Origin of the sequence: Oribacterium sp. KHPX15, from assembly GCF_900107835.1 — a bacterium.
Taxonomy (GTDB): Bacteria; Bacillota; Clostridia; order Lachnospirales; family Lachnospiraceae; genus Oribacterium.
In genome coordinates this window covers 1-115,343 of record NZ_FNRG01000004.1, presented here as the reverse complement: position 1 = coordinate 115,343, position 115,343 = coordinate 1, and the positions used below count along the sequence as shown (strand labels likewise).

Sequence of the window (115,343 nt, the reverse complement as noted above, 5' to 3'; positions counted from 1 at the left end):
TCTTCTGCAGCTTGCCAGAGTCGATAACGGTGCCATCCAAAAGCAGCCCCAGGAGATAATCGATCTTTCAAAGATGATCTCCGACGAAATCCTTACCTTCGAAGTCCTCTTCTTTGAGAAGGGGCTAATGCTTACAGAAAATGTTCAGGAAGGAATCAGCATCAAAGGCTCAAGACAGCATATCAAGCAGGCTATAGAAATCCTTTTGGATAACGCCCAAAAGTACTCGGATCCAAAGGGTACGGTTACCGTCTCCCTTGAGAAGTCCGGATCACACAAGTGCCTCATAAGTGTTGCGGATCCCGGAGAACAGATATCCGAGGAAGATCTCAAAAACATCTTCAAACGTTTCTACCGCATCGACGAAGCCCGCGCCATGAACCATTCATACGGCCTCGGCCTCTCCATAGCCCAGAATATAGTGACAGAGCATAAAGGTAAGATCTGGGCAGAGTCGAAAGACGGAATCAACACATTTAAAATCGAACTTCCGATGGTATAAAATCATACTGTTATCAGTTTAGTCCCCGGTAGATAAATAAGCTAACAATCAGAGCCGGCTGGCATCCATTTTAAATGGATGCCAGCCGGTTTTTTACAGAAACTTATGATTGAGCCACTTGTTACCCATGAATCGATGCAGGTAGAAAAGTCCTCTTACAAGCCAGTCCAGGCTCATGCCGTACCAGACAGCTATGGGACCGAAGCCGAAAAAGCGGATAAGTATGGTTGACAAGGCGACTCGTGAAAGCCACATGGAAAGAGATGAAACTATCATTGAGTATTTTACATCGCCGGCAGCTCTCAGTCCGTAGGGAGTGATGAAGCTTGGCACCCAAACGAGACACTTCACTAAAGTGATATAGATCATCATGTTAAAACAGATCTTTGCGCTCTCAGGTTCCATTCCGGCCAGAAACATCACCGGCTTACAAAACAGGAATGTCAGAAGGCAGGAAAGGATAATGATATAATCTCCTATCCTCATATGCTTTACAATGTAGTATTTGGCTTCTTCTCTTCTGCCGGCTCCCAGTGTCTGACCGACGACAGTCATGAGTCCCATGCCGACAGCGATGGCGGCAATTCCATTGATGCTCTCAAAGATAATGGTCATGGCCTGGGCTGCTATGGCTGTGGTTCCCAGGGTTGAAACCGAGGACTGGATAGCCAGCTTTCCAAACTGAAACATACCGTTTTCTATGCCGGAAGGGATTCCGATGTAAAGGATCCGCTTTATCATCCCGGGATCCGGCTTTACGAGATAATGCCGTATCACGATGGGTTGTCTCGGAAATCTAAGGGAAACAGTCAGCACTACGGCGGAAAAGATTCTCGATAAAAGTGTTGATAATGCTGCCCCCATTACGCCCCATTTAAAGATGAATATAAACGTGAAATTTCCTATTATGTTAAGGATATTGGAAAGTACGGATATATTCATGGGATACTTGCTGTTTCCGCCGGCTCTGTAAAATGCTGCACAGACCTGATAAAGGCCGATGAAGGGGAAGGATGCAGCAGTAAACCGGAAGTAAACTTTTGAAGCTTCCATGACTGAATCATCTACCGAGCCGAAGATGAGTTTCAGGATTCCGGCATTGAAAATCTCTGCAATAAGCATTACCAAAATAGCGATGACCATGACTGAAAGTACAATCTGCCGGGCGGCTTGATTGGCTTTTTTTGTATCCTTTGCCCCGATATACTGGGAACAAATGATGGTGCCGCCGGTGGCTATGGCCGAGAACATCTGAAGCACCAGGGTATTGATGGCGTCGGTAAGGGATACTGCGGAGATGGCAGCGCTGCCGATACGTGTCACCATCATGGAATCTGCCATACCCATAAAGGAGGTCAGCAGATTCTCTATCATAAGGGGAATGAGAAGTTTACGTAGATCAAGGTCGGTAAACTCAAGATCATCCCAGGAGATTTTGCTTTTGTCATAAAGACGGTCTAAACGAAAAAGATAGTGGTACAAGTAGAGCTCCTTTATAAATGTATATGTATGCGTGGCAATTCAGAGAAGTACAAAGCTGAGGGTATCCATTTAAGTATGGAGCGCTTAGTCGAAATAACCTAAAATGGGATTCCCAGGTGTCTTCAGGACGATTAATCTTTTTCGTTCAAATACTTTTTTATCCTCTGATAAACTTCTGCAACCGGGAGGCCCACTACATTGTTGTAGTCTCCATCTATGCCTTTAATGTACTTGGCGAAAGCACCTTGAATGCCGTAAGCCCCTGCTTTGTCCATGGGTTCAGCGGACTCGGCATAAGTTCTGATCTCTGATTCGGTCATGGGGTAGACATTAACATCCGTTTTAACTGCAAAAGAATCAATGGTAGCCTGACCTGCACTGTCTCTTGCTATGATGGTGACACCGGTGTAGACCTGATGGATGCGGCCCTGTATGGACCGAATCATCTCCTTTGCTTCTTCGTGTGAATGAGGCTTTCCGAGGATATGGCCATCCACGGAGACCACTGTGTCAGCGCCGAGAATAAGGGTCATTTTATTTTGAAGAGATGATCCATGGGAAATGTTTCCGGAATTCAACGGTTGATGATCAGCTGCAGCGGAAATCTCATAATCACTCTCCGATTCCTGCAGCTTTGAAGCGATATCCATGGCCTTGCTTTTTGAGAGGCTGATCACAAGCTCCCCGGGAACAGAGGTGGTGACCTTTTCATCTATATCACTTGGAATGATCTCCGGATTTATACCTATCTGCCCCAACAGCTCCTTTCGACGGGGGGAACCGGAGGCTAAAATAAAACGATCGATACTCATAATTTTATCCTTTCATAAAAAATGTAAGCCTTTACATTTTTGAAATGACTTCATTATACATTAATCCTTTCGGTAATGCCATATCAAAAAAACACATGGTAATAAGGATTATTCTTTTATGGAATTCTGTCATGTTGACAATAATTGTCCGGATAATTAGAATAAAAATATCAAGTAAATTCAATGAGTTTACCGGTTTTATGCCAGATCGGAGTAATGGAATGGGACGAGATGGAAAGATAACCATAAAAGATATAGCGTTAATGGCCGGAGTATCCAAGACTACGGTTTCTTTTTTTCTGAACGGAAAAACAGATAAGATGTCACCGGAAACTGAGGCCAGGATCCGTGAGATGATCGAAAAGACAAATTATCGTCCGAATATCGCTGCCCGAACTCTGAATCAGAAAAAGACAAAGTTGATAGGAGTGATCATCGGAGACATTACAAATTCTTTTTCAAGCAAGATTGTCAAGGGAATCGAGGATACCGCAAGAAAGCATGGTTTTCAGACTCTGATCGGAAATTCTTCTTATGATGCTGAGATGGAAGCAAGTTATGTGAACAGAATGCTGACTCTTGGGGCAGATGGATTTATAATTCAGCCTACACCGGGATTTTATGAGACCTCAAAGATACTAAAGAGGGAAGGAAAGCCCTTCGTATATTTTGACAGTAAGGTTTATGAGGACGATGCCTACTGGGTTAAGACGGACAATTATACTGCTACTTACCGAACCATGGAAAAGCTTATGGAAAAGGGCTATAAAATTTTTCTTATGATTGGGGCGGATCCTTCCAGATTAAGTACCCGTATAGAGAGATCCTCCGGATTTACAGACTGTATACTTGAGAATGGGTACACTTACGAGAGCCTTGAGATTAAGGATGGGGAAATAGATGGTGAAAAGGTTTTGGATTTTGTGAAATCCCATATGAAAGCAAATCATCCTACCCTTGTGTATGTACCTAACTGCTGGGCACTTCCTGAGGTTTATCATGCATTGCAGCCATTAAAGGAAAAGATACCTAAGGAGCTCGGGATCATAGGTTTTGACAATGTTGAATGGGCCATATATTCTGACCCTAAGCTTACAACCATAGTACAACCGGCTTATGAAGAAGGTCAGAAAGCCGCCGAAATTCTCATAGATCAGATTGAAGAAAAGAACTCCGAAAAGCCTCATCAGACCTTGAAGTGCTCTGTGAACTGGCTGGAATCCACCATGTAAATCAAAAAATCCCGACGGTTTGATCCGTCGGGATTTTCTTTATAATGTTGGGTTTTATCGTTTATCTCTGTCGATCATCTCAAGCGAAATGATACCAATTGTTATACATACGATTCCTATGAGTGCGATGACGCCCCAGCAGTGAAGTATGTTATCGATGTTTCCGGCATAAAGAGGATTCTGCATGGACTGGGCTGAGAGCAGATCCATCTTATAACGTATATTGGTTTTCTGAATGTAGTCCACCAGTGACTGAACCTCAGGCACGGATCTGAACTGGTATATGGCTGAGAACAACGCATGCGATGTCAATGAATTGTAATCGGCAACAGAACATATGGCAACTGTTCCCCAGTGGCTGATGGTCATTTTCTCCACGATGACCGCAGGACCTGAGCTGAATGAAAAAATGACTCCCGCAAAAACAAGCTGTATTATGAGGAGGAAAGGCATCACAGTCATGGCAGCTGTGGTTGTCTTTACAATGCAGGATATCATCAGCGCTATCATATCCGCAGAGAAGGTGATGATCCAGAGTGTGATGGCAAAATCCAAAGTAAAGGATCCTGTGACTATACTTTCTTCCGGAAATTTGATGCCATAAAGCTTATATACAACTATGGATATGATAACCTGCAGGAGACACATTATGGCCTGATAGATCATGTGGGCGCCTATATATGCAGTGATATGAAGTCCGGCCCTGTGCTCTCTTTTTACAATTGCTCTTTCACGGCACACCACCTGAATGGAATTAAAGAAACCATTCCATATACATACGCAGACGATGGCAAATGATCCCGCCTTAAGTCTTTCCATGTTGGTGAAGAGGCTCTTTCCCATTACAAATGCCACCATCAGTGCTATGGCAGCAGAAAGGGGAAGACCCTTCCAGTCGCGTTCATTTACAAAGATGCGGAAGAGCTTTCCGAGATAAATATTAACCTGCCCTAACCTTCCGGTGTGAATAGCGTTATCCATTTGCTGCATCCTCATTTCTTTTACAAAATATTTTCTCGGATGGTATATCCGAGGTGCCCTTCATGTGAGAGACACTTCCACCTCAGGGTTCGGAGTAATGGTGTCTCCCGAAGGAGTTTTACCGGATTTTTTCTTGTCGTCAGCGGTGATATTTTCTGAAGCAATCTTCTCTCCTGTTTCAGTTTTTACCTCCGCATCATCCACCTCCGGTTCTGTGTTTTCAACAGATGATGTCGCTTTTTCTGCCTGCAGCTTTGCAAATTTTTCTATGAAAACATCGGCCTGGCCTTCACCGCCCTCTCCCTCGCTGTTGATGGCAAGGACTATGTCTTCCATGGTCTCTTTATTGAAGAATTCCTTAGCTTCGCTGATGCTTCCGTAGAATGCCAGCTGGCCGGTATGGCTGCTGTTCTTTGCCAGAACGATAACTTTGTCAAAGAGGTCGATAACACGGTCCGGTGTGTGGGTGATTACCATAACAATCTTGTACTGATCGGCAATGTTTCTGAGCTGTCTCATAAGATCCCGGGCCATAACTCCGTCAAGACCGGAATCCGGTTCGTCAAGGATGAAAAGACTTGGATCAGCTACGAATTCAACAGCTATGGAAAGACGCTTTCTCTGACCGCCTGAAAGCTTGTCAACCAGTTCATTTTTAACCGCATCAAGACCAAAGAGATCCAGGGTATCCTGGACACGGGCCCTGCGTGCCTCAAAACTTGTATCACTGGGCATACGCATTTCTGCAGCATTGGTAAGGGTCATGATAACAGTATCGTCTCCGCGAAGAAGATCCTGCTGTGGAACCATACCGATCTTGTATTTCATTTTTCCATAGTCATTATAAACGTTAAGGTCACCCTGGGTGATGTCTGCCTTTGCTTTCTCGTAGCCGGTGACGGCATTGATAAAGGTGGTCTTACCTGCACCGGAACCTCCAAGGATCAGAACCATATTGCCCGGTTCTATCTTCAGGTTGATGTCTTTCAGAAGAATCTGCTTTTTGAACATGTTCCGTACGGAACGCTCCTGGATATGGATTTCCAGGTCATGGTTTTTGAAGGTTTCGTGATTATAAGCAAGATAGTCCCCCACAAAAACAAAATGGGTATCGCCAATGTTTATAACATCATAAAGCTCCAGCTTCCTTGAACCTTCAATCTTATTCTGGTTTACAAGGACGCCTCTTGTGGTGTCAATGTCTTCAACGTACCAGCTTCCGTCAGTGTAGCGTACTACGGCATGATGCTCGGATTCTGACCTTGTTTCATCTATGGAAGCTGCCGGTTCGCCCTTTCTGTTTTTCAGATAATCACTGACATGACTATAGATATGATATACCTTTTGCTCCGGATTAAGAGGCACACGCTTCCACTCCAGATTTCCTGCAAACTTCTTCAGGAAAACAAATATGAGCATATCATCGTCTTTTTTAATTCGTATAACATCACCGTTTTTTAAAATGGTATAGGAACCGAATTCCACTTCTGTGTCATTAATAGTTGTGACATTGTTTTCTGTGAGATTGGAATAATGCCAGTTTCCAAAGGTATGGCTGAATTTCCCCTGGTTTTTATCAAGAAGGGGATATTCCAAAGAGATTTTGTCATCATTTTTAAAGTGGAACAGACTCTGCTTTCCGATTGCGAGCTCCTTTTCCACTTTGAACTGCTTGGGAACACTTCCTATTTTTATCACGACGATTTTCGCGGGGTCGACAAGATCTTCCAAAAGTCCGGACATATATACCTCCATTTTATGAACATCGGTCCGGTGAAACATCACTTTCCTTTGAACCGATGTTACATATCAGGCTTTCAGTGAAAACCTGACACAACACAATCCAGGTAAATTATAGCACAGGATTTAATGCTATACCTATTTAATATCGGCTAAGACAGATTATATATAAAAGAAACCGCCGCCATCGGCGACGGTAAATATCAATCGTTGTAACAGGTCAGCAAGGGATAGTCAGTCTGGAGCAATATGATATCCCGGGTTTAACTGCTGCAAATCACTTTCCATACTGCTTATACAGATCAGCATGGGCATAGACCACATTCCATGCACCGGAAGTTTTTCCTGTGACGCAGATATAATGCGAGCCGCTTGGACCTGTAAAGGAAGATACCGCACAGTTACCGGCTTTTGAAACATAACCGGTCTTTGCCATGAGGGCCTTTCCGCCTGTGGACTGGGAATCTATACGTGTCAGGAATTTGTTTGAGAAGCTTATTCCTGAGCTATGCTTGTTGTTTGCCTTTGTGGTGTAGTTTCTGGTTGAGAGAACCGCACTTGCATAAGGATTAGACGCAGCATATTTCATGACCAATGCCATGTCCTTTGCTGTAGTGTAATGATTATCATCGTAAAGACCGGTACAGTTTGTATAGTGAGTAGTTGCGGATATACCAATCTCCTGTGCCTTCTCGTTCATAAGATTTACGAACTGTTTTTCGGAACCGGCAATAAGCCTTACAAGGGCAAGGGCTGCATCGGCTCCGGAAGGAAGTATAAGACCATATAAAAGATCCTTTACGGTCACTATCTCACCTGCCTTGAAGCCACAGTTTGAAGCGTCATTATCATTAACATAATCAATGATATCACTCGTTATCTCCACTTCCTGATCAAGATCGGTAATATGCTCACAAGCTACGAGAAGAGTCATAACCTTGGTCATGGAGGCAGGATACATCTTTGAATCCCCGTTTTTCTCAGCCACGATCATATCAGAGTCCGCATCTACCAGAATCATGAAATTGGCATTTACATCAGGATTGGCTGTAAGGGCAGTTTTGACAAAACCGGTACCGGCAGTTGTAGTTTGAAAGAAGCTGCCGATCTCTGCTTTTGCGGAATTTGATTCAGTGAATGTTTCGAATGTCCCGGTGGTCAATGATGTTGTAGTATCTGTAACAGCTGTCCCGGTTGTCTGTTCAGAAGCTGCTTCAGTCTCTGAAACCTGAGCTGCTTCTGCAGTCGGTGCTGAATACAGAGAGTTTTCCGTTCCGGAAGAAGTTTCTACGACCTGAGTGTTAGTAGTCTCTGAAGTCTGAACAACCTGATCTGCAGCAGCTGTTTCCGAAATCTGAGCAGACTGGCTGGTACCGGAAGCAGTATCCACAGCTTGAGTGCCATCCGAGGATTGGGCAACAGATGTTGAGGTGTCTGAAACTTGAACAGTAACAGAATTACCGGCCTCAACAACCTGAGCAGTACCGTTAGTACTTGTTTCGGAAACTACTGTATCTGAAACCGAAACCTCCAAACCCTCACTCGTTACGGCAGCCTGAGACTCCCCCATCGCTGCACTTAAAGGGCCGTATTCTGAAATGACAACAGCAACCTCATTATCCGCAAGAACCGTAGACGAAATGGACAAAGTTGACATAACCGCCACCATAAGCCCGGCAGTTACTTTCTTTAAATACTTATTGTAATTCTTCATAATATTCACCATACTACTGTCCGCTGGGCGTATTCTCATTGCTGCCGGACAGAAAGTAATCCTCTCCTCATTGGTACGTATATAGTACCACGAGGAGAGGATTTAAATATTACTAAAAGTTTTCGGTTTTCCTTTGATTTTAGAAACAGATATATAGATGAGTAGGTCAGAGCCGGTGGGCATCAGTTTATAAACGTTGAGCTGAGTCGAGAAAAATCAAACTCTGTTCCCTTAGAGCCACTTGGTTCCATTTTCCTTAGCCCCCTCACCAAGTCAGATTTTTCATAAAGAAAATATCTGACATTGGCGAGGGTCTTAGTGGCTCTTAGGGAACAGAGTTTAGATTTTTCCGACGAAGCGACTCGTTTATAAACTGATGCCCACCGGCTCTGACCTACGGCCTAACGGCTTTTAAACTTATTCCGTGGCTTGCTGCCTGTCTTTTCTGGCTTCTGCGCCCTCGGCCGGATGAGACATTCGGGCCCGAAACCAATGAGGTCCTCCCGGTGCTCACGGAGCAAAGCCTCCTTCACAAGCTCATAGTTCTCCGGCTTCTTATACTGTATGAGAGCACGCTGCATAGCCTTCTCATGCGGATTCTTCGGAACATAAACCTCCTCCATGGTGAGAGGATTGAGCCCGGTATAGTACATGGTTGTCGAAACGGTACCCGGCGTAGGATAAAAATCCTGCACCTGCTCCGGAATATAACCCATATCACGGATGTACTCCGCAAGAGTAATGGCATCCTTCAGCCTTGACCCCGGATGACTCGACATAAGATAGGGAACGATATACTGATTAAGCCCCAGCTCCCGGTTGATCTTCTCAAACTCCTTTACAAAGGAATTGTAGACATTAACACCGGGCTTGCCCATCTCTTTCAGAACATTATCTGAAACATGCTCCGGAGCGACCCTCATCTGTCCGGAAACATGGTATTTACAGATCTCCTTCAGGAACTCCTTGTTGGAGTCCGCCATGAGATAATCAAATCTGAAACCTGAACGGACAAATACCTTTTTCACTCCCGGAAGCGACCTTACCTCCCTGAGCATCTTCACATAGTCAGAGTGGTCGACTTTGAGGTTTTTGCAGGGTTCCGGCCATAAGCATTTTTTATTGACACAGGCACCATGTTTGAGCTGCTTATCGCAGGCGGGACCTCGGAACTCAGCAGTGGGGCCGCCAACATCAAAGATATAGCCCTTAAACTCCGGATCTTTCGTGATCTGCTTCGCTTCCTCCAGTACACTCTCATGGGAACGTACCTGGACGATTCGCCCCTGGTGCATAGTGAGGGCGCAGAAATTGCATTCCCCGAAGCAGCCCCTGGCCTGGGTGATGCTTTCCTTTATTTCGCCAAAAGCAGGGATGCCGCCATCCTTATCATAAATGGGATGCCATGCCCTCATAAAAGGCAGGGCGTAAACATCGTCCATTTCCATTTCCGTAAGAGGTGCGGCAGGCGGGTTCTGAACCACAAACATGGCGCCGTCATAGCATTCATAAATACGTTTGGCACTGATGGGGTCGGTATTCCTGTACTGGGTGGCAAAGCTTTCTGCATATTTCCGCTTACTGCTTTTGATATCCTCAAAATCCGGAAGCCTCACGGCATCATAGATTTCATCCTCGTGACGCGTCTTGTAAACAGTGCCCGGAATCCAGGTAATGTCTTTGACCTGGAGCCCTGAGTTAAGAGCATCCGCTATCTCAACTATACTGTGCTCCCCCATTCCATAAGAAATGAGATCTGCTCCGCTGTCCAGAAGTATGGAACGGCGAATGCTGTCGGACCAGTAGTCGTAGTGGGCAAGCCTTCTGAGACTGGCCTCTATACCTCCGATAATGATTGGAGTATGTTTATAGGTTTTTCTGATGAGATTACAGTAAACCGTAGCAGCTCTGTCAGGACGCTTTCCCATAACTCCGCCGGGGGTGTAAGCATCGGTTTTACGATGACGTTTCGCAACGGTATAGTGATTCACCATGGAATCCATGTTCCCGGCAGAAACCAGAAAGCCGAGTCTGGGCTCACCAAATTCCGTAACAGAAGAAGGATTGTTCCAGTCAGGCTGAGGCAGCATGGCAACCTTGTAGCCGTGAGCCTCCAAAACTCTTGAAATGATGGCTGCTCCAAAGCTTGAGTGGTCTACGTAAGCATCCCCGCACACATAGACAAAATCGGGCTGCTCCCAGCCTCTGTCCAGCATATCTTTTTTATTGATCGGTAAAAATCCTTCAAACATATCCTAAATCCTTTAGTTCAAATAAGGGCCAAGTACAGTTGTTATACAATGCAAAAACATTGCACTTACTCATTTTCTGATTTAAACAATGAAATTTGTAATTAATAAAGGTTGTTAGTTTTCCGATGGAACTGAGGGAATTAAAACAATTTGATCCTCTATTATCATATGGCTATGGGTTTAGCGCCGTCTTCTATAGGACAAACGTAACCGGTGGCGGTTCTCTTCTCAAACTCCACCCGGGCTTCCTCAAGTATCTTCGGTTTTTCATAGAGATCAACCGCTGCACAGGCAAGGACCTTTCCTGCATGGATAAGTGCCTTGTGGCCGATGGAGGAGCCGCCGCAGGAAACATTCTGCCAGCTATGACCGGGAGCACCGTTTACAAAACCCGCAACGTGTATCTGCGCTGTAGGTGTCTGCCAGGAAACGTCTCCGACATCTGTGGAGCCTGCCTGAAATGCGGTGCTGTGGAGAAGCGGTACGAGAAAATTATTGAGTCCGCTCTTTCCGTGGCTGCTCTGCTCCTCTGTAAATTCACGAATCTTGTCATCTAACTTTGATGCAAAACCGGGAGCCGGGTTTTCCGGACAGGTGGCGCTGAGAGCCTTTGCGAAGCTAACTTCCTCTTCAGTGTATGAAGGAAGTCCGACCTCCCTGAAATTCTCGTAAAGCACAGTCTCCAGTGTGAAGTTCGGCACCAGATCCGCAGTTCCGTCAATGAAGGTGCGTTCAAAGCTTGTTTCAGTCATAAGCGCTGCACCCTCAGCTATTTTATCGACGCGTTTTAAAAGTTCAACACAGTTTTTTACGATTCCGGCTCTGACCATGTATAAAACCGATGCATGCTCCTGAACAACATTGGGGGAAACTCCGCCGGCATCAGTAATGGCATAATGCACACGACAGTCAGAAGTCATATGTTCCCTCAGGTACTGGACACCGGTATTCATCAGTTCCACTGCATCAAGCGCAGATCTTCCGTGCTCGGGATCTCCTGCGGCATGCGCGGAAACTCCGTGGAAGTCGTAAAGCACCTGAATAGTTGAGTTGTTGGTGCCGGTTTTTATTTCGTTAACATCCTCAGGATGCCAGGTAAGAGCTGCGTCCAGATCCTTCCAGATTCCGTCTCTCGCCATAAAAGCCTTTGCGGCACCGCCTTCTTCTCCCGGGCAGCCGAAAAAGATAACCGTTCCCTCATGCCCTGTGGTTTCCAGATAATGCTTAATTCCAAAGGCAGCGGCAAGAGCTCCTGTTCCCAGCATATTGTGACCGCAGCCATGTCCGGGAGCTCCGTTTTCCAATGGCTTGTGACTCAAAGCTCCCCTCTCCTGGCTTAAACCTGAAAGTGCATCATACTCCCCGAGAATCCCGATGACAGGTCGTCCGGAACCAAAAGTGCCGGTAAAAGCAGTCTCGATATTGTCGAAATGCTTCTCGACCTTGAACCCATTCTCTTCCAAAACCTTCTCATAAAGGGCAGCCGACTTAAACTCCTTCAGACTCAGCTCCGGATTCTCCCAGATACTGTCCGATAAGTCAGTGAAGATTTTTTTGTTCTTTTCGATGAAGTCAATTATTTGCTGTTTTACTTCTGTCATGCAGTCCTTCCCTCCAGGTGATATTTTTTGTGTTCTTTTTTCTATTTTTGATTGTATCGTAAAGTTTCTGTTGCTACCATCAAAAAAGATGCACCTCTCAAGAGATGCATCTTTAATCTATCGAATACTTTCAGGCTTCCAGAACTTTTCCGAGGAAATCCTTGAGACGTGCACTCTTCGGGTGATCAAAAATGTCTTCCGGCGTACCCTCCTCAATGATATTTCCATCCGCCATAAACACAACACGGTTACCCACTTCTCTTGCGAATCCCATTTCGTGAGTTACGCAGACCATGGTCATGCCGGCCTTTGCCAGCTCCTTCATAACCTCAAGAACTTCTCCAACCATTTCCGGGTCCAGTGCTGATGTAGGCTCATCGAAAAGCATAACCTCAGGGTTCATGCAAAGAGCACGAACTATGGCAACACGCTGCTTCTGACCGCCGGAAAGCTGTACGGGATAAGCACTGGCTCTGTCCTTAAGTCCTACTCTTTCAAGAAGCTCAAGGGCTCTCTTTTCTGCTTCTTCCTTGCCGGTTTTCTTGACGATCTGAGGCGCAAGAGTGAGGTTCTCCAGGATGGTCTTGTGAGGAAAAAGATTGAAGTGCTGGAACACCATACCCATGCGCTGGCGGAAGGCATCCAGATTGATCTTTGAATTAACTATCTCCTGCCCGTCAAAGATGATGCTTCCGTCTGTAGGTTCTTCAAGAAGATTTAAGCTGCGGAGGAATGTTGACTTTCCGGAACCGGAGGGTCCGATGACAACCATTACATCGCCTTTATTGATATCGATATTTACACCGTCAAGGGCTTTCAGTTTTCCGTAATTGTAATGTTTTTTCAGGTTCCTTACCTGAATGAGGGCTTTATTATCTGTTGTCACTTTGACGCATCCTCCTCTCTACATGTTCAATGATCTTTGATGTCGGGAAGCACAGGCAGAAGTACAGGAAGGTTGCCATGAGGAGCGGCTCAGCGATGATGAAGGTGGCTGACTGCACGCTCTTGACATTGAACATGATGTCCTGAACTCCGATGGTGTAACAAACGGAAGACTCCTTTATGATGGTGACGAACTCGTTTGCCACAGCAGGAAGGATGTTTTTAACTGCCTGGGGAAGGATGATGTGGTACATTGTCTGCCCCTTGGACATACCGAGAGACCTTGCGGCTTCTGTCTGTCCGCCGTCAACACCTTCGATGCCTCCGCGGATGACTGCACTCATGTATCCGCCGGAGTTCAATGCCAGCGCCACTGCAGCAGGGAAGAATCTCTCAAACTGTATAAAGCCGAGGAAGGTGAATTTCGGCAGTGTGATACAGCCAAATACAATGTAATAAACCAGAAATATCTGAACCAGCATAGGAGTACATCTTACGAACTGTACATATGCGCTTGCGATAAACTTAACCGGATTGAAACGGGCGATAAAATCAAGCCGCTTCTTTCTTTCCATGTCATCTGTCTTTATCTTTTCGAGATGTCTCAAGGGTCTTACATCCGACAAAAGCATAAGTGCCAGTCCAAATGCCAAGAAGAAACCAAAGAATACAGTACATAAAGCAAGCAGAACCGTTACGATCAGGCCCTGCTGGAACATGTTGCTGTAGTTGAGGAGTTTGGTTATGTTGCTCCAACTGATGGTCATACAAAAATTCCTGCCTTTCAAAAGCATAATGATTAAAGTCAATGTAATCATTATAACTTATAGTAATATAAACTGAAAACTGAAAAAATCTCCGGGACAGATGCCCGGAGAAAAATATTAAACTTAAATGCCATATACCGGTTCGATGACCGACTATAATGCGAGCCTCAGAAAACCGGTACCGGATTGCTCTTTTCCTGTATTAGTTAGCTGCAGCCTTGCCGTTCTCGTCAAGCTGACCTTCGAAAACATTAGCCTCATCAGATGCAAGATCCTGAGCAGTAGCAATGTACTCAGCCATTGATCCGTCTGAAAGTGCATTGTTGATAACAGCATTTACTGCAGGTGCGAGATCGCTGCCCTTCTTAAGAGCGATAGCAGAACCTTCTGCTTCATATGGAACATCCCATGCAATCTGAAGCTGAGGATAGTTCTTGATGTACTGCTCTGCAACGGCTGTCTCGATGAATGCGCCCTCGAGTTTTTCGGAAACAAGCTCTGAAATGATGTCTGTAACCTTTGTAAGACCGATGATGTTGGCATCAGGAGTATTCTTCTCTGCAAGACCCATCTGGATAGAACCGTTCTGTGCGCCTACCGGAAGACCCTTGAAAGATTCGAAATCTTTATACTTATCAACATCTGCCTTACGGATAACAAATGCCTGTCCGCCTGTGTAGTAAATGTCTGAGAAATCAAAGGTCTCTTTACGCTCAGGGCTTGGTGAGAAACCTGAGATACCGAGATCGATGTTGCCGTTCTGAAGCTCCATAAGGATACCATCAAAATCGATAGTAACTACCTGAAGTTCGAGGCCTAAATCATCTGCGATTCTCTGGGCAAGTGCCATGTCAAAACCTGCAAGTTCCGGAGTACCGTTGTTAACGTGATAGAACTCGTATGGTGCAAAGTCAGGTGAGGTACCAACTGTAAGTTTTCCCGGTGTGATTGTTGTGAAATCTGTCGGGATCTCTGCGGTTCCTTCTGATGCGGTATCTGCCTTGGATTCTTCGGCAGCAGCTGTAGTCTCTTCGGCAGCGGTTGTGGCAGCCTCTGTAGCAGCTTCTGTTGCTGCGGCAGTTGTAGCGGCAGCAGTTGTTTCTGCGGGCTTGCTGGATCCGCAACCTGCAAGTGATGCAGCGGCAAGTACAGCAGCCATAAGTACTGTAAGATTCTTTTTCATATTGTCCTCCTCAAACCCTTTGCCTAAGTTATAAATAAAAATAGTTTTATAACTTGGGAGTTTATACTGTTGCAAGAAATTATAGACCTTTTATAAAGGAAATCAAGTATTTTTATTCATGAAAAATGTACTTTATAAACGCAATATGCAAAAAAATATGCATAAATCAGAGAGCCGGTCAGGATTTATGCATAAATTTGGCTATTGTCGGAGTAGAACCGGCATGTATCAATTTAATAACAGAGTGTAATCGGCCTAATGTTATAAAATGGATGTCCGACGGTTTAATCAAAAAGGGCATTAAAGTATATCTTTTATCATGCTATGCCTGCCGTCTTTTGATTCAAAGACTCGTATCTCACAGTTTTTTGGCTTTGGCCGCCAGCAGATGCCGTTTGACCTGTCCAGAAGATAGCCTGAAAGGGGGCGCATGATGCCGCCGTGGCAGGCAACCAGGACATTTTCGTATTCTTTTTGCTCCAGTTCCTTCAGGAAGGAATGACTGCGCCCGATGAGCTCTGAAAGCTTTTCAACTGTTGCCGGTGCCGGGAAGAGCTCCGGCATGGACCAGTAAAGCACCATGGCAGGGTTCAGAAGATAATATTTCTTTTGCTCATATTTTCCGAAATCGGCTTCGATCAGTCTGTCATCTATGATGATCTCCGAGCGGTCAACATTGCCAATGATGGAGCCCGTAACTATGGCGCGGTCCAAAGGGCTTGAGTAAACCGCATCAAATTTTATATCGCCAATCTTCTCTCTGGCGGCTTTCGCCTGGGCTATTCCGGTTTCGTTCAGGGGTTCATCGGTCCTCCCCTGCATGAGCCTCATTTTGTTTAAACGGGTCTGGCCGTGTCTCGCTATCCAGATTTTCATATAAAATTGATTCCTTTCGAAATACATTTATTGAACAGAAAACAAATGTTTGCTATAATAATAGCCAGTCGGCGGGGTGGTGCTTCCACTGATCTGAGCTTGAAAGAGAGGTGGTGCTGATGAATGTACGTCAAATGGCCGGATTTAATCCAGTTTGTCATTATGATATGTGCTATAGTCACGTTAGTTTTGTTTTTTGTAAAATAAAAACGACCACCCTGATCCTGGCAGACTAGGTGATCGTTTCTTAAATCATTTTATCGCCAGATCGGATGGAGGCACCCATCTCTGCCGGCTGCTTGATAATTAAAGTATATCAGCTTAAAAAGATTTGTCAATTCGGCCATAAAAAGTTCACTTATTAGAAGAAATCTTACATCTTGCTACTGTGCAAAATATTTCTTGTGAGATGTAACGATCAAAAGTAGCATTGATGGTAGCTTTACCTTGCCTTTCAACGCAAAGGAAGGAGCTGCCAAATCTGTTTCCTATCGTCGGATTTCAGAGGTGCCAGAAAGATTTCCCCATTGTCCCCTGCAGTTAAGGCCTGCTCATCTTCGCTTTTCAATAATATGTAATAACCGTCATCTGAACCCTTTTTTATAAACCAGCTGCCGGCAGTCTCGCTTTTTTCTGCCGGGAATGCCAGCTGTGTCAAATCTTCATCATGTTCTTCTGCAGTGTTTTCTGATTGTTCCGCCACATCAAGATACATGTTCTCCGGAACCAGGTGTATAAATGCTCTGTCGCCGTTAGTTTCAATCTTTACTCCGGTTATTTCACACCCCGCGCCTTCAAGGGGCGTAATAGTTCTGATTCCGCTGAATCTCTCGGATGTATTATCTCTGAGATATACCTGGTATGAAAAGTCAGAGTATCGTTTCATGGCAAGGAGACTCCCTGCGATGCCTGAGCTGCTGCAGATGGAAAAATATATCATACAGGCAAGCATAAGCATTGAGATACGTAATGGTTTGAGATATTTATTTCTGAATTTCCACTTCTTCAAAATCACTTCATCCATCAGGATATCCGACTGTCTTACGGTATTCATCCATCCTGAGCATGATAGAGGGATAAGGCAAACGAAATAGGGTAATGTGTACTGCCCTTTTGCTTCCCAGACAGTATGGAACAGAAATCCTCCGATAAATATCACGGCAAAGCACAGAGAGACATTATCCTTCCTTGAGAACATGGCAAATATCAATGCTCCGGCTATAATCCAGAACTGGAGCAGATTAAGCAGTTTTGAGATCCTTTCGCTGCGATAAACTGACAGGAACTCCACTATCCAGCCCGGACTTTTGAAATCTGAGGCAGTACTCAGGCCCTGATTTATCCAGAAAGCCTGAAAATCAGGATTACACCATTGGGATATATTCTTTCCGGAGAAAAAGCTGACAGCCATAAGAGGTTTTTCGGCAAATTCATTTAGCCTTTCTTTCAGATCCACAAGGCATCTTTCTGTCTGAAGATTTTTGTCGAAACCTGCCTTCTTGTAGGATACGTAATTATACTCGTTGTACCAGCCATTAAAGCGTTTAGGGTTATCCTGAAGGCCCATGACAATAAAGGAAACACTTGATAAACCTCCTTTTTTGTCTATGCCGGTTAGTTGTTTCATCAGAAAACCGGGAACAATGGAGCCGAAGCTTAACGTAAAGAGAATACAGAAAAATGCCGCAAGAGTTCTCAGATTCCTTCTTTTCAGAAGCTCCATCAGGCAGTAGATACCTAGCCCCAGAGTGAAGATCATATAGTTTTGTTTGATGAGAACAGAAAATGCGCTTAATGCCACTGCCGCTGCAAGCTTCCACCGGCCCTTTTCTTCCATAAAACCATAAAGATAATACAGGCTGCCTATGCCTGCGGTTAAACCAAGAATGTTACCGTATACGAAAGTAACATACAGAGCCAGGGGAAGAAACATAAGAAGAACCACACAGTTCAAAATGCTTGTGGGAACATCAAATATTTTCTCTGTCAGGGAACGCATGAATCCAAACAGCAGCCCAAGGGCCAGGACATTGATCAGTCGGAAGATAAGATAATTGTTGCTTCCGAAAATGACAGTCAGGCAGTACATAATAAGCACAATGCCATATTGATTCGGATAGTAATCAAGATACCCTTCCGGTTCAAAGCATGAATAATCATGGTTCAGGATCTCTTCTGCGCAATCGACAACATACTTCTGATCTGATCTCGGGATATGCTGTGTTGTGACCACAAAAATGAAACACATAATTGTAAAGGCCAAAAGCATTACCCCGGTCACCTTTCGGTGATCAATCCGATGCAAGACACTATCCTTCAGTTGTTTTTCCTTAAAACGTTTAAAGCTTCTGAAAATCAGCGTCATAAGGAATAGTATCACCACAGAAAACAGCAGATTCTGAACCATACTGTCATGAATGATATAGGACCGCTCATTCATGTCACCCAGTCTTACTGTCGAGTATCCGGTTACTATAAAGAGCCAGAAAATGAAGCAGAAAAAAATACCCCATGCGATTTTAGCCGCGAAATCTGCTATTAGCTCATATACCTTACCCATTGAGCCGGGGGAATCGTTATTTTGTTTTTCATAATCTATGGAGATTTTAGTATTCATAAACAATATTTCAATACTCATCTGTTATGGTTCTGCATAAGCTTTTATATCTGACAATCAGATTAAGATATTAAAGCTCATATGTAAACCGGAGTTCTTTTACGTTTCTATCGGATAGACAGACTACTAACTATCCGGTTCTGAAACAGTTTCCGTATACGTCCGTTCACTTATTATATATCTTGGACGTGCTTTTACCTCTATATATGACTTCCCTACATACTCACCTATGATGCCAAGAGCCAGCATGTTTGCCCCGCCAAAAAAACATATGAGACATATCAGACTCGCCCAGCCGGCTACAGTGCTGCCATTAAAGAATCCAATAACTGCCCAGACAATTCCAAGGAATGAAATAAAGGTAACCAGCGATCCAAATCCGATGATGATTCTGATAGGTTTTATGGTAAGGCTGGTAATTCCGTCAAAGGCAAGAGCCAGCATCTTTGACAATGGATAATGACTCTTTCCGGCCATTCTTCCGTGCCTTTCATAGTAAACAACGGTACTGGGAAAACCTACCAATGGAATCAGGCCGCGAAGAAACAAGTTCACCTCATGAAAATTCGCAAACTCCCTCAGAACCTTTTTGGAAATGAGCCTGTAATCTGCATGGTTGTAAATGACCTCAACCCCGCCTACTGTATCGAGCATTTTATAGTAGCTTTCTGCTGAGAATTTTTTTAAAAAAGAATCATCGGCTCTCTTAGACCTGACTCCATAAACTACTTCATAGCCCTGTGAATATTTTTCGATCATTTCGTCCATGGCATTGATATCATCCTGCCCGTCACAGTCAATGGAAATGGTTATATCGCAAAATTCCATTGCTTCCAGGAGCCCTGCCAGAAGAGCATTCTGATGCCCTCTGTTCCGGCTTAGGGAAATGCCTATGAAATGAACATTTGCTTCTGAGTACCCTTTAATAAGTTTCCAGGTACCGTCACTTGACCCATCATTAACAAATAAAATCCGGGACTCATCACTGATCTTTCCCTGAGATATGAGCTCATTTAACTTCTTCAGAAATAAATCCGAAGTAATGGGAAGCACCTGTTCTTCGTTGTAACAGGGAATCACAATATATAATTTCGGTTTTGAACATGCACCATTTGAATTATTGATGACCAAGTTCATTCCTCCTCATCTCAAACTCTTCGCTGTCTGGCAATTGTTACCACATCCGATACATATTTTTCTTTTTTTACATAATCCGCAAGATATGGGATACAGAACATGACTTTCCCACGTTCCGGAGAGGCGATTATTCCATGATTTATGAGATATGTATTAAGTCTAGATGCATACTAATTATGTATTAGATTTAGAAATATGTATAGTTAAAAGTACCTCCGGCCGGAAATGATCCAACCGGAGGTTTACATTGTCAATGTTTTTTTGTCAGCTCAATGAAATTCCTTAGAATCTTTTCTCCCTCCGGGGTCATGATGGACTCGGGATGGAACTGAACGCCGTAGACATGGTTGGTACGGTCCTCCACAGCCATGACTTCTCCGTCGGTGGTGATGCCGCAGACCTTCAGATCGGTGTCTTTCAATGTTTCCTCCACCACTGCAAGGGAGTGATATCTTGCGACCTTGATGACCTCGGGAAGATCTTTGAAAAGTGGGCAGTCGGAGTCGATTTTTGTATCAGACTGCTTGCCGTGCATGAGCTTCTTCGCGTAGCTCACAGTGGCGCCATAGACCATGCATATGGCCTGCTCTCCGAGGCAGACTCCGAGAATTGGAAATTCGCCCTTTAAATCACGTATGACTTCGGGGCAGACTCCCGAATCTTCAGGCCGTCCCGGTCCCGGTGAAATAATGATTCCGGCAGGCTTCAGATTCCTGATTTCATCTACCGTCAGTGCATCGTTACGAACCACCTTAAGGTCAGGCTCGATGCCGCCCACCATCTGATAAAGGTTATATGTAAAGCTGTCGTAGTTGTCGAGTAATAAAATCATAACTCCTGGCCCTCCTTCAGCGCCGTTACCACTGCCGCTGCTTTATTGATGCACTCCTGGTATTCCTTCTCCGGCACGGAATCCGCAACTATACCCGCACCGCTGCGAACAAACACCTTTCCATTCTTTTTGTATGCAATTCTGATGGCGATGCAGAGGTCGAGATTTCCCGTAAAATCTATATAGCCGATGCCGCCGCCATAGATGCCGCGTTTGTTGTTCTCAAGATCGTTTATGAGTTGGCAGGCGCGGATCTTCGGGGCACCTGATAATGTTCCCGCCGGAAGTATTGAACCAACCGCGTCAAGGGCGTCGCAGTCATCTCTTATCTCACCCCGCACCGTTGAGCCTATGTGCATTACGTGACTGTAGCGCTCAATCTGATGATATTTTTCTACTTTCACAGAGCCGAATTTACTTATGCGGCCGATGTCATTTCTTCCGAGATCCACAAGCATGTTGTGCTCTGCCAGCTCTTTCTCATCCTGAAGAAGATCTTCCTCAAGGCGCTTGTCTTCCTCTTCTGTTTTGCCGCGGGGTCTGGTGCCTGCCAGAGGGAAGGTATGAAGAACCCCGTCCTGAAGCTTGACCAGAGTCTCCGGTGAAGCCCCCGCAACCTCCAGATCAGCGCTGGAAAAGTAAAACATGTAAGGTGAGGGATTTAACGTTCTCAGAATCCTGTAGGTATTAAGGAGTGAACCCTTATAGTCTGCTTCAAGTCGGTTGGAAAGAACGATCTGGAAAATGTCTCCCTCATGTATATAATGCTTCGCTTTTTCCACCATGCCGCAGAAGTGCTCCTTATCAAAAAATGGCCGTACTTCGCTGAGAATTCTGCCGGGTTCCTCCTGTTTCGGGGCACCTGTTTTTAGAAGCTTCACGATATTTTCAATCTCCATCTCGGCATTGTGATAGGCGCTTTCTCCGCCTGAAAGCTTCATGTCAACGATGACCATTATTTTCTGCTTCAGATTATCAAAAGCGATAACCTTGTCAAAAAGCATCAGGTCAATGTCATTGAAATGCTCTGTATCCTCCGCATCCAGATTCAGAGTCGGCTCATAGTATTTCAGGTAGTCATAGGAAAAGTAGCCTACAAGCCCGCCGGTAAAAGGCGGCATCCCGGGCATCTTCGGCATTTTATACTCATTCAGAAGCTGTCTTATGTAGTCGTCGGGACGATAGGTTTTAATGTTAAGCCCACCGGCCTTAAACTCTCCGTTGAGACAGGTTATCTCCATCTTTGGGTTAAAGCCTATAAAGGTGAATCTCCCCCATTTGTCCCGTCCTTCAACGGATTCAAGCATGAAAACATGATCTGAAACATTTTTAAGTATTCTGAGTGCTGTGATGGGGGTGAGGAAATCCGAAAGTATCTCACAGGCCACCGGAATATATTTGTAGCTTGCATCGTTCTGGTACTGCTTTACTTTTTCATAAGATGGAATGATCATTTGTGAAATCTCCTTTCAAAGATCTCGCTGCGCTAATATGTAACATAAAGAATACCATTTGATTTTAGATGATTCATAAACCAGCTTTATAAGCTAGGCGACTTCCCTGAATCCTTCGGATTTAGGGATATACAATAAAAGTCCCCGGCAGAATTAAAAAGATTCTGCCAGGGACGAATATTCTTCGCGGTGCCACCCTGCTTCACATACTATGTGCGCTTTGCGAGATACCAACATATCTCCGGCTACTAACGTAAGCCTTACGTCACAGGATACTCGGCAAAAAACTGATCCTTCGCTACATCAGATCATATCAGGATTTCCGAACCTGTCTTTTCTGACTACATTCGGAAAACCATCAAATGCCTTTCATTGTGCCCTTAGCGGTCCATTTGCGAAACTGTAATTCTGCCGGATTCTCACCATCGCCGGCTCTCTGTGAGAGCATATCCCGTTTTATTTCCGCCTCAACGGTTTAATTTATTAAATTAAAATAATTTTATGTTTGCCTTAAGACTCTGTCAACGAAAATGCATTTGAGATATCAGAGCAAAAATTCATATAAGCCAAAAATAATATTCATGCCTCCCATACATGAGCGCTTGCAGTGCTTCCTTCGCTGTCCGGGTTGTAAAGTTTTTCACGGCCGGAATTGCTTTTGGCACGTTTCACCTTGAGGGCTTCCGGAGTGGACTCGGCCTCAACGGTACTCTTATAAACCTTCTTAGTGCCATCTGCGGAGACCTTCTTTCCGCCCGGGTTACCGCCGCCCTGTGAGGCATGGGATACTCCTTTGAAAACCGGCTCCTGATGGTTTCTATTATGGGGCAATGATTCGGCAATTTCAGCATCTGATTCATGAATGAAGCTGTCCTCCTCAGTCTCCTCCGCATCCTCCTCAGTTCTTCCTGCGTTACGGATTTCTTCTTCTCTTGCCTCCATGATCTCACGCTCGGCTTCACGCTTTTCGGCATCCGTCGGAAGCTTTGCATATTCGCCCTTTTCCGCAAATTTTTTGAATATCTCCTGTTTTGCCACAAGTTTTCTGTACTCCGCGGCACATACCGCCATCTTATCCGCTTCGGAAATGTGAGGATTGTTGGTTACAGAATTGACTTTACTAAGAGCTGAATTGGTTTCATCTGCAATTACTCTCTGTGTTTCCTCCTTGGTTTTTGCGGACTTCAGCTTTTTCTCAAAGTTTTTGATTTCGTCCTTCTCTGCCTTGATTTCGGAATACAGTTTTGTGTCCTTCCGTCTGATATAATCAAGTTCATCAGGAGACAGATTGCCGTCATACATATATTTTGTCCTGATCTTGGTGAGCTTTTCGTCGGAATCCTCCTTCTGAGCGGACATCTTGTAAGCATCTTCTATCTTCTGCGCTTCGGACCGGATCATAGTCCGCACCTTCTCGGAAGTAGTCCGGGTGTCATATTTTACAGTTTTCGCTTCTTTCGAAGTAAAATCGCTTTCGTTTTTACGTCGCTCTACCTTCTGCTTCATTTTCTGCGTCCTGGAATAGTTCCCAACAGTCCCGTAACGCATAAAAAACGACATATCTACACTCATGGTAATCTCCATTCCCCACCGTTCCTTCGATGGAAAAACGCACACTACACCTGTTTCACTATCCGATATATCGACTGGAACAGCGATAATATAAAAGTAACCATGTTGTTAACCATATAAGCGGAATGGGTTGACAATCGTTGATATAACAGATATAGTTAACCTGTTAAAAAATCTTGGTTGACCATAAATTGTGATTTAATCGATACAGTAGGAAAATGCAAGGGATGGGTGCCTAGGCTTGCGAGTTGAAAGAACAGACTGTTTGTGATGTCCGTACACGACACACGTCAGTGTGATCGGGTACGGACATCACAAGCAGGATGTACTTTCAATCTCGTGGGCCGGCGCACATCCCTTGCATTTTCCGGCCTGTATCCACTAAACTTAAAGGAGCCCACATCATGCGAAACTCAAAAACACTTGACCTTTGTCTTATAGCACTGTTTACAGCGATTATCTCAATCGTGAGCCAGTTTAACATCCCGCTTCCCGGCGGCGTCCCCATGACATTGCAAACCTTCATCGTTCCGGTTGCAGGCATAGTTATAGGCAGCAGGCGCGGTTTCATGGCAACTCTTTCATATGTGATTCTGGGAGCCATAGGCGTACCGGTGTTTCATGGACTTACCGGAGGCCTCGGCAGCATCATGGGACCAACCGGGGGATTCATCATTTCCTTCCCGGTTATGGCACTTCTTGCAGGAATGTTTTATGAACTCGCAGTGACGATTTCAGGAGAAAGAGTCGGAAACAGAAAAGCAGCCATATATTACGGATTGACCACTGCCGGCCTTCTTGCCGGTACCCTTTTCAATTATGTTGTGGGAGTGCTTTGGTTTATGATCATGACCCATAACACATTGGGTGCTGCCCTCTCCGCCTGCGTGATTCCCTTCATTCCGACAACCATAATAAAGATTGTCCTGGTTTTGATCCTCGCTCCTGCATTAAGACACACCCTCTTCCAGGCAAGACTCATAGGATCTGCAAATGCAGCGTGAAAAACAGTGTATTCAAGCCTCCGATTTCGGAATAAAACCCGGATGAGGAGGCTTTTATTATACGCTCTGACTCGAAATCCTTTCTTATATCAGTTATAATTAACGGTAATGATAAAGCTTAAAGAAAACTGATACAGGAGGCAAACATGAACTATCAGATGAAATATGAAGAATGGCTGGACAGACTTCCGGACACAGACCCGTTAAAGCAGGAGCTGATTTCCATAAAAGATAATCAAACCGAGAAGGAGGAACGCTTCTACAAGGATCTTTCTTTCGGAACAGCCGGACTCAGAGGCAAGGTTGGTGCCGGTACTAACCGCATGAACTTCTATACAGTAGGTAAGGCCACCCAGGGAATCGCTGACTACATCATAGCCCATGGTGAAGAAGCCATGAAAAAAGGTGTTGTCATCGCCCACGACCCTAGACATTTTTCAAAGGAATTTGCAGAGCTTGCGGCAGAGATATTCGCAGCAAACGGCATAAAGGTTTATACATTTCCTTCTCTCCGTCCAACCCCGGAGCTTGCCTTTATGGTAAACCGTCTCGGAACGAAGGCCGGCATAAACATTACCGCCTCACATAATCCAAAGGAGTATAACGGCTACAAGGCTTATTGGGAGGATGGCTGCCAGGTATCAAGCGAGGTTGCGGACGGCATGCTTGAGAAGATCAATGCTGTCGACATCTGGACCGGCGTCAAAAAATCCGATTACGAGGTGGGAATCAAATCAGGTCTTATTACAGTTCTTGGCGATGAATACGACAGAGAGTATCTTGATAAGGTTTTAAGCCTGAAGATCCATGACGGTGACGAGCTGGATCTGGACATCCCTTTTGTTTACACACCGCTTAACGGTGCCGGATCCATACCCTTCCGTGAGATGCTTAAGGAGCGCGGCTTTAAGAACTGGAAGATAGTTCCGGAGCAGGAAATGCCGGATCCGGATTTCACAACTGTAGGGTATCCGAACCCGGAGGATCCGAAGGCATTTAAACTTAGCGAGCGCTATGGCCGTGAATTTGGAGCAGAGCTTCTCATGGCAACAGATCCGGACTCGGACAGATTCGCCATTGAGATCAGAGATGATGAAGGCAATTACATCCCGCTTAACGGAAATCAGACAGGATATCTTCTTGTGAATTACATTCTGGAAGGCCGTAAAACTGCAGGCACTCTTCCTGAGAAGGGAGCAATGATAAAGTCCATTGTCACTTCCACTCTCTCGGATATAATAGCGAAATCCTATGGTGTGGAAATGTTCGAGACCCTTACAGGTTTCAAGAACATCTGCGGAAAGATTCCATATCTTCATGAGAACGGTTACACCTATCTTTTCGGATATGAAGAGTCCGTAGGATATGCAGCCTGCGAAGAGATCCGCGACAAAGACGGTATTTCCGCCGGAATGCTGGTAGCTGAGGCCGCTGCCTACTACAGAAAGCAGGGGAAGACTCTCTATGATGTGCTTTGCGAGATTTATGAAAAGTACGGATACTTTGCCGAGGATGAACCGAATCTTGTTTTGGAGGGAATTGCGGGAGCCAATCGCATAGGGCGCATGATGACATACATTCGCGAAAACCATCCTACAGAACTTGCGGGTGCAAAGGTAGTTAAAATTATTGACTATATAAACGGCTACGAAGACATCCCGGCTCAGAATGCCATGAAATTCTTCCTGGACAACGGTTCCTGGTTTGCCATGAGACCCAGCGGCACCGAACCCAAGATCAAGTTCTATATTTACTCGGTTCAGGACTCCAGGGAAAAAGCCCTCTCCGTCAACCGCCGCTTAAAAGAAGAAATACTGGAATCCATAAATGAAATTGAATGATGAACCGTCCCCGGTGGTTATTTCAGCAGAGGCACAAGAAAAACAACAGCCGGCGGTCATCCATTCAAAAACGTTGAGCTGAGACGAGAAAAATCATAAAAGCTCCCCTTAGAACCACTTGGATACCTTTTTCCTTGTTCCCCTCGCCAAGTCAGATTTTTCATAAAGAAAATATCTGACATTGCTGCCCAAGATTTGTTTTTTAATCTTGGGAGCCGCGCGGCTTTGAGCGGTTCAAAAGAATCCGTCAGGATTCTTTCTTTGGCGAGGGCCTAGTGGTTCTTAGGGGAGCTTTTATAGATTTTTCCGTCGAAGCGACCCGTTTTTGAATGGATGACCGCCGGCTGCGTCAGGATCTCAGTACCCTGAGGACATTGTCAACTGATGAAACCGAGCCGTTATTCAGCAGCACCTTAAGTGCTGTTGTAAGAATGCTCTTATCTACTTCATATACGATGAAGATCATCGGTACTGTGCCGCCTGTGTTGTCGCCGGCGCGCTGCATCATGGTCTTGATGCCGATGCCGTATACGCCAAGAGTAGAGGCGATCTGACCCAGTACACCTGGATGATCCACAGCCTGTACGCGGATATAGTACTGATGTGCGCCCTCTCCTGCAAACTGGAGATCCGCATCATATCTGAGATGCGGGAGAAGATCATAGGCAGCACCCTTTTCGATCTTTCGTGCCACGCTGACCACATCACCCATTACTGCGCTTCCTGTGGGAAGAGGTCCTGCTCCGCGGCCGTAGAACATAAGATTATCTACCGCGTTTCCTGTAATGTAAACGGCATTAAACTCATTGTTAACATTGGCAAGAGGATGGCTCTCGGAAACAAGAGATGGTTCAACATTGCAGGTGACTTTTCCGTCCTCGTTATGGGCAGTTGCCAGAAGCTTTATCTTATAACCGAATTCCTTGGCAAATGCGATATCCTCGCTGGTCACCTTTGTAATGCCCTTTGTGGGGATGTCACCGGGCTTGATACCGATACCGAAAAGAAGGGAAATAAGTATGGACAGCTTGTTTGCTGCATCGATTCCCTCAACGTCAGCTGTAGGATCTGCCTCCGCAAAACCCTTAGCCTGAGCGTCCTTCAGCACTTCTTCATAAGGAGTTCCGTTTTCTGTCATCTTTGTCAGGATATAGTTGGTGGTTCCGTTAAGGATTCCCTGAACCTGGCTGAATTCATTGGAGATGAGGGCGCTGGAGATGGCATTGAGGATAGGGATACCTCCGGCAACGCTGGCCTCAAATCGAAGCATAAGCTGGTTTTTGTAGGCAAGCTCCTGAAGCATCTGTCCGTTGGCTGCGATGGCAGCTTTGTTCGCTGTTACCACATGTTTTCCGGCTTTCAATGCATCCGCCATAAAGGTTGTTGCAGGCTCGATGCCGCCGATAAGTTCGATAACGATGTCTATCTCCGGATCATTTATGATATCGTATGCATCTGTTACATACTTTTCCTTAGGTATATCTATGCCTCTGTCAATTTCTGGGTGACGATTCAGGATCTTCACAATTTCAAGGGACATTCCCGTTGACTGTTCAATCTTTGAACGGCTCATTTCGAGAGTCTGATAGGTTCCCTTTCCGATATTTCCGATACCAAGCATTCCGATGTTTATTTTCTTCATGATCGCTCCGATTAAATTTAATTCTAATTAATTATACCAAACAGAAATGGCATAAATGAAATTTATAACATCTTAGCACATTATTAGTTACCTGTTCAATTTCATTTAAGTAATACCAACGATAATTATACCAAATGTAGTTACAGTATAGCCTGAGTACATGTAGGCCGGAGCCGGAGGGCATCCATTTAGAGCCGTTAAGTTGAGTCTTGAAAAATCAAAAACGAACCCCTTAGAACCACTTGATTCTAAGGGATCCGTTTTTAGATTTTTCTGACGAAGCGCCTCGGCTTTAAATGGATGCCCTCCGGCTCCGGCCGGCTTGCCTATTGGTAAATGTTATTTAGTAGTATCCGAATTCCTGTCCCCAGTACCACTTTCCGCCGCTTTCGTAAATGCCTATTCCGCATGACTTAAAGCTTGCGTTCATTATGTTCTCGCGATGCGCCGGGGAGTTCATCCATGCGTTCACTGCGGCGTCAGGTGAATTATAGCCCTGTGCGAGATTTTCACCATACATTATATTCGGGGCTACGGTGTACCAGTCACTGCCATCGGGTCTTGAGTGCGAAAAGAGAGATGGAAGCTCCGCTGCTCTTATCATCGCGCAGGCTGCAAGGCTGTCGTCCCATTCCAGGGCTGCCAGTCCGCTGCCGGCTCTTTGCTGGTTAACCAGATTAAGAGCGTTTTTAGAGTTGGTTTGAAAACTCTGGCCCTGCCACAGGCTGTTTCCCTTTGCAATTACATTTGGATCTACCGAACCCGCAGGTGCTGCTTTCGGCCTGCTTCGTGTAGCTGCATCATCTCCTACGCTGCCTCCGGATCTTCCTTTAACTATTACAAGTACAGCCACCAGACATATAACGAGCAGTACGCCCGCTATACCTAGCTTACGATTAACTTTTATTCCTTCCTTCATAACCTTGTCCCCCTGGTATTAAATTATTTCCATTGTAATTTTACTCATAATTGCAAGGTTTCGCCATTAATATTTCGTTTTTTTAATCTTCTCCAAGTGATGTCATCACATAGCGGAAAATTTCATTTCCCTTCTTGTCAACACAAGCATAGGAATCTCCGTCGAAGAATGAAGCATAACCATCGTACAGATATGGATAAGCCTTGGTTTCCAGTATAACCTTCAGGTCTTTGTTATAGATCCTGCAGCTGTCATTGTAATCCTCTGAGCCCAAGAACAGCCATTCATTGGTCAGATTGTCGCTGACAACATTGACATAACCGTCATAATCCATAAGCTCATTCAGATTCTCGTCATACATCCACTGATGGTTTTTACCGGTTGTGTCATCATAAGAGCTTACGGCGATATAAGGTACATCCGCCACACCGTTTAAGGTGTAGAATGCATTGGCATAACCTGCACCCTTTACAAAGATGCGCTTTCCTGTCATGACATTCATGAGCCATACGCCGGTATCCTGGATCTCATAAGAGTTGTCGGGACCGTCCTCTGTGCCGGTTGCAAAGGCTACAGGGATCTTGTCGCAGTACTGCCATACGTCATCATCATCTCTGAAAAGCTCGTTGCCCTCGTTGTCAAATACTGCTCTCTTCCAGCGTGAATCCTCTGTATAGTCGCTTGTATAGAAGCCCCACTGATATACTCCTGTGCTGTCGAAGCCGTCTATGGTCTTTATGAGATAACCCTTTGGATCAATGACATCCACATGGTCTTCTGCAACACCAAGCATATTGCCGTTCTTAAGCTTGTCTGCGTAAACATAATTGTTGCCCAGAATGTTGTCACCGTACTTGTTGATGATAACAGCAGAGTCATCCTTTCGTGCAAATGCAGTTCCATCGGTGAAAGGCTGTGCATACTGGAAAGGACCCATAGCTATCTTGTGGTCGTTTTCATCAATGTAGTAGTAACTGTCATACAGGTAGAATACATAGTAGCCGTCGCCATAGGAAACGTCATACAGAGAATCGGTATCATTGAGAAGCTCCGTGAGTTTTCCGTCATTGGCTTCATCCAAGGTTTTGTAATCGAGAACGATATTTCCTTTGTTATCGTAGATCACGAAATCATTGGTCTCAGAGTTGGCTTTACATAATACATGATCCTTCATGCCGCTGATGTAGCCGTATTCAGGTGAAACAAAGCTTCCGTCCGGAGAGATGAGCTGGCGGTGAATGTTTTCATCCGGAACATCTATCTCATCTGAGCTGTTGTTCTTTGCACCTTCAACAGGGTCGTACTTACATACTTCATAATACGGCAGATAAAACTCATTGTAATCTGCAGGATCATAGTAGGAAAGAACCTCAATGCTGTTGTAAACAGGATCTGTAATGAGGTGTCCCTTTGTATCAAAGAAGCCGCACATGTATCCGCCGATATAAGAGTAACTCTCATCCTCGCCGTACTGGACATCCACAACGAGAGGACTGCCGCAATAAGGAAGCAGTAAGCCGTAATCACCGCCGGGCTCCACTGAGGTAAGTGTGCCTTCGGGTGCGTCGTTAAGGCGGGTGTAGTTTGCCTCAGGTGCAGGCTTTGCTTCGACACCCTTGCTATCGTACATGGATACATCCATGACGGAAACGTAACCCTTTGAAGCGACAAGGCGCTGACCGTCTACAGACATGATCCAGTCGTAGAGAACTCTTGCTGCCTTGGCTCTGCTGTCCTCAGGGTCTGTCTCCTCCGGAATAACGGCATAGTATGCGTTACGATGAGGATACTTCTTTTCACGGATGGTTGCAGGCTCAGGTTTTACTCCGTCAACGGAAATGATCTTTAACCCCTTTGCCTTTTCCATATCATTAGCGTAGTAGTATACGGAATAGCCAATGGCATTGGCGGAGTTGTCATAGGATTTAACCGCGGTCATTAACTCTCCCATTTCTGAGGCTACAAGGCTTGAAGGCGGAGTAACCATAGGAGTATCTTTCATGATGTGCTTCAGGATAAGTGCCTGTGAGCCGGCGCCTTCATTACGCTGGAATGCCTTGATCTCGGCATCATTACCTCCTACTTCCTTCCAGTTGGTGATCTTTCCGGAATAGATATCTCTGATCTGTTCGGTGGTCAGGTTATCAACCGGGTTATCCTTATTGACCACAAAGATAAGTGCATCGGTTGCAAAATCCTCTATACGGTACTTGAAGCCTGCGTCTGCCATTTCCTGAAAGACCTTGGCATTCGGCTCACCCACGATGAGCATATCGGCCTCACCCGCAAGAAGATTCCGGAAGGACTGGGTAGTACGGTTGAATACGCAGAAATCTTCGGCTTCTTTTTCACTTATGCCAAGAAGCGCTGAGGTCAGAGTTTTACCGAGAGGTACAGTTGAGGTGGAACCATCAAGCCTTGGAAAATTTTCTTTTGTGAAATCGAAATCGGGAAGCTTTATCGGCTCGGATTTCTTTTCTGTGTTTGCTTCTTTTGATTCCGAAGTTTCTCCCGAGTCTTCTGACTCAGGGGTTGTTTCAGCTTCAGTGCCTGCAGCGCCGGATTCTGTGCCTCCGGAAGGCTGAGGATTTGGATTATTTGCGTTACATCCAATCAGGGAAACTGAGGCTGCCATCAGCATAGCGATCAGTAAACGTTTCTTCATAAAACCTCCTTTTGCCGGAGCAGGATGATTACTTCTTCTCAACCCCATCCACTCCGGGAATAAAAAAGAGCGTGATTTCCAAAGAAACCACGCTCCATAGTTACGTATCGGACAAGGATCAGGCCTCATAGTCCTGCCCTCTGTTCTTCCTCATTCTGGTATATGAAAGATTTACCAGATCCTGAACAGAGCTGCATTCGGAAGCTCTGGCCATGCCGAAATCAGCATGAATGGTACATTTAAAGCCGTTTAACATATCGATCCGGTGTATTTCGGCCTCTGCTTTCTGTACAAGATCCATCATGCCGTTAAAGCTTGTGGTTTTTCTGCATATAGAAAACTGACCTCCATTGGTTCTTGAAAGAATAAAACCGGTATTGAAAACAGATCTCAGAATGTCTGCTGTTTTTTTCAGAAGTGTCTGTGCAGCAGCATCACCGTAATCTTCCACGATGCCGGAGTATTCCCTTATGGAAAAAGAGATATGCGCATAGTTCTCCCGAGTCTTTTTATAGATATCATCGAGATCCAGCATGGCAATCATAAGCCCCTTCACGTTCATAAGTCCGGTAACCGGATCTTCGAGATCCAGCCGGCGGGCTTCATTGCCATTATCAGGCTCTTCAGTGTCCACAAAGAATCCAATAAGACCACATATTTTACCTTTATTATACATCGGATACTTGTTTACTGCCACATGATGAACCACTCCGTCCACAACATTTTTGCCCAGGGCCTTTATGACAGCTTCACCCTTGTTTATAACCTTCTTGTCAATGTTTCTGCCGGAGGCGCTGTCGATCCGGAAATCAAGTTCCGCGTCTGTTCTGCCTATAAGCTTTTCGGGAGTCAGATCGTAATAATCGTAAAATGCTTTGCTTGCTCCCACATAGCGAAGTTCCGTATCCTTCCAGAAAATTCTGTAAGAACTCTTATTGGTGAGTATGTCCCAGGCATTTTCCGCCTCAATGTGACGGTCGGAAGCAGTGGCACCATTCTTGAGCAGTCCTTCGATGATCCACATAACTTCCGGGTCATTAATGATGGCAGGCTTTGAGCTGACAAGGAGTTTGTGTGCATTGTCACCTCTGAAGGAGGTAACGGTAAACTCTGTCCATTCATAACTTCCGTTCACCTGTCGCATGCGGAATAATGCCGAGAAGTTGCCGTTCTTGTACTCTCTCAGCTTGTTTTTGATATTTTCCGGAGAGACGAATCTCTTCCACCGATCCTGCTCACTTGGATGGATATATCTTGAAACATTATCCGAGTAGTAGGTTTCCGGAGTTTCGATGGTACTTCCCACGGTCTCAGAAGGTATATTGGTAGATATGATGGTCCCCTTGTGTTCGTCGAGGTCTACGTAGTGAATGCGGTCATAATTAAACATTATCTTTCTGGCAAGGGCATCCAGTTCGGAGGTGAACTGCCGCTCCTGCTCATATACCAGACTGTCCATGGTAGCAAATATCACGGAAAGATCGTCTGAGGAAGAAAGAATCCTGAAGGAAAGCTTGTAGTAGTTGCCGTTGGCAAGGAATGTCATATATTCTTCCTCGTTGTTGTTTTTTGCCTTGAAGGCAAGATCCCGGCACTTTCTGCCCTTGGGACTTTCAGGATGGTTCATGTCAGCTTCCAGAGACTGAATATCCTTATAACCGGCGGTCAAAAGAGTTTCATTAAACTCTTCATTGCTGTATAGTCCCTTAAAGTATTTGCCATCATGAAGGAGCAGCGCCACCGGATTGTCAACGATGACATTGGTGAGACCTGCTTTGTCGTACATGACGGAAACACTTCTTGACTCCCACCTGTAGCCTTTCTTTTTCAGTTCCTTCATGAGGATATCGCAGGGCATGGCACTTCCGAAGAGATTACCCTGGATCTTTTCGCAGCCGATGCTTCTAAGGAAACTGAGCTGTTCTTCTGTCTCAACTCCCTCTGCCAATGTGTGCATACCCAGCTTCTTTGACATTTCAACGATCATGGACACTATGGTCTTCGCCTTGTCGTTGAAATTGGTGAAGAAACCCATATCTATCTTTATCTCGTCAAAGAGATAATCCTTAAGAACATTAAGGGAGGAATAACCGCTTCCGAAATCGTCCATCCAAACCTGGAAGCCTTCGTCGTGGAATCTGTCGATATTCCTCGAGATGATACCGTTATCGGAAACCAGAGAGGTTTCGGTTATTTCAATGTTTATGAGACTTTTACGTATCCCCAGGGCTTCCGTAAGCGTGGATATATCTGTTACAGGGTCGTTGAAAACAAAGTCGGTTCGGGAAAGGTTAACAGAAATAGGAACCACAGGGAGTCCGTTTTCCTGTCTTTCCTTAAGGAGCTTCGCAACCTCCTTTACCACATAAAAATCAAGATTATAGGAAATTCTGTTCAGTTCCAAAAGCTGTATAAAGTCATTGGGATAAAGTAATCCATAAGTCGGGTCATCCCAGCGGGAAAGAGCTTCAAAACCACAGAGCTCACCTGTGAGGGTACGCATTACAGGCTGCAGACATATCCGGATCCATCCGTTATTGATGGCAGCATCCAGGTTTCTGACCAGATAGTCCTTTTTGGTATTTTCGTCTGCCAGTTTTTCGTCAAACCATACGAAACCGGAATTGTAATTATTCCTGAGGGTATCGCAGGCCATACGGGCCCTGTTGCAGGCAACGTCCACGGAGATGTTCTCATCCTCAATACCATAGATACCTATACGTACGGGCAGGGTGTGTCCATTGTTGATATTCTGTATCTGTTTAATGATTCCGTTTAGCTCGATATCGATGCCTACTGCACGGGTGAAGACGTAGAAACGGTCTTCACCGAACCTTGAGCAGTATTCCTTACCGAAATGCTGCTTCAGGATATTCGATATACTGCAGAGCAGAAGGTCTCCTGCCTCCTGACCGAAGCTTGTGTTGAAACCCTTCATGTCTTTTAAGTCAAGGGTTAGGACAACTGCCTGACCGTATCGTTTTATAAGTCCGGGGATATCATTTTGAGCTTTTTTCAGAAATGAGCGACGACTAAGAAGCCCTGTCAGCGGGTCGAACTGAAGCTCCACAGGGACATTGAAAGAATGAAATTGTTTATCTATATGACTTAAATCAGTTATATTTGCAGGATCATCCATATTTATTCAGCTCCGTGATAGTATGTGTAAAAATATCGTTGAGCTTTGATGTTAATATCAATGCCGGCGAGAAAAAACTTTCCTGATACCGGTCACGTACAAAAAATATTTCTGATACTATAATATCACATTTAAGTCACAAATGTGTCACAAGTTTTAAGACGAAATAAGAGGGCATTCCGGGTTTAACCGGATGCCCTCCTGCTGTGGAAAAATCATCTTTCGTTTATGGGTTTGAATTCCTTCAGCTCTCCGACATATTTCGTTGCAGGACGCATGATGCGGCCGTCGTAAAGCTTGTTCTCCATATTGTGGGATACCCAGCCCGCAACACGTGCTATTGCAAAAAGCGGTGTATAGAGTTCATCAGGTATTCCAAGCATGCTGTAAGCAAGACCTGAATAGAAGTCAACATTGGTAGGCAGCGGCTTCTTCTTTTTCTCTGAAAGCACTTCGTGAACGGTATCTTCAAATAACTTGTAGAAATTGAAAGTAGGCATCATTCCCTTTTCAGCGGCAAGATTGCGGCAAAGGTCACGAAGTATCTCTGCACGCGGATCTGATAATGTATATACCGCATGTCCAAAGCCGTAGATAAGTCCCGAATGGTCGTAAAGCTTGCCGTCGATGAGATCTGTGACAACCTTACGGATCTTTGCCTTATCATTTGTGAAGCCTGTGACAGAGATCACCTCTTCCATCATCCTGGATACGGAGATATTGGCACCGCCGTGCTTGGGACCCTTTAAGGAGCCGAGGCTTGCACAGATAGCCGAATAAAGATCGGTACCGGTTGAACCTACCACTACGTTTGTGAAGGTTGAGTTGTTTCCGCCGCCGTGGTCCGCATGGATAACCAGCAGGGCATCCAGAAGATTGGCTTCCTTATTTGTGAATTTTCCATCGGGACGAAGCATCTGCAGGATGTTTTCGGCTATGGAATAATTTACATTAGGGTTATGAATGATGAGAGAATTGCGGTACACCTTGTGAAGCTTTGACTGATAAGCGTAGCAGGCAAGAGTCGGAAGCTTCGCAATGAGGTTTAAGCCTTTTCTCAAAGTCTCGTAAACATCAGTATCATCAGGAGAATCGTCGTAGTTGTAGAGCTGAAGTGTAAGGGTCTGAAGACGATTCATCAGGTTAAGTGATGGAGAACTGAGTATTTCATTTATAAGGAAATTGTCCGGAAGAGAATATCTGTCGGATAAACAGCCTTTGAAATTACTGAGCTGCTTTTCATCCGGAAGGAAACCGAAAAGCAGGAGGAAGCAGGTTTCTTCAAAACCAAAGTTACCCTGACGGTTATTGATAAGGTCGTTTACACTATAGCCTCTGTATAAAAGGTCTCCGTCACAGGGAGAAACCTTGCCGTCTTTGTCTTTAACGTAGCCGACTACGTCCGAAACTCTGGTAAGTCCTACGAGAACGCCGGTGCCATCTTCATTCCTGAGACCTTTCTTAACATTGTAGGTTCCGTAAAGTTCACCCGGGATATCCGTGTAGTTTGAGGATTTTCCAAAGAAGCGTGCCAGGATGCTGTCATCAAAATATAAAGTCCTTATGGCTTCTGTTGTCTCTTTTGTAAATGCAGCGTTACTCATATTGTTCCCCTTCCCCTTGTAGGTATGCCAACCGTTAAAAATATGTTTTCCAAATGGCTGACACAACACTTGTAGTCATAGATTCAAGTTGCTAAATAAAAGACACAATTAATATGTCCTTTAATATAATGCAAATTATACGCCTTAAATAAAGGACATGTCAATTACGTCTTATATTCTTTTTGGTAATATTGACTATTCGTATTGTTGATAAGAGACGTATCTCAGATAAAGAATCTCGTATGAATATTATGAGAAGAAATAATATCGGACAGGCGGTAAAGCACCGACCTGTCCGATATTGGGGAAAAAGAGTTATACAATCATTAATAGATCACAGTTTTGTTTTTGCCTGTATTTTTTGCTTCATAGAGCGCCTGATCCGCATGGGAAGCAAGGCTGTCTCCGGTTTCCCGGTTCTGGTTTTCTGCAACACCCAGACTTATGGTGCAGTTTCCGGCCAGAGGAAATGTGATGTCAGAAAAGGCCTTTCGGATTGCTTCTGCAATTTCATATGCTTTTTCCTTACCCATTCCGGGAAGCAGTATCATGAATTCTTCACCACCCCATCGTCCTGCCGAAGCATCGGTTATTTCCGAGGTTTGTTTCTTCATAACCTCTGCCAGAGTTCGGATTACATAATCACCTTCATTATGTCCGAAGTTATCGTTAACCTTTTTGAAATTATCGATATCCATCATGACAAGTGAAACAGTTTCATAAGAATCTGACTCAGCAGCTTCAGTTATCCTCCTCTGGATCTCGCCGCGATTAAGCAGCTGTGTCAGTCCGTCAGTGATAGCCATGTTGCTGAGTTTCTGATTCATGTCTGAGAGTTGTTCGTTGGCGGTTTCAAGTTCACTTGTAGCCTGTTCTATAAAGTTTGCAAGACGCTCAACGGTTGAAAGTCTCTTACTGCCATGAATCTCCTCACAGGCGGTTTTTTTCCGGTGCTCTCTTCCCGGGATCATTTCCTTCAGGGTAGCGATGACCAGAGTAAGATTGTGCTGATTTACGTTGTCATCCGTTCTCAGGAATTCACTTATGGTATAGAAACCAGATGAAGGTGCTATAGTCTCAAAGGCTTTGGTTTCATTTCCGATCTCACTGTCTCCCCAGAAGGCTTTTCTTCCGGCACATGAAAAGATCATGATGACATCAGGGTCTTCTTTTTGTATTTCCCGGATATTCTGATATATGGATTCCATGATGGTTACAGGATCTCCGTAAGCAAGTCTGATCTTTGAAGTATTCTCCACATCAGAAGCCATGACAAGAGAACCGTCCTTCAGACATTGCTGAGGGTGGCGCAGGATGTCAATTCCGTTTCTCTTGATGATGTATGGGAATTCAAGGGTATTGTATAAAAAGGTATCGTCATTTTCGATTTTCAGGTATCGGTGGTAAATGTTGAATGCACTGACACCATCGATTTCCTGAAGGACATTACCCATTGCTTTCGTAATGTCCATATATTTGCCAAGGGGTTTCCAGCCGCTGATATATCTGCTGTTCACAACCAGATCATCTCCGCCTATGAAAACAAATACTATACTGTGATCAGCAGCGTTTCCTCCATTTGAAAGCACATAGGAGGAGAAAGAATCCAGAGCAGCATTGAAAGCTCCGCCGCCCATGATGCTGACGTCAGATCTTACTTCATCAAGTCCGGTGCACAGCTTTGTCATGGAAGTTTTCCATACCGTAGTATAAAAAAGTATGGCTTTAACCCAGCTGTTCTCATTGGCAAAGCTGGCAACCTTTGGCATAACACCGTCAACACTTTCCATATCCAGACGATACTGTTTTACATCCACTTTTGCTGTAGGTGATTCAAACAAGGTGCAAACCAGAGCATAAGTATCTGTGCTCAGATCCCCCTCAATGATGCTCCCTGCCGTTGAACAACCGACATAGGCGGCACCGGGGAATTCATTTTCCAGCTTCTTACAAACATACTCGATGGCATCTCTTTCCAGAGATCTGCTGAAAAGCTGAAAAAGTAAATGATCTTCCTGCCCCGGACCGGTTTGTTCTCTTAATTTATGTAAGGCTTCCACGGAGTCTTCCGGTTTTTGAAAAGTAACTTGAAACTGTTTCATCCATAGTCTCCTTTTGGTTATTCCTGTATCAATAAAACAGCTTTTATATCACATGAAAAAGCTGCAGAACGTTTTGTGAATACAAAATCTATATGTTATCTGTCGGCAGTTTTCTGATTTTTATCAGTTTAAAAAGGCGGTGATTTTGGAAACACCGTTTTTCGGGCTTATTATTTTGAGGTTTTTTTACGATGATATATGTAGAAAAGCGGTTTAATGCTTTTATGAGGACATGTATGAAGAATAAAAATGCTTATCTGATAGCCAATTTAATTATAATTTTCATGGCCCTTGCGGTTTTTTTTGGTATCCAGACCAATGAATATGCCTATTTTAAGGAACTGGCTTTTAAACAGGCACAGAATGACGCGGAAATGGCTGCCGTAGACATCAATGCCCAGATCACGAATTTTTCATTATCACAGCGTGTCGCAGGCGAGATGATGGCCAATGATCTTTTCCTTAAGGAATGGTGTATGGAAGAAACAAATGATGTTGATTCGGCACATCACCAGGTGCTGTACCGTTATCTTAAGAATTACAAGGAAAAGTATGACTACGATGTGGTTTTTTTTGTCTCCGACAAAACCTGGAATTATTACTATGACGGAGGCCTCAACAGGACTGTCTCTCCGGCGTCTGATTATGATGTATGGTATTTTAATTTTCTTAATCTCAATAATGACTATGATATACAGGTTGACCGAGATGAGGTAAATGATTATAACGTAACTATCTTTGTGAACTGTCTCGTTAAGGACTCGGAAGGGAAAACTCTTGGAGTTGTGGGATCGGGCAGAGAGATAAAAGGGTTTCAGGATTTTATAGATGATCTGACGGGGCGACTGGGTGTAGATATATGTGTTGTCAATTCGGGTAATGCCCTTTCCTCTTTTTTTGACAGTAACGGGGCTTTTATGAATGTGGCCGATGCCGTGGAAAAGATGGGTGTTACCAAGGATTATATAGTAGGTGAAGTTCCTGAAGAAGGAAAACGCTTCACAAAAGGAAGTAACTGCTATTGCGTCAAAAAGAATGATGAAATGAAATGGAACATAGTAGTTAAAAAGGATACTACAGAGACCATTCGGGGATTTTTAAAAAAATCTGTTCAGCGCATAGCTTTTATGATTATCATACTGATCATATATGTAATCATAAGTTTTACCTTCCTCATAAAGCTTCAGAGGATGACAGCGATCAGTCTCAATACGGATGATGTAACCGGACTTCAAAATAATAAAATCTTCAAGGAGGACTTTGAAAGATATTCCAAATCCTGGTTTAAAAAGTCCAAAGCCTCATTTTTTGTTCTGGATATAGACAATTTCAAGTCTTTTAATGACACTTACGGTCATCTGTACGGAAATACAGTGCTTCGTATGGTGGCTGATGAGTTGAAAAACGGTATCGGAACCGAGGGACGTGTGGCAAGATGGGGCGGAGATGAATTTGCCGGTGTGATCTTCCGGGATTCCGGCGAGGCACTGAAGATAATGAATGGCATACAGGAATCCATAATGGCCAGGGAAACTAAGCAGACAGTATCCTTCAGCTGCGGCATCGCTGACATTCAGCCTCATGATACCATAAAAAACTGTTTTGATAATGCTGATACAGCAGTATATAAAGCCAAGGAAAACGGAAAAGCACAGTGTGCTGTGTATAAAAAAGAATAATTACGATAAGAAAGAGCCGGTGGGCATCCATTAAAATGGTATGCCCGCCGGCTTTAGTATTTTTAAATATCGGAAACAAATTTTATGTTTTACTTCAGGAATCCGTTTATGATCTGCTCTTCTGCCTCAGCTTCAGTGAGACCGAGAGTCATCAGCTTGATGATCTGGTCGCCCGCGATCTTTCCGATGGCGGCTTCATGCACAAGTGCTGCGTCGAGATCATTGGCCTCAAGAGCGGGAACCGCAAGGATCTTACCTTTGTCCATGATGATGGAATCACACTCTGTGTGACCTGAGCAGGCAGCATTACCCACAAGCTTCGCATCAAATTTCTGGTATGAATCATCTCTTGCTACGGATCTGGAAACAACATCGGCGCTGGCTCCCTCTCCGTTAAGGTTTACAACATAAGTACTGTAGGCCTTTTGGTCTCCGTGAGTCATGAGACGCTCTCTCACCACAAGCTTTGCGCCGGCAGCAAGTTCAGCGGTTGTGGAACGGTTTGTATCATCCACACCCTTGATCTGAACCATCTCCATCTCAACTGAACTGCCCTCTTCCTGGTAAACCTCTGTGCCCGGGTTAAGGATCCTCTTACCGCTTCCTGTACCGGAACCATAATGCTTCTCCACATAGCGGATGTGAGCATTCTTACCCACATAAAAACGATGGATACCATCATGCTCTGAATCCTGGGAACCGCAGTTATCGATTCCGCATCCTGCAACGATGGTTACATCGGCATCTTCACCGATATAGAAGTCGTTGTACACTATCTCTTTAAGTCCTGTCTGGGTCATAACAACAGGGATATGAACGCTCTCGTTCTTTGTGCCGGGCTTAATGCGGATGGTCAGACCCTGTCCGTCTTCTCTTGGAGTGATCTCAATGTTTTCTGTGGAAACACGTCCTGCGGAAGTTCCGTTTGAACGGATGTTGTAGGCACCTTCCGGAACCTTGTGAAGATCTGCAACCTCCTTAAGGAGTCTCTTCTGAATTTCGTCAAGCTTAAGCATCCTTCTCACCTCCCATTACCTTTTCGATAGTTTTGCAGGCAGGAACGGCTGAGGTTGTGCCCATAAGCTCAGGAAGCACCTCATCCTTAGCACCGCGCTTAACAACATTACCGTCTCTTATAACTATGATCTCATCTGCTATGTTAAGGATTCTCTCCTGATGAGAAATGATGAGGATGGAGCTTTCCTGGATGTTCTTTCTCATGCGCTGGAATACCTCTATGAGATTCTGAAAGCTCCAGAGGTCGATGCCTGCCTCAGGCTCATCGAAAACAGAGAGCTTTGATGCTTTGGCAAGAACCGTTGCGATTTCGATACGCTTTAATTCTCCGCCGGAGAGGCTGCTGTTAACCTCGCGGTTAATGTAATCTCTTGCACAAAGGCCAACCTCTGAAAGGTAATTGCAGGCGTTTGCGATGGAGATATTCTTTCCGGTAGCAAGCTTTATAAGATCAAAAACCTGTATGCCTTTGAATTTTACGGGCTGCTGGAAAGCAAAGCCAATTCCCTTTTTCGCTCTGTCTGTGATGGACATGTCAGTTATGTCCTCTCCGTTAAAAAGGATCTTTCCGGATGTGGGTTTTTCGATACCTGCTATAAGTCTCGCAAGTGTGGACTTTCCTCCTCCGTTTGGTCCTGTTATGACAACCAGCTTATCATCAGGGATCGATAAAGTGATGTCTCTGATGATTTCCTTGTCCTGCCCTTCCGTATCTACCTGGAAGGAGACATTTTGTAATTCAAGCATACTATAACCTCCGATATCCTAGTGTTTCACTATAGTATCACACTGGAATGTGGTTTTCTAGAGAAATAATGTATTTATCTAAGAAATACAAAAAGATCCTCGGGATTTTAGCGAATCCCGAGGATCAGCCTGTTTTGATAATTATGCTATTTTCGATCCTGAAGCTTTCTTCATTTCATCAGACTCTTCCGAGATACCGTGCTTCTCAGCATAACCTGTAAGGATAAGTGAAAGGGCACCGTCTCCGGTTACGTTACATGCTGTACCGAAGGAATCCTGAAGTGCGAAGATTGTGAGCATAAGTGCGGTTCCGGTCTCATCGAAGCCAAGTACGCTGATGATAAGACCAAGGGACGCCATAACAGTTCCGCCCGGAACACCGGGAGCTCCGATGGCAAATACACCAAGAAGAAGACAGAAAAGTATCATCTTGGATACAGGCGGGAAGGTTCCGTAAAGCATCTTTGATACTGCCATAACGAAGAAGGTCTCAGTCATAACAGATCCGCAAAGATGAATGTTTGCAAAAAGCGGGATGCCAAAGCTTACCATGTCGCTTCTCAATGTAGGCTCTGATTTCTTTGCACACTGAAGAGCAACTGAAAGTGTTGCGGCCGATGACATTGTACCAACGGCGGTCATGTATGCAGGACCGTAATTCTTCAGGATGTTCATAGGATTTCTTCCTGAATATGCACCTGCAATACCGTAAAGAAGTGCAAGCCAGATATAATGTCCTATCATTACGATGATGATAATTGCAAGGAATATCGGAAGCTGCTTTGTGATTGTTCCCTCATAAGCGAGTGTGCAGAAGGTTGTTCCGATAAGGATCGGAAGCACCGGGATAACGAACTTTGTTACGATGCTGAGAACGATACCCTGGAACTCCTCCAGAATGTTTGTGATGTACTTACTTGAATTCCATGCTGCTGCAAGTCCTACCAGTACTGAGAAGAATAATGCTGACATAACCGGCATGATCTGCGGGATATCAAGCGCAAATACAGGTGAAGGGATCTCCTTAAGTCCGTCAACCTCAGGATTGATAGCCATATGAGGAAGGATCGCATAGCCTGATGCTGTTGCGAAGAATGCTGCACCGATGGATGAAACATAAGCGATGCAAAGTGCAACCATGAGCATTCTTGATGCGTTGTTTCCAAGTCTTGTGATAGAGGGTGCGATAAATCCGATTATGATAAGCGGTACGCAGAAACTGATGAACTGTCCCACGATGTACTTAACGCATACAAGCACGTTTAGTACTGCGGTTGATAATGCTGAGCCGTCCGAAGCGTTCAGCGCAAGTCCGACTATGATACCCAAAGCCAGGGCACACAGAAGCTTAAACGGTAAACTGTGAATAAAGCCTTTCTTTTCCATCCCCATGTCCTCCTTTTTTTAGGGAACACCGGCCGTAGATTTTTTAATTACCGGTGTTTAATGCCGGCCCCTAATAACCGGCATTTTTATAGATTTCTAATATATAATACACAATTAAACCTGACATATCCAGCACGAAATATACAATTTGCACAAACAATGTCACGGCTTTAATTACAGACAGGCACCAACATCAACCCTGTCGGTCATGACATTGAGAATCTCCTTATCTGTAGGCATCATACCTATCTTTCCGATGTAGCCCATGTTCTTTATGGTCTGTTCCACATCAGCTTCAACGATACCTTCGCCGGGCTGGAATGACTTATCATTCATGCTCATGTAGTGGGCAAGTATAGCTGCATGAACCGAGGCAGCAATTTTGGCAGCACAGCTTGGCTTTGCACCGTCACATACGATTCCGCCTACATTGGCAATGGTGTTGGTAATGGTTTTTGCAATGTGGGCATAATCTCCGCCGCTCATGTAGGTAATGGCTGCTCCGGCTCCGCAGGAAGCACTTACCGCTCCGCAGAATGCAGAAAGGGCGCCGATATAATGCTTTATATAGATAGACACAAGATTTGAGACAATGAGTGCACGCATACGCTTTTCATCTGAGATCAGGAACTCCTTTGCGTATACCACAACCGGCATGGTTACTGTGATTCCCTGATTACCGGAGCCGGAGTTTATAACTACCGGCATGGGGCATCCCGACATTCTGGCGTCGGATCCTGCTGCGGCGCAAGCACAGGCACGGGACTTGACATTATTCCCGAAGCTCTCAAGGATGGTCTTTCCGACGCTGGCACCCCAGGGGTTATCCAGACCTTCCTGTGCAATAGCGGAATTCATCTTTATCTGACGGTTCAGTATATCCTCAACCTCTGAAAGGTCCACCTGATTTGCATAATCAAGAAGTCCCTTGAAGCTCATGAGGCTTCTGTCTCCGGAATGAATAGATTCCGAATACTCATTCTTTGTGCCATGCTCTACCAGCACCTTACCATCCTTTTTGATAAGTTTAATGTCTGTGTGATGCTCTGCTATCACAACCTCGGCTTCATGATCTTTGCTCCTGATGACAGCCTGAATATACAGATTGGGAACATTCTCGACATAGTTACAATCACAGAAATTCTCAGAAACCAGCTCTCTGGTCTTCTCACGGTCCTCATCTGTAACCGCTGCTATAACCTCCAGCTTTTTATCCGGATTACCGCCTACAACTCCAAGTGTAGCTGCAACCTCGATGCCTCTCTGACCACTGGAATTGGGAACCTTAACGCCCTTTACATTCTTGATCATATTGCCGGAACAATTGATGGTGATATGGACCGGTTCATCCTCCAGAACCTTTCTTGCCATAGCAGCTGCATAGGCAATGGCGATAGGCTCTGTACATCCCATGGCAGGGATCAGTTCATTTCGGAGAATATCGGTATAATTGTCCATCAGTTCCTTACTGAGTGATACCTCTTCCATAATTACCTCCTGATGTTATACTTTCTGACAACTCAGTGTTCGTTATAGATTATATAACCAAAAATTATGATATCAAAGCGATATAGAGGTGGTTTTTCCTGTTATTTCAAAAAGACCATCGGGGACGGTTCTATCCGGCGAGAACCGTCCCCGATGGTCTTCTTTAATTTACTCTATAGATTTAATTTCTTTCTGCAGATCCTGCTTGAGAGTATAGGTGTCAAAAGCCGGGTCTTTAGGAAGATTTATATAGATATTGGTGATCTTGTCTACTTTCGCAAGGCCCTCTTTTATGCTGACATCAAAGACATGTCCGCCTTTGGTTCTGTCTTCGGAAAGGAAATGAAGATGCCATCCGGGCATATTGATTCCGTCCATATAATCCGGGAAATATACGCCCACTAGTGAACCGCGGATATTCTCAAAAATGAATGCTTCCTGGTTCATGCTGAGAACTTCTTTCAGGGTGACATGATGTGATCTGTAAGGAGCTTCGGATCTTGCATCCACCTTTTCAAACTCCCCATCTATCTTCACGATATGCATACTGTTAAGACCGAACCTCTCTTCTATCTTCAGATTCAATTCTGTTTTTATGGAGTTGAAATCCGGCATACTCTTAAGGGGAAATTGCTGCTCACCATAAGATTTAGCCACAGCGGCAAATGGTACACCTGTCCCGGGAGGAACTATAGTTATATTTCCGTATTGATCCGCCCTGTAACAATGTCCGTCCATGAGGATCATTTCCCCATTCACATCTTCAAAGGTTCCGAGTCCTGTATCGCCTTCCTTCAGAAGATCTTCAACTGTTATTACAGCACGACTGTATCCCAGAGCAAGTGCCTGCAATGTTGAGACCTGATACATTTTATTGTTATCCATCTGCTTCTATCTCCTGATTTTAAAATAAAAATCTGCCGTGTCCTGAAAGCAGCAGTTTCAGCTTACTTTACTTGTCATCGTCAAAAAATAAACTTTTTATCACGCTCATAGCACCTTCTGCATTTTTACTATCTGTGCCGAAACTTTCTCTGAAAATACTATCCATTGACTCATAGAAGTTCTCCAGAGCATGAGCCCTGAATGCCTTCATATTTTCATCTTTATTTTTGCCATCATGATATTCTGTAAACTCCTTATAGGCATCATAAAGATACTTATGCCAATCAGGCCCAAGCAGATTGACGCCGTATTCTTTTTCGAAGTCCAAAAGATCTTCACAAACATCAAGAGGGATGTCCAGATAATAATGCTTTGCCAGACTAATGGTTTCTTCATTATATTTTTTAAGCTCAGCGATTTTATCGTCATTAAGTGAATCTATATCCGAAAAGTATTCCTCATAGAGATGCATGTATCTGGTATAAATGCCGCGGAGAATCGTTGCAAGGTCCTCCTTGCCTGCGGTTTCTTCATGAAGAATCTGATTTATTCTTCCGGTGGTTAATTCAACCATAGTGAGCCTCCTTAAAAATGCTCATATTCCAATATGTATCAGAGTTCATAGGATCAGGTTTGATAAACTTTAGTTCATTTTCTTTCCGCCAAAATATACATCCTTTGGCTTGTTGAAGCTAAATCCCTCGTGCTCTGCCGTAAGAAGGTCATTGTCGAACACCAGGAAGTCGGCATCCTTACCGACTGTGATGGATCCCTTAGAAGCTTCTATACCAAGCTGCTTTGCACCGTTGATCGTAAATCCCAGCAGCATTTCTTCAATGTTCATTCTCTCATTTTCCGGAGGGAATATCGTAGAGCATCTTGTGAATTCATAATTTCTGGTCTTTTCGGTAATCTTTCGTGTCATGCCGACTTCCATACCAAGATATGGATTCCATGTCGTAAAGTCCATGAAAGTGATATTGTCGCTTGACCATGCTACCAGAGCGCCGGTGTCCCATATTGTTTTGCAGCGGAACTGCTTTCTGGAGCGTTCCTCACCGAGCCAGGTAGCACTGAAAGAAGTGTCCCCGGCGTGCCAGTGCGGTGTAAAATTCGCGATTACGCCAAGCTTCGCGAAACGATCAAGATCTGCGTCATCCTGAATCTCCAGGTGAGCGCAGGTTACTCTCACCTTTAAGCTGTCTCCCATTTCTTTTCTGGCCATCTCCACACCATCCAGTACCGTACGTGAAGCACGCTCTCCCACCGTGTGAAGATGAAGATCCAGACCCGCCTCATTGAGATTCTTCAAAAGTTCGCACATTCCCTCTGCGGAAAAAGCAGTAGTTCCAAGTGTATGGACATCCACATAAGGCGTAACCATAGCTGCGGTATGGATCTTCTGGGTACCATCCATGAAGATCTTCATGGTATGAACCTTTAAATGCTCTGTATTGTACTCATCCCGGAAGCGCTTCACCTGTTCCAGACCCTCCTCAGCATCCTTCTCTGCATTGATAACAAGGCTTCCGTCAATATAAACGGGGAGTTTTCCCTGTTCATCAAGAGCACGAAGACGTTTATAGACCTTCTCATGGAATTTCATATCCCCCGGAAGGCCGGCATCAAATACTGCACACACGCCATATTCGACTGAAAAATCGATCCAGCGTTGGAGTGCTGCATCAACCTGCTCATCGGTAAGTTCCATGGAACTGTCGAGAATGATAGGTACTTCCGCTGCGCCTTCAATACAATTTCCGGTTACATGTCCGTCCTTACGCACATAAATAGCAAGTCCAGGTATGGGATCCGGCGTATCATCTGTAATGCCATGCCGCTCAAGGATCTTTGAATTCACCCAGATACTGTGTCCCTCTCCTTCCTGGATCTGAAGCTCGGCATCAGGACAGATCGCATCGAGATCCTCCTTTACTATATCCTCACCTTTCAGAAATTTTTTCTCCATAAGGAATCTGTAGCGCTTCTGTCCGGGATTCTCTTTGATACGTTTGGTCATAATGTCCAATGCTTCCTGTTTGCCATCTGGCTCAATGCGTTCTCCCATATCGGCATACTCGAATCCGACCGGTATTGTAATATGCATGTGGCTGTCAATGATTCCCGGCATGATGAACTTTCCACCGAGATCTGTAACATCTCCATCATAATCCGTAAGTCCTGATTCATCGCCCACATAGACAAATTTGCCGTCCTTTACCACAAGAGCTGTTGCCTGTGGCTTGTCCTTGTCTGATGTGAAGATTTTCGCGTTCTTGATGATCTTGTCTGCTTTCATATCAATTTCCTTTCGCTATTGAATTTTTGTATGATAAAACCAAGTTACTTTCTATTCGATAAGATACGCATCTCCTCGTTTGGTCATGCTGTCAAAATGTCAAAAAACTTTAGTACTCGTACGGTTCGAAAATAGCCAGATCCTTAAATTCCCTTTTCTTGTCACTCATTGTTTTGGTCTCCTTTTCAATGATATACCAATTACTGCTATTTGCTGTCGGTAATCAGTCTTCCACAAATTCCAATAGATAATCCTTAAACTCTCCATCCAGAGACTCGCATCCTTTAATACTGAATTTGCTTATGATGTCGTCAATTCCCTCAACCCTGCAGGGTATATGGGCGATCCCATCCTCCATTACATCTTTCTGCAGCCTGTGTTCCAGATAGGATTTTTTTCTCTCATAAAAGCTGCAACACGCTTGGCCACGTTGTCCTTGATGTTGTTATAGAAGAACAGATAGTCTTCGTTATGACGTCCATCCGGTCCAAAGAACTCGGCGGCGGCATTGGCAGTTTCCTCGTCCATTGGTTCGCCTTTGGCGTTTGTTATGACCACGCCGCGGGCAAGGTTGATCTGCGCATCCGCACCGACATCTTTGATCTCCGGCTCGCCGGTTTCTTCATTCGCCATGAGTGAACCAAGATTCATGCTGGCCGGGGCGTAGGTTTCATCAAGCTTCCAATTGAGGGGGTTAATGCTTCTCGTGTTAGGCAGTACCACCAGGTTATGAGCATTAGTCTCAAGGTTCTTTGGGCCCTCGGTATTCCATGCGATTATGACACCCGTGTCTGTTTCGCCGGTGGCAAACTTAAGGTGCGGGTTGGCCGCCAGATATTCGTCTGTAACGGAATAGCCGATGGGGTAGGCTGCGACCATGCGTGAATAGTATTCCGGATGATCCTTAAAGTATGTACGAAGCAATACCAGAACCATGGCAGATCCCTGGCTGTGACCCGCAATGATGAACGGACGACCACCGTTGTAGTTTTCAAAATAATAGTCCAGGGCCGCAGTTATATCGTTAATGGGCATGCCTTCAAAAGCTGCATCCGCAGTTCCGGTTTTCCTAGCCATCTCTCCGGCATACTTTAAGCCGGACTGGCGGTAGTACGGCATGAACAGGTTGGTGGAATCCACGTAAGCACTCGCATGTAAATTGTACTCTGCTTCCGCACCCTGCAGCATCTCGGTATTATCGAGGCTGGCAAAATCGGGTGCACCTTCCGCAAAGCTTCCCATGATGTATTCAGTTGCATAGATGTAGAAGGTATCAACATCCTTGGAGATTTCCGGAAGCTTGCACCAGCATTCTTTCTTGGAATAGTCGGGTGCCACACCTACAGTTTCTGATGACAGGTTGTTGCTCATTTCTTCTCCTCGTATTATATAGTCATACCCATTCTTTACCTTATATGTAGGTTTGGGTATGCTGTTAAAGATGCTGTGGATTGGTTTTATTCTCCTACCACTTGATGGTTAAAGAAAGGCTCCTACCACAGCCTCTTTGTTTAATTGTTAATCAGTTAGATACCGCATGACGGTTTATGTAGAACGAGGTTACAGCACGCAAAGAGTCCGGTGGATCTTTTAACAGCAGCATCAAATACTTTTGAAGGAGGATCATATCTATGATCTATGTTGGTATCGATGTTGCCAAGGACAAGCATGATTGTTGCATCCTTGATGATGAAGGAAGAAAATTATATCCTATCTTTACCATCACGAATGATAAGGTCGGTTTCGATGAGTTATTCTCCAGAATTGAAGATGTGACCACTGACAAGACAGAAATAAAAGTAGGTCTTGAGGCTACCGATCACTATTCTAACAATCTTCTGGCGTCGTTCGTTGATAAAGGTTTCCCGACCATTGTAATCAACCCGTTACATACAAATCTTTTCAGAAAAAGTCTAAGCCTTAGAAAGACGAAAACGGATAAGATCGACTCTAATACAATCGCTATGATGTTAATGACAGATATGGCACCCAGCCCTACTCGGACATATCATACCATAACGAAGAGTTGAAATCATTAACACGTTACCGTTTTGATAAGGTTCATGAGCGTTCCAAACTCAAGACTTCTTTAGCAAGGCTTGTAAAACAGGCTTGCTGAAGATTATCTTGCTTATGAGCTCTTCCACCGCTAAAGCACTCTAAACACCAAATCAGACAGAGCTGATCTTTATACAGAGAAAACCTTCTTTCCCTCAAAATAGGTAGCCGCAGGCCTGGCAGTGTGTATATCATTTTCCGGACAGGAAAGCACATCCTTGTCAACGAGGAGGAAATCCGCATATTTCCCTTCGCTTATGCTGCCCCTTTCTTTATCAATAAACATCTGCCTGGCACAGTTTATGGTAAGGGCCGTGAGAGCCTGCTCGCGAGTCAGGCGCTCTTCAGGCCACCAGGGATCTCCTTTCACAGTCGGATGTACGGCTGTGACCGCAATTTCCATAATGCCGAAGGGATCGTCAGGGCAGCCGCTCAATGCCGGATAATCCGAATGTGAAGACATATTGATGCCGTGATCAAAATAGGATTTTATAGGATAAGATTTGTCCTCCATGCCCGCAGGAACAATGGTCTTCAGCATCTCAGACGCCTCGCTCGGCATATTATGCCAAAGTATCCCCGCAGTTGCATAGATGTTATGTTCTGCCATACGCTTCCAGTCTGTGTCGTTTACGTTACGCACATGCACAAGCGTATTGCGCATTTCATCCTTACCGCCGCTAACAAATGCACTGACAGCGCGGTTAACGGCCTTGTTACCCATCGTATGTATATGCATGGACATGCCTTTTTCGTTCGTCTTGCGGGTAATATCTGTAGTTTCCTCTTCCGTCCAGTTGACGAGCCCCTGGTGTCCATCGGGATACAGGGGATCCACAAATCCGGTACCGCCTTCCACAGTACCGTCCATGAAGAGCTTGACCCAGTTAGGCACTACGTGTGCGGAAGCATACTTTCTGGCCTCATCAGCCTCGGCCAGAGCCTGGTCTATGTTCATCCAGCTTTCAATTTCATAGCTTAAGCCCAAAATAAAGTGCATATCTCCGGCCTCGTCCACCTGACGGGCACCCTGATAGAAATGATCATTATAGAAATAGTTGCCCCAGCCGTCGATATACATCGTATAACCTTCCGAAAGCAGCTGTTCCTGAATTTTAGCCATAACAGCCTTCGCTGTTTCAACGGTATAGAGCCTGTCATTATCCAGGAAGGAACGCACAAAAGTTCCGGCCTGCTCCTTCAGGAATCCGGTAGGAGTGCCGTCAGTGTCCATCACGATCTCGCCTCCCCTCACTTCCTTCCTGAGTACGGTGCCGTCCTCCTTCATGATACCGGCTTTGACTAGACAAAGCGTGTTCACCAGACCCTTGTGTCCTTCCTCATCTGCAAAGTATATGGGAATGTCATCGCATATGGCATCCAGCTGTTTACGGGTGGGCATATTATCCTTGAAAAGCATATAATTCCAGCCGAAACCGAATATTGTCGTTGCCCCGGTGTCCCTCGCCTTCTTCACCGCAGCGGGAAGGATCTCTGTGAGAAACTTATCCGCATCATCATTTGCTCCAAGGATTGTACCTACTGACTGCAAAGCATAGCCCATCGAATAATGAGCATGTCCATTGCCGCAGGAAGGCATCACAAGACCTTTTCCGGTATAATCCACAACCTCCGTCCTGCCTTCTTCAACAAAGGCCTCGGCTCCTTTCCTGTCTCCCGTATAAATATATTTTCCATCCTTTACGGCAAACGCCTCTACGATCCGGTTTTCTTCAGAAGTGAAGATCTTCCCGTAAACCACCAGATCCGCTTTGTTTTTTTCAATATCGCTGCCTGCCATTTTCATTATCAGTCCCCTCTCAATGTTTTTTTGTTATTTCATTATGTCAGGATCAAAAGCCGATATCCGATATCAGTTCACTTTCTTTCCTGTTATATATACTTCCTTCGGCATATTATGACTGAAGCCCTCCTGCTCAGCCTCAAGCAGGTTGTTATCGAACACCAGAAAATCCGCGTCCTTTACCACCAGCGCCGCAGCTTGCGGGTTATCCTTATCAGCCGTAAATATTTTTGCGTTTTTGATGATCATGTCTGCTCTCATCATTGCTCTCCTCGTTATCTGATGTTCCCTCCACCGAGGGGTGGTGGGAACAGGAACACGTCGAAATTGCGGTTCTCTCCCGATCAGGGATCCGGGCTTCCTCCTTAGGATTTCTGCTCGCGTTCTGCCACGATATCGAAAAGGTAGTGGGGGGTAAAGTACTTGTCCATGAACTGGTAGTAATTAACCAGAGGGAGCACGGCCTTGTACTGGTCGGTCAGAAGCCCCTGTTCGATATGCATGTCATCAGGTCCTGCAATGACCAGGACGTTCTGGTCGTCGACCGAATACGGCTTCCAGTCGATCTTATCTGTCGACGGGTTGCCGCAGCGTGCGAAATTGGTCCACGTCTGCTGAACGAACTTGAAGATCTCATCGGCGATGTTCGTGCCGTTGAAGGTGCTGTTCGTCCCGGCGCCGCGATCGTTGAACACGAATATGATTTCCACGGAATGTGGGGCGCCCATATCCGCAAAGCTGGCCGGATACGACCAGTAATAGCAGAACGTCTTGTTGAACGCGCTCTGCACGTCGAGCTGATTAAGCATGGGAACCCGGAACATGAGCTCATTGATGAACTCCGTCTCAGCAAGCCCCGGCTCCTGGAACCTGCAGACCCGGTAGAATTCCTCGTAGTACTTTTTGTCCTCCTCCTTCAGGTAGGGGACTGCATCGCCCACGGCGCGCCGGGCGAATTTCTTTTGCTCTTCTATGTTCATCTCCGGGCCCTGACCCATGAACAGCCTGGCTTCATCGGCCGTGCTGCCTGCCATAATGGATATGTGCTTTGCCAGACCCTTCTTATACAGCTCGATGGGCGCCTCGGGGAGCACCTCCGTTCCGTAGTAGGGACAGGACGTGTACCTGCTGACCGCCTGGACATAGGCCTCCTGAAGCTTCTCTTCGGATAACGCCATTATGTCGTCCATGGTCTTGCAGCCGGTGTACTCGAGCAGCGCCTTCGTTTTGCCCTGCGCGGATTCGCAGTCCACCGGGAAGGCCAGTGTGGTGGAGCCGCTCTGGGCGATGACCTTCTGGAAATACTGGTTCGCCTCCTTCATGACCGGCAGAATGGAGACCGAGCCGCCTCCTGCGCTCTGGCCGAATATGGTCACGTTTCCGGGGTCACCGCCGAAAGCGGCTATATTCTCGTGCACCCACCTGAGCGCCATAGCCTGATCCAGCAGGCCGTTGCATGGTGCCGTCCCAAAGCTTTCGCCGCCGGGCACTGACGAGAAGTCCATGAAGCCGTACATGCTCAGGCGGTAGTTGATGTTCACCATGATGATGTCACTTTGTGCCTGGACGAGGTTGGCTCCGCTGTAGCAGGCCTGGGAGCCGGAGCCGTCGACATAGGCCCCGCCGTGAATCCAGACCATCACCGGCTTCTTCGCGGTCTTGTCATCTTCGTTTACCCAGATATTCAGATAGAGGCAGTCCTCGGCAGCCTGATTCTGAACGTAATCTCCTCCCTCGCTTTGGCCGTAGGATCTCTTTCCGTAGTACCTGGCCTCGAAGATACGGTCGCTCTCGTCCACGTATTCCGGTGCCTTAAAGCGGCGCTCGCCCACGGGCGGCTTCGCAAAGGGGATGCCCAGCCACGACGCGACCCCGTTCTCCTCGGTTCCGACGAAGGTGCCGTTCACGCACTTCACTGCATGGGCCTTGTCATAGTCTCCCGTGATTTCGCTGTTTAAGTAGTCGTAAGGCTCGAACCTGATTAAATCCTTGAATTCCCTCTTCATGTCACTCACTGTTTTGTTCTCCTTTCTGTATTGCCCTGTTTTCCACGAAATCAGAATTTCGCCCCAACTGATGCCACGCCCTGATATCAGATGGAGTAGTATTTGGTCAGGTCATAGGTTCTCTCCCAGTCAAGGATCTTTCTCACGGCTTCCTTCTCCGCATGAATGTCGAACTCATCGAAGACCATCACATACCTGTCCTTCAGGTCGTACATCGGCCACTCATGCGCTTTGCCATCGGGAGAAATGTCCGCCGTAAGGGACGGGTTGCCGGTCTTTGCGAACTGGACCCACATCCTGCGCAGGGTCTTACAGAAGGTTTCATCAAGCGCCCTCCCGGTAACGAGAGTTTCCTCCGGATGATTGAATACGACCGCAAGCTCGATACCGTGTCCGCTGCGGATCAAAGGTGTTCCGGATTCCGGCGTAAAGTAATAGGTAAAGTGTCTTCCCCCCGCTTTTGTCTGACCTTCAGACATCTTAAACACCGGCGCTATAAAACAAATCTGGTCAAAAAACCGGCTGTCGCTGCTGTATTCCGGACTTACATCCTTCGCGTTCCCCAGATAGCTCTCCGCCAGTGCCTTCTCATCCTCTGTCATTTGTGCCAGCTTCTTTTCTCTTCGGTCACTGGCGAACGCATCGTAGGCTTCCACCCCAAACCCCCACACGAAATAACCCATTTCATCCTTGTTGAAGCCCTGGAGTATGTCCACATTCTTCGCAGCCCCGTCCTCGTAAGCTTTATAGGGATTAAGGGGTATTATCCTTCCGTCACGCTCCGCCCAGGTACGAAGGTTGAGTGCGATTCCCGCTTCATGTAAGAACTTTTCTACTTCAACCTTCTGCAGATCAGCAACGGTTTTGCATCCGAGGATCTCCATCACTTCATTCGTACAGGCAATGGATTCCTCCGTAGACCGCGTGAAAACGGGAGTGCCGCTCTCGGCAATGACGCGGCGGAAATATTTCTGGGCGCCATCGATCAGCGGAAGCGATGTCACGCTTGCGCCGCCGGCGGATTCACCAAAGATCGTCACATTTTCGGGATCGCCGCCAAAGGCAGCAATATTCTCATGAACCCACTTCAATGCCATTACCTGATCTAAGAGCCCCAGATTCTGGGCATCCGGATAGTCCCCTCCGTCCGGAAGGTGGGAGAGATGGAAGAAGCCAAAGACACCCAGGCGGTACTCGACGGAAACCAGAATGACATCCGGATTCTCTTTGACGAAATTTGTCCCCTCCTCCCGCGGTTCAGCAGTCGACCCGATCTCAAAAGCACCGCCGTGGATCCATACCATGACAGGCTTTTTCTCTGTTCCCGCATTCTCTGCCTTCCATACGTTCAGATACAGACACGCTTCACTCTGAGGGTAAAACGACCCCACCTGACCGATGCTTCCCTCCTGACGGGGGATCTTTCCAAAGTAATACGCCTCATACACGCCGTCATCGCTCACGCAGTCCACCGGTGCTTTCCAGCGAAGCTCACCCACGGGCTGTTTCCCAACGAAGGGAATGCCCTTGTAAGCAATGACACCTTCCGACTTCCTGCCGATGAAGGTGCCGTTCACGCACTTTACCGCCAGCGACTTGTCATAATTTCCGTCCGTGATCTTTTTGTTCTCGCCATACAGCGCCTGTACTCTCTCTGCTGCCTCCCTCACTATGTTCTCGTCATTAGTAATACCTGCCGCATTATTCTCAGCACCCATTTTATTATTCTCCTTTCTGAAAATGAAATCTCTTTTTCTTAAAATATATTTTTAGGTTTTGAATATGTTGTTTTTTCTGATTTTTCTTAATAAGTCGGCTACAATAGATGTAACTTGACACACAGAAATATTATATTGGAAATAACGTTAAAAAACCGTAAAAAAACAATTTACGAAAATATATTTTAATCGAAATCATTTTTTATCAAGCTTATATTTCCAAATTTTAGGAGGATTATAGTTGGATATTCAGACTTCTTTATCCGGTAGGAAATTCGGAACTTTTCAGAAGATTTGTTTTGGAATCATGTCTTTCCTGACCCTGTTTTGTATCCTAATGTCGGTAATACATAATGTTTTTCGCGACAGCTATATATTGCTTATCAATAGTATATGCATTATTAGTCTTGTATTTATGACAGTGTTAACCGGAATTTTGGCATCAAAAAAAGAAGAAACTACATTACCCGGGCGGTATTTCATGCTGTTTCTTCTTAATCTTTATGCCGGAGCCTTTTTCCTGACACTTGTGTCCTGTTTATATCAAATCCCAAAATATGCTCAAATCATCAGAATACTTTATACCCTGTGTTACTTTTTTGTAATGCTGGTCTTTTGGACTCTGTGGCTTTATCAGAAACAATTTATCAGAGAATCTGTTGTGACTCATGCCGTTACTGTTTTGATAGCTTCAGTAGTTATCATTTACACATTTATACTCGTCATTAATCTGTTTAAGCCTGTTATTTTCAGCATAACGGATCAGAGCGGTTATTCGTATATGATTAAGGATTATTTCAGTGTTGCTGCATCATGTTTCTGCCTCTTGCTTTTATGTGTAGCCACCTTTACATCCAATCTCAGCAGAAACCGGAAATTCTCATTTTTTTGCTGTGTTTTTTTCCCCTGTCTTTTTTCAACAATTGCCATAAATCATGAACTTTTTAAGTGGGGGATTTATATCTTGGGGTTAGTCAGCTTTACAGTAATACTGCCGCTGTATCTTATTTTCTTTAATGCCCATGATGAGCTTGAAAATGACATTCTGCGACATGAAAAAGAACAGACTCAGCTTAGGGTTTCTGCCATGATGTCTCAGATGCAGCCACATTTTTTGTATAATTCCCTTGCTGTTATAGAGGCCCTTTGTGAAGAGGATCCAAAGCTTGCCGCTGAGGCCACCAATGCCTTCTCTAAGTATCTCAGGGAAAATATGAATTTTGCAGATAAGAGTAAACCTATCTCGTTCTCAGAAGAACTGAATCACATAAAGACCTATGTCTGGCTCGAGGAACTGCGATTCCCAAACAAATTAAGGGTAGAATACGATATAGAATGTGATGCCTTTCCTGTTCCTGCACTGTCGGTACAGCCCATGGTTGAAAACGCAATTAAGCATGGTATCTGTAAGACCAAATCAGGCGGAACGGTAAGGATTCGCTCTTCTGAAACAGATGCATTTTACTGTATCTCAGTTTCAGATGATGGAGCCGGGTTTGATGTACAAAAAACCATCGACGACACAAAGCTTCACCTGGGCATAAATAATACCCAGTCCCGCCTCCATGACATGGTAGGAGGCAGCCTGGATATAGAAAGTGTTCCCGGAAAAGGAACCGAGGTGACGATTAAGATTCCGAAGAATTGATGGGACCAGGAGACAGAGTTACTGTTTCATGGATTTGTAGCTTTGTCCCTATAACGCATTCAGCCAGAAATAATATTAGCCCGAGCCTGCAATGGTTGTTCGCTGGCTCAGGCTTGTTTTATTCTGACATATGTTTTCTAAGTTTCAAGTCGGAAGCGTGTCGCTTCGGCCCAAGGGTACTGTTGCATATATGCACCTTTATATCGATTCAGAACCATAGGTTTTCCGTCAAGATAATCAAAATAATCGCATCTGACCTTTGATTTGTTTATTCCAAGGTTTCCCCAACCTTTGATAAGAATATCTTCTTCCCCGATATCTGAAAGAACCTTGATAAGGTCTTTTTTTACAACCCTGATATAAGAGTCGGCACTGCCGCGGAAAATGCTGTCGCAGATATCTGAGGAGGAACAAACTGCCCCTGCCTTATCAATAAGATAAGCCAGAAGTTCTTTAGAACGTTTTGTAAATGAAATGATGGGTTCACCATCATAGAAAACCTCAAATTCACCAAAACAGCGGATATACAGCCCCTGCTCAGTGATCTTGCTAAGGTTGGTCTGACGGAGCAGAGACAGAGCGTGTTCAATCTTCTCTTTGGTAATAGGCTTCATGAGATAATCACTGGCTCCCAGTTCAAAGGCCTGAGTGGCATAGTCACTGTAACCCGTGCAGAAAACAATGTCACAGCAGGGATGAACAGTTTTGATGCGTTTAGCCAGGTCAACACCGTTCATTTCACCGATAGCAATGTCAAGAAATGCGATATCAGCATCTGTCTCAGGTAAGATATCAAGCACATCGTCAGTATTATCAAAAGCCAGAATTTCAGCTTCAGGCAGAGCATCATGTATGCGATTAGTCAAATGTTTTAACAGGATGACCTCATCCTCTACAGCAAGTACCTTCATTTTTGCATTTCCTTTCCCACTTAATGCATCTGATTTTCAAAATTGCATACCCCTGTCACTTATGATGTCGAGGAAAGCAGTATTTCCGACATCTGTAATGTTGTAGGCATTGACAGCGGCAAATACAGCCGCCATGATCTGATCAAGGTTTCCCAGATTCTGGGTGTCGGGATAGTCCGCACCATCATCCAGGTCTGCTTTCTTATTTCGATTTTTTAGAATATTTTTCTGAATACTTTTCTGTGATCTCCGTAGGCAGCTCAAAATGCTGGTAATCCTTCCGATCAGTCCAGTCGCCGCCCCACTCGAAGCCCTTTTCCGTAAAAAGTTTGTAACAGAGATCATCTTTTTCTATTTTGTAATCAAAGTTCTTTGATCTGTTCAGGTAAGGTTTTCCTGTAGCCGGTTCTATCACTTCTTTTTCAGTGCCGTCTTCATTTTTAACGATCTTATGGTAGGGGTTGTATAAGGTGTTGATATCAACAGCCATTCCAAGGCCATGCTTTGAGATTTTATTCGTGTGTGATATAAACCTGAAATTAAAGCTGGAGGAGTTGTTATCACGCATCATGATCTCATCATCAGCCATATAATTATCAGGAAGAACCATACGTTCTATGGGGTAATCAGCATCATAAAGTTTCTCGAAAATCTCAAGTACATCTTCGGCGATAAGCTTATGAACCACCATTTCTCCCTGATGGGTGTTGCCGTCCTTATCTTTGTGCAGCACCAGAAGATAGCGGAGATCTTCACGGGGAACAATGCAATCATCCTTATAAGTATTACCACTCTTCATCCGGTCAAACAGATCATCTGAGATTAACATAAGGAGAACGGCTTTTTTTGACATAGGGCATTTCCTTTCATTCTTGTTTGTCTCATATAATTCTACATAAAATCGCACTACAAATATCGGCAATTGTTTGACATTTTATAAAAAATTATCAAAAACCCCATCGGGGACGAATCTCGCCGGCGAAATCCGTCCCCGATGGGGTTGACATTTAACTTTATTTGATTATTACTTCACCATGAGCATGCGGAACATCTCAATTACCTGCTCTTTTGTAGCCTCACGAGGATTTCCGGGATAGCATGCATCGTTAAGTGCATCTGTAGCAAGAGTATCGAGGTCCTCTTCCTTGATCTTATCAAGAGTCTTAGGAATTCCTACATCCTCTGAAAGCTTCTTTACAGCTTCGATAGCGGCATCACGATACTGATCCTGAGTCATATCGTCTACACCCTTAACGCCCATAGCTCTTGCAACCTCTCTGAGTCTCTCACCTGTGTACTCACGGTTGAATTCCATGGAGATAGGAAGGAACATAGCACATGCTACTCCATGAGGTGTGTCATAGTGAGCTGAAAGTGTATGAGCCATTGCATGATCGATACCGAGACCAACATTGGAGAAGCCCATACCTGCGATGTACTGACCGAGAGCCATTCCCTCTCTGCCCTCTTTCTTATTCTCAACTGCATCACGAAGATTTGAAGAAATAAGACGGATAGCCTCAAGATGGAACATATCTGTCATTTCCCAAGCTGCTCTTGTGGTATAACCCTCGATGGCATGAGTAAGAGCATCCATACCGGTTGATGCTGTAAGGCCCTTTGGCATTGAAGACATCATCTCAGGATCTACAACAGCAACGATTGGCATATCGTGGGTATCTACACAAACGAACTTACGCTCTTTTTCAACATCAGTGATAACGTAGTTGATGGTAACCTCTGCAGCTGTACCTGCAGTTGTAGGAACAGCGATGATAGGAACGCAAGGATTCTTTGTAGGTGCAACACCCTCAAGAGAACGAACATCTGCAAACTCAGGGTTTGTAATGATGATTCCGATTGCCTTTGAAGTATCCATGGAGGATCCGCCGCCGATAGCAACGATGCAGTCTGCACCTGACTTTTTGAATGCCTCAACACCGTTCTTTACATTCTCGATGGTTGGGTTTGGCTTGATATCTGAATAAATCTCATATGGAATCTTTGCTTCATCAAGAAGAGTTGTAACCTTTCCTGTAACTCCGAACTTGATGAGGTCAGGATCTGATGCAACAAAAGCCTTCTTGAAACCGTTGTTGTTTATCTCATTAACTATCTCCTTGATGGCTCCTGCTCCATGATAAGATGTCTGATTAAGTGAAATTCTGTTTGCCATAATACGCAATCTCCTTTAATTGTGAATATCTATGTGTTAAAAATTTAACACGTTCTTATGGGAGTATTCTACATCTTTAGAATGCGTAATATAAGTTACAGATTTTCACTTTTGTAACATCTTAGAGAATATTTATTTTTGAGAATTGATCTGCCAGCGCTCCCGGCATGGCATCTATCATGAGATCGGCAAGTTCCTCTTCCGTTTCCTGCATGCCCTTCAAAAGCCACTGAACAGTCATATAAATGGAGGCCTGACAATACATCTCCAAAAGCTTCCGGGTATGTTTGTCGGGAGGTGTGCCGGTTTTTTCTCTGATAAGGGAACAGTAAAATTCATAGATCATTATGAAGTCATGTTCCTTCAGATTATTCTGTTCATCTCCTTTGAATCCCGCAGAAAAAAATAATCGCTCTTCCCTGATGTACTGGAACTTCTTTATGAGACCGTCACGAACGGTCTCTCCTTTTCCCATCTCCTTGAAGGATTGCTTTAATATGCGATCAAAGTACCAGTTTATAAGGTCGTATTTATCTATAAAATTCCTGTAGAAGCTCTGCCTCGAAACACCGCACTTCTCAACTATCTGAGTCACGGTAATGTTCTCGGGATCTGCACTTTTCATACATTTCTTCATGGCTTCCGCAAGCCTTAGTTTAATTTCAGCCATAGTTTGTCCTGTTTTCGAATAGTTTTGTGTTTTTGTTTTTTGTTCCTCAGCTCTTGCTGATGATCATATAATACACTCAAAAGAAATTATCATTTTCAGATGAAGTTTACACCAGTTATATCATAAAAAAACCGCCCGGGGAAATATCCCGAGCGGTTTTTGGTCTCATATCACAGCTCTTCGCCGTTTGTCTTTATTACATTCCTGTACCAGTCGAAGGACTTCTTCTTTCTTCTTGCAAGAGTTCCGGTACCGTCATCGTATTTCTCAACAAAGATAAATCCGTAACGTTTTGCCATCTCTCCTGTTGAAGCAGAAACCAGGTCGATACAGCCCCAGGGTGTGTAGCCCATGAGGTCGACGCCTTCCGAAACGGCCTTCTTCATCTCCTCGATATGCTGACGGAGATAATCGATTCTGTAGCTGTCGTTAATGCTTCCGTCCTCTTCTATCTCATCGTAGGCACCAAGACCGTTCTCCACTACCATAAGAGGAATGTGGTATCTGTCGTAGATTTCATTAAGTGCAAATCTGAGTCCCTGAGGATCGATCTGCCAGCCCCAGTCGGAAGCCTTAAGATAAGGATTCTTAAGTCCCGCAATGAGGTTTCCGTCAGATTTCTCATTCTCGGGATTTGCACTGATGCAGTTTGTCATGTAGTAGCTGAAGGTATAGAAATCAATGGTTCCTGCTTTGAGATCCTCAAGGTCGCCATCCTCAATCTTCAGCTTAACGCTGTATTTGTCCCAGATGCTCTGTGCAAATGACGGATATTCTCCTCTTACCTGAACATCTGAACAGTACCAGTTAACTTCTCTCATGTGCTCCTGATTTAACAGAACGTCATCAGGCTTACAGGTCATAGGATATGAAAGCACGAAGCAGATCATATTTCCCATCTTGAACTGAGGGTAATGCTCATGTGCATACTTTATCACACGGGCGCTGGCAACGAACTGATGATGAAGAGCCTGATAGCGCTCCTGCGGTTTGTCCGGAACCTTGTTTACAGGTCCCTCAAATCCCTTGATGGTTCCTGTAGAAAGAACTGCACCGAAGGGCATGGTGCCTGCATTGATCTCGTTAAATGTAAGCCAGTACTTAACCTTATCCTTATATCGCTCAAACAGCACGTGGCAATATCTCTCAAAGAGTTCGATGAGCTCTCTTCCCTCCCAGCCGTTGTACTTCTCTACAAGGTTGTATGGAAGCTCATAATGAGAAATAGTTACCAGAGGTTCGATGCCATGTTTTTTACAGCAGTCAAAAAGCCTGTCATAAAACTCAAGGCCCTTTTCATTGGGCTCAGTCTCCTCGCCTGTTGGGAAGATACGGGTCCAGTTGATGGAAGTACGGAAGCATTTGAATCCCATTTCTGCAAAGAGGGCAATGTCTTCTTCGTAGTGATGATAAAAATCTATTGCCTCATGTGAAGGATACAGTGTGTCAGGCTCTATTGTACGGGTTACTCTCTTGGGAGTCTTATGACTTCCGTTTGTACACATATCGGAAACGGAAGCGCCCTTTCCGTCGAGGTTCCAGGCACCTTCACACTGGTTGGCAGCTACTGCGCCGCCCCATAAAAAGTCTTTTCTCAATACTGACATATAAACTCCTTTTCTAATACAACAGGCTGAATGTCCAGCTCTGATGCCAATGTTTCTATGTATTCACGACGCCGTCTTTCATGAGATTTACCGGCGGCATCGTGACCAATGTCTCTAAAAGTACTCTGCTATTAAACTACTGTCAGAAGGTTGTCGCCGTTCTGTACGTTTACGCTGTCTGTAGCCTTTACTGAAACATAATCCTCTGAGTTAGTAACAATGATAGGTGTGATGATCTTCTTTCCGGCCTCTTCAATAGCCTTAAGATCAGCTGTCATGAGAAGGTCACCCTTTTTAACGTGAGCACCTTCAGTAGTCTTGTACTCAAATGGTGCACCATTAAGTTCTACTGTGTCTATTCCTACGTGGATAAGAAGTTCAAGTCCGTCATCTGTTGTGAATCCGATAGCATGCTTTGTGTCCATCATTGAGGTTACAACACCGTCAGCAGGGGCATAAACATTGCCATCCTCAGGGATAACTGCAACACACTCACCGAGTACGCCTGTGGAGAAGCCTTCATCAGGAATCTCTGCCATAGGAACAACCTTTCCGGTTAAAGGAGATGCGATTTCAAGCTTCTTTACAAGGGGCTTCTTAACCTCTTCCTCAACAGCCAGTGCTGCTTTTTCAGTTACAGCTGTCTCTTCCTCATCTTCCTTATAAAGAATAGTCGTAAGTACAAATGGAACTCCGATTGCGATGATTGCTCCGATGATTCCGAAGTAAACTCCGTTCATAGGCTTTTCACCACCGATAAATGTGATGATGGAGAAAAGTGAAGGTGAACCACCCATTGTATAGCCCTTAACACCTGTGATACCTGTGAAAAGACCTGCAATGCCTGCACCGATAACAGCAGCGATCATTGGCTTAACTTTTGCAAGGTTGATACCATACATGGCAGGCTCAGTTATACCGGCTACTACCGCAGAGATTCCGCAGGCGATACCTTCAGACTTTGTATCTGTATTCTTTGACTTGGCAGCTACACCGAGGGATGCTCCGCCCTGTGCAAGGTTTGAACAGAACATGGTTACCATTACGATGACGTCAAAACCGAGAGTTGCAAGGTTGTTCATGCAGAGAGGTATAAGAGCATAATGCATACCTGTCATAACGATGAATGGCATCAATGCAGAAAGGATACCAACTGTAAGCCATGGAACTGCGTTGTACATTGCTGAGAATACTCCGGCAAGTACATTACCGATGACATTTCCGAGAGGTCCTAAAACGCAAAGAGCTATCGGTGTACAGATTAAAAGGAAAAGCATCGGCTTCAGGAATGCCTTAACTACGTTAGGTGAAACGCGATCAGCGAAATCTTCAACAGCCTTCATTACCGGTGCCATAAGAAGGATAGGCAAAACGGAGGAAGTGTAGGTTGCTGTGATAACCGGAAGACCGAAAAATGATGTAGCCGGCATGCCCATGAAGGTTCCGAGAGGAAGATCTGCATTGGAACCTGCCAGAAGGTTTACAATGTCAGGATATACCATCATGGTTGCGATTACCATATAAAGTGCCGGTGAACCATTCATCTTCTTTGCAATCTGGTAAGCCAGGAATACGGGCAGGAAATAGAAGAAAGAATCTGCCATTCCGTAAAGAATCACATATCCTGAAGTTGCCTTGTCCATGAGACCGAATGTCGTAAGAAGTGTAAGGAGCACCTTTACCATACCGGTTCCAAGCATGGCAGGAAGAAGCGGTGTCATGCAACCGGCAACAAATCCGAAAAGTCTCTGAACTGCATTACCTGTTGGCTTAGCAGCCTTGCTGCCCTCTGTGAAGTTTCCGAGCTTTGAAAACTCCTTAAAAAGATTTGATACTTCGTTTCCGATAACGATCTGATACTGACCGCCCTGCTTTACAATAGATTTAACGCCTTTGATGCTTTTAACCTGATCGTCGTTTGCTTTTGTTTCGTCCTTAAGTGTGAGACGAAGACGTGTCATGCAGTTGGTTGCATTTGAAATGTTCTCAGCTCCGCCTACGGCTGCGAGAATCTTCCTGGAAGTCTCCTGATAATCGAGTGCCATTGTTTTTCTCCTTTATGATGAATAAATAATGTATATGTCCAGACAGTGCGCATCTGTCTTAGATACTTAGATATAATGTTTTTGTCCGGCAGCATGTATCTGCCTTTAATATGTTTGAAGTCTTGAGCCGGAAAGCTTTGGACTTAAATAAAAGAGGTATAAAAAAGGGCAAGACCGGAGGCACTTATCCCATAGAAAAAATATTCCCAACTAATATAGTCGGCGAATATATTTTCGTTTATAAGTGCATCCAGGTCTTGCCCACTTAAGGTCACAATCCTGTAATTGACTGCATATATCGAATGTATGCTGCCTGGCAGCATTCGTTTTCTGTATTTATTTTGATCTGATCCGGCGTGTGACACGCTCTATATGGATCAATAGATAAAGTCTTTCATCAGAGCTTATATCATAGTGATATTCGATCAGAATATAATCTGCTATTCTGTCCACGCAGTTCTTTACATGGACAAATCGTCCTGAAAGCTCTGTAAAAATGTCGTCATCTTCCGTATTTTCATAGCATTCCTGGGAAAGGATACGCTTTGCAAAAAACTTGAGATGAGTGAGAAATCTCTGGTAGTTCCACTCCTCTTCATCAAGCTGAGTCTGAAAGGATTGCTGCACGATGTCCACAACGCTTCCGATGAGTTTTGAAACTTCATCAGGTGAAACTATGGATCTGGTGGAAAGCTCAGCATTTACGAAATGATAGGCTATAAATGCTGCCTCGTCTTCAGTCATATCCGCCCCGAACCGGTCTTTCAAAACCTTAAGAGCATATTTACCGATCCTGAATTCTGACGGGTAGATACGTTTGATATCCCATAACATAGGATTATCTAGAGAGATATTCTGACGGCTTCTTTCAATGCTTCCTGCCATGTGATCGCAAAGGGGAAGTATGATCCTGTCTGAGACATAGATATTACACTCTTTTCTTGCGTATTCAAGAACATCTTCAGCAATCTCCCAGTACTCATCGGGGATTTCCATGAAAAGTTCCTGAAAGTGACGGCTTTCCGAAGCATTTTCCGGGATAAAACGACGTTCAATCTTGTCTTCTTCCAGGCAGTCACCGGTTTTTTTCTGAAACCCGATACCCTTTCCCTGACAGATTGACTCATTCCCATTCTCATCACGGACCAGCACCATATTATTATTAAGTGCTTTAACTACTTTCACAAAAGAACCTCCGTCAAAACAGGAAATACAGAGACAAAAAAAGACAGGGCATACGCATACAAAAATACCGAATCATCTACAGTCAGTATCATCTGCGTGAGCCTTGCCTGCCTTACCAGTCACAATTCACGATAGCTAGTTTAACAAATGACGCTGTGTTTGTATATCTGTACAGTTATACAATTTTGTAGATGTGATTTTGGTAATTTCGCACAATATGATCTCATGGCAACAAAAAAATAAGTATAAGAACAAGAATTGCCGTTGTAATAAAAAAGTTATAAATAAGACATCATTCTGTTATAAATCCATCTGAGCTTGTCGAAATATCTTTCATATACGTGGAAAAATTACGCAGAAGTTATGACATCGTGTCAGGTGATTTTTTTCACATGAAAGGAGCGTAAATGAAACGAATTTCAAAAATCCTAAGTCTCATATTATCGCTGTGCATCATAAGCAGTCTGACACTGCCTTTGGCATATGCAGCCAATGAGAAAAAGAACGAAACGACTCAGACAGAAGAAACCGATGCCACTCAGGAAAAGGCATCACCAAGTGAAATTTCCAGAGCTCAGGCTGAGTGGGACGTAATGGTTTACCTCTGCGGAACCGATCTTGAATCCGAGGGCGAAATGGCCACCACAAACCTGGAAATGATCAAAAATACTATTCCGAACGATAGTGTCAATGTCCTGATTCAGACAGGCGGCACAAAGAAATGGCACGCAAAGGAAACTGTAGGCATAGACATTGCCACAGATAAATTGCAGCGCTGGAGCTATGGTGAAGGTGGTTTCAACCTTGAAGAGGAACTGGATAATGCCTCCATGGCGAAATACACAACCTTGTCAGACTTTATCACCTGGGGTGAAAAGAACTTCCCTGCAAAGAAGCACCTTCTCATCATCTGGGATCATGGCGGCGGAAGCTCAACAGGTCTTGTGGTTGATGAATTACATGACAAAGCCATCATGAGCCTGGAAGGTCTCGAAAGAGCGCTTAAGAAATCCGGTGTTCATCTTGATCTTTTCATGACAGATGCCTGTCTTATGGCTTCCCTTGAGACAGCTCAGGCAATTCAGCCTTACGCAGACTATCTGATCGCATCGGAAGAAGTGCTTCCGGGATACGGCAGCAATTACGAAGAGTGGCTCCAGTCTCTCTATGACGAACCTGAGAGTGACGCTCCGCGTCTTGGCTCCAACATATGTAATTCAACTGAAATCATGTACGCCGAAAAAGGCGATGACGGAAGTCTGAAGGGTCTTACCTTCTCTGTCATAGATCTGAGTAAGATAGCTCCTGTAGCAGAAGCTTTTGAATCATATATGAAGGAAGTTGTTTCCCTGGTTCCGGATCCCGTTGCCTTCGGACAGTATCTTAATGCTGTAAGCAAGACCGACAGATATCAGGAACGTAATATGTGGGATATCTATGATCTGGCACGCAGAGGACAAAAGGGCGGTATTTCAAAGAATACTGTTAAGAAGCTGGAGAATGCAGTGGATGCTGCGGTATTGACCCGTGTACGCGGATCCTACCATCCATATGCTCACGGCTTATCTGCATTTATAACCTACAACGGTACAACCGATAAACTGGATCGTTTTGCAAGAACCTGTAAGAATCCATGGCAGCTGGCATTCCTTGATGCTGTAAGTCTGAAGTGGGATGCTCCGGAATGGGCTTGTGAAGTTACAGGTGAGATACCTCAGCTTAAGCCGGAACTTTATACAGTGAAATTTGAAACTGAAAATAATAATGATAACAGCCAGCACCTTGTTCACATCAATTCCGGTATCGATAGCGGAGGATCCATATGCTACGAAATCCAGAGCTTTGATGAAGAATACCAGGAGTGGCATGATCTCGGACAGAGTGAGGACGTGAAGCTGCTCAGCTATAACGACAACGACCTTACATATACCGCAGATTTCACAGGAAAATGGCCGGCAATCAATGACCAGTTCCTGCATGTGACCACCAAGGACGTTCAGGGACATACTGTACTCATGCAGGCAACAGTACGACTTCCTGAAATCAATCCCAACAAGCTTATGAAGCTCAGAATCCAGGCAGAATATCCGGAAGGTCTGTCAAATCAGATTGAAGAAGAAACTGAAGCAGATGAAGATGAAGATCATGTAGTACTATACCAGTTTGCAGGTCTTTGGGACGGTTACGATTCTTCAACCGGCCTCTCGGACAGAAATACTTATTCCATACTTGATCTTGCAGGATTACAAATGGAAGTATGTACTCCTATATACAGCAATTATCTGAACAAGATCGGTGACATGAGATACAATGCTCCGATGACACTGGACTTTGACATCGACGTTAAGGATACTGTACTTCCGGCAGGAAACTACAGAATGCGTTATTCCATCAATGACATGCTGGACAGAACCTATACTACAGAGTTTGTAAACTTCACCTGGGACGGCAGCAAGGCAGTATTTGATCCTCCTGTTAAGACTAGTTAAGAAAGCGGTTCAAAGATGATTATACGCAGCTGATGAAAAAAATCCCTGCAAACCGTGTAACGGTTTGCAGGGATATCTGTTTTACATATTTTTGCACCAGTTGCTTCTGAGTATAAACCACCTGATCATCGTATTAAGCACATCTGATACAACAAGGGACCAGATGAGACCGTTGATCCCCCACAGGTGATTCATGATCATCGTAAGAGGTATGATCAGTACGATATGTCTTATGATCGCGAGCAAAAAAGATACCTTTCCTTTACCGATGGCATTCATATAGTTCACAGCCTGGTATCCCAGCATCATAAAGGGAAGGGCAATGCATCTGCCTCGCAGAAAGCGGCATCCCCATTGAATAGTCTCTTCGTTGGAAATGAAGGACCCCACTATCTTCTCTGCAAATATAAGGAACAGCGCAACACATATCATTGAAAAACTTACCACCACTGTCCTTGACAGTGAGCTTATCTTTCCCATTCTTTCCTTATTTCCGGATCCGTAATTGTACGCAACCAGCGGAACCATACCGAGGCAGACTCCCAGGCCAATGTTTACGGGTATTCTTTCAAGCTTCGTCACTATACCCATGGCAGCCAAAGGTATGTCGCCGTATGTTACAGTTATTCTGTTTGTGACCATGGCAACAAGGTCAAAAAGGAAAATCGCAAAAGCTGCAGGGATTCCTACCATATACAAAGACTGTTTTTGATCCGGAGTGATACGCTCTATCCTGCGGGGAAGGCTCAAAACAGTTTTATCTCTGAGTTCCCGGAAAACTATGATGAAATATATCATGGAAACAACATTGGAAAGCATGGTGGCAACTCCGGCACCTATAACCTCCCATCCCTTCGGAAAAAGGACGAACATGAAAAGCGGATCCAGGTAAACATTCAAAAAGCTTCCCATACCCACTCCTATTCCGGCTTCCTTTGCATATCCGGAATTACGAAGGAGCTGCGGCATACACATTGAAAGCACAGTGGGTATTCCGCCGATAACCGTGGTCATGAACACATACTGTCTGCCGTAGGTCAGGGTATTCTCACTTGCGCCTAAAAGCAAAAGGATAGGATCCAAAAACAGAAAAACAATCAGGGAAAATGCAAACGCAGTAACTGCAGACATTGCCAGACTGTAGGATGCGACTTTCCTTGCGTCCTCCGGTTTCTGTTCTCCTGCAAGCCTCACCATGAGGCTTCCTCCACCGGTGCCGAAGACATTGGCCAGAGCAACTTCAGCCAGATATATGGAAAGTCCCAGTGAGGACGCTCCTATCATGTAGGGATTGTTAGTCCGCCCTATAAACCATGTATCCGCCAGATTGTAGATCAGGATGATCATCTGACTTGCAACCGTAGGCAGCGCCATCAAAGCCAATGCTTTTCCCGGCTCCATGGTCTCAAATAATTCATTTTTTTCATTCCTTCCGGAGGATGAGCTCTTTTGTTTGTTGGTTCTTACTTCTTCATCGGAAGGGTTCTCTTGTTTGTTGGTTCTTACTTCTTCGTTGGAAGGGTTATCTTGTTTCTTAGTTCCTTCTTCGTTCATAGTACTTTGCAATAATTACTTTTAACCTTTGTTGTCTGTACGGGATATCCCGCTGTGGTAGCCGATAAGTTCATCCAGCATCGGCTGCATCGCTGCTATCTCGCTCTTCTTTTTTGTTTCAATGCTTAAGCGGTCACCGTCATCATATTCAACATATATATCCACATAATTATTATCCGAGTCGGATTCTGTGTAATCAGGTTTGGCCTCCCCGAAACCGAAATATCCGTTTTCGTGATTGTCATATACTCCGGAGCTGTAGTTGAATCTACTGTAATCGTACTTTAGTGTAAGATCGTATTTCGAAAGAATGGCTGTCAGACCAGCATAATAATCATCCGGAAGCGTATAAACGTATTCACCGTCCTGATTCTTTAGTGCAGTGGAAAAATCACACACTTCCTCTCCGTCTTCAATTACAGTGATGCTGAAGCGCTTTGCCGTTGCAGTATATTTATCGGGATACAGCGAATCGATTCCATTATCGGAAAACCATTTTGCAAATACATCATATATATCGCACTCCCATTCTGAGTACGGCTCGTTGTCGATGGTAAAGGTAAGCTTCTCGCCGGTATCGTATATGGCGGTAAACTCGCATGGGCTTCCGTACTCTGGATCTATGCCTGCAGTTATCCGGTACCGTCCGTTTCTTGACACCAGGTCATGATCTTTTATGACTTTTTGAAGAGACTTCATAAGTTCATCATCGGCAGGGAGACTTACACCGGAAACATGCTCGTATGCTGTCAGTACGTTTCCATTATCCTGTTTTACCTCAAATTTAAAGTCATGTGCTCCCCTTTCATCCCGGTCACCCTTCCATCTGTCGGGAAGAGATATATTTGTATAGAAACTCACAATGTTATCCGATTTGATCTCCTTTGGTGCATTCGGATCCGCTTTGTCGGTTATGGTACCGCCCTCCACGGGTTCATCGGTTGCCCCGGGGGTCTCCGGCGTCTCAGATGAGGTGCACGCGCAGAGAACGGAGGATGCAAGCACGAGGGATATGATAGCTATCGCTGTCAGTCCCGGTATATGATTTTTAGTTAATGGTTTCTTCATATGAATGTTTTCCTTTTCAATATTCGGAATCAGGTTGGCCTGGATGATGACCGGCTTCAGATGCCGTCTCATCCCGTTATCCATCAAACTAATGTGTCAAACCAATCCGGTTATCCCGGAAAGCTGAGACCGTCAAAAAGATCAACCAGCAGATTGCTCTCAAAACCGTAATTTCCCGGAATACAGTATCTGCCGTTCTCATCTTCTCCGATGGTGATGCGGAATATGCCGAAGGCTACATCTTCCTTACCGTCAACGAACACATCTATAAAGTTTTCGCTGTCAGTTCTGAACAGGATGATCCTGTCTCCTTTTTTGATCTCTGTCTGCTGTACTTCATCACCGTCATCGTTCACAGCCATGGCCGGTATGTCATATTTTGCCTTTATCGGTGATTTGGGATTGAAATTATAGTATCTGAATTTGTCCAAATGCTCCGGCATTCCGTCAGAACCTATACGGCATCTCGCACTTGTCCACTGTGTGCCGAGCTTCTGCTCATAGCTTCCAACAAAGAATTCATTGGGATCAGAAGGCTTTACGTCCATATATTCCCCACCCGCATAGTTAAGATCGGACATGGTAAAGAATATGCATCCGCACTCATCAACAAATGTAAAATCTCCTCCTTTGTAGCTGTAGACGCTTGTTCCGGAATAGCCGTTATCAAGATCCCACTGCATATACAGGTACTGTCCGCGGTCGGCTGAAAACCACGCACACTTAAGACCGTCGCCCGCATATCCATAAAGACCGTCCTTTATGGTAATGCTGTCTTTTCCGGCAACAACATTAACCTTTTCGATTCCTTCGCTCTCATTTGCGACCATCTCGAACTCGAGGGTTTCTTTGCTGCCGTCACCATCAAGATCGATCTCCGTTTTGGCAACACTTCCTTCTTCTATATCAAAGCAGGTGACACTTTCTTTGCTCTTCTTACCGGATGTGTTTCCATCCTTCACCAATTCATTTCCGGAAAATGCCTTAAGCTCTATCTCACCCTTAATCGGTGCAGGATTATAGTCCTCATCAAAGCCCGTATCATCAGACGATGTTATGACTTCTGCAATGAGCGTGCCGTGGCAGGCATCCAGGATGCTCTTTTGGGAGTGTTCGGAAAGTATATCATCCCATTCGACATTAATGCCGCTCTTTCGCACCTGCTTTGCGAAATCATCGTCTTCAAAACTGGAGCCTGCATACTCTGCATGATTCACCACATCAAACGCTGTGCCATCATAGGTAAGAGCATAGAAACTCAGATATGCTCCGTCTGCCCCCGGATACACAGAATTATATGTCATCATTCCGATCATCGGTTTGCCGTCATTTTCATATGTGAATACATATGTATCGCCCATGTCAGAGGACAGGATTCCATCAGTGCCTACAAACAGATCCGTCATGGTGACATCCTTACCGGCCTCATACATTGACAGGTTCAGGCTCTCATTTCCGTCTCCGCCTGCAAGTGCGACTGCAAGCATTTCGTCATCTTTATCACCGTCAAAATCCTGTATGCTGCACTCAAAGATTCCGAACACCTCCGAAGGATATTTACTGTCAAATCGCCACTCCTCTCCGGGCTCTCTTGTATATTCTCCTGTCAGGCTTTGGGCCGGGGCCAGTTCACTTTTTACGAAGTCTAAAAATGCTTTGTGAGTATCGCCCTTATCGTTTGATTCTGTTTCAGAGGATTTATCCGGTTTCGTCTCTTGGCTTTCCTTATCCTTCACTTCCGCCTGCTCTGAAGCCTTTGTCTCCGGTTCAGTCTGCTCGATCTCAGTTGGCTTTGGCTCTGAATCAGCCTGAGGACGCTCTGACTTCTTAGGCGAACAGCCGGAAAGTGTAGATATCGCAGTTGTCAGGATCAACGTTCTAACCAGATTACCTGAAAAATTATGCATATGTTTTTTCCCTCCATCAGTTTATTTCCAATTTTTTTGCCCACCAAAACGTACTCTATTTATTACTAAATTTTACTATATTCTTGTCCCGTTAAAAAGAGAACCGGCAAGAATTTGAATTCTTGCCGGTTAGTTTACTTCGATGCTATAAAGTCTGTAAAAACGTACTGTATATCTGAGATTTCTACTTGAGAACCGGCTACAATCCTACTTCAGCATACCCTCTTGGATGACCCGTTTCCAAGGCGTTCTGCCCAGGACATCATCAGATCCTCACGCTTTCCGAACAGATCCTTCTGCATGCCGATGACATCGTCAAAGACCATGGTCTGACGGTCGTCTCCGGAGAACTTCTTCCACTGGTATTTGTCGGTGGAGGGATTGCCTGTCCGGGCGAAGTTGACCCACATCTCCTTTACAACGTGGCGGAACTCGCAGTCTTCGGTACTGACGATCTTGCCGCTGCCCATAGGGTCCTCTAGGCAGGTGTCGAAAAGGTAAGGAATCTCGCAGGCGTGTATCGCACCAAGCTCCGGAGTTGTCACCGGCTTCCTGACGAAGTACATGTAGGTGTTGCCGCCTGTGGCAGAGTGTCTGATGGCCATATTGGTGTTGCCGGCGCGGAAGTTAATGTCGTTGCAGTACTGCTCCAGCCTGCTCACTTCTCTTTCGTTTGCGAGGGTGGCCATGAACTCATCGTACATAGACTTCTCACGGTCATTGAGCATCGCGCGATCTCTCTTAGCAATCCACCTCAGCGTATTTGCAAAGCCTTCTTCACCGCCTTCGGAGGGAACGAAGTATCTGATTTCGTCCAGGTTGGAACCGATCATCAAATCGATTTTGGCCCTCTTCTCATCTCCCCACATACCGTACATGACCGCACGGTCCTCGGGTAATGTGACACCGTCGAGGAGCGGGAAGTTGGCAAATCCGAGAAGACAGTTCTTGTCAATAACACCTGCTTTCTGATAGGCTTCTACAAGCTGCTCGGTGGTGAGTTCCATCAGCTCGTCCATAGTCTGGCAGCCCGTTGCGGTCAGGAAGTTCTGAGTGACGTGGATACCGTGCTCCATTGTGTCACAGTAGGCAATGTTGGCGCTCTGTGCGATGCATCTCTTAAAGAGCCCCTCGCTTCCTTCGATAATCGGGAGGAACGTTACGCTTGCAGAGCCTGCTGACTCTCCGAAAATTGTTACGTTGTCCGGATCTCCGCCGAAGCCGGCGATGTTTTTCTGTACCCACCTGAGGGCCTCGAGTTGATCAAGCAGACCGAGGTTTCCTGCCTCCCGGAAGTTCTCTCCGCCCGGAATACGCTCGAAGTTCATGAAGCCCATGAAGCCGAGGCGGTAGTCGATGGACACGAACAGGATGTCGGGGCACTGTTTGGCGATGTTTGTAAGGTCATAGAGGGGTGACGCCTGGGATTCGGCGCAGAATCCGCCTCCGTGAATCCACACCATGACAGGCTTTTTGTTGTCAGTACAGCCGGTATTGCAATAAATGTTTAGTACGAGGCAGTCTTCACCGAACTCCGCCGTTCCCCCTGAGTCGTTCAAGGGTCCGATGGGAACGTGGCCGGGCTTTGTCGCGTCGTATACGCCGTCATCGTCTGCGGCAGGCAGTGCCTTCTTCCAACGGAGCTTCCCTACCGGCTGAGTTGCGTACGGAATGCCCTTCCAGATAATCAGCCCGTCTGTTTCCTTGCCGATGAAGGTACCGTTGTTACACTTGATTTCATTAGAGTTACTCATTTTTTCTCCTTTTCATTCAATATATGTTGTTCATAAAAAAACCACATCACTAGTTATTCTATCGGCACAAAATGAATATAAATCAGTACGGAAAATACATCTAAGAAATAATGATCCTGGAACAAAGTTAATATGCTCATATCAAAAAAGCGCACATTTCAAAGTGCGCCTGACAGAAAAGAATGATGAATTAACATCGGAACGATGGACCGGATTACACGGACTCCAGGCATCTGCAAACCTGTAAAAATGAAGCCCGCTCCATCCTTTGCAGAAACATAATGTGTTCTTTTCTGAATAAAATGTTACTTAATAAGTGAGGATCATGTCAAGTGGGAGCTTGGCGGTTTACCGTTTACTTTGCACAGATGGGGATTCCGGTTGAAGCGATCGTGCTGGCTTCACTTATGGGATTTACGATGTCTTTATCTTATCAAAGACAGGGAAAACCATAGGATAAACACCAATGATCACAAATATTGTTATCGCATACCGTGCGGTTCTGATCAGAAGGGCAGCTAAGCTGTTACCGGAAAGAAACTCACCCGAAAAAGGCATTTTCAACAGTTTATTCATCACAAAGAAGATCAGAAACGCACAAATCACGCGAAGTACCTTTGCAAAAACATTACTAGTATCTTTAAACCCAACATACTTCTCTTCAAAAGGAATTGCTGCGATAACACCGATCAGTACTCCCAGGGATGTAAAATAGTCCTGTGTCCGAACAAAAAACACTCCGGGCAATGCAAAAGCCAATAGGATAATATGACGGATCCATGCTTTTTCAACAAACCGGTCCAGAAGCGAAAAGATCCCTATAATTACAAATCCAAATATCCATCCGGCAAGGACATCTGTCGGATAATGTGCACCCACTGCCGGTCTGGATACACCTACCAAAAATGAAAGGCAGATCGAAAGAATCCAAACAAGTCTCTTTTTCACTTTGGATGCCAGAGTAATATAGGCGGCTGTAACTGACGCACTATGCATACTGGGGAATGAATATCCCTGTGCAGAAACATCCTGCGCTGCCGCACCTGATTCCACCAGTACCCGTGCTTCAACCCTGTCGGGATACTCCATATAAGGCCGTGGTCTCATCACAACGCTCTTAATCATCGGAAGATACGAATTTACGGATGCAAGAATCAGAGCAATGCGTTTGCCCACTTCTTTCTTCCAACAGAACATCACGATAAGGAGCATTAAAAGCAAGCCCTTTTCTCCGCCTATAAAAGCACAGATCTTTCCCAAAACCTGACTAAACTCTCCGGAATTTTCCTGCATCCATTCAATAAGCCTTACTTCCCATTCCATATTTTTTCACCCTTCTGTACAGTAATCTGTTCACAGCGGCAGGCACCAATCATTCGGTTAGAGGATTAAATATATACTGATGTTCAAATTTGCCTGCATTGAAACCTAAGACCATTTTTGTACCGCTGCAGGTTCCGCTAGCTATGAAGCTATTGCATTTTGCAAGAAATCTTAGTGCATAGAAATAATTGACAGTAATATCCTCAAGCGCCGCTTCATAATCCTCTCCCGTCCGCTTTTCTTTTTCAAGGTCTTTGATCAGATGGATATTTTTGAAATCCGATACGGAAAATCTCTCCTGTGCTATCACACGGACTTTATCTTTGCCAAATTCTGCAAACATGGCATCCAGAGCATCATTATCCTCGGTTGCGAGAAAGATTTTGTCAAAATGATACTCTTCCATGAATTCTTTTATCTTAGGAATCAATATCTCTGTAGAGGCCTGTTTATGGCTTGGACCAACCTCAGTAAGCTTGTAATCCGTACCTCTGATCAGAACGCCCAGTACCTTGTCATCACCAAACACCGCCTCATAATATTCATCCATCTGACTATTGAATTCATCATCGATGACAGTTTCCTTTAGCGGAATCTGCATCATTTGGAAGGTCGGTATGACATACAGTTTGATAAAGTCGGCACAAATACAGGTGTTGTCCTCATTTGCATCTGCCGGCCTCTTCTTAAGAACGAAATATCTGTTCAGCATCTCATCACTGTATCTTGAACAATGCTCTTTCAGAAAGCATTCAATGCCGAATCCGGCAAGCAGTGCCTCGATTTTGTTATAGGTATCCAGTATTGCTCCGATGCCGATGATTTTATCGAACTCTATTTGGCAATACTTTATTTCTGACAGGTCTTTGCCATCTGCAAGTCCCTGCACAAAAAATATCTCGCTGAAAAGCGGAATGGAGTGATTTTTTTTCACATCTCCCTTGTATATACCGATCAAAAAATCCTTTGTGATGATCGTAGAGTCCTCGCGGCCGGGAAGCTCTTCTACTATGTGCACGTTATTAAGATCAGACATGAAAAACCTGATTCTGGAATCAGTTACGTAAACCTGCATATCAAGCTTTAACGCAGCGAGCTTTGCGATCACAATCGAGTACTCAGTTAATTCCTCAATTTCAAGTGCACCGAAGCGTTTTATAAGTGACAGATTCAGGGTTCGGTCATCATTTTCGTCGTAATTGTTGAAGTTAAAAAACAGCTCGGAGAAACCATTGTCCTGAGCACCTTTGCTGGTCTTTATTGTGTAATTATTGTCGATTTTTTGGAGATCGTATAACGGCTGATCATCCTTGTAAACATGGCAGTATTCCAGCTGCTTTCTCAGTGCTTCATGAAATACATCATCACCATGGCTGAGTTTGTCTCCGGCTTTATCGTTGTCAAATGCCAATACTTTGTACATCTTATCCTTCCTTCCTACTAATGTATCTCTATGAGATACTGTATAACGTTAGGACTTATATCGACGAAAGTGTCTAATATGATTAATTTATCATTGTTCACAGTGTCAGGCACCTATGGCTTTGCACTTCCTTTTCAACTTAAAACCTCTGCTCTTTTTTCTATAAGTTCAGTAAAACTTACTTTCATATCTTCAGGTATATATGAACAATTAACCATTTCAATAAAAGTACCTTTAAGCTTTAACAACTGTTTTATCAATCCCACAGATGTTTTCTCAGTGATTCCCAGGTTGTCAGCCAGTGCAAGAAAATCCTTCCTTCTCAAATTCCTCTTCTTTCCGTTAAGTGTCAATGCAACCTGTTCTTTATCTGTCGGCAATATTACATTAACAGGCAACAGATCATATGCTGCAGAAAGGCCAAAGATTCTGCTTCCGGCTTTATCTTCAATAAGTGAAAAGTTCTTTAAATGCATATCCGAGTTTCCTGTTAAAAAGCAAAACAAAAGCCTATAGAAAAAATCTGATTTGTCTATTCCAATGTTTTGAGAATACCTGTTTATGATTTTTCCGCAGTTCTCATAGGATCCTTTATATTTATCTTCTGTCAGCCTTCCGGATAACTGGCAAAAGTCTTCCATGGCAAATAACTGCTTATCTAAACGGTCTATTCTTTTCGTTATATATGAATATTTGCCATTAATGTAAATCAATGCATTCGAAACAGTCTTTATCTTAGCCTTTGAAGCCATTTTCATGGTTATGAATTCCGCTTCCGGTAAATTCCCGAAATCATCTGACTGAGGCTTCAATATATAGCCCGTTGGATAGTCCACAATCGTTAATCTTGCATTCCTTCCCTCGCTATGCAGATGCAAAGACAGTTTCTTTTGAACACCGGGAACCGTGAGCCCTTTGTTAACCGTCGAATTTACAAGCTGCTCAAGTTCTTTTTCAGTACAGTCAAGTTCAGGAAGTATTTTGGTTCCGAAGAATGACTTTATGCACTTCTGATGCCAGGTAACAGTATTCTCATATTCACTTGGATTTACAATTTCTTTATTGCAGCATAAACATCTCATACTTACAATGCCTCTAATCGAACATCTCCTATACAGTCGCTACATGTTACAAGCAAAAGACCAAATCTGTCTTTTCCATCTATCTTCCAATTCCGTTCTACAACCTGAAGCAACCATCCTTCGGGAATCAAACCGTCAAAAAAAGAAAACAGTGTTTTTGATCTGTATATTTCCTGTGTCAAGGGTAATGTCAGGCTCACCGGTAATGGATTCTCCATTGTCAGATAATCCTTGTCATATGAAAATTCATAACCATCATCTGTTTCTTTTATCGTTCCTGCACGTTTATTCTGTACAAACACTTTTCCAGCTCTTCCCATGTTATAAATCTCCTCTGGTCAGCGGTCCCGGAACTGCTTCCATTCCAAACATCCTGAGTGCCTGATTAACTTTGTCCATACGAACAGTCTCCTTTCCCTGCTCTAATTCTCTGACAAATCTAAGCCCTAACCCTGCTCTCAGAGCAAATTCTTCCTGTGTAAGTCCTGCTTTTTTTCTTTCACGTTTGATAAATTCAGATATAGTATTCATAAAACAAATATACACCCTAAAGGGTATAAATTGCAATGAATAATCGAGATTTATACCCTTTAGGGTGTATATATATGAATATGGTTCGAAACGTACCTTTTCGGGTATAATTATCATCTTCTTAAATTTCAATGATAGGTGCCTGTTTGTGTCGAATCCGCTGCCACGGAGCCGCCCATAAGTGCCAGTCATGGTCTTTGTTCACAGTGACAGGCACCTATGGTTCTTAAGATTTTTCTTCATGTGTTCCTCCTTAATTATGCCGCTCTCAGAGAGGCATTTCATGTATGATGTCTTAATGATACACTTTCGTAATTAAAAAAGGTAAACTTGCGGTTTACCTTTTAATTGTTATTTATCATTACTTTGTCTTGATACATAATAAGTTCACTTTACGATTACCAAAGAAAAATAACCTGCTTCATCCGGAAAGGACTGCGAGTCAAAATAAACCTTTTCATCAGGCATTCCAATGTTTTCAACCAGATAGATATGCTTGTTCCGGGCAAATGCTTTTTCCTTTATTTCCTTTAACTTTTTTCCGGCTTTCATTATCACGAGTGTGCCTTCAGATTCACAGTATTTACCTGATGTTATCATCAGGGATTCGTCGCCTAAGGAAAGTGGAAGTTTCAACTTTGCGGAGGCAGCGCTAAAGGAAGTAATTCCGCTGATTACCTCGATTTCATATCCTTGTTTCTTTATCATAGCTGCAATATAAAAAAACGTAGAATATATCCCCGGATCGCCCAATGTAAGAAAAGCTACTTTCTTCCCCAATGAAAGGTAGTGTATGATCTGTTCAGCGGCTTTTTTATGTGCATCAGAGAGATCATGTTTTCGCATGGGGAATTTCAAAAGTAACAGTTCTTTTGAAGTGATCTCCGGAACAGCGTCTTTCGCAATACCATATGCAACTCCAGGTTCACCATGACTTTTCGGACATGCTATACAATCGGCATTTTTTATTATTTTTAGCGCTTTTAATGTTAGCAGGTCCGGATCCCCGGGTCCTACTCCAACAGCGTATAGTTTTCCAGACATAGTACTCCTAAAAAATCTTTATCACTGACATATTCAGCACCAATCATTCCTGAACCAAAACTCTTACTTAGTCACAGCTCGTCCTAATTCGTATACAACGTACTGATTCAGGCTGACACCTTCCTCAGATGCTCTGCGGGAGAGTTGTCGATGCAGACTCTTCGGCATACGAAGGCGCAGCTGTCCCGAATATTCTTCCTGGGGTTCCTTGATATCAACACCATCCTCGATTGCTGCCATCAACCATTCTCTCTTCGCATTTTCAGACATGGTCTTAGCCTCATCCAAAGACTCTACGCATGTAACACAACCAGGTAGATCAGGAAAATATAAAGTATATCCTCCTTCTTCTTCGTCCGGAACAATTACCATTCTGTATGGCAGTTTCATATAATCTTCAATTGTTTTCTTTGGCTTTTTTATATTTGTTTTCATCTTCATTCCTCCGGAGTTTCTTCCTGGTTAAGTGTCGCTCTCATTACAACTCTTTTCACGGTTTTACAGTGCCAGGTACCTATAGGTATACACATACGAATCCGTTATACTACGTTGGGGATTGACCCGCTGGGTGCCAATCCCCAAGTCCATTCCTTATAATGCAATCTGCTCAGAATTTGCCTTTATCTTTTCGACAATGTTCAAAATATCTCTTGCTGTGCTCATATTGTCTTTAAACAATACAGGCATACTTCCTACAGACTTAAATGGTTCATTCATGAGAACCCTGTTGTCTTCGATATTTCCGTTAGCAACAATATAATCTACAATCAGATTTACAAATCTTATCTGATTTAAATTGAGCTTTTCATCAGACAGGAATTTACTAAAGGCTTCATTAACATCAGCTCTCTCCATGCCGACAATTTTACGAACAAGTCTTCCGACAGGAGTATCTCCGTACTCCTTGATGTAATCATCTTTAGAACCTAATTCAGTCCAAAGAATACGTTCAAGCTCTTTCATATCCATTTCTGTAAGTGGTTTGTTATGTCTGAGTTTATATACAGACATTGTGTTTTCTTTTGACTTTAGGTAGTATTCCACCTTTTTACGATAGTTCTCCAGCTGATCACCAACATGAAGCGGAGTACCTTCTGCCATATCAACGATTTCATCTTCAAAGTCAGTGTAGTAAATTACTTTCTTTTTCTTATCCAGATACTGAAGCAGATTCCTAAGCGCTGCACGAACCTCTTCTATATCCAGTATGCTCGCTTCATCCCAGAAATCCTGTGTCTGTACCTTTTCTACGATAGGCCGCTGAGCCGCAACTTGAGGAATGGACATTTTTTCTGATAAAAGTTCTGCTGTGGCAACAACAATATTTATTGGCTTTTGAACATTTTTGCTCTGTAATATGCCAAGCTGTATGCTATACATCAGATGGTCAAATCTTCTCGCAAGTTCATCACTTTGATCAGGCTGTATGATAGGTGCGATATGGTCTTTTATCTCAGATATTTCAGCTGTTTCAAGATCATTCCAGTTATTAAGATCTCTATATGTCTGTACATAGCGCATATTCATCTTAACGAGAAAGCTGTCTGTATTAAGTTCAACTACTGCTTCGTGTAATCCGTTAACCAGTTTCACTCTGTAGTCTATATAATCCTGATTATCTGTAAAACAGGATGACTGAAGCTCTCTGCAGATTAATGTTTTTGTGTTATAGATTTTCTCTGAAAGAGATACAAGTAACCCTCCTTCAGTGCCATTTTTGTTAACGCGGAAGAATTCAAAGTTATTGCAGAAATCGAAGATAAGGAAATGCGTTTTGTTTTGACCTTCCCCGAGAAGATCCGGACAAAGTCTTGTCCCTCGTCCTATCATCTGCCAGAACTTTGAATAGCTTTTAACTTTTTTAAAAAATACAAGATTCAATATTTCCGGAATGTCGATACCGGTATCAAGCATATCAACAGAAACCGCTATCTGAGGCATTTTTTCTTTAGTACTGAAATCATCGATGAGTGTGTCACAATACTTAATGCTATAATCAATCTGTTTTATGAAATCGCCGCCAAGCTCAGGAAAAAGTTTATTGAAACGCTCAACTATAGCTTTTGCATGAAGGCTGTTCTTGGCAAAAATAATTGTTTTTCCAAGCTTATCTCCGCCTTCGATTTTAAGGCCCTTTTCCATCAGCTCCTTTAGAACTTTATCAATTGTATCAGAATTAAAAAGCCAGCTGTTAACAGCATCACTGGATATGTCTTCATCTATTGTTTCATCTGCTTCGAAAAGATTATCAAACACTTCTTTTTCTTCCTCAGACAGCTCATCATAATGAATACCATCCTCCATGATCTTGGTCTTGTATTCAAGAGTTGAATAGTTAACAAGGTATCCTTCTTCTACCGCTTTATCAAGTTCATATGCGAATGTTGGCACACCCCGCTCCAGGTCAAAGACACCATAAGTATTCCTATCGATTTCGTTCTTCGGTGTTGCGGTCATGCCCAGGAGCATGGCATCAAAATAATCAAAAATTGCCTGATATTTCTTGTATATCGAACGATGTACCTCATCGCAGATGATCAGGTCAAAATGTCCCGGAGTAAATAATCTGGAGCCTTCTTTATTCTTTTTCTCATCTATGGCATTCATCATGGTCGGATACGTAGAGAAAATCATACGGCAGCTTTCCGGATCATCCTTGTTTTCCAACAGATTGCAGCATGATAGATCAGGTAACAGGTTTGTATAGTTATTCTTGGCCTGTTTAACAAGAGCTGTTCTGTCTGCTAAGAATAAAACATTTTTCACATAATTATGTCTTCTCAAAACATCAACTATGCTTATACTAACTCTTGTTTTACCGGAACCTGTTGCCTGAACAATGAGCATCTTTCTATGCTTATGTGCTATAGCATCACATACAGCGGTAACCGCCTCTTTTTGATAAGGGCGGTTTGTTATATTGTCACTGATTTCAATATTAACTAATGGTTTTCGCTGCTTTCTCCTGTCCACCTCAAGTTGTAATTCTTCCTGGGTAAGGAACCCCGCTACTTCTCTTCGCGGATATCCCATATAGTCATTGGTATAGAATATTTCATATCCATTGGAAGTAAAGATCAACGGCCTCTGGCCATACTGATTCTGTAAACAATCCGCATAAAGTTTTGCCTGCTGGCTTCCAACGATAGAATCAACGGTAGCCTTCTTTGCTTCAACCACTCCAAGAGGAAGGTTATCCTTTCCCCACAGAACGTAATCCACAAAACCGGTACCCGTAGTTGTAGGCATCCCGGTTATGGGAACTTCAAGTGTACAGTTACCATCTATTACCCAACCGGCCTCTTGAAGCTCAATATCTATAAGACTCTTTCTAGTCTCAGCCTCTGTTAAAGTATCTATTCTGAATATTCTGGATCCGGTGTTCTGCTCACGGACCTTTGCCATCTGCTTTCTTAATTCATCGTTTTCGGCAATGGCTTTTTCTAACTCTTCATCCTTTGCAGCAATTTCATCTGATTTCGATGAAATCTTATTCTGTAATGCTTTTAACTCAGATGCACTGACTACTTCGGCATTTGAATCCAACAGCAATGATTCGTCAAAAGAATGAGGTTCGTACTCGGTTGAATAGGAATAATCCAGCCAATCCAGAAATTCAAAAAGGTCTTTAAGCGCCAGAACTGCCTGGTCTCTGGTGATACGTTTGTTTTCATGTAAAACAAGATTTCCAAGTTTTCTGATATATGTTAATAAATCTAAAAGTCCCGGGCTTAAGATGTTTTTGAATGAAGGCTCATACATAAGAGCAGACAAAGTTGTCTCATAGGGCATATAAACGTCTGCATCATGCTCATAGACATATTTTATTGCCAGTTCCATGGCCTTTCTTGACAGAGCGGCAGAAGCTGATGGTGATACCACCATTGCTCTTTCAGCTTCTATTGCTTCCTGTGCAAAATAGTCGTAGTCTTCTTTTCCTTTCAAAAAGTCAAAATTAGATTTCATACCAGTACCTCGTTCAAATCCAACTACTACTCGGTTTTCTAATGAATCAATCTTGCAAGTGTTTCATGTACCTCATGTACAGACTCGGATTCCTCCTGTTGTTGTTCATAATGATAAGAAATATATAGTTTCGTATCAGTTTCGTTTTCTGTACCAGCATCCTTCAACCATTGATTTAATCTATAAGTTGATTTTCCAATTCCAAAAATTTGTCAAAATCGCTTTGGAACAAACGGTCTTGCACAATTCTATATTTTTCATATTCTGTTTCAGCATGAAGCTTGGCTTCTTCTGCACTGATTTTTCCTGGCCCAGTTAGTATCTCATTGCCATTAAATTCAAGGAAACCATCTAGCCTTTTAGCCCAATCCTCCATACTCATCGGAATATGTCTTTGAGCCTGAAGTTCTGCATAATCCAAGTATAATGTGACAATTCGTTCCAGATAATTCATCTCTTCTTCAGATAAATAGTTTTTAGCAATTGTCACATCCGCTTTTAGAATTTTTCCATCTGGAGCATTTTCCCATGTAGTAAGTCCCATGTTCTCTTTTTCAGCATCAGCTCGTTCAACAATCAATTCCGCGGCAGTATGTCTATGCACAGCATAGTGCATTTTGTTCTGAACTGTCTTAAAGAACAACTGAGTAGTTTTAGCATTTTTATCATAATCAAAAGCAGTTGCATAGATATCAGTAACTTTCTGGTAGAACCTTCTTTCAGATAGCCGAATCTCACGAATTTGCTGCAGTTGTCTCTCAAAAAAATCTTCTGTGAACTTATGGCCTTTCTTTAAGCGCTCCGGATCCATGACCCATCCTTGAATGGTATAATCCTTGACTATTTGGCCAGCCCACTTTCTAAAGCGTACTGCCCTCTCGTTGTCTATTTTAAATCCAACAGCAATAATCATTTGAAGATTATAATGGAGAATGTTCCTCGAAACATCCCTATTTCCCTCTCTTTGAACTATTCGGAAATTCCGAATAGTTGAATCCGCAGAAAGCTCACCATCTTTATATATCGTTTCTATATGGTCATTAATTGTATTTACTTTTACATCATATAATGAGGCCATCATCTTTTGCGTTAGCCAAATATTTTCATCCTCATAGCGCATTTCAAAACTCTCTGGCGAATCGCCTGTTGACGCTATATATGTAAGATATTCTGCGGCAGATGATGATACCTGTAGTTCCTTCTTTTTTGCCATTTATCCAAAATACTCCTGCATCAAACTGTCAAATAACTTCTGCGTTTCATCTAATGATTTTTGCACTGCAACTTTTGATTTGTCGACTTGTTTAACAAATTCCGCAAATACTTTCTGTTCTGCTAAATCCACATCTATAATCGATTTGTTATGAAACATATTTCTATTAAGTGTCGGAACTCCCGTGCCTTCCACAAATCTTGTTAAATCGAACAGTTCTAATAAATAGGCCAGATATACAACGTTATTTCCGTGAGTATCTACAGAAAACAATGTAGTATTAAGAGGCCAATAGTCACCTTCTGTATAAAACACTTTCCCTATTGTACCGGAACGCCCTGTAATAACGCCTCCACCTTGAATTTTCGCAATATCATGATGGTCTAACACGCCGTTGGAGCCATAGACTGGAATCTCACCATCCTGTTGTCTATCTTGGACCGGTAGATCAAACCCCCTCTGCATCTTAACAACATTTACAAATTCCGTCGTTTTTCTGTTTTGAGGGTTCTTAATTGGATCCCCAAAGAGCTCGACAAATCGGGCTTGGATGAGCTCATCTAGTTTAAAAAGTTCTTCTTTTCTTAATTTTATTATCTCATTTAGTTTATCTAACCTATCAGCTATCAGCTCTTGTTCATTAATATCCAACAGATTAATTCTATTCTTCTTTATATCTGGAACCGTCAACTGAGGTATAGATGTTCCGCTTGATTGTGGCTTACAATTTTTTAATGCATAAAAAAGATATCTTTCTGATACTTTACTTAAATCAGGTACAACAGTTATGAGTCGCACAACAGGTAAAAATGGTGTTCTTCTAATTGCTGTATATCCTATAGTTCCTCTTGCTGCAACAGTAATACTTAGTTCCTTTTCTCTAGCCTCATCTGTATATCCATATAAACCTTCGTCTTTTTCAGCATTAGCATATATGGGAATGCTATACTCATCAGTAATTACTTCTGAATACCTATCCTTAGGGACATCCCCGCCGGCATATATTCTCTTGCATACTTCTTCCAGTTTTACTCTCATATTGTCCCTACAAATCTTTCTTTTCAATTAATTTAAGAACGTCTGTTTGATATAATATTTAAGTGCTACCAGTACAACGGTAGGCGGTTAGTCCTTTTCCAGGGGACTGTGACCTCTGTTTACATAGAAATCTCTTTCGAGAAATCTCATAATGGAGGAACTTGAATATGCTCACAATTAATGACTTGATTGCAGTTATTGCACTTTGTGCAACTTTCTATAGTCTTGGCTATAATCGTGGTAAGCATGATTCCAAGACACAAAAATAACCGCCCGAGCCTTGGAAACTTAGAGCGGTTACTTTAACTAAACTAAACATCTTGGGCTAACCGTCTACCGGTAGCACTTCTTTTCAATAACTATCTTACCATCACCACTCGTTATCGTCAAACAAATATTCAGTTGTTTTATCATATTTTCCGGAGTGCTTCATTCGCATTCCGCTTCGCTGCATGCTCATGCGTCCTGTCGGACTATCGATCCAATCCGTCAGACACGCTTTGGTGAGCAAGCTCCCCCGCGTGTCTGACGTCTTGTCTCGGCACTCCTCGTTACCTCGACAAATTCGTTGGTTTTGTAGAAAATTCGGAATTTCCGAATTTTCTCATGGTGTCCTCAATCTTTCGCCGTCTCCCATAATACTTTATTTTTCGTCAACTCTAAAATTCTCAATTTGTCATCGAACTTTTCTACAATTATTTCGACAATAATTTCTTTAATTCAACCAGTTCTGTCTGAATTTCTGTCTCGATGCTTTCAATCTTTTCTAGAATGACTTCAGTAGGTTCGTACTCTACCTTCTCATAAACCACTTCCTTGTATTTGTTGATTGAAAGGTCGTAATCATTTTTTTCAATCTCTTCCACTGGCACAAAGAAGCTCTGATCTGTTCTTGCTCTGTCTTTTTCTGCTTCAAGATTGTTGAATCTTGAAATAATGTCACGAATATCATTTTCTGAAATTTCCTGACGCTTATCATCGAGACTAAATCCGTCAGCTTTCATATCATAGAACCAGACATTATCAGTTCCACCGCTACCTGTTTTGGTAAAAATAAGAATAGCTGTTGATACTCCGGCATATGGTTTGAATACTCCACTTGGCATAGATATTACCGCATCAAGCTTATTGTTGTTGATGAGTTCTTTTCTTATCTGCTTGTGAGCATTACTTGAACCAAAAAGTACCCCATCTGGAACAATTACGGCTGCACGTCCGCCCTTCTTCAACACACGAAGAAATAGTGCTAGGAAAAGGAGCTCTGTCTTTTTGGTTTTTGTAACTTTAAGAAGATCGGCAGAAACAGCTTCATAATCAAGGCTTCCCTTAAAAGGCGGGTTGGCCAAAACAAGTGAATACTTTTCTATATCTGTGTTTTGCTCTGACAAACTGTCTCTGTATGAAATATTGGGATTCTCTACGCCGTGAAGAAGCATATTCATGGCACCGATACGGAGCATGGTTCTATCCATATCATTTCCAAAGAACATATCATTATTAAAATGATTCCTCTTCTTCTCATCGAGGAAAAGGTCAGCATGATTCTCTCTGAGATATTTTTGCGCAGCAATCAAAAATCCGGCTGAACCCATGGCGGGATCTATAATGATATCGTCCGGCTGTGGTTTTGTAAGATTGACCATCATCTCGATAATATGTCTAGGGGTTCTGAATTGGCCATTAGTGCCGGCAGTCGCAACCTTAGAAAGAAGATACTCATAAAGATCTCCCTTAGTGTCTTCATCGCCAAGTTCTAACTGATCGATTCCGTCTACGATTTTTGTAAGCATTGCGGGTGTTGGGATTTTGAAAATAGCATCCCCCATATATTTTGAATATGCTGAATCACCATCCTGATGTAAGTTCTTGATAAATGGGAACACACCATTTAAAACAACATCATACATTTCTTCTGCTGATCCGAGATTCTTGAACTTACTCCATCTGTATTTCTCACAATCTCCGGGAAACATGGGCTCATATGGCACATTAAGAAAGTTTGCCTCGTTTTCCTTAGTTGTTTCAACATCGTCGAGCTGTTTTATAAACAAAAGATATGTAAACTGTTCAATTACATCCAGCGGATTGGTAATGCCACCCGTCCAGAATGTTTCCCATATCTTATCAATTTTGTTTTTGATTTCACCTGTAATCATGTAGTCCTCCAATTGTTCAAAAGGATTGGTATCCTTTATGAATTAAGTATACCATTCTGGCAACTTTGAAAATAGATTTTCCTAATTCATTGACGTCTACATTTTTTGCAAAATTCAAATCCATTTGTATGCAAAAAGTCATTTAGAAATTTATCAAGAATAAATAAGCAGCCATTTCGAAATGATATGGCTGCTTATTTGATATAACTTAAACATTAACATTCTGAATGATTCCATCAGTCCTTAACATCTTCATCTACACTATTGATATCATCAGGTTCCACATCAAAAACCACGCCGTTTACAATATCTTCAAAAATCTTCTGCTCTTCTACTGATTCCTGATGCTTTTCAGGATTGCTAAGCATTGTGTCCTTCAATGTGTCTTTAAGTCTATAGCAACAGGGTTTAAATGTCGCATAGGTCAATCCACCTCCAACTACTGGTATTGATTTCTTGAAGAACCCTGAAAGGGTACACGGTACCTGGTGTCCTTTGTATTTAAAAAATCTGCTGATTCTAATATCGTCAAATCAAAAACTAAACGGCAGATGGTTTGACGTTGCAAAGTCATTAAGTGAAGTGACTATGTTGCCTACTTTATCCGGTACGATCTCTTTTGCAAGGCTCACTGTATTATCGGCCATTTCCTTGGCTTTATCAGCAAGCTCATCAATATGCTTAGAGCCGAATTCAACCGCCGAAACATACGCCTCTGAAGCAACCGCACAGCCAATCATTCCGCCTACCATACCAGCACCAAAGCCAACGACTGTTCCTGCACCAGGTACTACTGATCCAACAGCTGCACCGGCAATAGCTGCACCGGCAATACTACCGCCAACTTGAGCTGCATTTTCTCCCAAATCATAAGCAAGTTCATTTCCAGATATTTGACCTGTAGCATAGTCAACAACGGAATCATAAGACTGAACTCCAAAAGATATTACAGCTGCAGGTATCCCGGATTTTCCAAGAGACTTAATAAGATGATGACTGGACGCTGACATGCTCTGGGAAACGGTTGTACTTACAAACGCTGTCCCATAGGAAATACCTCCGGCAACTCCTGTATCCGTTGCTACATCAATAAAGGCTTCCTGTGGCGTGATTTCACCATCCATAACCTTCGCGACATTATCAACCGTAGACACTGCAGCTGTTATTGTTACTGCTATTGCCGCACTATCCATTCCGGCCTTATGGCTTTCTACAAAGGTGTCTTGTACGAAAAGTTTAGTTGTATATCTTTCTGGATGTTTAACAGCGTAAATTGCCTCATCAGAACTAACAGTGCTCTTTTCAACCATTTGATCGATCTTTTTATAACGCTCAATCTGATTTTCTAATTTCTGAGCTGCCTCTACGTTGCCATTGTCGCGTACACGTTGCAGCTGTCCTTCGAGATTACTAATCTTCTTCGGAATAAGAGTTTTCACATCATCATAATAATCTTTAGGAATCTCCATCTTATCGACTTTACCATCATTAAAATATTTGTCGTATTTTTTTGATGCAAGCTTGGAAAGGCATTCAGAGGCATCCTTTCCAACGAATTTTACCTGAATTCTCTCTATGCTCCCATTTCTGTCAATTCGGATTTTGTCAACATATGGATCATTCTTTTTATACTCATACGGATCGTACTTTTTATACTCATCCGGTAGGTCATCTGTACGAAAAGTTTTTACTCCCGTATCATTTTTTTCGGCAATAAGATTTTCTTTTGTTGTACTTATAACCTCAGCTGCATAACCAGCATGTTGTCTTATATTCTGGTTCTCATAATCTTTGTTTATTTTATATTCACTTATTTCCTTTAAACCTAATGATTTTTTTCCTTTATCAAGAGTTGTTCCATTATACATTTCTTTAGTCGAGGACATTACAGCTGTCATATCTGGGACATCAGTTCCAAGCCAGTTAGAAATATTCTTATCAATACTATCAGGAATATCCATGAATGCATCATATTTGGAACTAATACTGCTCTCAAAACCACTATGGAGAGCTGACATTTTACCGCCTAAATCAAATTTTCCTGTATCTAGGCCGCTTGATTCAAATGTATCGAAAGTCATGATAAGTGCACCTCATTCCTTTGATGTTAACACAAAGCAGATGTTCTTGATTTCTTCAGAAGAACACTGCTTCAGTCTGTTTTCAACAAATACCTGTAATTCCTTAGGGGTATTAAAATTCATAAAGTCCTTATTATCTATGCCTATTACTTCCTGGACTAGTTCCTGCAGTTTAGGGAGATCTGCAGTTTTCCAATTTAGAAGTCCATTGAAGAGTGTGTAGTCATCTATTAATGTGGAGATTACCTTTTTTGCTCCGCGTGATATTTCGAGTACTTTCAAAGAGTCTTTTAAGGATTGTTCATCTATCCTTCCCTTACCAATCCATGGTTGCATAAGCATCCTTAAGATAAATATTCTTGCGGAACTTACAGTTCGAATAACTGTCCTTCTATCCGGCACATAAGGCCGTTCTGTGACAGCTGCTTTATCAATCATGGTCAAAACCGGAGCGACCCAGTCATTTTGATAAACAACAGCTACACCACTTGGTAGTTTTGCTATTTCATTCACTTGATCCACGGTGAGACCTATCGAACGTCCGATAGCATCCCTGTCATTTGCTTCCGGAGTACGGAGAACGATCTTTGTATTAGTGTTCTTTATTGCCGCAATATCAACAGAAGATGGTGACTGATCAACTATAATAAATCCCTCACCATATGTTCGGATTTCCGCAATGGTCTGAGTGAGCATCTCAACGGATTTTCCCACTAACCCGGATTCTCCGCCACCTTTAGTGTTTTTGAGCAGATTATGAGCTTCTTCAAGAACAGTGACATGCTTTAATCCATTATTATTCTCTGTCTTTTGATCAACTCGGTACTCATTCAGGATATAAACCATAAGCCCCATAATGAGAGCTTTTGTCTCTGTAGACTTGACCCTGCTTATATCAATAATGCAGTTTTCATCGAAAAGCTTTTTATATGGTGTTTGTTCTGTCGTAAATATGAACTTATTGAGCCCGACGGTCAATGATTTAACACGGGTTATCAGTGCTCCACGATAATTTGATTTTATATCAGAAGCATAATCAGAGCTTTCTATCAATTTGTTTAGTTGATCGATAAGAATTTCAAAATCGGGGTATTCAGGTTCTGCTCCATCAAAGGTAGAAGAACCAAGATCCCAGCCCACCTCCTCATAGGATTGTAAGATGGCGTCCTTAAAAAAAGCCGGCATAGCGTCATACATTGGCCAGCAGACACTGAAGATTTCAACCAATCCATCCACATGCTCCAGAACATGTATAGATTTAGGAAACCTGAAAGGATTGATATTAATAAGTTCTGCTACTCGTGGATTTGTAGAATATACATTAGTATCCGGCCAGTTTCCGAAAACATCCTTATACTCGCCTTTCGCCGGCTCAACAACAAGAAACGGAATTCTGTCCTGATGAAGCTCAGCCAGCATCTGATAAACGGTATTACTCTTACCTGATCCTGTTGATCCGGTAATAAATGTATGCATGTTCAGGCTCTTATTATCGAGTTCTACAATTTTGTTTGTAATCTTTCCAAGATCAAACACTCTGCCAAGTGTCATTCTGTCCTCCGGACGTGACACAGTGTTCTTTGAAAACAGGTGGTAGGCAGTAACTTCTTTGCCGAATTCAGCATGCTCAATGACCGGAAGTCCGGATACAGTGGCCCTGGGTAGCTCCATGTGAATTCCGAGTTCTTTACCGGTAATAGTAGTAGTAGCATTTGTCATTACACCGTATTGGTCATTATTACCGTAATAAAAGAGCGGATGAAGAAAACGGGAAAGATATGTGGTCAAATCATGATAATTACCAACTGTTCTCGGATTATTGCTTCTCCACGAATTTATTGATGAGACTTCTCTTCCGGAGTTCTCACCATTCATAAGAGAACGATAATTGCTGGCAGCAATCTCAGCCGCTGACATATCATCAGAAAGAAAATATGCAGCAACATTCCACATGCCATAACTGTCAAATTCCCTCGTACGTTTCAAAGAATCATCCAGCATTTGAAGCATATCAGTTACTACTTTGTTTTCTGTTGTAGTTGATGTTGAAGTACTGAGGGATTCACTCTGCTGTTCAGTGGGGGCCAAAGTATTGATGAAACCGCTCAGCTGTCCTGCAATCTGACCACCAACCATTGCGCCGCCAGTCATTCCGATTGAAGGACTTATTGCTCCTCCTGCAATGGCACCTCCGATTACACCGCCCAATGAAGTAAGTACTCCTCCCAAAAGTGCTGCTCGTTGCTGTCCATTCATCTCGGCAAATGACTTGCTTTTGGACGTAGTATTGGATGTACTCTCAGATAATTGTACTTTTTGAAGAGGAGAGAGCTTTGTATATAGATCCTGATATTCCTTCCGCAGCATCTGGATCATCTGTGAAGGTTGGTTTTCTGCCACAATAAGACCTATGAATTGGCGTCCATGCATCGCCAGAGCCAGCTTTTCTATCCCCTGAACAAACTGTTCATTAGTTTGTTCTGTTGAAGACTTACTGTTCCCGACAATGCTTACTGATGTAACGTTCTGTTGCTTTATGATCTTTTCAGACAGAGCAGCAATATGCTGTCTGTCCTTTCCTAAGATCTTCATTCCGGGGAAGTGACCAATGAATGTATTCTTCAGTGTGTCACCAAGGGTAACGGTTGAACGCTTCTGCAATTCATCCTTTTCCATATTACGGACACCGATGTAAAAATCTGTCTTTTGACCGTCGGAATCCATGATTATGAATGCGGTAGCATTATATGTTGAAAGAGTATTAAATACAGTTGTGAACTTATCCGTAACAGGTTCACCTTTTTTATATACCATCTCGGTAACATGAAAAAGGCGGATATTCTGGATTAAATCCTCTTCCAACGGTAGAAGTTCACCGACAGGAACTATTTGCATTTCTGTCAATCTGGATAGATACTTTTTCCGGATACCATCCTCTATAATTGCAAGACGGTTTTCCATAGTCATATCCTGAGTGACTATTTCGGCGGACATGTGCTCTTGTATTTCATTCATAATCAGGACCTCGCTATATCTTGGAGCTTATCACAGAAAGTAGTATGCCAATCGTTATCTGCTTGTAGTAATTTTTCATCTTCCGTAAGTTGCGATGATACAAGTTCCTTTTCTTCAGTTACTTCCTGAAGAAGAACAGCTATTTGTTCCATGTAACAATCGGACAATTCAGAGAAATACTTTTGTAAGTTATAATAGGCTTCATTGATCATGTCATCTGCTACCGGTCCAACAACACTAGCAGCATGTGAACGCCAGTTTTCATAGTAGTATATTGTTTCCAGAACCGGTTCTTGAGGTGATTCTTCGGAAGCTTTAAATAATTTTCCGAAAAAATCATTTTTTGGTATGACATATTGTTCTTCTTTTATATTCAATAATTCGTCAGCTATTCGATGTACCGAGTGTTCAGTTAGTTCAGAAGCTACTATCTCTTTAACGTTATAATCTTCTTTAATTTGAGCACTCTTGTACCATTCATCGCAAAGAGTCAGGAGTGTTGCACATTGCATAAAATAGAATTGATTTACAGAATGCTTGAAATCATCAAAAAACCTAAAAACTTCTGATTCAAATTCATAAGCTAATGATCTGGCCTCTGCCACATCTGCGATTTTTGTCTTCTTAATTTTCCATTGATTTATATTGTCGATCAAATATGATTTGGCTCTTATCAAATCTAACGGAAGATCAAGATTTTCTCTATTGAAAAAATGGTCATTGGCTATTTTTAAATTGGTCAGAATACCATCCAACTCTTTAATCTTTTCATGGATATCCCGGTTGGTTATCTCACTCTGTTTATTTTCTTCTTCAAGAATGGCCCCTAACTCATCAGCCTGTGTACGAAACACGTTAATTGAATCATAAATATATTCTGATATAGGAAAAAGTTCAAAATATCGAAAGATAAGAGGGTCATCAACAGATGTTACTACCTGAGGCTTTTTAACACCCAGATCTCGTATATCTCTTTCGGCTTTTTCTCCAAGAGTAGGACTTATCATGAAGAAAAGTTGATCCTGTGTGATATCATCTCTCTTCAAAAGCTCCAATAGATTGTATTGCAATGTGCTAGTTGTTTTGCGATCAATATAAAAGAGAACCGGGGTACTATGAAGATCCGTTTTATGTAATTCATCTACCGATTCAACATTCTCCACGGATATGTCGATATCCGCAAAGATACTGTCAGGATTTACTAATCCCCCTATTACAACAAATGAATATGCACTATCAAATAATTCTTTGTTGCGGTCTCTGAATGAATGTAAATCAAACTTTCTGTTGGGTGTATCGTCAAGCCACTGCAAAAATTCATCTATAGAATGAGATTTTTCCTGTCTGCTGTCGAGATTGCCCTTGTGAAAAAGCTGTACAAGGTCTTTTCCGACCCCAGCTTGTAGGAAAGATTTTTTTAACTCTTCAAAGTCCATTTCTGTCCCGGTAAAGTCCAGTTCAAAATTATATCCGTTCATCTCATCGTAGAATATTGAAGGAATCTTATTCACCCAGGTTTGAAGTTTTTCTTTTTGATATTTCTCTACAAGACTGTTTATTCTTGGGGGATTTCCGTTGAATCGAACCTCTGTTTCAAGAAGATATGGATTATAAAATAATTCAGCTTTTACCACGAAGTAATGCCTCCTTTCCTATTTGTTCACTAAAATATTTAAATATCACATGCAAAAAAAATATCTAAAACTGATTAAAAATGAAGTCCCGAATGGTACACAGTACCAATATTATTCTGTTATTCAAAAGGAATATTCTCGTTTAATATATCGGCTCAAACACAATCAACATCAGCTTAATGCTGCTTGAATAATAAGGATAAATTACGCAATTAAAGTGAATGTCTACGTGTTGGATAGTACTCTTCTTTCACCCTCACAGTTTTCTCATACATTCCATCCACTCTCTACATTCTTCTTCCCCGGCGCAGTGAAGCTATAGTACTCAGTCCGGATCTAACCTACCGGATCATCATACAGGAAGAAGATTGTCTTTCTCTCGTTCCGGTCATATTTCACACTGTCAAAGACGATCTCAGATTCTACATTATATATATCCGGTCTTTTGCTTCGATATCTTAATTCTACTTACATACACAACAAAAAAATGCACATCTATAATGAGTTTATGATTATTTAATAATTGAAAAAGGCCATTAGAAACCGGCTTTAAATTGACGCTATGTCTTCTTGAAGACATATAATATATATATCATAAAGACTTTGGAAAATTTCGAGTAAAACATTGTCGTATAATTTGATGAGTGGTAAAATATAATCGAATATTTTCAAAGTCTTTTAAAAATATGGAGTAAACATGGAATATAATAGAGCAAAATATATAGACCGGCTTGTTGAAAGAAGACAAAACGGCCTGATCAAAGTGATAACCGGCGCAAGACGTTCAGGAAAATCATATCTTATGAATGAATTGTATTATAAGTATCTTTTGGCTAATGGCGTGCCAAGCACCAATGTTATCAGGTTTGCTTTTGATGCCGATGAGGATATCGATTTGCTTGATTCGTATTTTCCTGATGAAGAGACAAAACTTGAAAAGAAAAATGGGATTTATTATATAAATGCCAAGAAATTCAGGGCATATATCAAGGATAGGACCAATGACGAAGACGATTTCTACCTACTGCTTGATGAGGTTCAGCTTCTGGATAATTTTTTCGGCACCTTGAATGGTTTTTTGCGTCATAAGAACTTAGATGTTTATGTTACAGGTTCGAATTCAAGATTTCTTTCGTCGGACATAGCTACAGAGTTTAAGGGCAGAGGCACAATTGTACATGTTTTACCGCTTTCTTTTTCTGAGTATATGCAAGGGCAGAGCATAAATCCACAGGAAGCATGGAAAGAGTATATCAGAACCGGTGGGATTCCGCTTGTTGCACAGATGGTGGGAAATGATGAAAAGATATCTTATCTAAATTCTTTATGCGAGGAAACTTATCTTAAAGATATAATAGCCCATAATAAAATAAAAAAGAAAACTGAACTGGCAGATACATTTAATATCATAGCTTCAATGGTTGGTTCACCGGTAAACGTAAGTAAACTCACAAACACTTTTAAAAGCGTGATGGGAAAAGATATTACCGATGACACGATTGCTAATTTCATGGGTTATTTTGAGGATGCATTCGTTATATCCAAGGTCAGCAAGTACAATATAAAAGGAAGAAAGTATATTGGGGCTCCATTTAAGTTATACTTTGAAGATATAGGGGTAAGGAATGCCAGACTGAACTTCCGACAGATTGAAGAGACTCATATTATGGAAAATATCATATATAACGAGCTTAGATACAGAGGTTTTAATATTGATGTTGGGGAAGTAAACGTCAGTGAGAAGACCGACAGAATAGATATTAATGGAAAGTATATATATGCGCAGAAGGCACTGGAAGTAGATTTTATAGCCTCTAAAGGAGATATAAAATACTATATTCAATCAGCACTTTCGATGGACGATGCCGGTAAACAGTTGCAGGAAAAGAAGAGCCTCTACTATATTGATGATTCTTTTAAAAAGATTGTTGTTGCAAAAACAGGATTAAAACCGTCTTATGATGAGAAGGGAATTATGATTATAGATCTGTTTGACTTTCTTATGGATAACGTTGGACTATAGTTTTTTACATCTATTGACAACATAAAAAAGGAGCCGCCCCATATTGATGCGACTCCTCCGATGAGTTTCTGTAGTTACTTTGGTATCTCTTCCATAAATTTAAAATAAGCGGTTCCTCCGGTCGCCAGATCCAGATCTTCGTCATTTAAGATCACACTGGCTTCCTCCATAAATAGGTGACAGGCACCAATGGTTTATAAGGCTTACGAAGGCAATATATCCAAATGTTTTTTTTCTTCACGAAGAAAAACCGGCCAAATTCATTTCGAATTTAACCGGCAAATATATGATATAAAGATGATAGAATGCATATTATCTGATCATCGGTTTTCAGAGGGTTGCCGGCAGATTTGGGTGCTGCCGGCTTGAGTATGAAAAAACATTTTGGGGTATCAGATGTTCCTCATCTGATGGTCATATAATATCACCGGATGCTGAAAGGAAACTGAATATCCAATATTTCTATATGGTCTAAAAACAGACCATATGCATTTTCCTTAGACCATGATATGATTCTCAAGTCAAAAGAAATAATAGTCTATTATTCAAAAAGAATTCCCACTTTATCAAAAAAATTAATAAAAGCAATTGACGATATGTGATAAAACACATATTATTGAAACTATAGAGCGAAATCGAATTAGCAAAGACATATAGGGCTGATTATTATGCCAGGAAGGAGAATAAATGACAACCTTAAATGACTTCATAGAAGAACAGCTTAAAGACCCTGTTTTTAAAGAGAAATATGATGCACTTGAACCTGAGTATTCTCTAATACAGGCATTAATTGATGCCAGGAAAGAAAATGGAATGACACAAAAACAATTGGCAGATGCCACAGGAATATCACAGGCTGATATAAGCAGATTGGAACATGGAACCGGAAATCCATCTGTAAAGACTTTACAAAGAATAGCTCAGGCATTACATATGGCCTTAAAAATAGAATTTGTCCCACAAAAAGAAACGAGTATAGGTTAAAACAATTGAACACCATAGGTGCTGTTCACAGTGATAGGCACCTATGGTTCTTCGACCAAAGTGTCTTTTAGGATTACTTAAATCGTTAAAAAAGAGGCACCGCTTATCGTTAAGATAATATTACGTCCGTAATTAGTTTCTTATCAATAAACGGTACCTGATTTTATAAAAATTTTGATTTCGGCTACAATAAACTATGAATTTACAGGAGTCTCAGTTTCACAATAATACTTCATTACATCTTCTCTGGAAACCTTCTTATAGTCTTCATTTTTTATAACAGCGGTATATAATTCATCAAAGTCTTTAACATATACCTTTAGACTATGAACTAATGCTTTTAAACCTTTTTCTATGCCCTTATTCTCAATAGCATCTGCATAACTACACAAATCTGTCACCTCACTTTCTACTTCTTTTGTTACATTAAGTCCATACACTGATTTCAGATTCCTGACCTTATCTGCCACATTGACATGTTCGTCAAACAGATATGTAAGCATCCGGATCAATCCATTTTCCGCTTTTTCTGAATCATGCTTTTCACTGATATAAATGATGATAGCATTAAGGATATCATACCTCGGACTATCTGAATTACTACCATACAGAAATCTTCTGTTAATATCGTAAATCTCGATAGAATTCGCTCTGGTCTTCGCCGCTTCTGTACATAGCCAGATGGAATACACTTTCTTTATGTTTCCATACTTTACCGGATCATCACTGTCTGTGGTAAATTCAACACCCTGCTGTGCAGAGATCATACGGCAACAATAGAATAATGCCCTTAGCGGCAAATCATACCCAGGTTTATCTTCATTTTGGGCTTCAAGATTTTCCCCAATCCTGTAAATTGTTCCATATCTGCTCCTAAAGTACAGCGAGAAAGATATGAACCTCTCGCCTTGATTATATATCAGTTCTGCGCAAAGCTGATAATAAAATTTGTATAATCGGGAATGATCATTCTGAAAAGAATTTCAAGATTATAATCGTTGAATGTCTATTAGACCTTAGCATCATATCATAGTCCAACAGATTTTCATATCGTCTGTTTTTAGACTATAACCGTATTGGAGTAATCTACAGATGAAAGGTTTAATAACATTCTAAGACTCAAAAGTCAGGCAGAAGGTTAATGATAAATCGAGATATGAATTTAAAAAGCCCCATCGGATCATCGCATCCGAAAGGGCTTTTTGAGCTTAGATATAGTATTTTGTTTCAGGGTCTCAAAATCTAGAGTTTATAGTACCAGGTTAAATAAATTGTAAACTACTATATTCTGCCTCCATAAGTGCCAGTTCCTGTGAACAATCGTTCACAGGGACTGGCACCTATGGGTCTGGTTCGTGGATGTAAGTATCATCCCTGAAAGAGAAGAGATCTGCAAGGATCAGAATATACGATTCGAGCGCTTCCATTCCGGTGGGAACGGTGGGCAGAATGTAAATTAAGTAGAGACCGGTGTCCGTCTCATTCACATCCCCACAGGTATCACAGTGACTTCCACAGCAGAGAGGACCCAGCAGCTTAACAGAAGGGATGCTCTTGATAAACTTAATGTCATCCTTGCAGCAAAAGAAGCAGAAAACCATGCCAAGCAGACAAATGATGCCTGGCGTGAACATACAAGGATCGTAAGAGGAAATCCGGTAAGAGTCTATAAAGGCATGGGCTTCACCCAGACAAAATAAGGTATTAAAACATGGTGCTGTCGCGTTTTAGTGCAACAGCACCTTTTCATATAAAAGCTTTCGGATCCTAATGCTCATCTCTTTCAATATAAAGATTAGTGCTTTATACATTTATAATTAAATGTTGCGGGTAACGATTTGAGAATTATAATAATGAATTAACATCAAAGTCATAAAGGGGGGATTAAGTATGGAAGGGTTATTGGCCTTTATTTCTGCGGTCTGCAGTAGAATTCAGACTGTTTCTGATTTGTTTTGGGATTTTCCGACAAACTTTGAGTGGTATCGAGGCATTCCTGTTTTAGGAAATTTTTCTCTGGCTATCATTCTGCTCATAGGTTCGGGAATCTACTTTTCGGTTAACCTCAGATTTATACAACTTAGAAGGTTTAGATACGGTATTCGGGTACTGAAAAACAGTAAGGCGAAAACGGGTATCACTCCACTTGCATCATTTTTCCTTTCAACTGCCATGCGTGTAGGTCCTGGAAATATCCTCGGTGTAACAGGTGCAGTATCTGTGGGGGGACCCGGCGCCCTATTATGGATGTGGATCTCGGCATTTTTCGGGATGGCCACGGCCTATGTTGAGTCAACATTATCCCAGATTTTCAAGGAAAAGAAGGACGATGAGTACCTGGGAGGCATGTCCTTCTATGGAAGAAGGCTGCTGAAGAACTCAGCTATAGTCGGTGTCGTGCTCTCTATGATGTATATCATATATGCAATCCTATGCTTTCCGGCACAGGGCTTCAATACTGTATCGGCCATGGGACAGATTGCAAGCATTGTAAGCGGATATGATCTTCCGACTACTCACGCAGTATATTGGATTGGATTTCTCGTAGTTATTCTGGCGACCTGCGCTGTTTCCTTTGGCGGAACAAAGAAGATTTCAAAGGTTACGGATGTGTTGGTTCCGGTTATGGCAGTCGTTTACGTCATTACTGTTCTTATTCTTATTTTTATCAATATATCGAGGATCCCATGGTTTTTCTATGCCGTCTTCACACAGGCATTTAAGCCGGAAGCCATCTTTGGGGGTGCCTTCGGAACGGCTCTCATGCAGGGTGTAAAAAGAGGACTTATGTCCAATGAGGCCGGCCAGGGTACCATCACTATGCCGGCTGCAGCATCAGATGCCGCACATCCTTGTGATCAGGGCTGTGTTCAGGCCATCGGTGTTTTCCTTGATACCATAGTTATCTGTACTCTTACAGGTTTTGTGGTTATCATGGGCCGGGCATGGCTCACAGAAAATGGTGCTGCATGGATGGATCTCGGAAAGCTTCCCAAGTACCTTGCTTCCATTGAAGAGCTTACTCCGGGAATAGGATTAAATAGTGTTGTTACACTGCTGGTATCGCTTTGTTTCGGACTTTTTGCATTCACCTGTCTCTTGGGATTTATGTCATTCTCTGAGATATGTGCAAACAGAATCAGCCGCAGCAAGGTATTTATAAACGCTATAAGAATTATCGATATCGCAGTTATCTGTTTCGGAATGCTCACATCTATCGTTGGCCTGGATCTTGGAGCCCTTTGGGATCTTTCCGATTTTGCCAATATTTTGATCGCTTACTGCAACATTCCGCTTCTATACATTGGCTTCAAATATGTTAAGAAGGCAACTGTTCACTTCGAGTCAAAGCATGACACACCGTTTAGTTCGGCTGTCATAGGGGTCGATGTCCCTGTATGGGATGATAAGGCCCGGGCAAACTGATTTTTGAGATTTGTATCTTAGAAACACAAAGGGGCGACGCACCATTTTATGATATGGTGCGTCACCCCCATTTTCTTTGTTATAGCATTAGTCATCACTATCAGCATCATCTTCTGTTGTCTTGTCAGCCTTGTTCTTTTCCTTTATCGTTGTGCTGTTAGTCTTGTCCATAAGTGCCAGGTCCGTATGTGTTCACAGTGACAGGCACTCATTTACCGGGGACAGCCCTCTTTTGTGAGAACCGTTCCCGGTAGTATTTTCTAAAATTTGATGCGGTTTTCCTTGAAGACCTTCATCATTTCATTAGTGAGACTCAGATTATTCTCCTGTAAAACTATAGCATTTCTCTGAACCCATTCGGCATATCTCAGTTCATCCTTATCCATATGAATCTCGGCATTACCCTCAGCATCGCAATAGAATCCTGCGAGGATATCCTGAGCCATACCCCATGGCTGGGATTTATAATATCTGATATTTCTTACTTTGATGCCGGTTTCTTCCATCACCTCACGGGCAACTGTTTCCTCCAGTGTTTCACCGATCTCGGTAAATCCTGCCACAAGAGCATTGCCTCCGTAGCCTTGTCTGTATTTTGTCACCAGCAGGCAGTCACCCTTTGTGACACCAACAATTACTGCAGGGTTGATCCTTGGATAAATAATGTTGCCACAGTCTTTACACCGAAGTGCCCGTTCCTTGTCATCAAAGCTCAGCTTATGTCCGCATTTTCCACAGAAAGTATTATCGGCATACCATTTCCATAAATGATATGCAGTAAATACGGCATAGATTTCCGGTCCGGAACCGGTCTTTCGCAGGTCTCTTACGGATCTGTAGTTGAAATCGTTTTTTATATGAGCTTCCTTATCGGTAACAAGAAAATAACGTGTATCATCGATTGAAAACAGGTATATTGTTTCAAACCCTTCTGCATCGCTTCCTTTCGGAAATGACAGCTTTCCGTTATTTTCATGTATAAGAAGCTTTCCTTCCTTGTCAAAGAAAAGTGCCGTATCTTCAGGCTGTATAGAATTGTTTTTAAATGAATTATCTAACCTGCTTGGTGCGATATCCTGTATCATTATCCCCTCTATTCCTTTTTGAAATTAATTTCTGACACATCTTAAATGCACTCACCATGTGCTCGGCAAATTGCCGGTTGCCTTTTTCTGTCAGATGAATGCCATCATAAAACAGATCGATATCCCATTTACCGGCATCGATGAACCTTGCTTTGTATTTCCCGGCAACTTCATGGTAAAGGTTACTTAACTTTACGTTTGCTTCCTGAATTGCGTTCATGGGATGTCCTGCGGGGAATCCCATCATGGGAGGAGAAATGACGATGCATTGGCACTCTTCATGAATGTCTTTGACGGCTTGCAGAAGCAGATCCATATGGTTGGCAATTTCGAGGGGGTTAAGTGATGACTGATTCAGCAGATCATTTGTGCCAAGCATTACTGCAAAGTAATCAAGCTTCTCATACCGACCCAAAACTTTTTGAAAACGTTTTAACTCTGCTTCATAACCGGGAAGACACCTTCCGTTTTGACCATCTTCTATGATCTGTATGGATTCCTTTATACGATCCTGTAACATCGTTGGCCAACGAATATCCTTAGGTAATCTGGCATCTTCGTAACATGATGCCAGGGGATTATAGCCATATGTATTGGAATCACCGTATAGATAAAGGATCTGCTTATCTTCCATTTCATGCCTCCCTTCGCAAACTCTCCGATGACTTTTGTATTATTATACTGTTCACAGTGACAGGCACCTATAGTCCTTCTCCTTTCGCTGTCAAGCCTTATAGACCTCTTCCCCGTCCACAATGGTTGCTACAAGGTTTGCCTGTGCAACCTTTTCAATATCGTCATGGAGGAAGTCACAATCATAAACCGTCATATTGGCAATCTTGCCGAACTCGATGGATCCCAGCCGATGCTCCTGGTGCCAGGCGTATGCTACATTTATGGTAAGGGCACGCAGGGACTGTTCACGTGTGATCGCTTCCTTGACATTGAGCGGCAACGTCTCTATACCCAGTGTCTTTGGCGCATTACGTGTTTCAGCCATGTAAATGCTGTTTCTGATACTGATGGACGGTGAAACAGGATAGTCCGAATGGAACACGGTACATGCGCCCGCATCAAAGAAGGATTTGATCGGGTATGAGTTTTCTGCCAGTTCCTTACCGACATAAGATTCCTCAATCTCATAGAAGCCCGGAATTTTCGCAGTCCACAGCGGAGGAACTGCCGGAATGGAGCGGGTTGCGCCCATGCGGCGGATATCCTCGTCCGTGACAAAGTGCAAATGAGCCAGAACATTGCGCTGATCCATATCACCGGTAATTTTTTCCGCATCCTCGATGCAGCCCAGCATGAAATGGGTCGCGCCGCCGCCCTCGGAGTGAACGTGTACCGGAAGTCCCTCGGCATCTGCCGCTGTGATCAGCTCTACCATCTTGTCATGATCGTTGAAGCGTTCATTGCCGTGGTAGCCCGGCTGATCGGCGTAATCCTGGTTCTGCCAGCCTGTGTGCGCTTCGGTCACACCATCTAAGAACGTCTTTACACCGACTACATGGAAGTATTCACCGCTGTATTTTGCGCGGGTCGCGGCGATGCGGGCGACCTCCGCCTTCGGATCCTCCGGATTGTCCGGACACATAAGATACGCATAGGTACGCAGCTTAAGCTTACCCTCCTGCTCCAGCTCATAGAAAGCCTGAACAGCTATCTCATTGGTAACCTCCGTACCGGCATCGGCCACTGCTGTATAGCCGTTTGCAAGTGCCATATCCTGCCATGCGAGCAGATAGTCCTTGGCATTCTCGAGTGTAGTCGGGAGCTTGGGATACACTTCAAACACAGGTGCTTCACAGATGTAGCCGTCTGGTTCCCCGTTTTCATCCACGTGAACCAAATCGTAGCCCATTTTCTTTGCATAAGCCGCATCAATGCCCGCCCATTCCATCGCCTTTGTATTGAGCAGCATGGAGTGACCGCCGCCGGTCTGCATAAACAGCGGCTTATCGCTGCAGATCTCGTCCAGATACGCTTTGGAAACATATTCGTCATTTTCGGTCCACCCTGCTGCCAGGTAGAACTCGCGCTGCGGATTCTTTTTTATGAAATCACTGATGATCTCCCGGTATTTGTCGTAGTCAGTTGGGATAACCTTGGCGAGATTAGCCTGCCCGATCGCTCGGTCGCCTGCCAGGTAACAGTGGCAGTGGGATTCCAAAAAACCGGGATAGATGAAGTTCTCACCGTAATCCAGCACCTGGGCATCTGCACCGGCAAGCTTCTTCACTTCTTCTGCACCACCGATATAGGCGAACACGCCGTCCTTAACAAGCGCTGCTTTTGCAGTGGGCCTCTTTTCATCCATAGTGATGATGTTGCCGAGAACAATAGTCTGTTTCATGTGTAAATCCTCCTATCTTATTGTTTATATTTATAGTTACGAAACTAACTCTGTCAGTTCACGTTCTCTCCGCAGAAGAACACCTCTGCCGGCTTGTTATAGCTGAATCCCTCATGCTCCGCCCCTGCAATATTTTAAGCTCTGTGGTTAATATATGTTTTACTGTTTCCTGAATACCGTTTTGCCCTTAAATACGGTTTCTAGCACCTGAATATCCTGAATACCTTCCACAGGAACGGATTCGATGTCACTGTCCAAAACGACCAGCTCCGCTGATTTTCCAACCTCGATGGAGCCTGTGATATCTTCAAGATGAGCCTGATAGGCGGGATGGATCGTATGTGCCTGAAGGGCTTCCTTAAGGCTGACACATTCCTCCGGCAAGGCAGCCGGAACATCCTTGAACAGCTCATAAGTCGGATCTCTCCTGACATGTCTTCTCGTCATAGCCACCTGGATACCCGTAATACCATAGGAGGGACTGACAAAGAAATCTGATCCGTAAGCACACACCACACCATTGTCGATCAGTGACTTACTGGGATATGTATTTCTGACGACATCCTCGCCCCAGTCAGCGACCATGATCGGTTCTTCGGTAGGATTATCATTGAACCATGCCGGCTGATTGCTGGCGATGATATGGCTCCTGCCCATACGAACCCTGTCCGGCGGATCAATAAACGTGCAATGCGCTATTATATTTCTGATATTGGGGTCCGGATACAGCTTCTGCGCGTTCTCATAGCAGTCGATCACTTTGTGGATAGCATAGCTTCCCATAGCATGTGTGTGAATATTGAAGCCCTCCTTGTTGGCAAGTGCCATGGACTCCTCCATATGCGCCTCATCCCAAAGAAGCGGTTCTCTTGTACCCGGCGTATGGTTCACCGAAGTGTCCGCATAGGGTTCGATCATTGAAAACTGCCCATCCGCGAAGTATTTTACCGTATTTACGGTAAACAGGTCTCCAACATCAAACTTCGTGCGGTTAGCAAGAGCCCTTTCCATGTCTTCCTGCCTTGTCGCATCGTTGACATTATGAACACCGGAAACTCTGGTGGTAAATTCTCCGTTTTTTGCCATTTCCGTCAGAACCGGATAAGATGCACCCTGCTGACAGTCACACATCAGTGTAAACCCGGTTGAGTTAAACATGTCAAAGCACTGCTTCAGAGAAGCCCTGTGTTCCTCCGGTGAAAAATCATAATTTGGAATACTGTCAATTATGGGAAGAAAGGTAACAGGCTCCTTTATATAGCCGCTGGGGCTTCCGTCTGCTTCCTTTACGATCAGCCCGTTATGATCATCCGTATCCTTATTGACACCGGCGGCTTCAAGTGCCTTTGTATTTAAGAGAACCCTGTGTCCACAGTACGACATCAGAACAGCCGGTTTATCCGGTACGACCACGTCAATATCATGTCTGGTGAACGGTCTCACGATACCCTGGAGCCCTCCTGAAAACCATGTTCTGTCCCATCCAAGTCCCCTGATCACCTTGGCATCCTTTTGTTCCTCGACATAAGCTCTCAATATGTCCTGAAGCCTCTTTATCACACCCTCGGGCGTGTCCTTTTGGGGATCCGGCACAATAGAACTGAAACTGCATGTTGCGAATTTTTTTGCGGCATGAGCAAGATGCATATGTGCATCTCCAAGACCGGGGATGACGCTCTTTCCGTTACAATCGATAACTTCCGTGCTTTCTCTGATCCACTCCTTTACTCCCGCCTCGTCACCAACATACACGAATTTGCCGTCCTTGATGGCAATCGCCTGTGCATGTGTTTCCGTTCCATCCAGTGCGATGGAATATACTTTTGCGTTTCTGTAAACCCTGTCTGCAGTCTGAGACATTTTTTGCTACCTCTCTTTCTTAAAATTTATGATGTCAGGTTCAAAAGTACCTTTTGACCCTGACATCATGTTTATAGTAAAGAAACGATCTCCGTCAAAGATAAAAATATTTGGTGAGCGGATATATGTTGGCCCAATCTATGATTTTGATCACGGATTCCTTTTCCGGATGGATGTTGAATTCATCGAATACCATCACTTCCCTGTTCTCCCTATCATAGAGCGGCCATTCATGCGCCTTGCCGTCCGGAGATATATCCGCGGAAAGTGACGGGTTTCCTGTCTTTGCAAACTGAACCCACATTTTCCGCACCGTCTTTGAAAAGGTTTCGTCAAATACCCTGCCTGTAAGGCCAGTATCATCCGGGTGGTTAAGTACGGATGAAAGCTCGATCGCATGCGAGCACTTCACATACGGTAAAGAGGATTCTATCGTGAAGTAATAGGTGTATGACTTACCGCCGGCCTTTGCCTGCTCCTCAGACATTCTGATATGCGTTGCATTAAACCATAACTGGCTGAAAAGACGGCTGCCTTTTTCGTAGTTTTCTCCCTCCACGCTGTCACAGTAGCGCTCGATCAGTTCCTTATCCTCGTCAGGCAGCCCGGCGATCCTTCTCGTCTTACGGTCATCAGACCACATTCCGAAAAGCTCAGGCCCCATAAAATGGACAAAATAATTCATTTCATCCTTATTGCAGCCATGAAGTATTTCGATATCCTTTATGGCGCCCTTCGCATACGCATCATACGGGTCAACCGGCAGATATTTTCCGTCTCTTTCCGGACCTATCCGCAGTCCCGTCACCGCCGACACCCTAAGGAGCTCTTCCGCATCAACCTTATTCAGCTCAGCTACGGTTTTACAACCGAGTATCTCCATCACTTCATTTGTGCAGCCGATGGCCTCTTCCGTAGATATTGTTATGGAAGGACCGCCGCTCTGGGCGATGACCCTCCTGATATATTTGTGTGAACCCTCCACCAGAGGAAGCATGGTAACGCTTCCCGCGCCGGCAGATTCACCGAAGATAGTTACATTATCGGGATCGCCGCCAAAGCCTTCGATGTTCTCATGGATCCACTTAAGCGCCATCATCTGATCCATGGGGCCTAAATTCTGTGCATCCGGATAGTCATTGCCATCAGGCAGATGGGACAGGTGAATGTAGCCGAAAACACCTACCCTGTAAGCAATGGAAGCAAAGATCACGTCCGGGTTTTCCTTGGCGAGATTGCCCAGGTCATACAGAGGATCGCCTGTTGCGCCCATTGCATAACCGCCGCCATGTATCCATACCATGACCGGTTTTTTTCCGGTGGTTTCACCCTCTGCCTTCCATACATTCAGATAAAGGCAATCTTCACTCTGGTAATAAAGCGAACCGCCCTCGCTTATATCTTCCATCTGGCGCGGACTTTTTGCATTGTAGTATGCCTCATATATGCCATCATCAGGTAAATATTCCACGGGAGCTTTCCAGCGAAGCTCTCCGACAGGCGGCTTAGCTGTGAAAGGAATACCCTTATATGCAATGATATTTTCAGATTTTCTGCCTACAAATGTGCCGTTTATGCACTTCACGGCAAGTGACTTGTCATAATTACCGTCAGTTATCTTCTTGTTTTCACCATACCTGGCTCTTGCCTTCTTCCTTGCATCATCAAGAGCTTTTCGTGTCTCCTCTGTCAGGGGCGGTGCCATCAGATTCTTAACTTCACTCATTTTTTTGTTCCCCTCCTTCCACTTCAGTTCACTTTCTCTCCGCAGATATACACCTCTGATGGCTTGTTATGGCTGAAACCATCATGCTCTGCTGTAAGCAGATCGGTATCAAACACCAGGAAATCAGCATCTTTGCCGGTCTCGATGGATCCCTTGCTATCCTCGATACCAAGCTGTTTTGCTCCGCTTATGGTATATCCGAGTATCATTTCTTCTATGCTCATCTGCTCAGTTGCGGGCGGATATGCCCCCTTAGTCCTGCTGTGTTCCAGAGCTTTTGTCTTATCGGTGATGTGGCGGGTCATTCCTACTTCCATACCAAGATAAGGGCTCCAGTTATCGCCGAAGAATACCTCATCGCTTGAGAAAGTAACGGTAGCTCCGCTGTCCCAAAGGCTCTTGCAGCGGTACATGGAAAGTGCCCTCTTTTCTCCAAGCAGTTCACACCATGTCTTAAAAGGATCTCCACCCATGTTGCCTGCATGCCACCACGGAGTGTAATCGGCGAAGACCCCAAGCCTTGCAAAGCGGTTAATGTCCGCATCATCCTGAATTTCCAGATGGGCACAGGTGACCTTCACATGGTATTCATCTCCGAGCTCCTTTCTGGCAATTTCCACACCGTCCAGTATCGTACGCGACGCACGCTCACCTACGGCATGTACGTGAAGATCCAGCCCTGCCTCGTTAAGGAGTTTTAACAGCTCTGCAATTCCCTCTTTATCAAAGGTTGTAGCTCCCACTGCGCCGGTATCCTCATATGGTGTTACAAGCGCGGCAGTCTGTATCTTTAAAGTACCATCCATAAAGATTTTTAATGTATGAACCTTTAAGTGCTCAGTATCAAACTCACGGCGGAAACGCTTTGTCTCTTCCACTGCCTCCTTCATCTTTTCAGGCCTTGTGAGAACATAGCATCCGTCCACATATACCGGGAGCTTTCCTTTTTTATCAAGGTCTCTTAAGTACGCATAAACACGCTCGTGAAGCTCGTTATGCTCCGGAAATCCCGCATCAAAGACACAGCTTACTCCAAATGTTACGGAGTCTTTTATCCAGCGGGTGAGGGCCGCTTCTATCTGCTCATCAGTAAGATTCTTCAAATGATCAAAAAGTAACCGCCAGCCTGCGGCTTCATATACATTTCCGGTAACATGACCGTCTTTGCGCACATAATAGCTGAGCCCCGGAACTATATCCGGCGTTTCGTCCGTTATATGATGCTTCTCTAAGATCCTTGAGTTCACCCAGACGCTGTGCGCTTCCGATTCCATTATAAGCAGCTCATTGTCCGGGCATATTGCATCGAGTTCTTCCTTTACAATAGTCTCACCGTTTAAGAGATCACGTTCCAACTCGAATCTGTACCGGTCAAGTCCGGGATTCTTTTTCACATATTCAGCCATGAAGTCCATGGCTTCCTTCTTGTTTGTACATTCGACATATACTCCAAAATCCGTATACTCAAATCCAACACCCAGACTCACATGGACGTGACTGTCAATGATACCCGGAATGATAAGTTTTCCGTTAAGATCCGTAACCTCACCCTCATAATCAGCAAGGCCCGCCTCCTCTCCCACATAGACGAATTTACCGTCCTTCACTGCAAGAGCTGTTGCCTGCGGCATATCTTTATTTGATGTGAAGATTTTTGCATTTTTGATGATCCTGTCTGCCTTCATACTTTTTCCTTAAATCCTCCGTCATTTCACCATATAGTCCAATAATCCTTTAACATCTGCTATTCTGCGTATTAAGTATTCGCAGCAGATTTACCGATATTACCTGTAAATCGACAATACCGCATAATCAGCTATTGTCTGTAATGCGGTATTGTCGTTCATTCTTTTTAAGCGTGAGTGTAGACCCACTCTCCGCCCACCATGGTTCCAAGCACGGGCGAATCCTGGATATGCTCCGAATCGCACTTGGTAATATCATCACCAAGTACCACCAAATCTGCTTCCTTCCCGACAGTAATACTGCCCAGCCTGTCATCACAAAGCATCTGATAAGCCTCATTAATGGTGGTCGCTTCGATCATCTGCTCTATAGTAACGCGCTCGCCAGCATTATGCAGTGTGTCCGGACGTCCGGGAAGCTGACGAATCACACCTTTCTGTATGCCTGTAAGCGGATAGGCTGGATTTGTAACAGGATAATCGCTGGCAGAGGTTACCGTAACTCCGGCATCAAAGAAGGCCTTCATCGGAAGCTGATCTTCAGCACGTTCTTCACCGAGAACAGCTACCATCATTTCAAAATATTCCGGTTCGAAATCAAACCAGTGGGGATCTGTAGAAGCTATAACGTTTAGTTTAGCCATACGGGGTATATCCGCCCTGTCTACCACCTGAAGATGGGTTATGGCATCCCTGTAATCGTGAGGTCCTGTCTGCTCCAATGCTTTCTCTATGGCATCCAGAGCCATGCAGAGTGCCCCGTCTCCTATGGCATGAGCATGTACCGTAAATCCCAGCTCGTGAGATTTTTTGTATATTTTAATAAGTGTTTCCATGTCAAAGCGAAGCTGCCCATGATGCTGATGCTCGACAGACCACGGATCTGTGTAAGGCTGCTTCATATATGCTGTTGAAGGTGTCCCCGGCATCGTACCGTCTATCTGTATCTTGATATTGCTAAGCTCGAACATACGCCCCCTGGTCTTCTTTCTAAGCTCTGCCGCATGTTCTATCTCTGCCATCGTATCATGACCTTCCGCCTGAAATACCTGATAAGCGGCATAGACATGCATTTTAAGCTTTCCTTCCATATCAAGCTCATGGCAGGCAAGTGCGGCATTGTCTGTAGTATCCCAGTTGATGATGGGTTCAAGGATCAGGGTCTCTCCATGAGCCAGATATTCCTCCTGATAGTGCAGGAATCCCTCCTTATACTGCTCAACCGAGAACACGGTAAGCTCCTTTAACAGATCCATGGCACCTTCACGGAAATAACCGGTGGGATTTCCCTGATCATCACGGGTGATTATTCCATCACTTATATCCGGCGTGTTTTTGTCGATTCCCAGTCGTTCCATTGCGGCATGATTAACCCAATAAGAATGATGACCTATATCCGCAAGAACGATCGGTTTATCTGTCAAACCATTAAGCAGATCCGCAGTGGGACCGTTTGGTCCCATATCCGGTGTGGGTATGAAGCCTGAGCCCTGAATAACATCCAGCTCGGGTCGTTCCTCAATGAACTTCTTTAACGCTTCAAGATGTTCCTGTAAGGTATCCATGGGACTTAGATGTACAAAGAAAAGTGCTTCCGTTCCTCCGGGTGCGATATGACCGTGTCCCTCTCCAAATCCAGGAAGAATGATACCTTTATCATACCGGATCTCCTCCGTATCCTTGTCAATATATTCCTTCATGCCTTCTTCGTCTCCCACATAGACGAACTTTCCGTCAGAAATCGCAAGTGCCGCAGCCTTGGGCTTTTTCTTATCAACTGTGTAGATATTGCCGTAGATGACCTTATTTGCCTTCATTATCTGTATCTCCTCTTATTGTTAATTTATTTTCTTTCCCGCAAAATACACATCTGTTGGTTTGTTATAGCTGAAGCCCTCATGCTTGGCAGTAAGCAGGTCAGTATCAAAAATAAGGAAATCAGCATCCTTACCCTTTTCAATAGAGCCCTTGCTGTCTTCTATACCAAGCTGCTTTGCTCCGTTTATCGTATATCCGAGTATCATTTCTTCTATACTCATTTGCTCATCGGCGGAAGGATTTGCTCTGACGGTCCAATCTGTTTCGGCAGCTCTGGTTTTCTCATTTATCCATCTTGTCATTCCGACCTCCATGCCAAGGTATGGACTCCAGTTGTTAAAATCACCATAGTGGATATCATCGCTGGACCATGTAACATTGGCACCGGTCTTCCAGACCGACTTACAGCGGTACATCTTACACGCACGCTCCTCGCCAAGCAGCTTACACCATGTTTTATAAGGATCTCCGCCCATGTTTCCCGCATGCCACCAGGGCGTATAATTGGCGTTAACACCTAACTTTGCGAAACGGTCAATATCCGCGTCATCCTGAATCTCAAGATGTGCACAGGTGACTTTCACATGGTATTTATCCCCAAGCTCCTTCTTAGCCATCTCCACACCGTCAAGTACATTACGGGATGCGCCCTCACCTACAGTGTGCAGGTGCAGGTCAAGTCCTGCCTCATTAAGCTGAATAAGAAGCTCTGCGATCTGATCCTTATTGAAAGCAGCCGTTCCCTTGTCCCCGGTATCTTCATAAGGTGTCACAAGTGCTGCCGTTTCAATCTTTAAGGTACCGTCATTGAAAATCTTTAAGGTGTGCACCTTAAGGTGTTTCGTATTAAATTCACTGTTAAAGCTCTTAAGCTTTTTTATCGCCTCCGGCACCTGGCGGGGCTGTGTGATCACATAGCAGCCGTCTATATAAACGGGAAGCTCTCCTTCCTCATCAAATTTTTTTAATCGTCTGTAAACCCTCTCATGAAAATCATTGCATTCCGGAATACCGGCATCAAAGACACCCACGACCCCTGCATTGACAGAAAAATCAAACCAACGCTTTAAGGCGGCATCAATCTGATCATCTGTCAGTTTTTCCGCACCATCGATCAGAAAGCGGGTTTCCGCAGCCGCTTCAAATATATTTCCTGTTATATGTCCATCCTTACGCACATAGTAACTAAGTCCCGGCACGGGATCGATGATATCATCCGTAATGCCATGACGCTTAAGAAGCTTTGAATTTGCCCATATGCTGTGTGCCTCACCCTCTAAGATCATGATCTCACTGTCGGCACAGACAGCATCAAGATCTTCCTTTGTAATCTCTTCACCGTGCAGAAAAACACGCTCCAGAAGGAAATTGTAGCTCTCCTTGCCCGGATTGTTCTTAATATGATCAGCTATAAAGTCAAGCGCTTCCTTTTTGCTGTCACACACGATATACTCGCCCATATCCTTATACTCAAATCCGACGGGCATGGTAACATGGACATGGCTGTCGATGATTCCCGGCATTATGAATTTCCCGTCAAGATCCGTCACCTCGCCCTCATAATCCGAAAGACCGGCATCATCGCCGACATAAATAAATTTGCCATCCTTTACCGCAAGGGCTGTAGCCCGCAGAGTTTTCGTGTTCGATGTAAAGATTTTTGCGTTTCTTATGATTATGTCTGCCTTCATAGCGCCTCCTTTAATTAAGCCAAACAATATACAGTTATTGTACTTAAATAAATGTTAAAAATCCGTTAAAACATAAAAGTGATGAGGGTGCATTAACAGTCTTAAGTTATTAAGACTGTTAATGCACCCTCACCAAAACCAAAAAGAGGTTACCTATTCTTCATTTCATTTGACACATACCTTCCGGATTTATACTATATTTACGTAAAAATGACGGTTCTTTACTGCTGTGAAAGACAGAGGCTGTTATCTTCGTCCTCTATAAACTCCACCTTTATGCTTGCAATTCTCCCTGCGCAGATCCTTTGGTTAAGATAGTCTCCTCTTTCGATAAAAATATATCTGACAAAAGAATCCGCAAACAACCAGAATAACACATAGAAAAATTCCTGTGGAATATCACCAAGGTATTTTCCAATTAATGAAAGGAGAATGCCTGAGATCACGGTACCAATCACCATTTCTCCAAAAACGAGCCGATGATGTCTGTTCTCCTGTATAATCTTGCCAAGTTGATAGTCCCCGTCCGAAGTGATCGTGTCAACAATGATCTTTTTTTGCTCCTCGGTAAACTGTGACCCGTATATCTCAAGAACGATAGGATACTTTGTCGGAATACACTCAATAAAATCAGTAATATAATCCGAAAACTCAGAGTTAAGGCTCACACAATCCCTAATGCTGTATTTGCATATGATATCGTCCATATTTTGTACATAACATGGAATATAAGCTATCCCCTCTTCAAGAACCTCCTTATTCAAACGATGCTTCAGGAATGACTTTTTATTCAGAAATTTTTCTATGTTATTATCCGTTTGCATCTTTTCTCTCCTATCCACGGCTTATATCACCACTTCCTTATTTGACTTGAGTATAGCACAGAGATGCTGATTTTCCCCACAAAAATTCACGATTTCTAATGGGAAAAGTTCACAGTGACAGGCACCTATAGTCTTATTATCATCAAGTATCACCGCCTCAAAAGAATCTGCTGATTACCAGCTCATGGAATTAGTATACCACTGCATCATCTGCTGTGTAGCCATCGATTGAACCGGCCTTAACCTGGATACATGCGTAGCTAAGCTCTGAATCATCAGCTGCAAAGAACTGTCTCTTTCCTTCGGGTGAAATCTTGACTACATCGCCCTTTGCGATTTCAACATCCTCTCCATCTACAGAAGCTTTGCCCTTTCCTGAAAGGATGATATAGATCTCTTCATTCTTCTTATGTGAGTGTACAAAAGGAACACTTGCTCCGGCAGGAAGATGATTGATGCTTATTTCCGCTCCTGTCAGCCCCAGTACATCATGAAGCTCTGTTCTTGGGTCCTCAGTTACATTTACTTTTTTAAAATTTGACATATTGTTTTCCTCCATTTGTTTGCTATTTGTTTTTGTTTGCTGTATCATCATTTTATCTCTAAGAATCATCCAAACAAGTACGAACATTTATAATACATAGTTACATTTATGATACTATTACGCATTTTCAAGGAGAAATTTTCATGAAAAGTATATATG

At 43.6% G+C, this 115,343-nt stretch carries 83 protein-coding genes and 2 pseudogenes (1 of these 85 running past the window's edge); 12 read left to right on the top strand and 73 right to left on the bottom strand.

The window, feature by feature from the left end:
* Positions 1–502 carry the 3' end of a sensor histidine kinase gene (locus tag BLV86_RS04270; RefSeq protein WP_175456440.1) on the top strand. 1,058 nt of this gene lie to the left of the window's left edge, so the window shows 502 of its 1,560 coding nt (coding positions 1,059–1,560); the start codon falls outside the window, past its left edge; the stop codon is at positions 500–502.
* Between the two features lie 93 nt (positions 503–595).
* Here BLV86_RS04270 and BLV86_RS04265 read toward each other — a convergent pair whose 3' ends face one another.
* Together BLV86_RS04265 and BLV86_RS04260 are read right to left on the bottom strand one after the other, a co-directional pair.
* Positions 596–1,984 carry an MATE family efflux transporter gene (locus tag BLV86_RS04265; RefSeq protein ID WP_242873233.1) on the bottom strand — a complete coding sequence of 463 codons (1,389 nt, stop codon included), beginning with the start codon at positions 1,982–1,984 and terminating at the stop codon, positions 596–598.
* A 131-nt stretch (positions 1,985–2,115) separates the two neighbouring features.
* Positions 2,116–2,796 (bottom strand): Maf family protein, encoded by a 681-nt coding sequence (locus BLV86_RS04260; protein WP_090815249.1) that lies wholly within the window; start codon positions 2,794–2,796, stop codon positions 2,116–2,118.
* 221 nt (positions 2,797–3,017) lie between these two features.
* On the opposite strand from BLV86_RS04260, the gene BLV86_RS04255 reads away from it, so the two are divergent.
* Entirely contained in the window at positions 3,018–4,028 is a 1,011-nt protein-coding gene (locus BLV86_RS04255) for a LacI family DNA-binding transcriptional regulator (protein WP_090815248.1), read from the top strand.
* A gap of 54 nt (positions 4,029–4,082) precedes the next feature.
* Here BLV86_RS04255 and BLV86_RS04250 read toward each other — a convergent pair whose 3' ends face one another.
* The 14 genes from BLV86_RS04250 to BLV86_RS04185 all read right to left on the bottom strand — a co-directional run bounded on the left by BLV86_RS04250 (position 4,083) and on the right by BLV86_RS04185 (position 23,573).
* Positions 4,083–5,009, bottom strand: coding sequence for an ABC transporter permease (locus BLV86_RS04250; protein WP_031550778.1), 927 nt, complete (start codon positions 5,007–5,009; stop codon positions 4,083–4,085).
* Positions 5,010–5,069: 60 nt separating this feature from the next.
* Positions 5,070–6,752, bottom strand: a complete 1,683-nt coding sequence (locus BLV86_RS04245; RefSeq protein ID WP_175456439.1) for an ATP-binding cassette domain-containing protein — start codon at positions 6,750–6,752, stop codon at positions 5,070–5,072.
* 274 nt (positions 6,753–7,026) lie between these two features.
* Positions 7,027–8,463 carry a D-alanyl-D-alanine carboxypeptidase family protein gene (locus BLV86_RS04240; protein ID WP_175456438.1) on the bottom strand — a complete coding sequence of 479 codons (1,437 nt, stop codon included), beginning with the start codon at positions 8,461–8,463 and terminating at the stop codon, positions 7,027–7,029.
* Between the two features lie 401 nt (positions 8,464–8,864).
* Positions 8,865–10,715, bottom strand: a complete 1,851-nt coding sequence (locus BLV86_RS04235) for a YgiQ family radical SAM protein (protein ID WP_090815245.1) — start codon at positions 10,713–10,715, stop codon at positions 8,865–8,867.
* Between the two features lie 164 nt (positions 10,716–10,879).
* The gene (locus BLV86_RS04230; RefSeq protein WP_090815244.1) at positions 10,880–12,316 is read right to left on the bottom strand and encodes a M20 family metallopeptidase; all 1,437 of its coding nucleotides are present in this window, start codon (positions 12,314–12,316) and stop codon (positions 10,880–10,882) included.
* Positions 12,317–12,446: 130 nt separating this feature from the next.
* Positions 12,447–13,202 (bottom strand): amino acid ABC transporter ATP-binding protein, encoded by a 756-nt coding sequence (locus BLV86_RS04225; protein WP_031550794.1) that lies wholly within the window; start codon positions 13,200–13,202, stop codon positions 12,447–12,449.
* Positions 13,189–13,968 carry an amino acid ABC transporter permease gene (locus BLV86_RS04220; RefSeq protein ID WP_090815243.1) on the bottom strand — a complete coding sequence of 260 codons (780 nt, stop codon included), beginning with the start codon at positions 13,966–13,968 and terminating at the stop codon, positions 13,189–13,191. Before BLV86_RS04220 ends, BLV86_RS04225 begins: the two co-directional genes overlap by 14 nt.
* A 202-nt stretch (positions 13,969–14,170) precedes the next feature.
* A complete protein-coding gene (locus tag BLV86_RS04215) occupies positions 14,171–15,151 on the bottom strand; it encodes a transporter substrate-binding domain-containing protein (RefSeq protein WP_090815242.1) in 981 nt (326 codons plus the stop codon).
* 300 nt (positions 15,152–15,451) lie between these two features.
* Entirely contained in the window at positions 15,452–16,027 is a 576-nt protein-coding gene (locus tag BLV86_RS04210; protein WP_090815241.1) for a histidine phosphatase family protein, read from the bottom strand.
* Positions 16,028–16,481: 454 nt separating this feature from the next.
* Positions 16,482–18,644: an ArnT family glycosyltransferase gene (locus BLV86_RS04205; RefSeq protein WP_090815240.1), complete on the bottom strand. Its 2,163-nt coding sequence runs from the start codon at positions 18,642–18,644 to the stop codon at positions 16,482–16,484.
* 126 nt (positions 18,645–18,770) lie between these two features.
* On the bottom strand, positions 18,771–19,775 hold the full coding sequence (locus BLV86_RS04200) for a glycosyltransferase family 2 protein (protein ID WP_242873232.1): 1,005 nt from the start codon (positions 19,773–19,775) through the stop codon (positions 18,771–18,773).
* A 256-nt stretch (positions 19,776–20,031) separates the two neighbouring features.
* Positions 20,032–20,613 (bottom strand): anthranilate synthase component II, encoded by a 582-nt coding sequence (locus BLV86_RS04195; protein WP_090815238.1) that lies wholly within the window; start codon positions 20,611–20,613, stop codon positions 20,032–20,034.
* Positions 20,610–22,067 (bottom strand): anthranilate synthase component I, encoded by a 1,458-nt coding sequence (trpE, locus tag BLV86_RS04190; protein WP_090815237.1) that lies wholly within the window; start codon positions 22,065–22,067, stop codon positions 20,610–20,612. The genes BLV86_RS04195 and trpE overlap by 4 nt, the downstream gene beginning before the upstream one ends.
* A 579-nt stretch (positions 22,068–22,646) precedes the next feature.
* Positions 22,647–23,573 (bottom strand): hypothetical protein, encoded by a 927-nt coding sequence (locus tag BLV86_RS04185; RefSeq protein WP_139297877.1) that lies wholly within the window; start codon positions 23,571–23,573, stop codon positions 22,647–22,649.
* Between the two features lie 470 nt (positions 23,574–24,043).
* On the opposite strand from BLV86_RS04185, the gene BLV86_RS04180 reads away from it, so the two are divergent.
* Both BLV86_RS04180 and BLV86_RS04175 read left to right on the top strand, forming a co-directional pair.
* The gene (locus BLV86_RS04180; protein ID WP_044916498.1) at positions 24,044–24,643 is read left to right on the top strand and encodes a biotin transporter BioY; all 600 of its coding nucleotides are present in this window, start codon (positions 24,044–24,046) and stop codon (positions 24,641–24,643) included.
* Positions 24,644–24,789: 146 nt separating this feature from the next.
* Positions 24,790–26,484 carry a phospho-sugar mutase gene (locus BLV86_RS04175; protein ID WP_090815235.1) on the top strand — a complete coding sequence of 565 codons (1,695 nt, stop codon included), beginning with the start codon at positions 24,790–24,792 and terminating at the stop codon, positions 26,482–26,484.
* A 349-nt stretch (positions 26,485–26,833) separates the two neighbouring features.
* On the opposite strand, the gene BLV86_RS04170 is transcribed toward BLV86_RS04175, so the two are convergent.
* The 6 genes from BLV86_RS04170 to BLV86_RS04145 all read right to left on the bottom strand — a co-directional run bounded on the left by BLV86_RS04170 (position 26,834) and on the right by BLV86_RS04145 (position 38,555).
* The gene (locus tag BLV86_RS04170) at positions 26,834–28,126 is read right to left on the bottom strand and encodes a homoserine dehydrogenase (RefSeq protein WP_031550826.1); all 1,293 of its coding nucleotides are present in this window, start codon (positions 28,124–28,126) and stop codon (positions 26,834–26,836) included.
* A 343-nt stretch (positions 28,127–28,469) separates the two neighbouring features.
* The gene (locus BLV86_RS04165; protein ID WP_049962348.1) at positions 28,470–29,045 is read right to left on the bottom strand and encodes a CAP domain-containing protein; all 576 of its coding nucleotides are present in this window, start codon (positions 29,043–29,045) and stop codon (positions 28,470–28,472) included.
* A gap of 82 nt (positions 29,046–29,127) precedes the next feature.
* The gene (locus BLV86_RS04160) at positions 29,128–31,710 is read right to left on the bottom strand and encodes a substrate-binding domain-containing protein (protein WP_175456437.1); all 2,583 of its coding nucleotides are present in this window, start codon (positions 31,708–31,710) and stop codon (positions 29,128–29,130) included.
* A gap of 118 nt (positions 31,711–31,828) precedes the next feature.
* Positions 31,829–34,849: an EAL domain-containing protein gene (locus BLV86_RS04155; RefSeq protein WP_090815233.1), complete on the bottom strand. Its 3,021-nt coding sequence runs from the start codon at positions 34,847–34,849 to the stop codon at positions 31,829–31,831.
* Between the two features lie 215 nt (positions 34,850–35,064).
* A complete protein-coding gene (locus tag BLV86_RS04150) occupies positions 35,065–36,453 on the bottom strand; it encodes a citrate synthase (RefSeq protein ID WP_044916502.1) in 1,389 nt (462 codons plus the stop codon).
* Positions 36,454–36,779: 326 nt separating this feature from the next.
* Positions 36,780–38,555 carry a sensor domain-containing diguanylate cyclase gene (locus BLV86_RS04145; RefSeq protein ID WP_090815232.1) on the bottom strand — a complete coding sequence of 592 codons (1,776 nt, stop codon included), beginning with the start codon at positions 38,553–38,555 and terminating at the stop codon, positions 36,780–36,782.
* A gap of 236 nt (positions 38,556–38,791) precedes the next feature.
* On the opposite strand from BLV86_RS04145, the gene BLV86_RS04140 reads away from it, so the two are divergent.
* The gene (locus BLV86_RS04140; RefSeq protein ID WP_175456436.1) at positions 38,792–40,234 is read left to right on the top strand and encodes a sensor domain-containing diguanylate cyclase; all 1,443 of its coding nucleotides are present in this window, start codon (positions 38,792–38,794) and stop codon (positions 40,232–40,234) included.
* A gap of 89 nt (positions 40,235–40,323) precedes the next feature.
* On the opposite strand, the gene BLV86_RS04135 is transcribed toward BLV86_RS04140, so the two are convergent.
* The 9 genes from BLV86_RS04135 to BLV86_RS04100 all read right to left on the bottom strand — a co-directional run bounded on the left by BLV86_RS04135 (position 40,324) and on the right by BLV86_RS04100 (position 49,427).
* Positions 40,324–41,250 (bottom strand): SufB/SufD family protein, encoded by a 927-nt coding sequence (locus tag BLV86_RS04135; protein WP_031550845.1) that lies wholly within the window; start codon positions 41,248–41,250, stop codon positions 40,324–40,326.
* Positions 41,243–41,998 (bottom strand): ABC transporter ATP-binding protein, encoded by a 756-nt coding sequence (locus BLV86_RS04130; protein WP_044916507.1) that lies wholly within the window; start codon positions 41,996–41,998, stop codon positions 41,243–41,245. Before BLV86_RS04130 ends, BLV86_RS04135 begins: the two co-directional genes overlap by 8 nt.
* A gap of 141 nt (positions 41,999–42,139) precedes the next feature.
* Entirely contained in the window at positions 42,140–43,384 is a 1,245-nt protein-coding gene (locus BLV86_RS04125) for a dicarboxylate/amino acid:cation symporter (protein ID WP_090815230.1), read from the bottom strand.
* A 174-nt stretch (positions 43,385–43,558) separates the two neighbouring features.
* Positions 43,559–44,872 (bottom strand): L-cysteine desulfidase family protein, encoded by a 1,314-nt coding sequence (locus BLV86_RS04120; protein WP_044916510.1) that lies wholly within the window; start codon positions 44,870–44,872, stop codon positions 43,559–43,561.
* Between the two features lie 168 nt (positions 44,873–45,040).
* Entirely contained in the window at positions 45,041–45,757 is a 717-nt protein-coding gene (locus BLV86_RS04115; RefSeq protein WP_031550858.1) for an acetolactate decarboxylase, read from the bottom strand.
* A gap of 67 nt (positions 45,758–45,824) precedes the next feature.
* Positions 45,825–46,331, bottom strand: coding sequence for a hypothetical protein (locus tag BLV86_RS04110; RefSeq protein WP_031550861.1), 507 nt, complete (start codon positions 46,329–46,331; stop codon positions 45,825–45,827).
* A 69-nt stretch (positions 46,332–46,400) separates the two neighbouring features.
* Positions 46,401–48,056 (bottom strand): amidohydrolase, encoded by a 1,656-nt coding sequence (locus BLV86_RS04105; protein ID WP_031550864.1) that lies wholly within the window; start codon positions 48,054–48,056, stop codon positions 46,401–46,403.
* A 223-nt stretch (positions 48,057–48,279) separates the two neighbouring features.
* Positions 48,280–48,414, bottom strand: coding sequence for a hypothetical protein (locus BLV86_RS18440; protein WP_278308771.1), 135 nt, complete (start codon positions 48,412–48,414; stop codon positions 48,280–48,282).
* Positions 48,414–49,427, bottom strand: coding sequence for a DUF3089 domain-containing protein (locus tag BLV86_RS04100; protein WP_090815229.1), 1,014 nt, complete (start codon positions 49,425–49,427; stop codon positions 48,414–48,416). The genes BLV86_RS18440 and BLV86_RS04100 overlap by 1 nt, the downstream gene beginning before the upstream one ends.
* A 260-nt stretch (positions 49,428–49,687) precedes the next feature.
* Here BLV86_RS04100 and BLV86_RS04095 point away from each other — a divergent pair.
* Positions 49,688–50,160: pseudogene (locus BLV86_RS04095) on the top strand (IS110 family transposase); the annotation flags it as partial.
* A gap of 84 nt (positions 50,161–50,244) precedes the next feature.
* Here the strand turns inward: BLV86_RS04095 and BLV86_RS04090 are convergent.
* The 5 genes from BLV86_RS04090 to BLV86_RS17735 form a co-directional block, all read right to left on the bottom strand.
* Positions 50,245–51,921 (bottom strand): amidohydrolase, encoded by a 1,677-nt coding sequence (locus BLV86_RS04090; RefSeq protein ID WP_090815228.1) that lies wholly within the window; start codon positions 51,919–51,921, stop codon positions 50,245–50,247.
* Positions 51,922–51,987: 66 nt separating this feature from the next.
* Positions 51,988–52,182, bottom strand: coding sequence for a hypothetical protein (locus tag BLV86_RS04085; RefSeq protein ID WP_139297876.1), 195 nt, complete (start codon positions 52,180–52,182; stop codon positions 51,988–51,990).
* 101 nt (positions 52,183–52,283) lie between these two features.
* Positions 52,284–53,924: a carboxylesterase/lipase family protein gene (locus BLV86_RS04080; RefSeq protein WP_242840083.1), complete on the bottom strand. Its 1,641-nt coding sequence runs from the start codon at positions 53,922–53,924 to the stop codon at positions 52,284–52,286.
* A gap of 86 nt (positions 53,925–54,010) precedes the next feature.
* A complete protein-coding gene (locus tag BLV86_RS04075) occupies positions 54,011–55,642 on the bottom strand; it encodes a carboxylesterase/lipase family protein (RefSeq protein ID WP_031550883.1) in 1,632 nt (543 codons plus the stop codon).
* Between the two features lie 792 nt (positions 55,643–56,434).
* Positions 56,435–56,572 (bottom strand): hypothetical protein, encoded by a 138-nt coding sequence (locus BLV86_RS17735; protein WP_175456435.1) that lies wholly within the window; start codon positions 56,570–56,572, stop codon positions 56,435–56,437.
* A gap of 34 nt (positions 56,573–56,606) precedes the next feature.
* Between BLV86_RS17735 and BLV86_RS17730 the strand changes: the two genes are divergently transcribed.
* Positions 56,607–57,290 (top strand): sensor histidine kinase, encoded by a 684-nt coding sequence (locus tag BLV86_RS17730; protein ID WP_175456434.1) that lies wholly within the window; start codon positions 56,607–56,609, stop codon positions 57,288–57,290.
* 137 nt (positions 57,291–57,427) lie between these two features.
* Here BLV86_RS17730 and BLV86_RS04065 read toward each other — a convergent pair whose 3' ends face one another.
* The 7 genes from BLV86_RS04065 to licT form a co-directional block, all read right to left on the bottom strand.
* Positions 57,428–58,201, bottom strand: a complete 774-nt coding sequence (locus BLV86_RS04065) for a response regulator (RefSeq protein WP_031550890.1) — start codon at positions 58,199–58,201, stop codon at positions 57,428–57,430.
* A 202-nt stretch (positions 58,202–58,403) separates the two neighbouring features.
* Complete coding sequence (locus BLV86_RS04060) at positions 58,404–59,054, bottom strand: M15 family metallopeptidase (protein WP_090815226.1); 651 nt, start codon at positions 59,052–59,054, stop codon at positions 58,404–58,406.
* 171 nt (positions 59,055–59,225) lie between these two features.
* Positions 59,226–60,377 carry a lactaldehyde reductase gene (fucO, locus tag BLV86_RS04055; protein ID WP_031550901.1) on the bottom strand — a complete coding sequence of 384 codons (1,152 nt, stop codon included), beginning with the start codon at positions 60,375–60,377 and terminating at the stop codon, positions 59,226–59,228.
* A 121-nt stretch (positions 60,378–60,498) separates the two neighbouring features.
* Positions 60,499–61,047 carry a TetR/AcrR family transcriptional regulator gene (locus BLV86_RS04050; protein ID WP_090815225.1) on the bottom strand — a complete coding sequence of 183 codons (549 nt, stop codon included), beginning with the start codon at positions 61,045–61,047 and terminating at the stop codon, positions 60,499–60,501.
* 170 nt (positions 61,048–61,217) lie between these two features.
* The gene (locus BLV86_RS04045) at positions 61,218–62,654 is read right to left on the bottom strand and encodes a 6-phospho-beta-glucosidase (protein WP_090815224.1); all 1,437 of its coding nucleotides are present in this window, start codon (positions 62,652–62,654) and stop codon (positions 61,218–61,220) included.
* 131 nt (positions 62,655–62,785) lie between these two features.
* Complete coding sequence (locus tag BLV86_RS04040) at positions 62,786–64,699, bottom strand: beta-glucoside-specific PTS transporter subunit IIABC (RefSeq protein WP_090815223.1); 1,914 nt, start codon at positions 64,697–64,699, stop codon at positions 62,786–62,788.
* Between the two features lie 336 nt (positions 64,700–65,035).
* Complete coding sequence (gene licT, locus BLV86_RS04035) at positions 65,036–65,884, bottom strand: BglG family transcription antiterminator LicT (RefSeq protein WP_090815222.1); 849 nt, start codon at positions 65,882–65,884, stop codon at positions 65,036–65,038.
* Between the two features lie 407 nt (positions 65,885–66,291).
* Between licT and BLV86_RS04030 the strand changes: the two genes are divergently transcribed.
* Positions 66,292–68,373 carry a clostripain-related cysteine peptidase gene (locus tag BLV86_RS04030; protein ID WP_090815221.1) on the top strand — a complete coding sequence of 694 codons (2,082 nt, stop codon included), beginning with the start codon at positions 66,292–66,294 and terminating at the stop codon, positions 68,371–68,373.
* Between the two features lie 81 nt (positions 68,374–68,454).
* Here the strand turns inward: BLV86_RS04030 and BLV86_RS04025 are convergent, their stop codons facing one another.
* The 19 genes from BLV86_RS04025 to BLV86_RS03940 all read right to left on the bottom strand — a co-directional run bounded on the left by BLV86_RS04025 (position 68,455) and on the right by BLV86_RS03940 (position 95,162).
* On the bottom strand, positions 68,455–69,927 hold the full coding sequence (locus BLV86_RS04025; RefSeq protein WP_090815220.1) for an MATE family efflux transporter: 1,473 nt from the start codon (positions 69,925–69,927) through the stop codon (positions 68,455–68,457).
* A gap of 21 nt (positions 69,928–69,948) precedes the next feature.
* A complete protein-coding gene (locus BLV86_RS04020) occupies positions 69,949–70,995 on the bottom strand; it encodes a hypothetical protein (RefSeq protein WP_139297875.1) in 1,047 nt (348 codons plus the stop codon).
* A 110-nt stretch (positions 70,996–71,105) separates the two neighbouring features.
* Positions 71,106–72,902, bottom strand: coding sequence for a hypothetical protein (locus tag BLV86_RS04015; RefSeq protein WP_090815218.1), 1,797 nt, complete (start codon positions 72,900–72,902; stop codon positions 71,106–71,108).
* Positions 72,903–73,114: 212 nt separating this feature from the next.
* Positions 73,115–74,656 carry a carboxylesterase/lipase family protein gene (locus BLV86_RS04010; protein ID WP_090815217.1) on the bottom strand — a complete coding sequence of 514 codons (1,542 nt, stop codon included), beginning with the start codon at positions 74,654–74,656 and terminating at the stop codon, positions 73,115–73,117.
* A 414-nt stretch (positions 74,657–75,070) separates the two neighbouring features.
* Positions 75,071–75,979, bottom strand: coding sequence for a phosphatase PAP2 family protein (locus BLV86_RS18435; protein ID WP_090815216.1), 909 nt, complete (start codon positions 75,977–75,979; stop codon positions 75,071–75,073).
* Between the two features lie 49 nt (positions 75,980–76,028).
* The gene (locus BLV86_RS04000; RefSeq protein WP_090815215.1) at positions 76,029–77,402 is read right to left on the bottom strand and encodes an O-fucosyltransferase family protein; all 1,374 of its coding nucleotides are present in this window, start codon (positions 77,400–77,402) and stop codon (positions 76,029–76,031) included.
* Positions 77,403–77,536: 134 nt separating this feature from the next.
* Positions 77,537–78,484, bottom strand: coding sequence for a HipA domain-containing protein (locus tag BLV86_RS03995; protein ID WP_090815214.1), 948 nt, complete (start codon positions 78,482–78,484; stop codon positions 77,537–77,539).
* A 2-nt stretch (positions 78,485–78,486) separates the two neighbouring features.
* A complete protein-coding gene (locus BLV86_RS03990; protein ID WP_044916521.1) occupies positions 78,487–78,804 on the bottom strand; it encodes a HipA N-terminal domain-containing protein in 318 nt (105 codons plus the stop codon).
* 1 nt (position 78,805) lies between these two features.
* Complete coding sequence (locus BLV86_RS03985) at positions 78,806–79,015, bottom strand: type II toxin-antitoxin system Y4mF family antitoxin (protein WP_031550945.1); 210 nt, start codon at positions 79,013–79,015, stop codon at positions 78,806–78,808.
* Positions 79,016–79,402: 387 nt separating this feature from the next.
* Positions 79,403–80,059 carry a precorrin-2 C(20)-methyltransferase gene (gene cobI / locus BLV86_RS03980; RefSeq protein ID WP_090815213.1) on the bottom strand — a complete coding sequence of 219 codons (657 nt, stop codon included), beginning with the start codon at positions 80,057–80,059 and terminating at the stop codon, positions 79,403–79,405.
* 63 nt (positions 80,060–80,122) lie between these two features.
* Positions 80,123–80,494 carry a toxin-antitoxin system HicB family antitoxin gene (locus tag BLV86_RS03975; protein WP_090815212.1) on the bottom strand — a complete coding sequence of 124 codons (372 nt, stop codon included), beginning with the start codon at positions 80,492–80,494 and terminating at the stop codon, positions 80,123–80,125.
* A gap of 156 nt (positions 80,495–80,650) precedes the next feature.
* Entirely contained in the window at positions 80,651–84,025 is a 3,375-nt protein-coding gene (locus BLV86_RS03970; RefSeq protein WP_090815211.1) for a DEAD/DEAH box helicase family protein, read from the bottom strand.
* Positions 84,026–84,200: 175 nt separating this feature from the next.
* Positions 84,201–85,238, bottom strand: coding sequence for a virulence RhuM family protein (locus BLV86_RS03965; RefSeq protein WP_090815210.1), 1,038 nt, complete (start codon positions 85,236–85,238; stop codon positions 84,201–84,203).
* Entirely contained in the window at positions 85,239–86,276 is a 1,038-nt protein-coding gene (locus tag BLV86_RS03960) for a restriction endonuclease subunit S (protein ID WP_090815209.1), read from the bottom strand.
* A 695-nt stretch (positions 86,277–86,971) separates the two neighbouring features.
* Entirely contained in the window at positions 86,972–88,432 is a 1,461-nt protein-coding gene (locus BLV86_RS03955; RefSeq protein WP_031550965.1) for a type I restriction-modification system subunit M, read from the bottom strand.
* A gap of 236 nt (positions 88,433–88,668) precedes the next feature.
* On the bottom strand, positions 88,669–88,860 hold the full coding sequence (locus BLV86_RS18080) for a hypothetical protein (RefSeq protein WP_207647466.1): 192 nt from the start codon (positions 88,858–88,860) through the stop codon (positions 88,669–88,671).
* Between the two features lie 105 nt (positions 88,861–88,965).
* On the bottom strand, positions 88,966–90,513 hold the full coding sequence (locus BLV86_RS03950; RefSeq protein ID WP_090815208.1) for a hypothetical protein: 1,548 nt from the start codon (positions 90,511–90,513) through the stop codon (positions 88,966–88,968).
* 12 nt (positions 90,514–90,525) lie between these two features.
* The gene (locus BLV86_RS03945; RefSeq protein WP_090815207.1) at positions 90,526–93,528 is read right to left on the bottom strand and encodes an ATP-binding protein; all 3,003 of its coding nucleotides are present in this window, start codon (positions 93,526–93,528) and stop codon (positions 90,526–90,528) included.
* A gap of 2 nt (positions 93,529–93,530) precedes the next feature.
* Complete coding sequence (locus BLV86_RS03940; protein ID WP_090815206.1) at positions 93,531–95,162, bottom strand: hypothetical protein; 1,632 nt, start codon at positions 95,160–95,162, stop codon at positions 93,531–93,533.
* Positions 95,163–95,859: 697 nt separating this feature from the next.
* Here BLV86_RS03940 and BLV86_RS03935 point away from each other — a divergent pair.
* Complete coding sequence (locus BLV86_RS03935; RefSeq protein ID WP_090815205.1) at positions 95,860–97,185, top strand: ATP-binding protein; 1,326 nt, start codon at positions 95,860–95,862, stop codon at positions 97,183–97,185.
* 687 nt (positions 97,186–97,872) lie between these two features.
* Entirely contained in the window at positions 97,873–98,169 is a 297-nt protein-coding gene (locus BLV86_RS03930; RefSeq protein ID WP_029202014.1) for a helix-turn-helix domain-containing protein, read from the top strand.
* A gap of 194 nt (positions 98,170–98,363) precedes the next feature.
* On the opposite strand, the gene BLV86_RS03925 is transcribed toward BLV86_RS03930, so the two are convergent.
* Positions 98,364–98,936, bottom strand: coding sequence for a hypothetical protein (locus tag BLV86_RS03925; protein WP_090815204.1), 573 nt, complete (start codon positions 98,934–98,936; stop codon positions 98,364–98,366).
* A gap of 705 nt (positions 98,937–99,641) precedes the next feature.
* Here BLV86_RS03925 and BLV86_RS03920 point away from each other — a divergent pair.
* Together BLV86_RS03920 and BLV86_RS03915 are read left to right on the top strand one after the other, a co-directional pair.
* Positions 99,642–99,869: pseudogene (locus BLV86_RS03920) on the top strand (peptide chain release factor family protein); the annotation flags it as partial.
* 190 nt (positions 99,870–100,059) lie between these two features.
* Positions 100,060–101,595 carry an alanine/glycine:cation symporter family protein gene (locus tag BLV86_RS03915; RefSeq protein WP_090815202.1) on the top strand — a complete coding sequence of 512 codons (1,536 nt, stop codon included), beginning with the start codon at positions 100,060–100,062 and terminating at the stop codon, positions 101,593–101,595.
* Positions 101,596–101,855: 260 nt separating this feature from the next.
* On the opposite strand, the gene nudC is transcribed toward BLV86_RS03915, so the two are convergent.
* The 10 genes from nudC to BLV86_RS03865 form a co-directional block, all read right to left on the bottom strand.
* On the bottom strand, positions 101,856–102,680 hold the full coding sequence (nudC, locus tag BLV86_RS03910) for an NAD(+) diphosphatase (protein WP_031555122.1): 825 nt from the start codon (positions 102,678–102,680) through the stop codon (positions 101,856–101,858).
* Positions 102,646–103,314, bottom strand: coding sequence for a GDSL-type esterase/lipase family protein (locus BLV86_RS03905; RefSeq protein WP_090815201.1), 669 nt, complete (start codon positions 103,312–103,314; stop codon positions 102,646–102,648). Before BLV86_RS03905 ends, nudC begins: the two co-directional genes overlap by 35 nt.
* Positions 103,315–103,404: 90 nt before the next feature.
* Positions 103,405–105,036 carry an amidohydrolase gene (locus BLV86_RS03900; protein WP_090815200.1) on the bottom strand — a complete coding sequence of 544 codons (1,632 nt, stop codon included), beginning with the start codon at positions 105,034–105,036 and terminating at the stop codon, positions 103,405–103,407.
* A gap of 159 nt (positions 105,037–105,195) precedes the next feature.
* A complete protein-coding gene (locus BLV86_RS03895; protein ID WP_090815199.1) occupies positions 105,196–106,896 on the bottom strand; it encodes an amidohydrolase in 1,701 nt (566 codons plus the stop codon).
* Positions 106,897–106,990: 94 nt separating this feature from the next.
* Positions 106,991–108,622 (bottom strand): carboxylesterase/lipase family protein, encoded by a 1,632-nt coding sequence (locus BLV86_RS03890; RefSeq protein ID WP_090815198.1) that lies wholly within the window; start codon positions 108,620–108,622, stop codon positions 106,991–106,993.
* A gap of 23 nt (positions 108,623–108,645) precedes the next feature.
* Complete coding sequence (locus BLV86_RS03885; protein ID WP_090815197.1) at positions 108,646–110,307, bottom strand: amidohydrolase; 1,662 nt, start codon at positions 110,305–110,307, stop codon at positions 108,646–108,648.
* A gap of 167 nt (positions 110,308–110,474) precedes the next feature.
* Positions 110,475–112,124, bottom strand: coding sequence for an amidohydrolase (locus tag BLV86_RS03880; protein ID WP_090815196.1), 1,650 nt, complete (start codon positions 112,122–112,124; stop codon positions 110,475–110,477).
* A 21-nt stretch (positions 112,125–112,145) separates the two neighbouring features.
* Positions 112,146–113,816, bottom strand: a complete 1,671-nt coding sequence (locus BLV86_RS03875) for an amidohydrolase (RefSeq protein WP_090815195.1) — start codon at positions 113,814–113,816, stop codon at positions 112,146–112,148.
* A 221-nt stretch (positions 113,817–114,037) separates the two neighbouring features.
* Positions 114,038–114,640 (bottom strand): hypothetical protein, encoded by a 603-nt coding sequence (locus BLV86_RS03870; protein ID WP_031555106.1) that lies wholly within the window; start codon positions 114,638–114,640, stop codon positions 114,038–114,040.
* Positions 114,641–114,830: 190 nt separating this feature from the next.
* The gene (locus tag BLV86_RS03865; protein WP_031555104.1) at positions 114,831–115,184 is read right to left on the bottom strand and encodes a cupin domain-containing protein; all 354 of its coding nucleotides are present in this window, start codon (positions 115,182–115,184) and stop codon (positions 114,831–114,833) included.
* Positions 115,185–115,343 lie beyond the last annotated feature (159 nt).

Bases quoted from the DNA above. Each gene is read 5' to 3' on its own strand.
- BLV86_RS04260 (WP_090815249.1), bottom strand. From the start codon at position 2,796: ATGAGTATCGATCGTTTTATTTTAGCCTCCGGTTCCCCCCGTCGAAAG.
- BLV86_RS04255 (WP_090815248.1), top strand. From the start codon at position 3,018: ATGGGACGAGATGGAAAGATAACCATAAAAGATATAGCGTTAATGGCC.
- BLV86_RS04250 (WP_031550778.1), bottom strand. From the start codon at position 5,009: ATGGATAACGCTATTCACACCGGAAGGTTAGGGCAGGTTAATATTTAT.
- BLV86_RS04245 (WP_175456439.1), bottom strand. From the start codon at position 6,752: ATGTCCGGACTTTTGGAAGATCTTGTCGACCCCGCGAAAATCGTCGTG.
- BLV86_RS04240 (WP_175456438.1), bottom strand. From the start codon at position 8,463: ATGAAGAATTACAATAAGTATTTAAAGAAAGTAACTGCCGGGCTTATG.
- BLV86_RS04235 (WP_090815245.1), bottom strand. From the start codon at position 10,715: ATGTTTGAAGGATTTTTACCGATCAATAAAAAAGATATGCTGGACAGA.
- BLV86_RS04230 (WP_090815244.1), bottom strand. From the start codon at position 12,316: ATGACAGAAGTAAAACAGCAAATAATTGACTTCATCGAAAAGAACAAA.
- BLV86_RS04220 (WP_090815243.1), bottom strand. From the start codon at position 13,968: ATGACCATCAGTTGGAGCAACATAACCAAACTCCTCAACTACAGCAAC.
- BLV86_RS04215 (WP_090815242.1), bottom strand. From the start codon at position 15,151: ATGAAAAAGAATCTTACAGTACTTATGGCTGCTGTACTTGCCGCTGCA.
- BLV86_RS04210 (WP_090815241.1), bottom strand. From the start codon at position 16,027: ATGAAAATCTGGATAGCGAGACACGGCCAGACCCGTTTAAACAAAATG.
- BLV86_RS04205 (WP_090815240.1), bottom strand. From the start codon at position 18,644: ATGAATACTAAAATCTCCATAGATTATGAAAAACAAAATAACGATTCC.
- BLV86_RS04195 (WP_090815238.1), bottom strand. From the start codon at position 20,613: ATGATTTTATTACTCGACAACTACGACAGCTTTACATATAACCTTTAT.
- trpE (WP_090815237.1), bottom strand. From the start codon at position 22,067: ATGATCATTCCATCTTATGAAAAAGTAAAGCAGTACCAGAACGATGCA.
- BLV86_RS04185 (WP_139297877.1), bottom strand. From the start codon at position 23,573: ATGAAGCAGAAGGTAGAGCGACGTAAAAACGAAAGCGATTTTACTTCG.
- BLV86_RS04180 (WP_044916498.1), top strand. From the start codon at position 24,044: ATGCGAAACTCAAAAACACTTGACCTTTGTCTTATAGCACTGTTTACA.
- BLV86_RS04175 (WP_090815235.1), top strand. From the start codon at position 24,790: ATGAACTATCAGATGAAATATGAAGAATGGCTGGACAGACTTCCGGAC.
- BLV86_RS04170 (WP_031550826.1), bottom strand. From the start codon at position 28,126: ATGAAGAAAATAAACATCGGAATGCTTGGTATCGGAAATATCGGAAAG.
- BLV86_RS04165 (WP_049962348.1), bottom strand. From the start codon at position 29,045: ATGAAGGAAGGAATAAAAGTTAATCGTAAGCTAGGTATAGCGGGCGTA.
- BLV86_RS04160 (WP_175456437.1), bottom strand. From the start codon at position 31,710: ATGAAGAAACGTTTACTGATCGCTATGCTGATGGCAGCCTCAGTTTCC.
- BLV86_RS04155 (WP_090815233.1), bottom strand. From the start codon at position 34,849: ATGGATGATCCTGCAAATATAACTGATTTAAGTCATATAGATAAACAA.
- BLV86_RS04150 (WP_044916502.1), bottom strand. From the start codon at position 36,453: ATGAGTAACGCTGCATTTACAAAAGAGACAACAGAAGCCATAAGGACT.
- BLV86_RS04145 (WP_090815232.1), bottom strand. From the start codon at position 38,555: ATGAAACAGTTTCAAGTTACTTTTCAAAAACCGGAAGACTCCGTGGAA.
- BLV86_RS04140 (WP_175456436.1), top strand. From the start codon at position 38,792: ATGAAGAATAAAAATGCTTATCTGATAGCCAATTTAATTATAATTTTC.
- BLV86_RS04135 (WP_031550845.1), bottom strand. From the start codon at position 41,250: ATGCTTAAGCTTGACGAAATTCAGAAGAGACTCCTTAAGGAGGTTGCA.
- BLV86_RS04130 (WP_044916507.1), bottom strand. From the start codon at position 41,998: ATGCTTGAATTACAAAATGTCTCCTTCCAGGTAGATACGGAAGGGCAG.
- BLV86_RS04125 (WP_090815230.1), bottom strand. From the start codon at position 43,384: ATGGAAAAGAAAGGCTTTATTCACAGTTTACCGTTTAAGCTTCTGTGT.
- BLV86_RS04120 (WP_044916510.1), bottom strand. From the start codon at position 44,872: ATGGAAGAGGTATCACTCAGTAAGGAACTGATGGACAATTATACCGAT.
- BLV86_RS04115 (WP_031550858.1), bottom strand. From the start codon at position 45,757: ATGGATAACAATAAAATGTATCAGGTCTCAACATTGCAGGCACTTGCT.
- BLV86_RS04110 (WP_031550861.1), bottom strand. From the start codon at position 46,331: ATGGTTGAATTAACCACCGGAAGAATAAATCAGATTCTTCATGAAGAA.
- BLV86_RS04105 (WP_031550864.1), bottom strand. From the start codon at position 48,056: ATGAAAGCAGACAAGATCATCAAGAACGCGAAAATCTTCACATCAGAC.
- BLV86_RS18440 (WP_278308771.1), bottom strand. From the start codon at position 48,414: ATGGAGGATGGGATCGCCCATATACCCTGCAGGGTTGAGGGAATTGAC.
- BLV86_RS04100 (WP_090815229.1), bottom strand. From the start codon at position 49,427: ATGAGCAACAACCTGTCATCAGAAACTGTAGGTGTGGCACCCGACTAT.
- BLV86_RS04090 (WP_090815228.1), bottom strand. From the start codon at position 51,921: ATGAAAATGGCAGGCAGCGATATTGAAAAAAACAAAGCGGATCTGGTG.
- BLV86_RS04085 (WP_139297876.1), bottom strand. From the start codon at position 52,182: ATGATGAGAGCAGACATGATCATCAAAAACGCAAAAATATTTACGGCT.
- BLV86_RS04080 (WP_242840083.1), bottom strand. From the start codon at position 53,924: ATGAAGAGGGAATTCAAGGATTTAATCAGGTTCGAGCCTTACGACTAC.
- BLV86_RS04075 (WP_031550883.1), bottom strand. From the start codon at position 55,642: ATGGGTGCTGAGAATAATGCGGCAGGTATTACTAATGACGAGAACATA.
- BLV86_RS17735 (WP_175456435.1), bottom strand. From the start codon at position 56,572: ATGGCAATTGTTGAAAAAAGACAGGGGAAAAAAACACAGCAAAAAAAT.
- BLV86_RS04065 (WP_031550890.1), bottom strand. From the start codon at position 58,201: ATGAAGGTACTTGCTGTAGAGGATGAGGTCATCCTGTTAAAACATTTG.
- BLV86_RS04060 (WP_090815226.1), bottom strand. From the start codon at position 59,054: ATGTCAAAAAAAGCCGTTCTCCTTATGTTAATCTCAGATGATCTGTTT.
- fucO (WP_031550901.1), bottom strand. From the start codon at position 60,377: ATGGCAAACAGAATTTCACTTAATCAGACATCTTATCATGGAGCAGGA.
- BLV86_RS04050 (WP_090815225.1), bottom strand. From the start codon at position 61,047: ATGGCTGAAATTAAACTAAGGCTTGCGGAAGCCATGAAGAAATGTATG.
- BLV86_RS04045 (WP_090815224.1), bottom strand. From the start codon at position 62,654: ATGTCAGTATTGAGAAAAGACTTTTTATGGGGCGGCGCAGTAGCTGCC.
- BLV86_RS04040 (WP_090815223.1), bottom strand. From the start codon at position 64,699: ATGGCACTCGATTATCAGGAGACTTCCAGGAAGATTCTCGCAGCCGTA.
- BLV86_RS04030 (WP_090815221.1), top strand. From the start codon at position 66,292: ATGAAACGAATTTCAAAAATCCTAAGTCTCATATTATCGCTGTGCATC.
- BLV86_RS04025 (WP_090815220.1), bottom strand. From the start codon at position 69,927: ATGAACGAAGAAGGAACTAAGAAACAAGATAACCCTTCCAACGAAGAA.
- BLV86_RS04020 (WP_139297875.1), bottom strand. From the start codon at position 70,995: ATGAAGAAACCATTAACTAAAAATCATATACCGGGACTGACAGCGATA.
- BLV86_RS04015 (WP_090815218.1), bottom strand. From the start codon at position 72,902: ATGCATAATTTTTCAGGTAATCTGGTTAGAACGTTGATCCTGACAACT.
- BLV86_RS04010 (WP_090815217.1), bottom strand. From the start codon at position 74,656: ATGAGTAACTCTAATGAAATCAAGTGTAACAACGGTACCTTCATCGGC.
- BLV86_RS18435 (WP_090815216.1), bottom strand. From the start codon at position 75,979: ATGGAATGGGAAGTAAGGCTTATTGAATGGATGCAGGAAAATTCCGGA.
- BLV86_RS04000 (WP_090815215.1), bottom strand. From the start codon at position 77,402: ATGTACAAAGTATTGGCATTTGACAACGATAAAGCCGGAGACAAACTC.
- BLV86_RS03995 (WP_090815214.1), bottom strand. From the start codon at position 78,484: ATGAGATGTTTATGCTGCAATAAAGAAATTGTAAATCCAAGTGAATAT.
- BLV86_RS03990 (WP_044916521.1), bottom strand. From the start codon at position 78,804: ATGGGAAGAGCTGGAAAAGTGTTTGTACAGAATAAACGTGCAGGAACG.
- BLV86_RS03985 (WP_031550945.1), bottom strand. From the start codon at position 79,015: ATGAATACTATATCTGAATTTATCAAACGTGAAAGAAAAAAAGCAGGA.
- cobI (WP_090815213.1), bottom strand. From the start codon at position 80,059: ATGTCTGGAAAACTATACGCTGTTGGAGTAGGACCCGGGGATCCGGAC.
- BLV86_RS03975 (WP_090815212.1), bottom strand. From the start codon at position 80,494: ATGAAAACAAATATAAAAAAGCCAAAGAAAACAATTGAAGATTATATG.
- BLV86_RS03970 (WP_090815211.1), bottom strand. From the start codon at position 84,025: ATGAAATCTAATTTTGACTTTTTGAAAGGAAAAGAAGACTACGACTAT.
- BLV86_RS03965 (WP_090815210.1), bottom strand. From the start codon at position 85,238: ATGGCAAAAAAGAAGGAACTACAGGTATCATCATCTGCCGCAGAATAT.
- BLV86_RS03960 (WP_090815209.1), bottom strand. From the start codon at position 86,276: ATGAGAGTAAAACTGGAAGAAGTATGCAAGAGAATATATGCCGGCGGG.
- BLV86_RS03955 (WP_031550965.1), bottom strand. From the start codon at position 88,432: ATGATTACAGGTGAAATCAAAAACAAAATTGATAAGATATGGGAAACA.
- BLV86_RS03950 (WP_090815208.1), bottom strand. From the start codon at position 90,513: ATGACTTTCGATACATTTGAATCAAGCGGCCTAGATACAGGAAAATTT.
- BLV86_RS03945 (WP_090815207.1), bottom strand. From the start codon at position 93,528: ATGAATGAAATACAAGAGCACATGTCCGCCGAAATAGTCACTCAGGAT.
- BLV86_RS03935 (WP_090815205.1), top strand. From the start codon at position 95,860: ATGGAATATAATAGAGCAAAATATATAGACCGGCTTGTTGAAAGAAGA.
- BLV86_RS03930 (WP_029202014.1), top strand. From the start codon at position 97,873: ATGACAACCTTAAATGACTTCATAGAAGAACAGCTTAAAGACCCTGTT.
- BLV86_RS03925 (WP_090815204.1), bottom strand. From the start codon at position 98,936: ATGATCTCTGCACAGCAGGGTGTTGAATTTACCACAGACAGTGATGAT.
- BLV86_RS03915 (WP_090815202.1), top strand. From the start codon at position 100,060: ATGGAAGGGTTATTGGCCTTTATTTCTGCGGTCTGCAGTAGAATTCAG.
- nudC (WP_031555122.1), bottom strand. From the start codon at position 102,680: ATGATACAGGATATCGCACCAAGCAGGTTAGATAATTCATTTAAAAAC.
- BLV86_RS03905 (WP_090815201.1), bottom strand. From the start codon at position 103,314: ATGGAAGATAAGCAGATCCTTTATCTATACGGTGATTCCAATACATAT.
- BLV86_RS03900 (WP_090815200.1), bottom strand. From the start codon at position 105,036: ATGAAACAGACTATTGTTCTCGGCAACATCATCACTATGGATGAAAAG.
- BLV86_RS03895 (WP_090815199.1), bottom strand. From the start codon at position 106,896: ATGTCTCAGACTGCAGACAGGGTTTACAGAAACGCAAAAGTATATTCC.
- BLV86_RS03890 (WP_090815198.1), bottom strand. From the start codon at position 108,622: ATGAGTGAAGTTAAGAATCTGATGGCACCGCCCCTGACAGAGGAGACA.
- BLV86_RS03885 (WP_090815197.1), bottom strand. From the start codon at position 110,307: ATGAAGGCAGACAGGATCATCAAAAATGCAAAAATCTTCACATCAAAT.
- BLV86_RS03880 (WP_090815196.1), bottom strand. From the start codon at position 112,124: ATGAAGGCAAATAAGGTCATCTACGGCAATATCTACACAGTTGATAAG.
- BLV86_RS03875 (WP_090815195.1), bottom strand. From the start codon at position 113,816: ATGAAGGCAGACATAATCATAAGAAACGCAAAAATCTTTACATCGAAC.
- BLV86_RS03870 (WP_031555106.1), bottom strand. From the start codon at position 114,640: ATGCAAACGGATAATAACATAGAAAAATTTCTGAATAAAAAGTCATTC.
- BLV86_RS03865 (WP_031555104.1), bottom strand. From the start codon at position 115,184: ATGTCAAATTTTAAAAAAGTAAATGTAACTGAGGACCCAAGAACAGAG.